We start from the raw sequence: 115,343 nt of genomic DNA, 5'->3' as shown, positions 1-115,343 counted from the left end.
GATCGAGCCGTTATTTTTTAGTACGAGTAGTGCTGGCGCAGCGGCGCCATCCTTGGCTAAAAATGAAACGAAACTAAAAGATGCCTATGATCTTCAGGCGCTTAAGCAGTGCGAGATTATTCTAACATGCCAAGGGGGCGCTTACACAACCGAGATATTCCCCAAGCTGCGCGCAGCGGGCTGGGATGGCTATTGGATTGATGCCGCTTCTTCACTACGGATGGAAGAGGATGCCGTCATTGTCTTAGACCCAGTCAATGCGCACGTGATTAAGGATGCATTGGGCCGTGGCGTCAAAAATTATATTGGCGGTAATTGCACGGTCAGTCTTATGTTAATGGCGCTGGGCGGTCTTTTTAGCGCCGGTTTAGTTGAGTGGGTCAGTGCGATGACCTATCAGGCCGCTTCAGGCGCTGGCGCCCAGAATATGCGTGAATTGCTGCAACAAATGGGCGTGCTATATGGCGCAGCCAAGCAAAACTTAGCCGATCCGACAGCCGCCATCTTGGAGATTGATCGCGGGGTGTTGGCTGCCATGAATAGCGAGCAAATGCCGGTGACGCAGTTTGGCGCGCCATTGGCGGGCTCACTGCTGCCTTGGATTGATCAAGACCTGGGTCAGGGTGTATCGCGCGAAGAATGGAAAGGAGCCGCTGAAACCAATAAAATTCTTGGCAAACCGCCATTAGGCGTGCCCGGTTCAGTGCCAATAGACGGCATTTGCGTGCGCATTGGAGCGATGCGTTGCCATGCCCAAGCATTGACCATCAAGCTCACGCAAGATGTACCGCTCGCTGACATCGAAAATATCGTAGCGGCAGCGAATGACTGGGTACAAGTCGTCCCCAATGAACGTGTTGCATCGCTGAACCAACTCACGCCGGCCGCCGTTACTGGCACGCTATCCGTACCAGTGGGTCGATTGCGTAAGCCGGTGCTGGGTGATCAATATCTGTGCGCATTTACTGTAGGCGATCAGTTACTGTGGGGCGCGGCTGAACCTTTACGGCGGATGCTAAGAATTTTGTTGGCCACTGCATGAAATTTAAGCAACTGCGCGCATTGAGCGTGTAAGCCGCGATGCGTATTGCTTTAGGCTTACAATATAATGGCGCGCCATTCTCTGGTTGGCAGTCGCAACAGCACCGCAATACGGTGCAAGATGTGCTGGAACGCGCGTTGACATCATTTGCCACCTGTCCGTTGAAAACCGTCGCTGCTGGGCGTACAGATGCGGGAGTGCATGCGTTGGGCCAGGTTGTGCATTTTGACACTGAGGTGCAGCGCCCGATGTTTGCGTGGGTGCGCGGCGTCAATGCTTTTTTGCCGGATAGCATTGCGGTGCAATGGGCAAAACAGGTGCCCGCAGAGTTTCATGCGCGCTTTAGCGCCCATGAGCGGACTTACTACTACATGCTATATACGCATGCGATTCGCTCGCCACTTTTGGCTGGCCGCGCCGGATGGGTGCACCAGGCCGAGCTTGATCTGAGCGCAATGCGTGCTGCGGCGCGTATATTACTGGGCGAGCATGATTTCTCCGCCTTTCGCTCTTCTGAATGTCAGGCCAAATCGCCCTGCAAGCATCTATATGCGCTGGATATCGAAGCGCGGGGTCATTTTATTCATTTTCGTTTTAGGGCGAATGCCTTTTTGCATCATATGGTGCGAAATATCATGGGCTGTTTGATTGAAATCGGCCGCAGCAGGCAGTCGGTTGACTGGCTGAAAATAGTACTTGCTGCGCGTGAGCGACGCCACGCAGCTCCTACTTTTATGGCGGATGGCCTATACCTTGCGCAGATTGGCTACCCGCTCGCTTTGAGCGTGCCCGCGCCTGAGTTGGCGAGTCAGTCGTGGGGAGAAGTATGGTCGCACAGCAGCTAGCAACGGGGTTGCAGGCACGCACCCGGATTAAATTCTGTGGCTTGACGCGACCACAAGATATAGAGCGCGCAGTTAGCTTGGGCGTGGATGCGATTGGTTTTGTATTTTATCCCGCCAGTGCGCGCGCGTTGAGCTTTTCTCGGGCGGCAGAATTGGCGCGTTATGTGCCGCCATTTGTCTCATTGGTTGGATTATTCGTGAATACAGATGCGGCTACGCTGCGCCAAGCGGTAGAAGCTGTTCCCTTATCTATATTGCAATTTCATGGCGATGAAACGCCGGCCCAGTGCTCAACACTTGCCGCTAGCGTGCGCTTGCCATGGTTGCGCGCTTTGCATGTCAGCGCTGGCGACTTAGCGGCATCTGCTGCGTTATTAGAGGTTGCTCATCGCTATGCTGCCGCGGATGGCCTGTTGCTTGATACATTAAGTGATGGATATGGGGGAAGCGGGCAAAGTTTTGATTGGTCGAGCATTCCAACCGCACTGACCTCGCGGATTATTTTGAGTGGCGGTTTAAACGCGGAAAACGTTAAAGATGCGATTATACAAGTGCGCCCTTATGCGATTGATGTATCTACTGGAATTGAAGTCTTGGGGGCCAAAGGCGTGAAAGATCATAGCAAAATGGCGGCATTTATGCGCGCGGCGCAGGCAGCCGATAGCTGCTAAATTGGATTGAGACCTAAAGCCAAATGTATAACTTACCTGATCCACAAGGCCATTTTGGCCCATATGGGGGCATTTTTGTTGCGGAGACTTTGGTTCACGCGTTGACGCAATTAACGCGCGTCTACCAAGAATCTCAACAAGACCCTGATTTTATTGCTCAATACCATACGGAACTCAAGCATTTCGTCGGCCGTCCATCGCCGATTTATTACGCGCAGCGTTTAAGCGAAAAACTGGGAGGCGCCCAGATTTACTTTAAACGTGAGGACCTGAACCATACCGGCGCTCACAAAATCAATAACGTGCTGGGGCAAGCCTTACTTGCGCAGCGCATGGGTAAATCACGCGTGATTGCAGAAACCGGCGCGGGTCAGCATGGCGTAGCGACGGCTACGATCGCGGCGCGCTTTGGCATGGAATGCGTCGTTTATATGGGCGCTGAAGATATGCGCCGACAAGCCGCGAATGTTTACCGCATGAAGCTGCTCGGCGCGCAGGTGGTGTCAGTTGAGGCGGGCTCGAAGACTTTAAAAGACGCGTTGAACGAGGCGATGCGCGATTGGGTTACGCAGGTTGAGAATACATTTTATATCATTGGTACCGTCGCAGGCCCGCACCCCTATCCAATGATGGTGCGGGATTTTCAGCGGGTGATTGGCGATGAGTGCAAAACCCAAATGTTAGAGCTGGTTGGGCGTCAGCCTGACGCGGTGATCGCCTGCGTGGGCGGGGGCTCCAACGCGATGGGCATGTTCTACCCGTATATCGAGGATACCCAGGTTCAGTTAATCGGCGTAGAGGCAGGCGGCGCAGGAATTGCCACGGGGCGACATGCGGCCTCCCTGACGGCCGGCTCGCCAGGTGTATTGCACGGCAATCGAACCTATTTATTACAAGATGAAAATGGGCAGATTAATGAGACGCATTCGGTTTCGGCCGGTCTCGATTATCCGGGCGTGGGCCCGGAACATGCCTGGCTTAAAGATATAGGCCGCGCCCAATATGTCAATATAACTGACGCTGAAGCATTGCAAGCATTTCATGATTGCTGCTTGATGGAAGGTATCATTCCCGCGCTTGAATCAAGCCATGCGATTGCTTATGCGCAAAAATTGGCGTCAACGCTCGGACGAGATAAAATCTTGCTGGTTAATTTGTCGGGCCGCGGGGATAAAGATATGCATACTGTGGCTGAAGCCGCTGGCATTAAACTATAAAGCACTTTTATATATGTCACGTATTCAAAGCACTTTCACCGCATTATTTGCACAAAGTCGTAAAGGATTGATTCCATTTATGACCGCAGGTGACCCCGATCCGGCAAAAACGGTTACCTATATGCATGCATTGGTTGCCGGGGGAGCGGACATCATCGAATTGGGCGTGCCGTTTTCCGACCCAATGGCGGACGGCCCAGTGATTCAACGCTCATCCGAGCGCGCGTTAGCGCGTGGCGTCACGCTGACTCAAGTATTGGCTGATGTGCGTGCATTTCGCCAGCGTGACACGGTGACGCCAGTTGTGCTAATGGGTTATGCCAACCCGCTTGAGCGCCTGGGCGCAGGGTTCGCGGCTCAGGCGCAAGCAGCAGGTGTCGACGGGGTACTGGTGGTTGATTATCCGCCCGAAGAGGCGGTACATTTTGCGCAGCAGATGCGAGCCCATAACATTGATCCGATTTTTTTACTGGCGCCGACCTCAACCGCTGAGCGCATTGCGGCTGTAGCGCAGCTGGCTAGCGGTTATGTCTATTATGTATCGCTCACAGGCGTGACAGGCGCAGGGCAGCCGGCATTGACGCGTGTCGCCAGTCAGGTCGAAGCGATTAAAGCGCGTATAACGTTGCCAGTAGGGGTCGGCTTTGGCATTCGCGATGCAGCTACCGCGTGCGCGGTGGCGAGTAATGCCGATGCAGTTGTAATGGGTAGCCGAATTGTTGAACTTCTAGCAGAAGCGCCGCCCGCAGACGCGGTACAATTACTCACTGATTTTATTGCACAAATAAGACATGCGCTCGACACAGACGTAAAGTTAGAGAGCAGTTAGGAAATTAAGGATAGAAGATGAGCTGGCTTGATAAATTACTGCCACCTAAAATTAAACCGACCAATCCGGCAAATCGCAAAAGCATGCCTGAAGGTCTATGGATCAAATGCCCCTCATGCGAGGCCGTACTCTATCGCAATGATCTAGAGAGTAATTTACACGTTTGCCCTAAATGCGATCACCATATGCGCATTGGCGCGCGGGCCCGCATCGATAGCCTGCTAGATGCCGAGGGCCGTTATGAGATTGGCCAGGAAATTGTGCCAGTCGACTCGCTTAAATTCAAGGACAGCCGCAAATATACCGAGCGCATTAAAGAGGCGATGGAAGATACCGGCGAGACCGACGCATTAGTTGTGCAAGGTGGTGCGATTCATACCTTGCCAGTGGTCGTCGCCTGTTTCGAGTTTTCTTTTATGGGCGGGTCAATGGGCTCGGTGGTGGGCGAGCGTTTTGCGCGTGGCGTGAAGGTTGCGCTTGAGCAACGTACACCCTTTATTTGCGTGACAGCTTCGGGCGGTGCGCGCATGCAAGAAAGTTTGCTGTCTCTTATGCAAATGGCTAAAACAACTGCAATGTTGACCAAACTTTCTGAAGCTAAACTACCCTTTATTTCTGTCTTGACCGATCCAACCATGGGTGGGGTTTCGGCGAGCTTTGCTTTTTTAGGCGATATCGTGATTGCTGAGCCTAAAGCCTTAATTGGTTTTGCCGGGCCGCGCGTGATTGAGCAGACGGTGCGCGAGAAACTACCGGAAGGTTTTCAACGCTCCGAGTTTTTACTGCAAAAAGGGGCGCTTGATATGATCGTTGACCGTCGTCGGCTACGCGAAGAAATTGCCCAGTTGTTAGCATTGCTCACATTACAGCCGCATGATGCTATGGTTCCTTAAAGAATCGGCCGAGGCGTTTTTATGGCAGCACTTCTTTGATTATGAATAATAGGTTTGCTGGGTTTACGCTGCAGCGCATATCGACTGAATGATGGTTTTTCCAACTCTAGCCGCCTGGCTGGCGCATCTTGAAACAGCCCATCCTCTCGGCATCGATTTAGGTCTGGCGCGGGTCAGCCAAGTTAAACACGCTCTCGCGCTAGATTTTAAGTGCCCAGTGATCACAGTGGCGGGCACTAATGGCAAGGGCTCGACCTGTGCATTGCTTGAGTCTATTTTGCTCGCCGCGGGTTATCGAGTCGGCTGCCATACTTCCCCCCATTTGCTCGCATTTAATGAGCGTGCGCGCATCAATGGCGAAATGGCCTCTGATGCGGCTTTATTGCCTCACTTTGAGGCCGTCGAACGCGCGCGCCATAGCTTGGCTGAACCCATCTCGCTAACTTATTTTGAATTTACTTTGCTGGCGATTGCGCACTGGTTTGCCGCCAGTAAACTGGATGTCGTGATCCTTGAAGTTGGCTTAGGCGGGCGTTTAGACGCAGTCAATAGTATCGATGCAGATTGTGCGATTGTGACCAGCATTGATATTGATCATGCTCACTACCTGGGCGACACGCGCGAAAAAATTGGTTTTGAAAAGGCCGGTATTTTTCGCTCTGGCAAACCAGCGATTTGTGGCGACCCCTTACCTCCACACAGTTTGATTGACTACGCGCAGCGTATCGGCGCAGATTTATGGCTGACCGGCCGCGATTTTGGTTATCAGGCGCAAGCGGGCAATGAACGTCAGCAGTGGCGTTATAAGGGCCGTACTCTAGCGCGCGCGGCGCTGGCTTATCCAGCCTTGCGCGGCGCCAACCAATTGCTAAATAGCGCAGCCGCGCTGGCAGCGCTTGAAGCGCTGCGCGATAGATTGCCGGTTTCAGCGCAACACATCCGGCTTGGACTAGCGCGGGTGGAGTTAGCTGGCCGTTTCCAGATTCTGCCTGGCAAGCCGGCCGTCGTGCTAGACGTTGCGCATAATCCTCATGCTGTCGCGGCGCTGGCGGAAAATCTAAGCAATATGGGGTTTTTCCCCTATACCTACGCTGTATTTGGCGCGATGAAGGATAAAGATATTGCGGCTATCCTGCGCTTGATAAAAAACGAGATTGACTACTGGTATATCGCTGATTTGCCAACCTCGCGTGCTGCGCCAGCCGCCATGATTGAGGCGCTCCTGCATGAAATACCAGCCGCGCATAAGAATAGCGCCGCAGCCCTCAATACGCCTCGCGACATCGAATGTTTTGCGACGCCAGCGCAAGCTTACGCAAAGGCATTAGCGAATGCCGCAGAGAATGATAGAATCATCGTTTTTGGATCTTTCTATACGGTGGCTGATGTGATTGCATATCGGCAACGCCAGTCATAAATGGGTGGCCCTTCCAAAATTTCATGATACAAGGTAACGTGGTTTAAGCCATTTATGGGATTTTTCTCGTTCGGCAGTAAAAGTAATGATCGGCGCAATGCAAACGGTGCATATGATGTGCGGGCAGAGCGCTCGGATAAGGCCGCAGCGGCCCGTGAGAAAGCGGCGACGCGTGAAAAACGTGGTGCGCGTCACGCTGGACAAGAAACTCTACTTGATCCGCTGCTGCTAGAAAAGCGCCGCGCGCGCAGTCGCTTGTTAGGCGCGGTAGTCTTGGTGGCAGTCGCCATTGTGATTTTATCTAAAGTGCTGGAACCAGGTCCTAGGCCACAAATTGATGACATCGCAATCCACGTGGCGACTCCGGCTAAAGTGACGCCACCAGCGCCGGCATTGAGTTCAGAGAAGGCTTTATTAAGCGCTTTGGATAAGCCCGCAGCACCTTCTGTCGCGCAAAAATCTATCCCCAATACGACCAATCTAACGGCAAAGGCCGCTTCGGCGCAGCCATCCGTTGCGCCTAGCCAGCCCATTCAGTTCACCCGTAAGCCAGCTCCATCGCCTACTGTAACGAATCCGCCGCCGCTGGCCACAGCGCCTTCCACACAAGCTAACCCGCGTACAAAAACAAGCCCGCAAACGGCTGCGAAGGGGACGAGCGCTAGCGCCCTCCCGAACAATCGTTTTGCCGTTCAGCTCGGCGCTTTAGGTGACGAGCCGCGCGCTCGTGCCTGGACAGAACGCTTAAAGGCGGCGAATATACCTGCTTATCTAGAGCGTAAAAAGTTGCCTAATGGCAGCCAACAGTTTCTTGTGCGTGCTGGACCTTTTAAAGATCGTGCAAGTGCTGAGGCAGCGAGCAAACGTATTCGAGAGCTTGGTTTGGCTCAGATGAATCTAAAAACTACTAAACAAACCGCTAAATAGGGGCACTCATGCTAACTATATTCGACTTTACTGTGTTGCTGGTGCTTGGTCTTTCGGCCTTGCGCGGTTTATGGCGGGGTTTCGTGGCTGAGACCTTGGGTTTAATTGGCTGGATCGTGGCTTTTATTATCGCCGCAAGGTGTGTGGTGTGGGTTGCGCCTTATTTGCCCGCGCATTGGCCGGGGGGGCAAACGACACAGTTTTTATTGGCGTTTGTTCTCATCGTGGTTGCCGTGCTGCTCACCGCAAGTGTGCTGAATGCCTTATTAAACCGGCTTGTCGGCGTGATTGGACTGAGTACGCTTAACTCATCATTGGGCGCGCTCTTCGGTTTATTGCGCGGCTTCGTGCTGGTGGTGGCATTGGCAGCAGCGCTGGCGAGCTTGACTGATTTGCCGCAACAACGGTTTTGGCGTGAAGCTTTACTCCGCCCTTATGTAGCGTCGGGCGTGCAGATTATGAAACGCCTGCTGCCCGATGCGCTAGCGCGTTATGTGCATGCAGGCACACCTTGAATGAAGTAAAATGATTGCGCCGTTGCTAAAAAGTGTTAAAGAGGCAAATAAATAGCCGTTGGCAAGCTAGTTAGGCGCTCTAAACAAGAATACAGTCAAAATTTGTATCATTTGAAGGACCCGCCATGTGTGGCATTGTAGGTGTAGTTTCAAAATCTCCGGTTAATCAGTTGCTGTATGACAGCCTGCTGCTGTTACAGCATCGTGGTCAGGACGCTGCGGGTATCGCCACAGCAAATGGCAATACCTTCTATATGCATAAAGCTAATGGCATGGTGCGCGATGCTTTTCGGACGCGAAATATGCGCTCGTTGCCTGGCACATGCGGCGTGGGCCAGGTGCGCTACCCAACTGCGGGCTCAGTCAGTAGCCAAGAAGAAGCGCAGCCTTTTTATGTGAATGCGCCATATGGGATTATTTTGGCGCATAACGGCAATTTGACGAACTCTCGGCAATTAAAAGACGAGCTGTTTCGGATTGACCGGCGCCATATTAATACTCATTCCGATACAGAAGTTTTGCTAAATGTGCTGGCGCATGAATTGCAAATGGCGAGCGCGGGTTACTCGCTAGATCCCGAGATGCTGTTTAAAGCCGTCAGCGGGGTGCACCAGCGCGTACGGGGTTCATATGCGATTGTCGCAATTATTGCGGGTTATGGTCTGTTAGCCTTTCGTGATCCTTACGGTATTCGCCCGCTCTGTATGGGTAAACTTGAAACTGAGCAGGGCGTCGAATGGATTTGTGCGTCTGAATCCGTGGCGATTGAAGGGCTTGGTTTTGAGTTGGTGCGGGATGTAGCTCCGGGCGAAGCGATTTTTATTAGCTTTGATGGCGATTTTTATAGCCGTCAGTGTGCGCCTGCGCCGAGCCTTAATCCCTGTATTTTCGAATACGTGTATTTGGCGCGCCCAGATTCTTGCTTGGATGGCGTGCCGGTTTACAATGCGCGACTGCGTATGGGCGATTATCTAGCGCAAAAAATCGAACGTGTAATCTCGGCCGGGGATATTGATGTGGTGATGCCCATACCTGATTCAAGCCGGCCGGCCGCAATGCAGGTAGCGAATCGGTTAGGCATTGAATACCGCGAAGGCTTTTTTAAGAATCGCTACGTAGGCCGTACCTTTATTATGCCGGGTCAAGCGGTGCGCAAAAAATCAGTGCGGCAAAAGCTCAATGCGATGCCAATTGAGTTTAAAGGGCGCAATGTGTTGATTGTCGATGACTCAATCGTGCGCGGCACGACCAGCCAGGAAATCGTCCAAATGGCGCGCGATGCGGGTGCTAACAAAGTGATCTTTGCCTCTGCAGCGCCACCGGTTAAATTTCCGAATGTCTATGGCATTGATATGCCAACCCGGGGGGAGCTTGTTGCCCACGGCCGCAGCGACGAAGAAGTGGCGCGCATCATTGGTGCAGACCAACTTATTTATCAGGACGTGGCAGCCATGAAACAAGCTGTGCGCGATTTGAATCCGGCGTTAACCTCTTTTGAAGCAGCATGTTTTGATGGTCGCTATATAACCAACGATGTTACGCCGGATTATTTGAATAGCCTAGAGTTGGCGCGTTTAGCGCCAGTAGCGGTCAACGAGCGCGAGGCTGGCGCGGACCATGAAAAAGCATTTTCGCAATTACATTTGCAATTGTCAGCGGAATAAATGGCTTTGACTGATCATGGATGAGTTTAATTTTGATACGCTAGCCGTTCGCGCTGGCAGCCTGCGTACCGAATTTAATGAACATTCAGAGGCGCTTTTTTTAACCTCAAGCTTTTGCTTCGCCAGCGCTGCTGAAGCAGCTAAAAGCTTTGCTAATTCGACCGAAGGAAATTACACCTATTCGCGTTTTGCGAATCCGAGCGTTGATATGTTTCAGCGTCGGCTTGCCGCACTTGAAGGCGGAGAAGTCTGTGTGGCGACGGCATCTGGAATGAGCGCCATTATGGCGGCTGTAATGGGGGTATTGCAAGCAGGAGACCACTTGGTGAGTTCGCGCAGTATCTTTGGCTCGACTATCAATATGTTCTCAACGCTTTTTAGCCGCTTTGGGATTCAGACGACATTTGTCGATCTGACGGATCATCAGGCTTGGCAAAATGCGGTGCGGCCCGAGACAAAAATGTTTTTTCTCGAGACCCCCTCTAATCCGTTGACGGAAATCGCCGACCTTAAAAAAATTGGAGACATTGCCAAAGCGGCAAATGCATTGCTTGTCGTTGATAATTGCTTATGCACGCCGGCGCTACAACAACCGCTCAAACTTGGCGCCGATTTGGTAGTGCATTCGGCGACTAAATATCTAGATGGGCAGGGCCGCGTATTGGGTGGGGCCATAGTGGGCTCTAAAGCCTTAATGCAAGAAAAAATCTTTCCATTTGTGCGCAATGCTGGGCCAACCCTGTCTGCTTTTAATGCGTGGGTGCTACTCAAAGGAATGGAAACTCTGACCGTGCGGCTTGAGCGCCAGTCTAAAAATGCTCTGACGCTTGCGCAATGGTTGCTGACTCAGCCCGTGGTTGATCAAGTTTTTTACCCAGGCTTGCCTTCGCACCCACAATATGAACTTGCTCAGCGGCAACAGCGAGCAGGGGGTGCGTTACTGTCATTTGAAGTCAAAGGCGCTACTCCTGAAGCGAAGCGTGCCAATGCCTGGCGCTTGATAGATGAGACCCGGCTATGTTCAATCACCGGTAATCTAGGTGACACGCGCACCACCATCACACATCCAGCGACCACTACACATAGCCGTATTTCACCGCAAGCTCGCGCGGCAGCAGGGATTACCGAGGGCTTGATTCGACTGGCGGTTGGGCTTGAGCATAGCGATGATCTGCAGCAGGATTTAGCGCGTGGGTTGGGGAAGTAATCAGCGGAACGAAAGGTGATTCGCTAAGCTACGCAGGCAATGTAAATTCGCCCCAATTAGCTAAAATCTTTAGTGTTTAGGTACAGTGTTCTTAATGTTCTCGTCAAAAAGGCCTGTACTGCTTTCGATTGAAGCGGGTGATGACGATTTCAAACTTGATGCCGATAATTTTTTCATCAAGCCAGGCGCTGTGCATTTCCAAGTTGATATATACCGAATCGAATGATTAACCGGCCACTTGCACGAATTCCACGAAGCGTCAAGCTGATGCTCTCATATGAGATTGCTGCATCCACGTGTGAATTGTGATGGAATTAAAGAATGTATTGAACTCTATTCGACCGCCTTCATCAAATTCAGACCCCATTAGTTCTGCAGTGAACAAACCTTGTCGTTCATAATCCGGACATACATTTCCTTGGATGCTCCAAAAGCAAAATTAGGCAGTTCAATACGCTCAATGATGCTCTTCTTCGTTCCAATAAATTTTAATATTAAATTTTTTCATCCGCACCTCGGTTCGATGCTTTTGTGATGTAACGAGATAAAACATGCTCGCGCGATGAAGTATTTTTATATTTAATTAACTCTAGAATTCTGATGGTCAAGTCTCCCTCTCTGGGAGCAGTTCACTGACAGGGTAATTTAGTAAGTTTCTCTGTGTTCTGGCTATAAATATTTTAGTAAATCGGATTCATAGAGGTCTTCATCAAGAGCTCTGGACTCAGAGTTATTGTTTTATAAATTTAAAAAGATATTTCAAATTTATTGTGTGAATAAACTTACTTAATATTTATTAGCTCTGCCAGTATCTGTGCTTTGTATGAAATCTACGGAGTATAAACTGCTGGCATCCTGTTTTTTTAAATTTTTATACCTATATTGCTCCCTTAAATCTTAGTTATTGAAATTAATTATTAGAGAAATTTGTTTGGTTTGTTTAATTTTTTTAATTTGTTTAATTTTGCATGTTATTATTCTGGGGGTTTTTATTTTTAAATAAAGTCGCTTAATTAAATGCAAAAAAATCAATATTATGAAATTAATTAAATTAGCTAGTAGCATCGTTGCATTCCAGGCACTCATTGCATGTGGTGGTGGCAGTGATGAAGTCAGCATGGAGAGTACACAAGCGCCAACGCTTGCAATTTCCTCTGAGGAGTCATATTTTACGATGCGACCCCTTCGGGCGCAATCTACTATAGTGCGATCTTCTGCGGCGCAATTTCTTGAAATATCACCTTCTCCGGAGTTATTGGCGAAGATGCCATCTTTGGAGCCGCCACCTTCTGCGCGGCTATCTCCTGTGGTGTTATCCACTGGAGTTGAGGCTGGTTCATTTGAAATAGAACATAACAGTGATAATAGAAAGCTGGCTGCAGCTCTTAAATTGGAAAGTTATATTTTAGCCAGCTTGTTTTACTTACATTCCATAGATTTTAGCTTTTCTAATAACGATCAATATAAGAAAATCTATATAGATATTTTGACTGAAAAATGTGCTAAGACAAAGTCAGTGCTGCAATCTATAGCGAAAATTTTAAATAAAACAGAAAATACAAATGAAATTCAATCTCAGATTGATAGATTCACTCAATTAATTATTGAAGATGTGATTAATGATAACAAGAATAATCTAAAATATGCATTGGAAATTCTGAATAAAGAAATTCACAAAAATTTTATTTATTTTAATAATGTAATAGAAAAAACAGAGGATTATATAAAGCTGGAAGATGGCGAGGAAAAATTATTTATATTAACTGATTTTGATTTATATAGAAATGTAATGTTGTTTAATATTTTGCGCATAAGAGCATCTCTCTCATTTATATTGCATGAGGACGTTAAAGGTGATTTGACTGCGAAAGGAGGCGAGGTATTGGAATGCATGAAAATGAAAGGGCAGGGAAAAGATTTGGATATGTTTAATAAATATATTATGGAAATAACAGATATTTTTGAAAAATGTTTAGAAAGTAAAAGAAGATATTTATTTGAATCTAATCTTATAAAAAATGACGAAAAATTAAAAGAATTTTTAGGCGAAATAGATATATTCCATGACTCAGACGAAGCGGATTCAGAATTTAGTAAAAAACTCAATTCATTTGATTCAATCATGCTCTCGATTGAATCTCAATGAATCGAGGCTATGGCATTTCATTATGAATCTGCCATAGCTACCGATAAAATGCTTTAAGTCCAAGCGCCTGTTCACGCCACTGCCAGCAGACGTTGGCATTGAAAACGTTAGCTTCGGCAATGTCAGCACGCGGAATTTCGGCGGGCCTTCGGTCAAATTTGGGAAGCCTGTTGCCGGATTAAGCGTCTTGGATTGTGATTCCAGTTGTCGCGGGTTCGAGTCCCGTCGGTCACCCCACCGCATAAGGCTTTGCGAGGTTTCTAAATCCAAACTTTACAACGGATTTAGTAACTTTACAACGAACGCCGATTTCGTAGCCGTCCAAATCCTCAAAAACTGAGCGCTAAAAAAGCATTAGGAACAGTGCAAAATATCTGTATGGATGTACAGTAAAAAGCATTTTCACTCTAAAAAATTCGGGACTTCTGATTCAGAGGTGGGTCTACCGGATTTACAGTTCGGGCTAAAAATACACTGAAACTAAATAAAAACAAAGAAATAAGCTGCTTTTTGCTTCGGAGCAATAGCCAAATTAAGGGTTTTTATGTCTTGTTAATGCGAATTAAGCATAAGCTTTCCGAAGTAAATTTTGATGTAAACTTGCGCGAATAAAACTTCGAATAAAAATAGAACTCTTTCGGAGATTTTGGTATTGCCTAAGCGCCAGCTCGAAGCATTGAGTTTTATTTGGTGGAAGCCAGATTGTTAAATGGTGTATTCAGAGACAAGTAAACACAAAATATAAAGATACCGTCTTCCAAGTCAAGCAATATTTCGATAATTTTCTTGGTAAGGCATACGTGTTTTAAGCACGCCAAAACACAGGTGAACCAGTTTTCTCATGCAAGCGCCCAGAGCCGACATAGCGGATTTACCGCGCGCGCGTAGACGTTCGTATAGAGCTTTGACGTGTGCGTTATAGCGTATAGCGACAACAGCGGCCATATAAAGCTTAGCGCGGATTTCAGGAGAACCTGCTTTAGAAAGTCGGGAGCGGCCCAATACAGAGGAACCGGATTGTCTTTCTACGGGCACTAGGCCCAAGTAAGCGGCGAGTTGTTCGGCCGTTTTAAATGAATGGGTTTGCATCACAGAAAGCATCGCTTTGCCGACTTGTGGGCCAATCGCGCGAATGCTTTTTAGCAAACCTAAGTCTTCTCTCAAAGCAGGATGCTTGTCGATATGATCATCGATCTCTTGTTGAAGTTGTTTTAACTGGGTTTGCAGAAAATGAATGCTGTCATCAAGCGATTTCTGAACACGCTCTGGAGTAGTCGAAATGCTGGCTTTTTCTTGGCGATTACGCTCACGCTGTAGGTCTTCAGAAATAGCTTCCTGGCGGGCGAGCAAAGCTTTAAGCGCTCTTGCTTCTGGAGCTGAAGGAACCCAAACATCAGGTTTGCATAGCAAGCCAAAACGAGCGATCAAGAAACTGTCAACTGCGTCAGTTTTAGTCCGTATGGCTAGGGTCTTTCCTAAAGCCTTTATTTGGGCCGGATTGACGATGGAAACCGCAACACCTGCATCGTGTAAGGCTTGAGCGGCTTGCTCATGATAACCCCCCGTAGCTTCCATTGTGACGTGAAGCTCCGTAAGCTCAATACCTTGTTTGGCAAGCCAGGTTAATAGTTCACTGAACCCAGCTTGGCTATTGGTTACTTTTTTGGATTTACGTTTAAGACCGGTTTCATCCAGTAAAAACGAGCAATCCAGCTTGGCTTTGGCGACATCGATTCCGAGGTAATACATCTTTATGTTCTCAATTTACAATAGAATTACCAACTCACTCACTATCCTTGTGCATACAGGGTCGAACCCTTGGCTACCGTTCAGTTTTATGTTGGTGAGAAGTGAAGTGAAGGGTTTGATCTTTATAACAAGGTCTATGCCTTAAGAGGAGTAACAAACTCTCTTCACTTCGTGTGATGGGAGCTAACCACCACGGAAATAATGATACAAGAGGAGTAGCCAGCAATGTTGCCAATTTCAGGTTCAAACGTTCCCCCTATCTCCAATGCTTCAACTCGCTCCAATCTGCTGACACAGGTTGAAGCAATTCATGAGCAAGCGAGCGGAGAGGGGCAGAGCGTTGTACAAGTTAGCGAAAGCTGTGTGGTGAGCAATCAACTCTATGGAGAGAGCCATACAGTCACAACAAACTTTTTCTTAACGGATTCGAATTCAAACACCAGGTTGATATTTGAAAGGCTAAACGCCCATGCAGAAACTACGCGTTACAAGCCTTTGGCTCAATTAGGTACACAGATTGAAGAGCTTAGAACCGCCTACCTCAACGTGCTCGAAGAGGTCGATGAAATAAGAGACGGCCTTGCTCTGTATATTCCTTCTGAAGGACAAGAAAGGGCGGATAGCAAAATTGCCTTTACGCTCATTGACAAAGTCCGCGAGTTTTTATCGTCTAGTAAAAAAGTGCTTTTGTTGCTTGGCGAGGCGGGTTCAGGTAAATCGACCTTTAATAGACATTTAACGCGCATACTCTGGGAGGAACATCAACAATCCTCTACGGCTCCTATTCCGATTTTTATTGCGCTTGCTGAACATACGCCTTCTAGTGAGGATTTAATAGAGAGCTATTTGCTGGAACAAAAGTTTTTGCCAGAAGCGATTACTGAGCTTCGAAAAGAAAAACGTCTGGTTTTTATTTTAGACGGTTTTGATGAAATAAAAGATCGCACGCAAGCATTTTATACGCAGAACAAGCTTGATCACTGGAAGAATGCTCAAGTCATTATTAGTTCACGCCCAGAGTATCTCGGAGGAAACTATCGTAGCCAGTTTCAGAAACGGGGGCAGACCTCCACTTTACAGGAATATTGGCTTTCTACGATTTCAGATGATTGGATTGCCGCTTATATTCAGAAATATATTCAGCATACCCAACGCACTGAATGGAGTTTAAAACGATACCAGGGTGCCTTAAATAATTTGCCGACTTTAAAAGAAGCGATACGCCGTCCATTTTTACTGCGGATGGCACTTGATCTTTTACCCGATTTGGCCAAAAACAAGTCAGCGCTGTTGACTCGCATAGCGCTATATGACGCATTTATATCGCGTTGGTGGAATCGCTCAGAAGAGCGGTTACAGCATATTAAATTGACTGCGGAAGAGAAAGATGCACGAAATAAGTTGGGGCAACATCTAGCTACAGAAGGACTGAAAGCCAGCCAAGAAATGGCGATAGCCCTGACCCAAAATGGGCTTGTACAAGCTTCCTATGACCTTGAGAAGAATGAAGTTGTCCCAGAAGTTTGGCGGACGTATCTTAATAAAAAAGATACAGAAAAACGTTTATTACTTTTTAATGCACCGCTGATTCACCGAGGGCAACACTATCGCTTTATCCATAAATCGATCCAGGATTATTGTGTGGCGCGAGCGATTTGTAGTCCGCAATTTAGCGACGCTCAACCGTGCGTTGATGCGGTGCTGAATCAATTCCTATTGGTGGATGAAGCGTTGATTCTCGACTTTTTAGTGGAACGTGTTAACCAGCATCCGGTTTTCAAAGCCCACTTGCATGCCTGGATAGAAGCCTCCAAGGATCCCGATGCCGTTGTGACGGTGGGTGCTGCGAATGCGATGACGATCTTGGTGAGAGCAGGTGTGGGGTTTAATGGAGCGGATTTAAATAGAATCCGGATACCTGGAGCGGATTTGAGCTATGGTGTATTTGATTCAGCGCAGTTGAAAGGATCGGATTTAAGCGGGGTTAATTTTCGTCAGGTATGGCTGTATCAGGCGAATTTAAGTGGAGCGCAGATGGTAGGGGTGCAGTTTGGCGAATGGCCGACTCTGAAAGAAAAGAGCTCGGTGTATTCGTGTGTCTATTCGCCGGATGGGAAAGCGTGTGCGATGGTGTTTGGAGATGGTAAGGTCTGCGTGTATGACACGTCGAGCTGGGCAAAAATCCACACTTTGCGCGGACATACGAATTCTGTGTGGAGCGTAGCGTATTCGCCGCACGGAACCCAACTCGCCTCTGGGAGTTTTGACAATACGGTCCGGCTGTGGGATGTGCAAAGCGGAGAATCGGTCCGGACGTTGCGCGGACATACGAATTTTGTCAGTAGCGTAGCGTATTCGCCGAGCGGAACCCAGCTCGCCTCTGGGAGTTTGGACAATACGGTCCGGCTGTGGGACGTGCAAAGCGGAGAATCGGTCCGGACGTTGCGCGGACATACGAATTCTGTGTGGAGCGTAGCGTATTCGCCGCACGGAACCCAGCTCGCCTCTGGGAGTGATGACAAGACGGTCCGGCTGTGGGACGTGCAAAGCGGAGAATCGGTCCGGACGTTGCTCGGACATACGAATTCTGTGTGGAGCGTAGCGTATTCGCCGCACGGAACCCAGCTCGCCTCTGGGAGTAATGACAAGACGGTCCGGCTGTGGGACATGCAAAGCGGAGAATCGGTCCGGACGTTGCGCGGACATACGGATTCTGTGTGGAGCGTAGCGTATTCGCCGAGCGGAACCCAACTCGCCTCTGGGAGTAGGGACCATACGGTCCGGCTGTGGGACGTGCAAAGAGGAGAATCGGTCCGGACGTTGCGCGGACATACGAATTCTGTGTGGAGCGTAGCGTATTCGCCGCACGGAACCCAACTCGCCTCTGGGAGTGATGACGGTACGGTCCGGCTGTGGGACGTGCAAAGAGGAGAATCGGGCCCGACGTTGCGCGGACATACGGGTGGTGTCAGGAGCGTAGCGTATTTGCCGCACGGAACCCAGCTCGCTTCTGGGAGTTACGACAAGACGGTCCGGCTGTGGGACGTGCAAAGCGGAGAATCGGTTCGGACGTTGTGCGGACATACGGGTTATGTGTATAGCGTAGCGTATTCGCCGCACGGAACCCAGCTCGCCTCTGGGAGTAATGACAAGACGGTCCGGCTGTGGGACGTGCAAAGCGGGGAATCGGTCCGGACGTTGCGCGGACATACTAGTGCTGTCAATAGTGTAGCGTATTCGCCGCACGGAACTCAGCTCGCCTCTGGGAGTAATGACAATACGGTCCGGCTGTGGGACGTGCAAAGAGGAGAATCGGGCCCGAGGTTGCGCGGACATACGGGTGGTGTCAGGAGCGTAGCGTATTCGCCGAGTGGAACCCAACTCGCCTCTGGGAGTGATGACAAGACGGTCCGGCTGTGGGACGTGCAAAGCGGAGAATCGGGTCCGACGTTGCGCGGACATGCGAGTAGTGTCTTGAGCGTAGCGTATTCGCCGAGTGGAACTCAGCTCGCCTCTGGGAGTGGTGACTGTATGATACGGCTGTGGGACGCGGAAAGCGGAGCACCGGGGGGCCTGACGTTGCGCGGACATACGGATGGTGTGTGTAGCGTAGCGTATTCGCCGAGTGGAACCCAGCTCGCCTCTGGAAGTGATGACAAGACGGTACGTCTGTGGAATGTATCCTCGGGTCAATGTCTGAGGAAGGTTGAAGGATTTAGAGGTGCAGTCGAAAGCGTAGCCTGGCAAGGTCTGCCCGAAGTGGAATATTTATTGGCGGGCGGTAGAGATAAATTGGTGCGTAAGTGGGAAGTAAAAAAAGATGGAGGAGGGTATAAATTAAAGCTGCGGTGGATGTCAGTGCATGAGGAGTTGACGTTGACAGATATGCTAATAGAAGGAGTAATAGGTTTAAGCGAAGTAAATCATAAGGTGTTAAAGCAGCGTGGAGCGCGGTTCTCAGAAAATAGCGTATTAAATTTTCTCTATAAAAATATGAAGGCTTGATAGGTGTGGTCGAGGTTACTTTTAAAGCAAAAAGCTCATTGCTAGATTCCAAGTTCGAGTAAATAGAACCAACATAACGAAATCGCTTTCAGAGTTTCTGATATTGCCCATGCTGCCGTAATTTTTGGCAGATAGGTTTTATTTAATGAAGGCTGAATTTTTATATGATAGTAAATCATTAAAATATAGGTTAAATACTAATTATTAAAAAGGAGTAGTAGCTAGTATGTCGTCGATTAATTCAGGTCAAAGCCCTCTCCCTTCCTTGGCTTCATATTTCCCTCAGATCAATTCAGCGTTCTCTGATACGCAAACAAGAGCTGATGACTCAAGTGAAAATAAAGTGCAAATCGGTAATGGTTTTTTAAATAATTTAACCATTGGAAATAATAATACAGCGAATAACCATATACATTTAGCGGCGGCAGATTCGAAGTTGATAGAAACCCTGATGTTGCAACATATTTTTGCTTTGCAACCTAATATTAAGCCGTTGGTCAACTTAAATTCGGCTATTGAGGCGTTGCAGAAAAGGTATTTAAAAGGACTACAGGAAGACAACGAAGTTAAAGATGCGTTGTCGAACTATGTGGAGCCGGAAGGGATGGAGCTTCACGATTCAACCCGCTTTGATTTAAAAAGCAACGTTCAAGATTTTTTGAACTCCAATAAAAAAGTCTTACTCCTACTAGGTGAAGCGGGTTCAGGCAAATCGACCTTTAACCGAGATCTCGCGGTTAGCTTGTGGGCGGCCTATATCCAGAGCGGTAAGTCAGAAAATATGCCAATTCCGGTATTTATAGGATTATCGAGCTTGTTAGGGCCGGATCGGAATCTAGTGAGCGCCTTTTTCGAAAGGCATGGATTCTCGAAAGAGCAGATCAAAGAATTACAAAGTAAACATCGATTTGTATTAATTTTAGATGGATTTGACGAGATCGAGCATCGGCAGCAGGTATTTTATAAAGATAATGAGTTAAATGACTGGAAAGGCGCAAAAATCATAATCAGCAGTCGCCCGGAATATTTAGGACCAAACTATCAATACAAATTTCATCCGCCAGGCGAGCGTACCGCTTTACAGGAGTATCGGCTGGCACCATTTTCGGAAGAAACGATAAAGCGGTATGTTGATCGATATAGCGAAATACACCCTGATGCTTTGTGGAGCGCGGAGAAATACAAAAAAGAGTTGGAGGAGCCAAGCTTAAAAGAGCTGGTGAGTAATCCATTTTTGCTGAAAATAACCTTGAGCGTGCTGCCTGAATTGAGCCAAAGAGGCCAAATAGAGAATCAGAGCTTAACTCGAATTGCAATTTACGATCAGTTTGTAAAGAGCTGGTTTGACCGTTCACAACAGAGGCTAGATCAGATACTTGAGCTTAATTCAAAAGAAAGAGATGAGTTCAAAAAAATCGAGCGAGGAGGATTTGCCAACTTCGGGGTGGAATATAGCCAAGAGCTAGCCTTGGAAATGTACCAAGCTGGGGAGGTGATAGCGTCTTATAAGGCCAGTACTTATGCGAAATGGAAAAAAAATAACTCAGCTACAGAGGGAGATTGGCGCAGACGCCTATTAGGCGATGAGGAAACTAGCACAGTGCTGATGCGCTTAAATGCGCCCTTAATCTGCCAGGACAGGCCAAATGATTTGGGCAAAGAATATCGCTTTATCCATAAATCGTTGCGGGATTATTTTGTAGCGCGTGAAATGTGGCAAGAGCTGGAAAGTACAGCTGGATCGGATGCATCGATAGGCGAGCCATTGAACGAAATGAAGAATGTGCAGGGTCTATGGAAGATGCTGAATGATTCGGATCAGGTAGATCAGAAAGGGTTATTGAACCGCTTTAATCTGGTGGAGGATGTGGCGATTCAGCGGTTTTTAGTGGAGCGCGTGCGACAGAACAAAGCGCTGATGAAACCGCTGCTGGCATGGATCAAAGCCTCCAAGCAGGTGGAATCTGTGAGTCAAGGGGCGGCGAATGCAATCACGATTTTGGTCAAGGCAGGGATCCAGTTTAATGGGATGGATTTGAAGGGAATCAAGGTTCCCGGCGCAGATCTGAGTTTTGGGGTGTTCGACTCCGCTCAGTTGCAAGAGGCGGATTTGAGCGGAGCAAATCTTCGTAATATATGGCTGCGCGAGGCAAATTTAAACGGTGCGCAGATGGATGGGGTGGAGTTTGGCGAGTGGCCTTATCTCAAAGAAGAGAGCGTAGTGTTATCCTGCGCGTATTCACCGGATGGGGGATTCTGCGCTGCCGCTGTGGGTGTTGAGAAGGGGGTTATCAATGTATATCAGACGTCAAATTGGGAAAAGATTCTAACCTTAACAGGTCATACGAGTCCTGTTAGAAGCGTTGCGTATTCGCCGCAAGGGGATCAGTTTGCGTCGGGCAGTGAGGACAATACCGTGCGTCTGTGGAATGTTCAAAACGGAGTGCACGGCTACACCTTAAGAGGCCATACTGAGGGTGTTTATAGCGTCGCGTATTCGCCGCAAGGAGATCAACTTGCTTCGGGTAGTGGGGATAAGACTGTGTGTCTGTGGAATGTTCAAAAAGGAGTGCTGGTCCGCACCTTAAAGGGCCATACTAATGTTGTGACTGGCGTCGCGTATTCGCCGCAAGGAGATTTGCTTGCTTCGGGTAGTTTGGACAGGACTGTACGGCTGTGGAGCGTTCAAAGCGGAGCGCACGGCCACATCTTAAGAGGCCATACTGATGGTGTTTATAGCGTCGCGTATTCGCCGCAAGGAGATCAGCTTGCCTCGGGCAGTTTAGACAAAACAGCGCGGCTGTGGGACGTTAAAACAGGCGAGGTGCGCCATAACTTGAGGGGTCATACGGGTTTTGTTTTGAACGTTGTATATTCGCCACAAGGGGATCAGCTTGCTTCGAGCAGTGATGACAATACGGTATATCTGTGGGAGGTTCAAACAGGTGCTCCGCTCCGCATCTTAAGCGGTCATACGAATAGTGTTATTAGCGCCGCATATTCGCCACAAGGGAATCAGCTTGCCTCAAGCGGTGGGGACAAGATCATACGTCTGTGGGAGGTCAAAACAGGCTCTGCGTATTATAACTTGAGGAGCCATACTTCGGGGGTGACTGGCGTCGCATATTCGCCGAAAAGGGGCCAGCTCGCCTCATGTAGTAACGACAATAGTATAAGACTGTGGACGGTTCAAAGCGGAGTGTCCAGCCACATATTAAGGGGCGGTGAGCGTGGTGTTTATAGCGTCGCGTATTCACCGCAAGGGGATCAGCTTGCTTCGGGTAGTTTCGATAATGTCGTGCGTCTGTGGAATGCTCAAAGCGGAGAACCTGGCCACACCTTAAGAGGTCATACGAACCCTGTTAGGAGCGTCGCATATTCGCCGCAAGGGGATCAGCTTGCTTCGGGTAGTGAGGACAATACCGTGTGTCTGTGGAATGTTCAAAAAGGAGTGCGGGTCTGCACCTTAAAGGGCCATACTAATGTTGTGACTGGCGTCGCGTATTCGCCGCAAGGAGATCAACTTGCTTCGGGTAGTGGGGATAAGACTGTGTGTCTGTGGAATGTTCAAAAGGGAGTGCGGGTTCGCACCTTAAAGGGCCATACTGAGGGTGTTTATAGCGTCGCGTATTCGCCGCAAGGAGATCAACTTGCTTCGGGTAGTGGGGATAAGACTGTGCGTCTGTGGAATGTTCAAAAAGGAGTGCGGGTCCGCATCTTAAAGGGCCATACTGAGAGTGTTTATAGCGTCGCGTATTCGCCGCAAGGAGATCAGCTCGCTTCGGGTAGTTCGGACTGGACCGTACAACTGTGGGATGTTAGCTCTGGTGATTGTCAGAAGGTGATTCGAGATTTTAACGGGGTAGTGAAGACTGTTGCTTGGAAAGCGAACCCAGAGGGGGATTATTTGTTGGTTGGCAGTGGGGATACGTTCGTTCGAGAGTGGCGTGTAATAAAAGAGAGAAGTGAATGTCATGTGGAGTTATGTTGGCGTTCAATGCATACGTCGCTGACAGTGACGAAAGCCTCTGTGTTAGAAGTGCAAGGCTTAAGCGAGATAAATCATCAGCTGTTAAAACAGAGAGGAGCAGTGTTAGCTTATCGTGATAATGAAAGCGACATAGCATCGTCCGAAGAAAAGTGTGATGAAATACCCTCAGAGGGAGAGTATTCAGACGAAATTTACTCAGAAGAGGGGGATTCTATTCATGAGCTTTCAGAGGAAGAAGATTCTTGGTCCACCATCTCTGAAGAAGAAAGTGTTGTGTATGAATTCTGAGAGTAAAGCAGTGATGGAGTATTTAAGAGTTTGCAGAAGTTTTGGCAAGTGAAGGGAACAAATCTATGGATGAGCACTTGAAATAGTTGAAATGGATAAGTGGACAGCTTGGCATAGAGCAAAAGCGCTGCTTAGTGGAGGCGCGTAAACGCGCATTGTAATGATGACGCGATCCGGCTACAGAGTTCTAATTTGTCAAACAGCGTCCAAAATTTGCCAGTAAACAGCGCCGAAAAGTTTCCAGTTAAGGGACTCAATTTGAAGGGATATTTCGATGTTTGAAACGGTAAGATTGATTGCCAGTTTCCAGGATATGGCAATGGTGAGTAATACGATCTAAGAGAGCGGTGGTCATTTTTGCGTCACCGAAGACCTGTACCCATTCGCTAAATGAGAGATTGGTCGTGATGATTAAAGAAGTTTTCTCATAAAGCTGTCCGATGAGCTGGAATAGCAGTGCGCCACTGGAAGCGGGGAAAGGCAAATAGCCAAGCTCGTCAATGATGAGAGCATCAATCTGTGTAAGGCGTTTGGCTAGGTTACCTGTTTTACCGAATTGCTTTTCGTGTTCGAGCGCGTTGACCAATTCGACGCCGTTGAAGAAACGGACCCGTTTTCCGGCATGAATGGTGGCCACGCCCAGCGCCGTGGCAAGATGAGTTTTGCCCGTTCCACACCCGCCGACTAGGATCAAGTTATGTGCGGCATCGGTGAAGTCGGCCGTGGCGAGTTGCTCGATGACGGCTTGTGACAGAGGCGTTTCTTGCCAATTAAAGCTGAGTAAATCTCGATGGATAGGAAAGCGTGCAGCTTTAAGCTGATAGCGTAAACGGCGTAATGCTCGATCTGTTTGCTCAGCGGCGATCAGGCGTTCTATCCAAATTTCAGGGCGATGAATGAGTTTTGGCTTTTCGGCTTGTAACTCGCTCCAGGCCGTGGCCATGCCATGTAGTTGCAATGCGGTGAGAGTGGCGTGAATGTCAGTGGGCATGGGTTTCTCCGAGCAGGTGGTCATAGCGCTGGCAATCTGCTAGGGGTTCTAGCGTTAAAACAATACCATCGGGCCATTCAAGCGAAGTGGGCGACCCGGGTCGGTCAGTCTGCGCATTTCGTTCATAATGATGGGGGCCGTCACTGTACCGGCTTCTAAAGCACATTCACACGCCACGGTTAAGGCTCCAGGCCGACTTTCTGAGCCAACAGGAGCAGTTCGACAAAGGCACGATCTCCCTTAGGGCGCTTCAGCAGGCATTTCCGTACCGCTTGAATGGGAAGCGGTAAATCCCACTCAACAAAAGGCACACCATTGCGTAAGGCACCGGGTTTCTTCTCTAGCACAGGCAGATAATGCCAAGGATTGCAGATGAGTTGGTCCCGCCCAAAGACTCGCTGGTGAGTCGCAACGACCTGAGCCTGGGCTACCACTTGGATTGGGTTGGCGCTTATATGTACAGACACAGCTTGTCTGGCAAAGCGAACCGGAACGCTATAACGATTTCTATCCACGTGCACCAAGCTGGTGTTTGAGACGCGCATCATCTGTTCAACGTAACCCTCAAACGGGGCGATGATTGGACGTAACAAGCGTTGTTCTTCTTGGAAATATTCGTTGATAGTGCGTCCACTATGGCAGGGGTGTTTGCGTTGAGCGAGTTCTCGGCAGCGTATAGCCAGCCAGTCATTGAGTTCGACCAGATTAGAAAAGCGCGCCAGCGGCGTGAATAACCACTCCCGTACATTGCCCACTTGATTCTCAATTTGCCCTTTCTCCCAGCCTGCGGCTGGTGTACAGGCGACTGGCTCGAATCAGTAATGATTGGCTAGAGTCAGAAAACGCCGATTAAATTGACGCTCCTTACCGACTAAAATGGTATCCACCACCGTCTTGAGATTATCGTAGATGATTCGGTTGGGCACGCCCCCCAGAAAAGTGAAAGCCTGTCTATGTGCATCGAATACCATCTCTTGGGTTTCGCGCAGATAGGCTATAACAAAGAGCTGACGGCTATACGCCAGCCGAAAATGGGCCACCTTAACTGTTTGTCCCACGCCCCCTAATTCGACATGCTCATGGCTCCAATCAAATTGGCAAGCATCAGCAGGCTCAAAGACGAGGGGTAATCCCCCCATTTTTAATAGATTTTAAAAGTAGAAAGCTAAGCCACAAGGGCCAGTTTTTGTTTAGGGGTAATGCCACCAATGGCCATATTGGGGCGTTCGTGATTATATGTCCATAGCCAACGTGTGGCGCAAACCTGCACCTGCTCAAGCGTATCAAATAAATCCTGAGCCAGCCAATCGTAGCGAACAGTTCGATTGTAACGCTCAATATAAGCATTTTGCTGCGGCTTACCCGGCTGAATAAACTCCAGGGTGATACGGTGTTTTTGAGCCCAAGTTTGCATTACAACACTGACATTTTCCGGACCATAGTACATGCAGAATGTTAGTCATCAGAAAGGGAAGTGTCTCTTGGCTTAAGCCAAGAGACACTTCCATCTTCAGTTTATCCGTTAACAGAAGGAGAAACCCGAAATGACTGACTCGATACAGGGTACGCCAACCCGAAACTTAGTCGCGATTGATATCGCACGCTACTGGAATTATGTTCTGATTGAGAATAGTACAGGCAAGCGGCAGCGATTCAAGATGGCCAACACAGCGGCAGACTTTGACCGACTGATTCAACATTTACAATCTCTATCTGGCCCAGTCCGCATCGGACTGGAGCCAACCGGCGATTACCATCGTTCCCTAGCGCATCGGCTGCTTAGCGCGGGTTTTGAGGTGGTCAGTATCAATTCAGTCGCTCAAGCGCGTTATCGAGAGGCAATGTTCAATTCATGGGATAAGAATGATCCCAAAGATGCGGCGGTGATCCTTGAAATGCTCCGACGAGACGCCTTTCAGCGATACGTGGACCCCATGGTTGCCGGAACGCATGATTTGCAAGAACTCGCAAAGACCTATTACCAGGTGTCCAAAGCACGGACCAAAGTCCAACATGCATTAATTAATCACGGATTACCTTTATATTTTCCCGAAATGCACCGATATTGGGCATGTACACGCAACGAGTGGTTTATTCGTTTCTTGCTCCAATTCCCCACCCCTAGACACGTCCGAGCTCTCTCAAAAAAGGCTTTCGTGCTCGCAGCATGGGATGTCGTTGGACGGAAGGTCAACAAACAAGCCAAACTGGAGGAAATGTGGGAAATGGCGGGGGCGACTACGGCACTGCCCCATGCGCCGGATTGCCTTGCAGTTGAGATGTTTCGGGTAACCCTAACACGTTATCAACAACTCAATCAGCTGCGTAATGAGCTTGAAGCTCGTGCAACCCAAGCTCTTGGTGGACGGCCTGAATTCGAATATTTACAAACACTACCTGGCGTTGGCCCCATCATTGCCTTAACCATCCTCGCCGAAGCGGGCGATGTGCGCCGGTTCAGCCATCATCGCCAATTTTTAAAATATTGTGGCTTTGATCTGGCTAAACAGCAATCCGGTAGCTATCGTGGCAAAGAGCGACTCTCTAAACGAGGTAATGCCAGGTTGCGGCTCGCATTCTGGCTCGCTGGCGTGGGTGCCGTGCGGATGCGTGAGAATTCATTTCGCGATAAATATGAACGATATATTCAATCTGCTCCAGATGATGCAGATGTGCGACGTAAGGCGCTAACCGCTGTCGCAGCTAAAATGGCGCGCGTAGCCTACAGTCTTTGTAAGACGAACCAGCCCTACCGGCAGTTCTTTGAACAAAGTTTACCCAGTGAATCGATCCCTCTCTCGGCAGCCGTTGGGGCGCTTGTGCGACCCCGTAGATAATGCTCGGACCTTTCACTGGGTTCCCTATGCTGTTTTAGGTACGGTAAAGATCGTGGCGCTTGCTTCGAATCTTGTGTCTACTATGGTCAGGCAAGGTTGCCCATCTACGTGAAAGAACACTGGATTAACTGTATTGCTTCATTCGCTATTTTCTGAATTCCAAACGGATTTATTCGCTTGGCTAGAGTTCCTCGTTTTTTTATTTAGATAACCTATTTATGCTATTGCATTTAGTACGTTATCGCAACGAATGCGCTTTGGCTGACCTCGCCACTCAATGTTTTGTTCCAACGAGCGAATCACGCGCTCTGAGGGCAGTGAGAAATCCACTTCGATACCTAATCCCTCGCGATTAAAATCATCGATGACATTAAATAGCCGGATGCTTCTTCCATCCGAGAGCTGATCGTGCATAAAATCCATTGACCATACTTCATTACTTTTTTCTGGCACTGCAAGGGGTTGAGGCTTTTCTCGGATCAACCTCTTTTTCGGCTTGATTCGCAGATTCAATTCCAGCTCTCGATAAATACGGTAAACACGCTTATGATTCCAGCTTAAGCCTTTAACATTGCGTAGATACAAAAAACATAAACCAAAACCCCAATGGCGATGCAGCCTGGTTAATCGAATCAACCAATCTGCGATCTGATCGTTTTCTGAAGACTGCTTAGGCTTATAACGGTAGCATGTTTGGCTTACCCCAAACATCTCACAAGCCAGCCGGACACTCACTTCCTTTGTCTCTACTGCCCATTGCGCCACCTTGCGTCGGCAAGATGGCGTCACCACTTTTTTTGCATGGCCTCCTGGATAATTTCCGCCTTTAATCTTTCTGCATACATCTTTTTTAGACGACGATTCTCTTCTTCAAGCTCTTTTAGCCTCGTTATCATCGACGCATCCATTCCCCCGTATTTGCTCCGCCATTTATAAAATAGCGACGAGCTCATCCCATGCTCTCTGCATAGCTCTGGTACCGGCGATCCCGCTTCCGCCTGATTCAAAATACTGATGATCTGGCTTTCTGAAAACTTTGATTTCTTCACGTAAAACTTCCTTTTTCTCTTTGGAGGAAATTCTACTTTCAAATCCTATCAATTTGTGGGGGGATTACCAAAGAAGTTCTCCATAGGGGCGTTATCCCAGCAATTACCGTTGCGACTCATCGATTGTACAAGGCTTTTTTCGGCAATTAATGCCTGATATTCCACACTGGCACACTGGCTACCACGATCTGAGTGCAGTAGAAGTCCAGAAGGCGGTTGACGATTTCATTGTTTTCTCCGTACTTCCGGTTTTTTACTTCCCAGACTGTACGTCAAAACGAGGCAAGGTCAACAAAGCGTTGTCTTTTGAATAGGTACGATTTAAATAGCATCATACAAAAAGCCCCGCTTTAGTTTAAAAGCGGGGCAATTTCAGTTCATCTCAGTTTTTGCAAAAAACTGAGATGGGCTACATCAGCTACGCAAACTTTATCATCAACTCATCCTTACGAGTTGCTATCTGGGCACCTAGTTCAATCATGTCTAACTTTGAGCTCTCGACCTTTGGAAACATCTCGTTCTGCTCTTCCTTGACATGATGCTTTACGTACTCGGACAACACTTTGATCTTCGCGTCGAACATTTCGCCATTGGGCTCAACGTCCTTGACTTGAGCGATGAGGTTCTTGAGGGTATCGTGTTCGACAGTTGCCTCAGGCACCAGCTCGTGATCCTTTAAAGCTTTCTTGACGGCGGGGTAAAATATCTCCTCTTCAAGCTGGGCATGGACCGTTAACTCGATGCAGATTTGCGTGACCAAGTCTTTTTTCTTCGTGGCCGCGCGCGCTTTTTCGTATTCTTCGAAAAGCTCATTGACGTGTTTGTGGTCAGCCCGCAGCATCGCCGTGGCTCCTAAGGTTTTTGATGCATGGGTGCTCTTCTTTGTGGCCGTCGTTGCCGTCTTTGTGCTTGCCATGATTAAGTCCTTTAAAAGGGTGACACAAGAATGAGGGCATGAACAAATCGATCAAAATGGTGATCGGAATGAGAATACCAGCGGTGAATGCATGTTACGGCTATCCATTCCATGGCGATTTATAAACCTTGGCGACGGCCGCCATACATGGCGCCTAAACTGCCAAAAAAAGCACCGAAAAGCCACGATACAGAAAACCAAAGCGCTGCATAGGAAGACGCTTTGCGCACCTTGTCGGCGGATTCCTTCGCAGTGACCTCGACCTCCTTGAGCTTCGCCTGAACCTTGTCAAAGATAGCTGTCACACGCTTTTCGGCATCGGCTTGAGCCATGCCTGTGCGTTGCGCAACCAATTGGGCAACGTAGCGCCTATCTTCTGAAGGCAAAATTTTCGTTCGGATGCCATTGGAAAGGATACGAATCACTTCAGAGTTGGAATTGGCCGAGTTGATTTCACTGCCTGTTGACTGGGCTGAAAATGAGCCCGATGATGCGCTCATGTCCTTGCGAAAAAGCGCATCGACAAAGTAATCCATGTTCTCACCAAGGGAAGGAGCAGCGTTCTTGACTACGGCCCCTCCAGCGTTGGCAACAGTGCCAGCTACTGAGGCAGCCGCTTCGCCGCCTCTGGTGACAATAGAGCTGATCGTTGTAGTTAGCAATGCTGCGGTCAATAGCGTCGCTACGGCCCATGTAATGAAACCATGCGCTGTGTCGCGAAAACATATCTCGTCCGTTTGCACGACCATCCATTTCGTCCGCAGGCGACCGGCCAGATAGCCGCCCACACCAGACGCCGCTATTTGCGTAAAAGTAAGCCACAAAATAGTCGACATACCTATCGCCGCCGTGCTGGCGCCTTGGTTTGACCACGGCGAGATGGATGACAAGCCGAGGCCCGTGCCAAGCATCAGAAGAATCAAAGAAAGCGCTGCTGCCGCGACTGCGCCTGCAAAAATGGCACCCCAAGAAACGCCTGAGGTGATGGGAGCTATCTCAGCTGAATGAAGGCTGGGTGCTGTCTGGCTGCTCCCGCGTGGGGTTGTGTTGGCTAAGTTTGGTGTACTCATCTTTTCCTCTATCGTGAATTCAAAGCATTAAATACATCTACTACCTTCAAAGCATCGATCGTAGTGCGTTTAGCCTTACAGATCTCTTTGAAATTCTTTGATCTCATTCAGGATCAACTACTTTTTCCCAACGTTTTTTATATTAGTCAAAAAAGTTGCGTTAACTCAATCCGAATATCCTATCTTATTGCTTTTTCAATGCTTATGGATGAATAAAATTTCTATTCTCTAAATATGTGTATTTATAGCCACAATTCACCTCAATATGGCGTTTATGGTCCTGCTGAAATTTTTCTAAATTTCTTTTATAGATACGCCCCCTTTATCCTTTATGCGCTCAATCACAGCTTGAGACGCTTCGATAGCGTCATAGCCGAACTCAATAAGCTCAATAAGCTCAATAAGCTCAATAAGCTCAATAAGCTCAATAAGCTCAATAAGCTCAATAAGCTCAATAAGCTCAATAAGCTCAATAAGCTCAATAAGCTCAATAAGCTCGATAAGCTCGATAAGCTCGATAAGCTCGATAAGCTCGATAAGCTCGATAAGCTCGATAAGCTCGATAAGCTCGATAAGCGCTTTGAGAAAATTATTTTCTGTTCCTTATAAAAATGTGAGAAAAAGACCACGCTATAGCTAAAAGTGAGCTTTTTTCTATCAAATTAAAAGATCTAGATGGCTAATACATTTTAATATAACACCATGCTGTGATTTATCAATGGTAAATGCCCTCGAATTTTTGGGATTGAATTGTTGTGCTTTTTGGTCTATGGCCGGCGCTTGATGGTATTGTTGTTCCTCCGCTTTAATTTCATTCCCTTGCTTTTGATGTCTCAACGCTTGTTAAGGGATGGTGGAGATACCGTCTTTTTAGTCAAGCGATTTTTCCATAATTTTCATCATAGGGCACGCGCGATTTAAGTACATCGAAACAAAGATGCACAAGTTTGCGCATGCAGGCGCCGAGAGCAGACATAGCCGATTTACCAAGGGCGCGTAATCGTTCATATAGTGCTTTGACATAGGCGTTATAACGCATAGCAACAATGGCTGCCATATAAAGCTTGGTGCGAATTTCTGGAGAGCCAGCCTTAGAAAGTCGGACACGGCCAAATACTGAGGAACCTGATTGCCTCTCCACGGGTACTAGACCAAGATAAGCGGCGAGTTGCTTGGTGAGTGAGTTTGCATCACAGATAGCCTCATGTGGTGGTAGCTAACCACCACAGATAAAATGATACAAGTTGACTCCATTTCGAACTAATTGATGGAAACCATTTATTGTCTATGAAATGGAGTCAATTCCATGGGAAGATTGGTTGTTCTAGCCGACAAGTGAGAAGCATTTGCTGGAAAAAGAATTCTCCCGGCCAATATCTGATAACTGGTAGTGAAGATAAGTCCGTACGGGAGTGGGAGGTGATAAAAAGGGGAAAAGAATATAAAGCCGTACTGCGCTGGAGTTCGGGGCATGCGGTTCTTACGGTGGAAGATACAATAATCGAAGGCGTAGAAGGATTAAGTGAAATGAATCGGCGGCTATTAAAGCAGCGCCGCGCATTGTTGTTTGAGAGGGAGGAAGGTGTCCGATCCTCTTTTGGAGAATCCTCTAGCAATACTTTGAAGGGAATTATTCTGCTGGTGAGCAATATAAAAAAATGTGTTTTCTGATGTAAAATTTCTGAAAAAGGAAAGATCATTTAAGCATTTTAAGAAAGGGGTCTGAAGCCATATTTTCGTTTGTGTTAGACGTCTAGATTGTCAAATTTTTTGAAAATGGTACCTAAGAATTAATTGGATGGTTTGAAGTTTTTTAAATGTAAAAGCCCGATGAATCTTATTAATGAATTTGCTACATATGCTAAACGCTTGTAATTCAAGCGCCTGTTCACGCCACTGCTAGCAGGTATTGGCGTTATAGACATTGACCTCGGCCAGCTTAGGCAGCGTAATCCTGGAGTGGCTTTGGTCGAATTCGGGAATCCAGATAAAAGTAAAAATAGCGAGACTGCTTTCAGAGTTTTTGGTATTGCCCATGCTGTCGTAATTTGGGGTAGATAGGTTTTATTCAGTGAAAGCTGAGTTTTTATCCGATGGTGAATCACTCAGATATAGGTTAAATACGAATTATTAAAAAGGGGTAGCCAGCATGTCGCCGATTAATCCAAGCCAAAGTACTCTTCCTTCCTTAGCTTCATATTTACCTCGATTAGCTTCATCTTTTTCTGATGCGGGAGCCCAAATCCATTCAGCTGCTGAGATTTATGATGCGGTAAGATCTGTCATGCAGATTAATTATGGTTTGATTAATATCCCAACCGTTGGTTCGCATAACGAAATTACAGTGCATTACCACTCAACAGGCTCAGATGCTCAATTATTACGAGAAATTCTGAGGCCACTGCAAAGCATGGCTATGCAACCGAATAATGCACCTCTAGCTAGTTTAGGTATCGAGGGGCTACAAAAAAAATATTTAGAAAGCCTGCAAAAAGACAGAGAAATCAAAGATGCGCTGGCAATGTATGTCGCGCCGGAGTGTACTTTAATTACAAATACAAAAGAGCGCTTTAGTTTGGAAGCGAAGGTGAGAGATTTCTTAATTTCAAAAGAAAAGAAAGTGCTGCTCTTGTTGGGCGTAGCGGGTTCTGGAAAATCAACCTTTAATCGATATTTGGCGCGAAGCTTATGGGAAGCTTATGACAGAGAGGCCAATAAGTCCGGCCAAACTCCTATTCCATTATTTATTTCGCTATCGAGCTTAAAGGAGCCGAATAGCAATCTTATTTTAGAATATCTAAAAAAGGAGGGTTTTACAAAAGATAAGATAACTGATTTAAAAGCGAATTATCGTTTTATCTTTATTTTAGATGGCTATGATGAGATTAAAGATCGCACTCGCCTATTCTATATAGAAAATGAACTGGATGAATGGCGAGCAAAAGTGATTATTACCAGTCGCCCGGAATATTTAGGAGATCGATATGAACGCCAGTTCCACCCAAAAGATCAGGCGTACTTACTTCAAACCTATCAACTCGCTCCATTCTCTGATTTATCGATTGAGGAATATGTAAACAAATATAAGTGCACATACCCAGAATTAGAAAAGAGTGTCGCGGAGCATGGAGAAATTCTAGAGCGATCTGAAGTTAAAGAGTTGATACGCAATCCTTTTTTGCTCAAATTGTCCTTGAGCGAATTGCCTGTTTTGGCCGAGAAGTACAAGGCGAGTAATCAACATATTACTCGCCTTGCATTATATGATCAATTCGTAGAGAGCTGGTTTGAGCGCTCGCAAGATCGGTTAAGTGGTATTCGCTTATCTGATGCAGAACAGAAAGCATTTCATTTTCTGAATAAAGCTTTTGCTAAGCATGGTACAAAATTTAGTAAAGATTTGGCAATAGAAATGTATCAGGCTGGATTGGTGCATGTGAAGTATTCGGAGCAGCTTTCCTATGACGAATCTAGCGCGGCAACGCAAGATTGGCGAGATAAGTTCTTTAGTGACAGTAATGAAAAGATTAAATTATTACGCTTTAATGCACCGCTGATCTGCCGAGACGAACAATTTGAGTTTATCCATAAATCAGTTCAGGATTATCTAGTGGCGAGATCGTTGTGGGAGGGGCTTGCCGCTGTTGACAAGATTGAAGCTTTTTCATGGTTCAACCGATTAAATATTGTGAATGATCCAACAGTATTGCTGTTTTTAACAGAACGCGTACAACAAGAGCCGCGGTTAGAAGAGCGCCTTTTAAGGGTGATTGAGCAATCTAAAGGGGAAGAAGGGGTGCAGTTTGAAAGAGGAGCGGCGAATGCGATCACGGTTTTAGTCAGAGCGGGGGTACAGTTTAATGGTGAAGATTTTAGTGGAATTCATATACCGGGTGCGAAATTAATGCAAGGAGTATTCGACAGTGTTAACTTTAGTGAAGCTGATTTAAGTAACGTGCATTTAACTGGAGCGTGGCTAAGAAATGCGAAATTTGATCGTGCCCAACTAAGTGGGATAGAGTTTAATGAATTTCCTGCTTTGAATTTTCCTGATTCTGTGAATACGTGCCATAGTTGTTATTCGCCTGACGAACGTTGGATAGTAATAGCGTTGAATAATGTTATTGAGATTTATGATGCTAGAACATTAATGCCCCTACATGTTATTAATGGTCATGAAGAGGAGGTTAAGCATATTGAATTTTCTCCGGATGGGAAATACCTAGTTTCTGTGAGCCATAATTACAGTTTTGCAGAGTATAGTGGTTCAGGGCCAGCGATAACTTATGGTAATGGAGGATTCCCAGAAGGGTATAGTGGAACGGACACGATTAAATTTTGGTCAATTGGATTAGATGGCTTCAATTTATTAAAAACCATTACAAAAAGTTTTGGACAGATTAATGGCATCTCGTTTTCACCTAATGGAGCTAAATTAGCTTCGGGTAGCCATAATGGAATTCTTCGGTTATGGGGGGTGAAAGATAACGATATCAGGCCGTTGAAAGAATTTCAGAAGCAGTCTAGAGCGGTTAATAGTGTGGCATTTTCCTCTGATGGCAAGCTGCTGGCCTCTGGAGGGTGGCCAGGATGGGGATTTTGGGAAGATGATGACAATACTAATATCAAAATTTGGCTTGTTGAGGGTGATAGCACGATGCCGCTAGCAGCAGTAAGCGGGCATAAAAATGACATTGAACGCGTCGTATTTTCCCCCAGTGGCAATGATACTCTTTTGGCTTCTGTCGGATCGTATTTAGATAAGACTGTGAAATTATGGTTATTTGAAGATAATAATCTACGTCTCTTGAAAACTTTTGAAGGAGGATACCATCGTATTAAATTTTCTAAAGATAGTGGCTGGATTGTTTCGGCTGGCAATGATAATGAGGTCAAAGTATGGCCTGTTCAAGGAGAAAGTGTAATTCCTATCAGAGAATTTCGAGGCCACCGTGCGGAGATTGAGAGCGTTACATTTTCGAATAATGATACTCAAATTCTCTCAAGTAGTAATGAAGGCATGGTTAAGCTTTGGTCAGTTGGAAATATTGACGAAAAATTTTCAAGTACTTCTATAGGCCATCGCGCCTATGTTAGGCATATTGCCTCCGTATCTAATGGTCAATTCGCCTCTTGCAGCGAGGATAATGTAGTTAAACTATGGTCTATATCTGGCAATAAAGCGGCTCTTCTCAGAACTTTCCAAATGCAAGGTAACTGGATTGATAGCCTTGCATTTCTGTCTAATAAGAACGTGTTACTTGCAACTCGGAATAATAGAGGTTTCAGTGAGCGTGATTTGTTGATTTTTTTGATAGCGGGGAGTGGGAATCTAAAACTTCTTGGAACTCTACCGCATCGTAATATGGTTGGAAATCCTGCGACTTCGTGTAGCGGAAAATATTTCTACTACGCGGGGGAATTATGGGCCATAGAGATGGAAAGAGCCGTTCGTCGGAAAAGTTTTAGATATCTTTTTTATACAGCTTCTGCATTTTCCCCAGATGAGACTTTATTGGCTCGAGCTCCTGAGGGAAAGATGATTGAATTATTGGAAGTAGAAGGGAACAAAACTACTCCTCTAAAAATTTTTAAAGAAAAAATCTCTCAGCGGCTCGAATGCCTATTATTTTCACCTGACCAATCTTTGATTGCTTTAGGAGGTCATTCATATACTATTGATTTATGGTCTATAACAAAAGGAACCCAAGTACAATCTTTAAAAGGACACACGAGTACGGTGGTCAGTATTGATTTTTCCTCAAAAGGAAATTTATTAGCTTCAGGCAGTTTAGACGATACAGCCAAGATATGGGATATCGCTTCCGGCACATGTTTGGCGACACTTGGAGGTGCTGGTTTTTTCATTGAATCCGTAGTTTGGTACGAAACCGACGAGGGCAAGTATTTATTGACAGGGGGAAGGGATCATATTATTCGCCTCTGGCAAGTATTAGAAGAAGGGCATCGAGTTATTTTCCGGTGGGCTTCGCATCAAAATAGATTGACGCTTGATGGAGCTTCTATAGAAGGGGCGCAAGGATTAACGTCATTCAATCAAATGTTGCTTGAGCAAAAAATGGCAAAAGGCAAGCCCGCCCCTGTACCACTCGATCAACAAATAATTATGAGATCCTCATCACCTGCTTATGCTTGAAGCAATATGGGTGTCCATAATAAAAATCCAGCTATTTTTTGGACGTTGACAGTGCCACATAATGTATCGAAGTTGAATGAATAGGTGATTAAATCGCTCGAAGGAGTTCAAGGTGTGTGCCACACGTAATGAGATGGTCCCTTCCACCTTCTAAACTTATGAAGTTAGAAGAATGTAATGAACGCCTCCCACCAGTCTGTAGGGCGAATGGAAGAGGACCCTCCAGGCCGACGGCATCAGAGTGCCTAAAATGGAAGATCACGAAGATTTTCTTCACAGGCAAACAGGAGAGTCCAAAATGAAGCTTACAACAGTCGGAATTGATATTGCAAAAAATGTGATGCAGGTGCACTACATAGACATAGAGACAGGGGAAATAGTGAACAAGCCGATTAAACGCGCGAAGTTCCTTGAGCACTTTGCCAATCGGGAGTCCTGTTTAATAGGCATGGAGGCATGTGGTGGAGCCCAACACTGGGCTCGGCAATTGATCCTAATGGGACACCAGGTGAAGCTGATGCCAGCGAAGTTTGTGAAGGCTTTTAATGTGCGTAATAAGAATGATGCAGCGGATGCACGAGCCATCTGGCTAGCCGTGCAGCAGCCAGGTAAGGCAATTGCCGTCAAGACAGAAGCGCAACAAGCGGTGCTGGCGTTACATCGAATGCGTCAGCAGTTGGTGAAGTTTCGCACGATGCAAATAAACGGTTTGCACGGTTTATTGACTGAATACGGTGAAGTGATAGGAAAAGGGCGAGCCGCGCTGGATAAAGCGATGCCTATTGTGTTGGAAAGGATAGCCGATCGCCTGCCAAGCATGTTGCTTGATACGTTACGAGAACAGTGGAATGGGTTAAAGCAGCTGGACGCGCAAATCGCTGAAATCGAGAGACGGTTGCGTGAATGGATGAAAGAAGATAAAGCAGCCAAGGCCCTGATGGAGATACCTGGGGTTGGGGTGCTCACCGCGAGTGCTGCCGTTGCAACGATAGGGGATACGAAAGTGTTCAAGTCAGGTCGAGAGTTTGCGGCCTGGATTGGTCTGGTTCCCAAGCAAACAGGCTCAGGCGGCAAAGTGAAGTTGCAAGGCATCAGCAAGCGTGGTGATGTGTATTTGCGTACCTTGCTCATTCACGGAGCGCGTAGCGTGCTCGCACATGCGAAACAGCCAAGCTTATGGGTTGAGCAGATGCTCAAACGGCGTCCATTGAATGTTGTGGTCGTCGCGCTCGCCAACAAGATGGCTCGAACTATTTGGGCACTATTGGCTCATAACCGGTTGTACCAAACAGACTACGTTAGCGTTAAGCCTGCATAAGCAGGCCGCACGGTGTAGAAAGTTTATCTTTATTTTTTAAAGAGTGACACCTCCAAAGGTTGCGCAGGCATTTCAAATGGGATGACAAAACAGGTTGGACCGGGACTCACTAAACCTGCATGATGGCCAGAGCTTTAAGTTCGCTCGAAGAATGAGGTGTGAGTCAGCGAATTTCATCGGGGCCCGCAGCTTTAGTATCGGCTGCAAGAGGTCGAATATAGAGCTGCAGCCTAACCTATCTGTCTGAACTTAAGAAAAGTTTGCTCAAACGGGAGGCGTTCATATAGCCATCATGGATAAAGTGAAGCTGGTAGGTATTGATCTGGGTAAAAAGTTATTTCGCGTTCATGGACAACACAAGGCTGAATGGATGGCACTTTGCAAGAAGCTCACCCGTAAGCAATTGCTTGAGTTTTTCAACAATTTTCAGACTACTATGGTGGTTATGGAAGCGTGTGCAGGAGCGCACCAGATGGCTTGGGAGTTGGTAGAGTTTGGGCATCAGGTCAAGCTAATCCCCCCGCTATTTGTCCGTCCGTTTGTCAAGAGCAACGAATTAGATGGGTAGCGATTGTTCGAAAACCTTGGGATCACAAAAGGAATGTCATCGCACCTTCCCCAAGGCTTTTCGTTACTGCCGCAGCAGGATATAAATGTGTTTCAGATAAAGTCATTTTTTGTTTAAATGGGGATAAAAAAGGTGCAGATCAGACATTGCAATTTAGCTGCTACAACCAAAAATATCTCGAATGAGAGTTATGTTAAATCAGACGATTCTTTCGTAGCAAAAAACCGGTGAAAATTTTTTGCTACGCGAGCCGCTCCACGCCCTCCTTTCGACCTTGAGACTAAGCTTCCTTTAGCAACAGTCCGCCCTTGATTTGCACTGCTTCAAAAGCCTGTATGATTTTTTCTAGCTTAACTTTTTCTATCCGGGCTGTCTGGCCTGCCCCCCTTTCTGTATAAAAATGAAGCCGATCATCTTGAACATACAGTGGAGCTCTGTGTTTACAGCTGTAATTGAACAAACATTTCGTATAGAGGGTCTCAATCTGGTTAGGCGACAAACCGGGCAGCACAGCGTAAATATCCTCAAGATGGTTTAATAACGCTCTCGCTAACACAGGCCTAATCGTATCTTCATGCTCAAAAGCACCGATCAAGGCCTGTACACCGGCATCTGACAGCGTATTCTGGCTGTCTAACGCCCTCGTCACCACATACCTGATATCCGGATTTTCATGCTGCAAAGCGCCGATCAAGGCCTGCACGGCGGCATCTGGCAGCGTGCTCCGGCCACGTAACGCGATCCCCGCCGAAAATCCGGTAGTCTTATGTTCATCCTGTAAAATGTTAATTAAGGCATGCACGGTGGCATCTGACAGCGCGCTCTCGCCATCTAAGGTACTCACTGCCCTATATCTGACTTCCTTATTTTCATGCTGCAAAGCGCCGATTAAGGCCTGCTCAGCGGCATTTGACAGCAGACTCTTGCCTTTTAATGCCATTTCTGCAATACAACTGACCTCATAACTATTTTGATCTTGCAAAGCTTCGATCAAGGCCAACACAGCGGCTTCGGACAGGGAGTCCTTGCTTCCTAAAGCCCTTGCCGCCTTGAACCTGACATACTGATCTTGATCCTGCAAAGCGCTAATCAAGGCCTGCGTAGCGACGACAGATAGCGTGCTCTGGTATTCTAACGCCCTCCCTGCCGCAGACCTGACAGTGCAATCTTCATCCTGCAAGGCACCGATCAAAGCCTGCACTACGGCGTCAGACAACGTACTCGGGCCTTCTAACCAACTTGCTACGGCACGCCTTAAACCTCTACTTTCATCCTGCAAAGCACTGATCAAGGCCTGCTCGTCGGCTACGAACAATGTGCGCCGACCTCCTAACGCCCTCGATGCCGCATCCCTGACATCTGCATCTTGATCCTGTAATGCGCCAATTACTATGGTCCGCATGGCGGCTTTAGGCAGCGTATCACGGCCTCTTAACGCCATCACTACCGCATCCCTGACATTCTCATTTTGATCCTGCAGCGCGTCGATCAAGGCCTGCACCGCGGTGTCAGATAGAATGCTTTGTCCTCCTAATGCTTCGGCTGCCTTGGACCTGACATTCTCATTTTGATCCTGCAAAGCGCTAATCAATGCCTGAACGGCGGTGTCAGATAGAATGCTCTGACCTCTTAACGCTCGGGCTGCCTTGGACCTGACATTCTCATTTTGATCCTGCAAAGCGCTAATCAATGCCTGAACGGCGGTGTCAGATAGAATGCTCTGACCTCCTAATGCTCCGGTTGCCTTGAACCTGACATTCTCATTTTGATCCTGCAGCGCGTCGATCAAGGCCTGCACCGCGGTGTCAGATAGAATGCTCTGACCTCCTAACGCTCCGGCTGCCTTGGACCTGACATTCTCATTTTGATCCTGCAGCGCGTCGATCAAGGCCTGCACCGCGGTATTAGATAGAATACTCTGGCCTCCTAACGCTTCGGCTGCCTTGGACCTGACATTCTCATTTTGGTCCTGCAAAGCGCTAATTAAGGCCTGCACGGCGGCATTTGACAGCGTGCGGCGTTCTAACGCCGTGGCTGCCGCAGACCTGATATTCTCACTTTGATCCTGCAAAGTGCTGATCAGCTCCAGCTCGGCAGCTTCGGACAGCGTGGGGCGTGCGCCTAATGCATTAATAATCTCGCTCTTTATGTTATCAGGCTGATCTAACAATGCGAGCAGCAGATGCTCCGGGAAAGCGCTTTGTCGACCCAGCTTGCTCTCGTACTCACCATTGCTCAATTTCCTCTCGAAATTAAACCCCCTCATAAACGCTTTTTCTAATCCAAGCACGGCCTCTGGGTTCAATCGACTCCGCGCTTCGTTTAAACATCCCATTAACACCTGCTGGTGACGTCCTCCGATCAGGTCTCGCGGCGATTGCTCAAGTACATCAAAGAAATTCTCGAGCGTTGCGCCCTTGAGTAAACCCGCCACCATCCACCATACGATCTCATACCGCGGATTGTATTTATGTGTGGCGATAAATGCTTCCACTTCATGTCGCTGCGGCATGACGCTTAAGTCCTTTTGCCCAACGGGGGTAGAGGATTCTTCCACTTTTGTATACGCCTGTAGATGCCCTGCCAAGAACTTCGCCGCAAAAAACTCCTGAAACGTTAAGTGAAGGAAATGATACTGTCGCTCCGATTCAGGCCGATGCGCATCCGCTGTATGTAAATATGACGTTTTTTTCAGATTCGTCGTAAAATTCAGCGGCAATTTCCGCCCTGTTTGAGCGCTTCCGTTTAATTCTTTCCTACGCTGACTGAGCTCTTCACGACTGAATTCAATTTTTTCCGTCTCCAAGCCTTTAAACGCTAAATAGCCTAGATAATCGATTTCAGCCGTCATCAATTCTGCCAGATCCGATTCTGATAAATCTTCAATGACCTCCACCCCTAATACCTTTCCTTTTTCTTCTTTCTCCAAACGCACACTGTCTTTACGCCATAATTTGTCCACCATCGCCTCGTACAGTGTCGACATCGTCACCGTTTTATTCTGAGGAATCTGATCCCAGCTATAACACAGTGCATCGAGTTGAATCGGAATATTCACCAGTCCCTGAATCAACGGAGTCTGGTTGATAAACTGTTGAATCGCTGCTTGATTCGGTCCAGGCGCAAATTTTTCAATATAGGCCTGTACATTGGCCGGACTAAAACCGACTGTTTCCAACTCCAAATCCAACTCCCCCAACAGTTTGGCATCCACCCCGGCAGGTCGGGAGGTAATCACCACATGCGCCTGATTGAGTAATATATGTAAAAAATCTTTTAAAGGCCTGCCGTCGTTAAGTTCCCCGACGACTTCGTCCAAGCCATCTAAGATAAACAGTGTTTTGGCCTGATGTGTGTAAAAAGTCTTGGATAGTGCCTGCGCTTGGCTCATTTCATAGCCCGCAAAATACTGAGTGCAGAGCAAATCTTCTAAACGTTTAGGGGCATGCGTCTTCAGTTGTCGTAAAGGAACCCACAAGACGCAATCGAATTGATCCTGCCAAAATGCATGGTTCTGATAGTCATACACCAATTTTTTACACAAGGTGGTTTTCCCAATCCCTGCTCGACCTTGAATTAAGATCCGTTTGGGAGTACCTTCTGAACCATCGCGTAATTTTTGCTTCTCAAACAGGCGCTCTAACGCAATTAACTTGTTTAGATTCGTCGACTCAAGCTGCTGCCGCTCACTGCTGGGCAAACGTTCGAAAGACACAGCTTTCTTTTTCAACTCTTCTTTGTCTTTTTCACGTTGCGCCTGACCTTCTACAATCGCCAGATTGATATAACAGTCTTCCAGTGAGGCGGTCTCACCCGATATACGCTGAATCGACAGATTAGATAATTGGTAGTGCTGATAAAGCGCATTGCGCAAGCTGTCTAACGAGACCGCATGAGGCTGCCTAGCCTCTGAATTCGGTGAATAGTAATGCACGTTGACCGTGTTATTCTTGCCCTGGACGGGCGCATTAATCATACCTTGGCAGTTTTGTACGACAATCTTTCCTTCGGGATTGCCTGCTTGAGTAGAAAAAGGCAAAGAGTCGGATGCCGAATTGTTTGTGAGGAGTGGTAAAAATGTGTCTGACCTCGCGTTTTGCTCAGACACATTTCCTTTAACCACTTGCACAGTTTCTCGAAGCACTTGCTCGGATTGGGCGCTCAGTCCTTGAGCCAATAAATATTGACTGTGACAAAGGCCAATGTTTTTAAGTAAGCCCTGGACTTCGAGTTGATCCGGCTCTAATCTAGATGCATCCAGTGCGTATCTTTGGGCATGTTGATAGGCATTGCCTGCCTCAATCATATTACGCTGTTTTTCCAACAAACCTGCATAATCCAAATGGATCCGAGCGAGGGTTTCAGTTGAATTTAATTTTTCTGTCACACGAAGTGCCTGTCTGTAGCAGGCTTGAGCCTTATCCAGCGCACCTTGTTTTTCATACTCCAGCGCTTCTTTGTAAAAATCCGTTGCTGATTTATTAAAATCACGTGTTATTCCCCAACCCGCTCTCCATATTTGCCCTAGTAGCTCCATTTTTCTTCCTTTAGCTTATTTGACTTAAGGAGTGCGGCTTGTACCTCGCACCTATTTTTTATCCATTGGGCGATATTAGCAGAGCAAAATGGTCCTACACCTCTCTCTGGTGAAGTGTGGTGAAACGCCGACGCTCAACGCACGGAGTAGCTTTTTTCCTCTCATTAAATTTCACTATGTAAAAAATTAATTAGGGGCCTTGTTTGATAACGCCTATTAGCAACCTTGCAGTTGCTTCGTAAAAACCGGGATTTTTAAGAATAAGTTGATTTTGGTAAGGGTAATTAGTCCAGTGGGAGAGAAGCTGTAATTCGTATGCCACTTTGGGACTAATTTAGAGCCATGCCATGCGTTTTTACTCACTGGCTGTCAAACAGCGTCCAAAATTTGCCAGTAAACAGCGCCGAAAAGTTTCCAGTTAAGGGACTCAATTTGAAGGGATATTTCGATGTTTGAAACGGTAAGATTGATTGCCAGTTTCCAGGATATGGCAATGGTGAGTAATACGATCTAAGAGAGCGGTGGTCATTTTTGCGTCACCGAAGACCTGTACCCATTCGCTAAATGAGAGATTGGTCGTGATGATTAAAGAAGTTTTCTCATAAAGCTGTCCGATGAGCTGGAATAGCAGTGCGCCACTGGAAGCGGGGAAAGGCAAATAGCCAAGCTCGTCAATGATGAGAGCATCAATCTGTGTAAGGCGTTTGGCTAGGTTACCTGTTTTACCGAATTGCTTTTCGTGTTCGAGCGCGTTGACCAATTCGACGCCGTTGAAGAAACGGACCCGTTTTCCGGCATGAATGGTGGCCACGCCCAGCGCCGTTGCAAGATGAGTTTTGCCCGTTCCACACCCGCCGACTAGGATCAAGTTATGTGCGGCATCGGTGAAGTCGGCCGTGGCGAGTTGCTCGATGACGGCTTGTGACAGAGGCGTTTCTTGCCAATTAAAGCTGAGTAAATCTCGATGGATAGGAAAGCGTGCGGCTTTAAGCTGATAGCGTAAACGGCGTAATGCTCGATCTGTTTGCTCAGCGGCGATCAGGCGTTCTATCCAAATTTCAGGGCGATGAATGAGTTTTGGCTTTTCGGCTTGTAACTCGCTCCAGGCCGTGGCCATGCCATGCAGTTGCAATGCGGTGAGAGTGGCGTGAATGTCAGTGGGCATGGGTTTCTCCGAGCAGGTGGTCATAGCGCTGGCAATCTGCTAGGGGTTCTAGCGTTAAAACAATACCATCGGGCCATTCAAGCGAAGTGGGCGGACCCGGGTCGGTCAGTCTGCGCATTTCGTTCATAATGATGGGGGCCGTCACTGTACCGGCTTCTAAAGCACATTCACACGCCACGGTTAAAGCCTCCAGGCCGACTTTCTGAGCCAACAGGAGCAGTTCGACAAAGGCACGATCCCCCTTAGGGCGCTTCAGCAGGCATTTCCGTACCGCTTGAATGGGAAGCGGTAAATCCCACTCAACAAAAGGCACACCATTGCGTAAGGCACCGGGTTTCTTCTCTAGCACAGGCAGATAATGCCAAGGATCGCAGATGAGTTGGTCCCGCCCAAAGACTCGCTGGTGAGTCGCAACGACCTGAGCCTGGGCTACCACTTGGATTGGGTTGGCGCTTATATGTACAGACACGGCTTGTCTGGCAAAGCGAACCGGAACGCTATAACGATTTCTATCCACGTGCACCAAGCTGGTGTTTGAGACGCGCATCATCTGTTCAACGTAACCTTCAAACGGGGCGATGATTGGACGTAACACGCGTTGTTCTTCTTGGAAACATTCGTTGATAGTGCGTCCACGATGGCAGGGGTGTTTGCGTTGAGCGAGTTCTCGGCAGCGTATAGCCAGCCAGTCATTGAGTTCGACCAGATTAGAAAAGCGCGCAAGCGGCGTGAATAGCCATTCCCGTACATTGCCCACCTGATTCTCAATTTGCCTTTTCTCCCAGCCTGCGGCTGGCGTACAGGCGACCGGCTCGAATCAGTAATGATTGGCTAGAGTCAGAAAACGCCGATTAAATTGACGCTCTTTACCGACTAAAATGGTATCCACCACCGTCTTAAGATTATCGTAGATGATTCGGTTGGGCACGCCACCCAGAAAAGCAAAAGCCTGTCTATGTGCATCGAATACCATCTCTTGGGTTTCGCGCAGATAGGCTATAACAAAGAGCTGACGGCTATACGCCAGCCGAAAATGGGCCACCTTAACTGTTTGCCCAACGCCCCCTAATTCGACATGCTCATGGCTCCAATCAAATTGGCAAGCGTCAGCAGGCTCAAATACGAGGGGTACAAAAACTTGTGTGACTCGCGGCCCTCGAGCCTTTAGTTTCCAATCCTTAACAAAGCGTTGCACGCTGTCGTAAGCGCCCGGGTATCCCATTTCTTGTAACCCTTCAAACAGTCGACGAGCGGTACGACGACGGCCACGGGGAAACTTGGCTTCCTGTTCTAACCATTGCTCTAGTTGTCCTTCATAAGCACCCAATTGGGGCCGTATCGGCTGTATTCGATCGTACTTGGGCTCCTCTACCGTCTCAATATGTTTGCGCACTGTCGGACGCGATAGACCCATCTCTCGTGCTATCGCGCTGATGCTCTGCTTTTGTACTTTGTATCGACGTCTTATCTCGTAAATCATTTCCATGTAAAACACTCCAGTTTCCCCGGCAAATTCGCCGGATCTTTGCATAAATAGGATGGAAACTTTTGGACGCTGTTTCCTCTCCTAAACTGGTAAGTTTTGCACGCTGTTTTACAGCCCTGACGCACTCGATGCAGCGAAAGTACTGCTTGCTGCTCCAGATTTTTTATCGGTACAAATCGCATGTTGGGTCGACTCACGGCTTCGCAGATTGCCTCGGCGTCAGCCATATCATTCTTGTTGGTCTTGACATAGGGCTTGACGAACTGTGGTGCCATGAGCTTTACCGTGTGGCCCAAACTCTGTAGCTTCCGTGCCCAGTGGTGTGCGCTACCACAGGCCTCCATGCCAATCAGACAAGTGGGTAGGTTGGCGAAGAATTCAATCATCTGGCCACGGTTTAACTTCTTCTTAAGTACTGTTTTGCCAGATTTGCCTACGGCGTGCAATTGGAACCATGTCTTTGCTAAATCGATGCCTACTGTTGTGATCTCCATGGCGAATGCTCCTGTCTATCAATGGGTGAGATTGAACTCCCATTTTGGCACATCATGATGCCGTTCAAAGGGGGGAGCGTCCATCCCATTGAGTCCGGAGAAAAATTGAACAAAAGCTAATAAAAACAACAGGATAGCCATTTTCTTGCTTCGGAGCAATAGCTAAATTAGGGCTTTTTAGGCCTTATTAGGGCGAATTAAGCATAAGTTTTCCGAAGCAGATTTTGAAATAGAATTGTGCGAGAAAATTTCGATAGATAGCCTCAAGGCCAAGGTAGCAAGGATCTGTGGGACCACGTAAAAGAAAAATGCACAACTTGTGTTTTCCAACGAGTTAAAAATAAGAGGGGGTAAAAATGCTTTCAGAACTTACAGCAAGAGTCGCAGAGTCATGGCAACCTAAATTCATTAATTACTATGGAACGCGGATGGGAATGTCTTGCTCTCTTTTATAAATAACATTTTTTTATTAATTTTGATAAGCTATTTAAAAAATCAAAACGCATTTTTGGTGAACTATAACTACAATAATAATCGTCAACAAATTTTAAGAATGCAGCAGAATAAAAAAGTTGACGAGTTATAAACAAATCCGTTTCAAATTGTTTTTTGAAGGGTGTATTTATACATTTTAACATTCGATCAATACCAAATGAGGTAAGGAGATTGTATGAATAACACTGTAAACACAACTTTTTCGACGTCAACAAATATCACTACTTTATCGTCTTTAAGCCCTTTAGAACAAGGCAAATCTGCTTTAAGACGTGCTGAGTTAAAGCGAGAGCAGGACCCAGTGACTACGCTGGATTCGTTAGATATAGCAAAAAGAAAATTTAGTGATGTGCTCGCTCAGAACAAAAAATTCTCTTACGACGAAAAGCGCGATATTCAAGCTAGCCTTGCCCAGGCTTGCTTATTAAGGGGAGATATTTTAAGAGATTTTGGCAGGATAGAAGAGGCGCGGGCTGATTATATGGAGGCGCGGCGGTACGGGGCGCAAGAGGCAGAGCAGAGATTATCTTCCTTATCGCCTTCCGCACAAACGACGGTGAAAGAAGAAAAGAAAGTAAACGCCAACCTACAAGTGGTAAGCGGTTTGGCTAACATAGCAATAAAAAGTTCAGGAAACATCAACAAGTTACATTACAGTCCAACGGATCGAGATTTGCCGTTATTGAAGGAAAGCCTAGAATACCACTCTGAAGACGTTAATGCTGCGGTCTCTATGGTTAGCCAGGTACCATCTGAAAAATTGGGGGATATTGTATTTCAATCTACAAGGGGAGTAGCTAATTACACGATATCTGGAGATAGGAACGACACTACCGTAATATATGGTTCGAGTAGTACTTTTGAAGCAACTTCTAATGTCAGCGTCCCAGGTGGCACAAAGTTAGAATCCAAAGAGTTACCGCCACTCCCTAAATAAGATGAGGAAAAATAAATTTAAACTCTATTTGGACATAGGAGTAATAAGATGATAAGTTGGGGAAAAGTCGATGCTGCGGTTGCTTTGCAACGAGGTGAAGTTTTTCGAAAGAGCGCTCAGGAACACCTCAAGACTGCTCGTGAGCACGGAGAGAGCAAGGATAAGGAGTTTGACTGCGCGCTCAGCCAGTTCAATCGAGCGAAAAGCGCGTTTAAGAAGGGCACCCCACGTACTCAAGAGATCAACACCGCCATTACCACAGTCTATGTGGAGCGAGGTGATCTTTATCAGGAGCGCGGTCAGCTCTCTTTAAAAGAAGAAGATCTCGCGCGTACTCATAAATTATTTACACGAGCCCTCGAAAGTTATGAGAAGGCCACTATTGAACCGTACAATTCGCGTGTGAATGAGGTGAAGCAGAAAATAGCTGTATTAAAGCTTCCCAACACGCCGGCTCCTTGGCAATCTATCTTAAAAGTAGAGGAAGCCAAAGGTTCGATCAAACAACAGTTTTCATCTACATCTCAGCCCATCGCAAGCTTTTTTAAGCTAGATCAAAATTTGACACTGCCTGCACTCGGCAAAATCTATGACCCTGTAACTGATCCCGATCAGCTTGTCGACACCAGGCATTTAGCTTGGTGTTTGCAACAAGGCTATCTTTCTGAAGCACAAGAAAAACAGTTTAAGCAACTCGCCCGCAGCATATTGGAAGCGTTTGCGTGCACTGAAACCAAAGACTACTTCGAATTGGTACGAGAAATTGTGCCGCTCGCATCGATAGCGGATATTGAATTGTACCAGCAGTTAATTGGCCAAACGGTGAATGCATTGTCTGCGAACCAGTCAGTCTCGCTGAATGTATCGGTGGCGCAAGGACTGGCTGTGATTCTCCGGCACTGCCCACAAGCGCTATTGAGCCAAGTGCGTTCCGGGGATTTAGTGGGCGCACTTGAAGTTCTTGGAGCGCGCTTGGATAAAGTGCATAAAGAAGACAATAAGGTCCAGTGTCAGACCTTGCTGCAAACGACTTCGCAGTTGCTGGATGTGATGACGTGTTTGGGGGTGAGTGGCATCAACCGCGAGGGAGTGCAAGCTCCGCTCTACGCCACGTTCTATGGATTAATTGATCATTCTGACCCAGCGTTGGCCTGGCAAGCGCGCTATGCGCGTCAGGCATTGGCGCATATTCCCAATGATGAAGCCGTTTGGCGGAGCGTATTACGTCACACCTTTAATGTAGGGATGGGCGTTTTAAACTTGGCCGCTGCGGTTAAAAATCTTGATGTGGATAAATTAGAGGAGTCTCTGGGCCGATTCGAAGAAGCATTTACAGGCGTGCGCGAGGTAGCGCTCGCGATAGGCCAAGTCGGCGATGCAGCAAAAGTTACCGTCGAGGCATTGACGACGGCATACCAATCGGCTAGCGAAGGGGTTGAGCAGTTCAACCGCCCGCATGGATGGTATGGAGCGCTACGGTTTATTGATCTGTTGCTTGAAGAAAATCAGTGGGTGGCATTCGAGAAACTCGCGCGCGACTCTCGGTATCGTAAGGACGAAAAATTCCTGCAAGGTTTATGTCATCGTCTAGAACAAATTGCCCGCACGCACCCGGGTACCGAAATGCAAGAAAGCGCGGAGCAATTTTTAGAAAGCCTTATGCAACACAAGGATTACTGGGGCGGGCACGAGCGCGTTGTAAAGATGGCAGGGGCCACCTTACAGCGCTTAAGGCAGCCTCTACCAAAGGGTGGCCAGGATTATGTTCCTGTCTGGTCTTCTCTCTGGCAGGAGCCGTTAGGCACCGAATTGTTAGATAAGGTGCGGGGGGATATTCGTCTCAACCAGATGCCCGCCAAGCTAGAAGGAATCAGCCTTATGTTAGAGCAGCTGCCTAACCTCAAGCAACAAATGCAAGCCATATTAGAAAGTCAGATGCAGCAGACGCAAGAAAGGATAGAGCAGCGGATGCAGCAAATGCAGAGTCTGCTAGAGCAACAAACGCAATTGCCGCTTCCTGACTTAGCCTCATTGACTATTTTACTGACGGATCTTAAAGAGCAGAAAGGCGTTTATTTAGGGAACTTAGAGAAGAGCGGTGAAATTAAGGTGGCGCTTGAGATGTATAGAGCGATGCAAGGTCATACGACGACTGAATCAGCCCGATCCTTTGGTTTAGACGACGCGGCGACCGTTCTCTTTGCTTCCAACGAAAAAGTAAGGCAGATATCGCAGCAGCTCGAAAAGATGAAGTACGAAATGGTACCCATGCTGTTTGAGCGTGAGTTGAGACAGCGCACACAGTTGCCGTCAGAAAAAAGGGGGAAAGTTCTCATGCAAAGAGCAGAGGGCTTGGCGAATATAGTAATAGAGGGCTCGGGTAACATCAGCGACGTTTCTTGCAACCCCACAGCCGTGGACCCGCAGTTGTTAGCGGCCAGCCAAACGCAGCCCACTCCAGAGGTGGCTGCTGAACTCTCTGGGCTCGCGCTGCGCTCTCAGGCACAAGGGGGGGAATTTGTGTCTCAATTCACAAGTGGCGTGGGTAACATCGCTATATCAGGCAAGGGTAACAGGAGCAAAATGAAAGTCGGGTAATGCTCCCGCAGCGGTTTCTGATCTAGCAACCTTAGACATCAAAAAGAAATAATTTGAAGAGTAGACATTCAATTGGATCCAAAATGACTGCCATCAAAAATAAGTACGGCATGAAAGACAAAGGGGTACCCAACCCTATACAGATGAAAGTGAACCCTTAGAAAGGGGTAATTAAGATGTTGCCGATTAGTTCAACCCCAAGCACTCCTGCTTCCTTAGCTTCGTATTCCTCCAATACGCGGGGGGCACCAATCGATTCAAGCCATGCGGTTTATGCTGCAGAGAGGGGACCTGTCATGCAAATCAACTATGGCTTGGTTAACGTCTCATTCAAGGATGGTTCGCACAACACAGTCACCGTGAATTACCACTCAACGTCTGAAGATGCCAACTTGTTAGCAGAAATTCTGAGGCCATTGCAAAGCACGGCCTGGCACCCGCATACTGCCCCATTAGCGAGCCTGGGTATTCAGCAGTTGCAGAAAAGGTATTTAGAGAGCCTGCAAAAAGATAACGAAATTAAAGAGGCGTTGGCGATGTATGTTGCGCCGGAATGCACTTTAATAATCAATACAAAAGAACGCTTTAGTCTGGAAGAGAAGGTGAGAGATTTCCTTGCTTCAGAGGAAAAGAAAGTGCTGCTTTTGTTGGGCGTAGCGGGTTCTGGTAAATCAACCTTTAATCGGTATTTGGCACGTAGCCTATGGGAGGCTTATGACAAAGAGGCCAATAAATCCGGCCAAACTCCTATCCCGTTATTTATTCCGCTATCGAGTCTGAAGGAGCCGAATAACAATCTTATTTCAGAGTACCTAAAAAAAGAGAAATTTGCAGAGGACCAGATAGCTGATTTAAAAGCGAATTATTGCTTTATCTTTATTTTAGATGGCTATGATGAGATTAAAGACCGAGCCCGTCTTTTCTATGTTGAGAATGAACTAGATGAATGGCAGGCTAAAGTAATTGTTACCAGCCGACCAGAATATTTGGGGGACCGATATGAGCGCCAGTTTCACCCAAAAGGCCAGGCATATCTACTTCAAACCTATCAACTCGCCCCATTCTCTGATTTGACGATTGAGGAATATGTAAACAAATATGAAAGCTCATACCCAGAATTAGAAAAGAGTGTCGCGGAACATAGGGGAATTCTTGATAGACCTGAAGTCAAGGACCTGATACGTAATCCTTTTTTACTCAAATTGTCATTGAGCGAATTGCCAACTTTGGCCGAGAAATACAAGGATAGCAGTCAACGTATTACTCGGCTTGCATTATATGATCAATTTGTAGAGAGCTGGTTTGAGCGTTCGCAAGATCGTTTAAGAAGTATTCGCTTGACTGATAAGGAACGAGAAGCATTTGATTTTCTAAATAAAGATTTCACCAAATATGGAGCCGATTTTGGCAAAGATTTGGCGGTCGCTATGTACCAAGCTGGAGTAGTACGTGTGGCATATTCGCCGCCTCTATCGTGGAAGAAGCAATCTGTACAGGATTGGCGTGAAGACTTTTTTAATAATAAGAATATAGAAACAAAATTATTGCGCTTTAATGCTCCGCTGATCTGCCGAGACGATCAATATGAGTTTATCCATAAATCGGTCCAGGATTATTTTGTGGCGAGAGCGTTGTGGGAAGAGATGAGAGAACTCACTGAGATCGGGCAGTTAGATTTGTCCAATGAACTGAGCATAGTGAGAAATCTGCGTCCGCTATTGGAAGGGCTGGGAGATCTTGTTAAGTTGGAGCCATCGGCTTTGTTCAACCAACTGAACGTAGTGGAAGATCCCGCGGTGCTGAGCTTTTTAGCAGAGCGGGTACGGCAGGAGCGCACGTTGATAAAGCCGCTCTTAGGTTGGGTGAAGGCCTCGAAGACACGATATGGCGTTGAAAGAGCAGCAGCGAATGCGCTGACTATCTTGGTCAAAGCGGGGGTGCAGCTGAGTAGATTGGATTTGAGCCAAATCAAGGTGCGCGGAGCGAATTTAAATTATGGGGTGTTCGATCAAACGAAATTTGAAAGGGCGGATTTAAGCGAAGTGAAATTGCGAGGCGCGTGGTTGCGTGGGGCGAATTTCAAAGGAGCGAATCTGAAAGAGGTTAACTTTGGTGAGCTGCCTAGTTTAGAGGTAGGTAAAAAGGTTATGGACTGTTGTTATTCTCCTGATGGGCGCTGGTTGGCTGTTGGTACGAATGATGGTGAGATTCAACTGTATAAAACTGAGACATTAAAGCGGGTGGATAAGATTAGTGCACATAATAATCAACCTGTGTATAGCGTGAAATTTTCGCGAGACAACAAATACCTAGCGTCGGGGAGTGGGGATGGGCTGGTGAAACTGTGGGAGGTTAAAAACGGAAAACTTGCACAGCGTTCTGATCACCATGAGTTTGAGGCGAGTTGTGCTCGTGGAGTATGGTGTGTGAGTTTTTCGCCAGATGGCATCCTTGCATCAGGGGGAGGAGATAAGGTGGTGAGGTTGTGGGAGGTAGAAAGTGGAAAACTATTGGATTCTCCGCTTGAAGGGCATAGCGAAGGGGTGAAGAGTGTGAATTTTTCGGTAGACGGCACAGTCCTGGTGTCGGGGAGTGATGATAATACGGTAATGCTATGGATGAGGCAGAGCGGAGACGCGTTGCATACGCCTGAAGGAAATAGTAAATGGGTATTGGTGGATACGCTTGAAAAGCATAATGGTTGGGTAGAGAGTGTAACTTTTTCGCCAGATGGCAGGTTCCTGGCATCGGGGAGTGCTGATAGGACGGTGAGGCTGTGGGGAGTAGAAAGGAACGGAAAAAATTTATCCACAAGCGAGTTACACACGCTTAACGGGCATACTAATGTAGTAAAAAGTGTGAGTTTTTCGCCCAACAGTGAGATCCTGGCGTCGGGAAGTTTCGATTATACAGTGAAGCTGTGGAAAGCGGAAAGCGGAGAACCGTTGTATACATTTGAAGGGCATACCAGTTTGGTGAATAGTGTAAGTTTTTCACTCAACGGCGACCTCCTGGCGTCGGGGAGTGTTGATGAGACGGTGAGGCTGTGGAGAGTGGAAAGCAGGCAAGAGTTGCATGCGCTTGAAGGGCATCGTGGTAACGTGAATAGTGTGAGTTTTTCGCCCAAAGGCGAGTTCTTGGCGTCAGGGAGTGATGATAAGACAATAAAGCTGTGGAGCGTAAAAAGCGGAGAAATGTTGCATACGCTTGAAGGACATAGTGGGGGGGTGAATAGTGTGAGTTTTTCGCCCAAAGACGACGGGATGCTGGCATCGGGAGGTCATGATAATACAGTGAATCTGTGGAACGTAAACAGTGGAGAAAAGTTGCGTACGCTTGGTGAGCATACGGCTTCGGTGTGGAGTGTGAGTTTTTCACCAGACGGCAAATTCCTGGCGTCGGGGGGGAATGATAATACGGTGAAGTTATGGAACGTGACTAGCGAAAATGCGTTTTTGTATACGCTTACAGGACATAGTGAATGGGTGTCGAGTGTGAGTTTTTCGCCAGACGGCAAGTTCCTGGCGTCAGGCGGAAGAGATTTTAAGGTGAAGCTGTGGAAGAAAGGAGAAGGGTGGGAGAAAGAAGAAAGCAGAGAAGCGGAGCGTATGCCTAAAGAAAAAGAAGAACAACATAGCAAAGAGGTGAATAGTGTGAATTTTTCGCCGGACAGCACGGTCCTGGCGTCGGGGAGTAATGATAGGACGGTGAGGCTATGGAAGAACGTGACAAGCGAAAAAGTGTCAGTGTCGCAGCTTGCAGGGCATAGTGATAGGGTGATGAGTGTAAATTTTTCGCCCAACAGCAAGTTCCTGGCGTCGGGGAGTTACGATAGGACGGTAAAACTATGGTCAATAGACACAGAGCAATGTAAGAGAACGCTTGCAGATTGTGTCGGGAAAATTGCTTCAATAGATTGGCAAGAGTTTCCAAAAGGGGATTTTAAAATGGCAGGCAGTGAGGGTAGCGCGGTTCATATTTGGCAAATAAAATGCAAAGGTAATGACTGGACAGTCGAGTTAGATTGGACCTCCTCTCAAAACGAGCTGGTCGTAGCTGGTATGTCTATTCAAGACGCAAAGGGCTTAAGTTCACTGAATACCCATCTACTCAAGCAAAGGGATGCACAGGGTGAGCCTGCGCAAGCACCAGAGATGCACTTCTAGCCGGCACCAGATACTCGCTGTCAGACAATTTAATTGCTTGATAGGGGATCTCAGTTTTTTGCTGCAATAGACTGTTGAGTTTGCTGTAATTGCCGATAAAACACTCTCAGTCCAAGTGCCTGTTCGCGCCACTGCCAGCAGATATTGGCGTTAAAGGCATTAATTTCGGCAATCTCAGCAAGCGAAACGCCGGCGGGTTTTCGGTTAAACTCGGCGGGAGATCCGGTAGGCTCGTTGGAAAATGCTGCGTTGTAGTGGCGCACGAAGCCAACGTTAACGCCGAAATGGTCAGTATCAGCTTGGTTAACATAGATAGGGACCTCTTTGATGATCGTGTTGCCCTTTTCTTTGACGATTTTGATACGATCACGGTATTGAACTTCAGTTTGTATGACAACTTTGGCTTGGGCTTCAGCGAGTTGAGCCTGAGCCAAAGCAACTTGCATTTTGTACTGCACGAGTGCCGCCTGCGCTTTTTGGATACGTGGCTTGTAATAAAAAGATCCTGCGCATCCTATGCCAAAGCAAAAGGTCGTTGTTGCAATGCACAATGGCCTTAATAATGCAGTAATCCAATTATTCAGCATGGTTGCGTTTACCCAACCAGCGCTGTACAGCCCATTCAAGATAAGACTGGCCGAGAATACCAAGTGCAGCACCCAGGCCCGTAACGGCGATTGGAGAGAGTTCAGGTAGCAGCGTAAGAATCGAACTCGCGGCGACGCTTAAGCCCGCGCCCACAATCATGCGCCCGATAATCAGCCGAGCGGTGATTTTCTCGCCACCGGTGAGGAGTTTTCCAATCGCAATGGCTGCCCCCATCGCCGCCAATGTGGCAAGCAGCGTTCGATCATGTTCGTGAAGATTCATTTTTTAATGTTGAGAGTTAAATTATTCCGGTGCGCATCATATTGGCGAGGCGTAGTGCTCGTTGGCCGACCTGAGTGGCCCATTTGGACGCAAGCATTCCGTTAGCCGCGGCTGCGTAATCGCTGCGTTGCATGGCGTCCAGAGTATTCACAAAGGTCAGGAGCTTGCCGCCGAGGTTGAAGGCCATATTGATGAGTACACGTTGCCGTACTGCATCCAGGGTCCGCCACCACGATAAATGCCGATCCAGCCATCTCAGCGTTCGTGCAATATCGTTGTGTAAAAGAATTTCGCATTCGCTCTGAGAGATGCCCCCATCGGTGAGATTGCGTCCGATGCCGATGGTGATTTTGCCGACGGTATCGAAGTAGGGTTTAAAGCGCTCGCCTTCATCGCGTTTGAGTTCAGCTATGAGAGCGGCCCTGTCAAAGGTTTCGGTCATGTTGAGAGGGGTGTAGACGAAAAAAAGACCGCATGAAGGCGGCCCTTAGTGCTACGGATAAGTGGCCCACGAAGTGGCCTCAGGGGCTTTCGGCCAATCGATTTTAGTAGGAAAGCCGGACTGCTGCTCGATGCGGCTGAGTTTAATGCGATAGAGTTTCCACGCTTTGAGGCGCTGTTTTTCTTCGTCTGTTGCTCTCTCCAGATCTACTGCATCTTGTAAAGGCGTTGACTTGACCAGGGTTTCAATGATCAAAGCGCGGCGTTGGCTTAAATGAATTTCAGCCCATTGTTCGGGGGTAATGGGAGGCCGGTCAATGGCAATCGGGTATCCCCTGTGATCGGATTGAAGCATTTTGCCTTTCGCTAACTCTTCGTACAGAGCATGATATTCTTCGTCGGTAATGGGGACGGCATCTTTAGGAATGGTGTCTCCGTGCATTTCACGAGTGTAAAAACCAGGTTGCGATTTTGAATAATAAAAAGTCATAGGGGTATTCCAGAATAAAAAAGCGTGAACGGGGAAACTGAGCTCAATTCGCCGCTACCGTCCAATGGCAATCCACTGAGTGAGCCATTCAGCGTTGCATCCCTGAAGATTAAATGCGCGCAGGACGACCCCGGTTTTTGACCGGGTTCCATGAACTTCAATCACAATGGCAGCTCCGCCACCCATATGTATGCCGTGAACGCCAAAACATTCGTGTAAAAAAGGAGTGGGGAAGAGGATATGGATATTGCCCGCAGTGTCCGCGCTAAGTTGCCCCCATTGCAGTGGAGTTGACTCATTTTTGAACTGACCCCAGAAAGTTGGAAACCGATCTAAACTTTTTTGGGTTTTTTCATGGATAAATACAGCGATCAACTTAAGCTAAAAGTCGTGAAGGCTTATCTGGCAGGTAAGGCTGGAGCCATTGCTCTGGGGAAGCGGTATGATGTTGAGCCTTCGCTATTGCGTAGATGGGCAGCAGCTTACCAAATACACGGTCTGTCAGGCCTCAAAAGGAAATACAGACGATACGGTGCGGATTTCAAGCTTACAGCCCTCCAGCACATGTGGGATAACCATCTATCGTATCGCGAAACGGCAGCGTACTTTGATATTCGTAAGACAAGTGCTCTAGGGGAGTGGGAGCGCCTGTATCATATCGGAGGTATAGAAGCCCTATCTCCTGGCAAAAGAGGAAAATCTAAGAAAATGCGAGGCACCTCAAGTATTGCAATCAAGTCTGGAAATGACGAGACGCGCACTTGAGAGCAGTTGCTCGAAGAATTAAATTATTTACGCATGGAGAATGCATATCTAAAAAAGCTAGAAGCCTTGATTCAAGCGAGCAAAAAATCAGCACAAAGCAAAAAACACAAATAGTGCTTGAATTAAGGCAACAGTATCCGATAATGGGCTTGCTTAAAGTGGCCGGTTTGGCGCGTAGTACCTTTTACTACCAACTGAATGGATTGCAAAAAATCGATAAATACGCAACGCTCAAAGCGAAGATTAAAACTATTTTTACCTATCACAAGGGGCGATATGGCTATCGTCGAATTACAAGCGTTCTTCGGCAGGAAAGCTTTCTCGTTAACCATAAGACAGTTCAGCGTTTGATGGGACAATTACAGTTAAAATCGCTTGTGCGGCCCAAAAAATATCGGTCCTACAAAGGCTCGATAGAAGGCATTGCACCCAATTTCTTGCAACAGCAATTTAGTGCCCAGCGACCTAACCAGAAGTGGGTGACGGATGTCACTGAATTCCATGTCTATGGCCAGAAATTATACCTTTCTCCAATTATGGATTTATATAACGGAGAAATCATCTCCTATCAAATCGCCCCACGTCCTACGTTGGCGATGGTTAGCACTATGTTAAGTAAAGCGTTTACCTGCCTTGGGCCTGATGACAAGCTAATCATGCACTCAGATCAAGGTTGGCAATATCAAATGGCAGTCTATCGTGAGGAACTTGCGCAAAAAGGCATTACACAAAGTATGTCACGTAAAGGCAACGGCCTCGATAACGCGGCCATGGAGAGCTTCTTCGCTACAATAAAATCTGAGTTCTTTTATCTGAATAAATTTTGTAATATTGACGAATTACAAGTAGGTTTAAGTGATTACATTCATTACTATAACCATGAGCGTATTAAACTCAGATTGGATGGGCTGAGCCCTGTTCAATATCGACTACGGTCACAGCCTTTTTATTCTTAACTAACTTACCGTCCAACTTTCTGGGGTCAGTTCATTTATCGGACACTGTTCGGCAAATTCAACCTCAACAGTCCTCGTTTTTACGATTGCCGATGCCAACATCATCGTGGCCGTCCTAGTTCGAGTCCCCTGGCAGCGCTGCTGAGCACGCACTATGCTCCAGAACTGCTGTATCTGCAGACCAAGTTTGCTTCGTTGATGTCTTATGGGCTAAGCATGGAGTTGTTGACGGAAATCTTGCCGCTCTCGGGGAATATCAACCGTACGTCTATGCAACGCCACCAGCAATGCGTTGCTGAACGTATGGAGGGTGAGTTGGGCGAGGAGCAATGCCAGTTTATAGAAGGGTGTCCTCGAGATTGGGCAAAGCAACCGCTACCGGGACCATCCTTGACGGTCGGCCTGGATGGCGGTTATGTGCGTGCGTCGGACCAGCGCTCGAAAAACGAAGGGTGGTTTGAAGCCCTGACCGGCAAAAGTATTCTGTCTGACGGCAGCGATAAAGTGTTTGCATTCGTCAACCAGTACGATACCAAGCTCAAACGGCGGCTGTACGAGGTGCTGAAATCGCAGGGTCTACAAATGAATCAGCAGATCGTGTTTCTATCGGATGGAGGAGATACCGTGCGTGATCTACAGTACTATCTCAGTCCAGAGTCCGAGCACTTGCTTGACTGGTTTCACATTACTATGCGCTTGACGGTGATGAGGCAGATGGTTAAGGGAATGACAACAGAACTGAAGCCCGACAAATATCCGGAAACACAGAGCGTGTTAGCGGATTTGAGCCAACACCTGGAAAGCCTCAAATGGCGTCTGTGGCACGGTGATGTCTTGCATGCGCTGCAACACATCGATAACCTGGAAGACGATTTGGAAATGCTAGAAGAAAATCCGGAGAACAAAAAAAAGCTGAAGAAAGCGGTGCGAGAGTTTCACCACTATATTGAGGCAAATCAAGCGTTCATTCCAAATTATGGCGATCGCTATCGGCACCACGAAACGATCTCCACGGCATTTGTCGAATCGACCGTAAATTATGTGGTCAGCAAGCGCTTTGTGAAAAAACAACAGATGCGTTGGACTCGACGTGGTGCACATCTGTTGTTACAAACGCGTGTGCAAGTGCTCAATGGTGATCTGCGTCAAACCTTCTGCCGTTGGTTTCCTTGTATGAAAACGCAAGAGTTGGCGCCACTCAAGGAGGCGGCCTAGAAAACGCCAGCCCCCGGAATGAAACACTCTCCTTCATGGCGTCCACCAAATCGATACTACATCACACATCATCAGAGGAATCGCTGTACGATCATGTAATTCAAAAGTATTCAACAGCCTACTGCCAAACTAGAATGAATAACTTAGAAAAAGGAATGATGATGTGGGGTAATTCTGTTTCTCAAGCTCTGACGGGCCACCAGGCGCAGATTCTGGCGGCGAAAATCTATCTATATCAGGCCCGCCAACAAAAGACGGCGCAGCGGCTCGATGTAGCCTTGGTTTTGTATGATCAGGCAAAAGTGACTTTTAGACATATCGCGGATACACGCAAACTTGTTATTGCATTATCGGAGGTAAAAAATGCTTTGAGCCAGGCTCAGACACCTCAGACAACAGAAGATGAAGCATTGCAACGGCACATCGCTGATATTTATTTTGAGCGTGCAGAACTCCTAGCCAAATTGGGCAAAACCGACAAAGCACAGGCGAGTTACAAAAAAGCAAAAGAATGGGGCCATAAGCCGATCGAGGCTGCTTCTATTGTCTCTGCTGAGCACGATGCATTGATTTTGGCTCAGACGGCTACGCCTGCCTCAATGTCTGTCCAGGAGAAAGGCGAACTGGTGGACTATCTGTTTGAAAGGGCACTGTTTACGCTGGGATCATTAAAGGTATCCAGTAAACCCAGCATTTTTCTGGTCTATGCCCATGGCAACCCCGCTCATGGAAAGGCCGAGGCCAGTACCTCTAAATATTTAATCAATCATTTATCTAAAATCCAAGTCACCTTGCATTCCGATCAAACACCGCTGGGGCAACCTTACTCAGATTCCTCGGAGGATCTGAAAGAGGACGGTAAGTTAGAGGATATTTTAACCAGTCAGCTCTGTTTGTTGCCTACTCAAGTAGAAAAAGAGGTGAAACCGGTTAATAAGGTCGTGGTGTGCTGTTCTGAGGTATTAGGAAACTACCTGGAATGGTTGCACTATGAAGATTTTTATCAAGCACTTCGAAAAGCTTATCTTGAAGATCGAGAAGCCTATGGCAAAGACGGTGAACAGTCGGGCATTCCGGCAATCCGTGAGGTGGTCAGACAATTTTCACAAGAGCAAGACTATAAGGCAGGGTTCCATCATGTGTTGACGGAAATGGCTTTTTTGCAAATTCGGGCAGAGCAGCTGAAAGATCAGCACGGTATTATCCCGGTTTCGTTAACCCCAAATAGCTATAATCACTGCCTGGCGCGTTTTATTTCAGCAACCACGGTTCGGATGGAGGATATTCCAAGATTTGAGGGACAAGCATTGTCTCTAAATCAAAGTCGGCACTGGGTGTTGTTTAAGCTGATCGAGCGCTTGTTGGTGGGCAGCAATGAGGCCAAAACGTTTCTTGATAAATTTTGGCAGGGGTACAGTGATTTTATTTCGCGGTTAAATGCCAAGCCACTGCTTGGCAGACTTGAATTTGCCAAGCAATTAGACGGCATCTTCGACAGCATACGGACGGCGCTGCACAGCCAGCTTTTTTTCACTGTGCAGCAACACCAGCAACAACTGAGGGTGCTCAATGCCGATCCCCGATCTGCCATAAAGGAGCAATATTTCGATGCCTTGGGGCAAGATGATGAATTTGAGGAAACACTACAACTCTATGTTGAACCCCGCGGCAAAGCGAATTCGCATGAGGCCAACACTTTCAATCTCTTACCCAAAATTCAAGCTTTTCTAAACGATGAAAAAGTGAAAGTGGTCTTGCTAACGGGGGATTCTGGAGCGGGCAAAACCAGCTTCAACCGCGTCCTGGAAAAGCAATTATGGAAGGATAAAAAAGAACACGATGCGATTCCGCTCTTTATCTCTCTGGCGAGTATTGACAATCCTGTGCACGATCTGATCCCCACGACTTTAAAGAAAAGGGGCCTGTCAAAAGATCAGATTCAGAGATTAAAGAAAGAAAAACAAAAGTTCATTTTTATTTTGGACGGCTATGATGAGATTCGGCAGACCAGGAATCTGTATCAGAGCAATGGCATCAACCAACCTGGTAGCTGGCAAGGCCAAATGGTCATCAGTTGTCGCAGCGAGTATTTAGGCCAGGGCCAAGGCTATCGAAAGTGGTTTCAACCGGATCAGTATCGACAGGGCGGAGCCTGGTCATTTCCAGAGGTTGTGATCGAGCCGTTTTCAGAAGAAGAGCAGAATCAGTATTTGGAAAAATATGTTGAGCGCAATCAACCAATCTGGGATGCGCAACAATTTAACAAAGCTCTTGAACAACCTCATTTAAAAGAACTGGTGAGCAACCCATTTTTGCTACGCGTGGTGTTGGAAGTGTTACCGTATCTGGAAGACGAGGGGAAACCGCGAACGGCTATCCAGTTACGCATGGATCTGTATAACCAGTTCGTCAGACAATGGTTCGAACGCAACGAGCAGCGCTTAATCGCACGCGATTTAACGGAGAACAAAAGAGATATTTTTAGAGAGATGTGCGATGAGGGCTTTGCCGAGCACGGTATTGAATTTATGGAAGACCTGGCAGTGCATCTTTATATAAAGAATTCGGGTAACCCGGTTGTTGAGTATTCGTCGTTGAAAGACAAGGGGAATTGGAAAAAGGAATTTTTTGAGCTGAATGACAAGAAGCAGCTGTTGCGAGAAGCCTGGCCCCTGAGCCGAAGTGGAAATCAGTACCGTTTTATCCATAAATTGCTACTGGAATATTTTGCGGCGCGGGTTATTTTTGCATCGCTTGATGCGTGCATGGTGGCAGATACTCATCATCATCGTCGTGGTAGTGATGCTTCAGTTTATGGTTTTGGGAACCAACATCAATCCTCTCAAACGCCAAGAGACATGTCGTTAGCCCCCAAGCATTGGGTTGGCGATCTGGGCGTTGTACGATTGTTAACCGAGCGCGTTCAGCAAGAGACCATATTTAAAAAACATCTCTTAGCGATTATTGAGCGCTCTAAGGAAGATGCTGGGGTAAGTCAAACAGCAGCCAATGCAATGACAATTTTAGTCAGAGCGGGGGTGCAGTTTAATGGAGCGGATTTAAAAGGAATCCAGATACCAGGTGCGGATCTGAGTGATGGCGTATTCGATTCAGCGCAGTTTCAAGGAGCGGATTTAAGAAAGACCACTCTTCGCATGAGTTGGCTGCGCAATGCCAATTTAAGGAGCGCGCAGATGGCCGGGGTGCAGTTTGGAGAATGGCCTTATCTCCAAGAAAAGAGCGAGGTACAGTCGTGCGCGTATTCCCCGGATGGGAAAACTTGTGCCGCGGGTCTTGAGGATGGTACGATCAAAGTGTATTCGACTTCGGATTGGGGGAAGATCCACACCTTGGAAGAACATACAAACGCAGTTATTAGCGTGGTGTATTCGCCGAGCGGCGCACAGATCGCTTCGGGGAGTAATGACACTACGGTACGGCTGTGGGACGCGCACAGCGGAGTCCGCGTGCATACGCTAGAAAGACATGCAGGCGGTGTTAGTAGCGTAGTGTATTCGTTGGATGGCGCACAGATTGCCTCGGGCAGTTTTGACAAGACGGTTCGTCTGTGGGACGCGCACAGCGGAGCCCATATACACACCTTAGAAGGGCATACCTGTTCCATTTGGAGCGTGGTGTATTCGCCGAGTGGCGCCCAGATTGCCTCGGGCAGTTCTGATAAGACGGTTCGTCTGTGGGACGTGCACAGCGGAGTCCATATACACACCTTAGAAGGACATACACACGCTGTTTATAGCGCGGTGTATTCGCCGAGCGGCGCCCAGATCGCCTCGAGCAGTCATGACACGACAGTGAGGCTGTGGGACGCGCAAAGCGGAGCCCACGTGCACACCTTAGAAGGACATACCACCGCTGTTAGTAGCGTGGTGTATTCGCCGAGCGGCGCCCAGATCGCCTCGGGCAGTTGGGACAGGACGGTTCGTCTGTGGGACGCGCAAAGTGGAGCTCATGTGCATACCTTAGAAGGACATACACACGGTGTGAGTAGCGTGGTGTATTCGCCAAACGGCGCCCAGATCGCCTCGGGCAGTTGGGACAAGACGGTTCGTCTGTGGGGCGCGCAAAGCGGAGCCCACGTGCACACCTTAGAAAGACATACACACACTGTTTATAGCGTGGTGTATTCGCCAAACGGCGCCCAGATCGCCTCGGGCAGTTCTGATGAGACAGTCCGCCTGTGGGACGCGCAAAGCGGCGCCCCGGTGCGCACCTTAGAAGGACATACCTCCTATGTTTTGAGCGTGGTGTATTCGCCGAGCGGCGCCCAGATCGTCTCGGGCAGTTTTGACAAGACGGTTCGTCTGTGGGACGCACAAAGCGGAGTCCACATGCATACCTTAGAAGGACATACAAGCGGTGTTTGGAGTGTGGCGTATTCGCCGAGCGGTGTCCGGATTGCCTCGGGTAGTTTTGACAAGACGGTTCGTCTGTGGGACGCGCAAAGCGGAGTCCATGTGTACACCTTGGAAGGGCATACAGGCACTGTTTGGAGCGTGGCGTATTCGCCGAGCGGCGCCCAGATCGCCTCGGGCAGTGATGACAACACGGTCCGTCTGTGGGATGCGCAAAGCGGAACCCACATGCATACCTTAGAAGGACATACCTCCTCTGTCAATAGCGTGGTGTATTCGCGCAGCGGTGCCCAGATCGCCTCGGGCAGTGATGACAAGACGATTCGTCTGTGGGACGCGCAAAGCGGGTTCACCGTGCATACTTTAAGAGGACATACAAACCCTGTTAGTAGTGTGGCGTATTCGTCGAGCGGTCAGATGATCGCATCGAGCAGTTCTGACCATACGGTGCGAGTGTGGGATGTTGTCTCGAGTCAGTGTCGGTCGGTGATTCAAGGTTTTCTCGGGGAAGTCAAGAGTGTCGCCTGGAAAGCGACGCCCGACGGCAACTATCTGGTGACAGGTAGTTCCAATAGGTTAATTCGCCAGTGGCAGGTGATAGTAGAGGGTGAACGATATCAGGTGGTCTTGCGCTGGATATCACCGCATGCAGAGTTGACGGTGAAGGAGACCTTGATCGATGGAGTGGAAGGGTTAAGCGGAATGAATAAGCAACTTTTGAAGCAGCGTGGTGCGATAGAATGTAAGCGCGAAATTAACCCCACCTTGACATAAATGGAGCGTGTCAGCTTTTTTGTATGTCCGAAGCCACGGTCAAATTTTACAGCTTCTTATAATGAAGCTGTAAAACGATCGCCAAATAAAATGATGTAGTATCGATTTGGTGGACGCCATGAATGAAGAAAAAAGCGTCAAAGGATCAAAATGGAGAGTATTTCAGTGTGTCACGAACGCAGGCGTGAGCTTGCGATGCTGTACTAGAGATGGGAGTAGGCCTCCCGAAATCGGCTTACAGGGCCCAGTGGGAGCGTTGTGTAAGAACGCCACGAACCTTTCAATTCCGAGATTTACGGGCTAAGGCAGGGACGGATAAAGAAGTAGGGAGCGGCGGCAATATTCGAGAAGCGCAGGCGCTATTAGGCCATAGTAGTGTTGCAATGACAGAGCATTATGTGCGCAAGCGTGGGAGGGTAGTAGGGCCTACAAAATAAATTTTTGTAGAACAAGCTACCTTTTGTAGAACAAAATAGATAAGGCTTACATCGCTGTAAGCCTTATGGTACTTGGTAGGCCGTGCTGGGTTCGAACCAGCGACCAACGGATTAAAAGTAATCGGATAATCTATTCTGGAGAATGCCTAAATCTTCTAAAAACGTCTGTTTATAAAGGGTTTCGCTGAGTAATGCATTACTTGGTATTCTATGTAATTCTTAATTTTTGTGTAATTTTCTAGGCACGATTACACAGAAATTACACAAACTTTTTAAAGTGAATTAGAAGTTAAAATCAAAATGACCTGTAATTTGGCAACTCTCATCCTACAGTCGCTTATTTCTTCACAGTTATAAGAAAAAGCTATGTGGCTGAAGCCTCGATTGTATTTTCTTGAGAAGGTATTGTTCTGCCTTGTTCTCAACATAAAAAGTAAAAGTTCGGTTTCGCTCTTATCAGAGATCTACGCTGGCTTGTCTTAATCGGCGCGAGGGCTAGATCGCAGCTAATATGTGGTTGTCCTTACTTTAGCGACTCGTCTAGGAGGAGCGCTCACTACGCCGCAATTATCTTACTAGTGCTGATTTTGTAGAGATCGGGGAAAGACTTGTCTATATCATTGATGATCGCGCGTGGCGTGCAGGCTGTTTAACAGCCAGCCACTGAATCGGAGCAACGATGAAATCCGGAGTATTAACCTTGTTAGCAAGCGAAAGTGCATTCATGAGAATAGCAGTTATTATGAGTGCGTTTTCCAGAAAAACCCCCAAAAAAGCACTTTTTTCGCTCTTGTCAGAGGCCGACTCAGGCGGGCGGCTTATCAGCGCACGCGCGTGCATGAATCGCTATTGAACGCCTCTGTGCCGTGCTTCAAAAGAGAAATTTCGCTTAGGGGCGCTCAAAAATCGTCCCTCCACGTTGAAAAATCACATTTTGGAAAGTTAGCGCAAGTCTGATAACAAGCAATTATCAGACTTGGCCACGGGTGGATTTTTTGTATCGTGAAATTTAGCGGGATGAAAAAAGGCCGCTCCGTGCGCTGAGCGTCAGCGTTTCACCATACTTCACCAGAGAGAGGTGTAGGGTCCTCTTGCTCTGCTAAAATCGCGCAATGAATAAAAAATAGGTGCGGGATACAAGTCGCACTCCTTAAGTCAAACAAGCTAAAGGAAGAAAAATGGAGCTAGAGCCAGTATCGAGCGCTCATTTAGGGAAAGCGCGTGGTGCTCATCAATCCGCGGGGGATTTTTACAAAGAAGCGCTGGAGTATGAACAACAAGGTGATCTAGATAAGGCTCAAGCGTGCTATCAACAGGCCCTTCGCGCAACGGAAAATTTAAATTCAACTGAATCCAAAGTGTCTCAAACCCTGGCTCGGATCTATTTGGATTATGCAGGTTTGTTGGAAAAGCAGCGGGATGTCATAGAGGCAGGCAATGCTTATCAAGAAGCTCAAAAATACGGACTGGATGCATACCGATTAGAGTCGGATCAAGCCAACGTTCAGGGTTTACTTCAAAACATTGGCCGTCGTCGCAGCCAATATTTATTGGCTCAAGGACAGAGCACCCAATCCGAGCAAGTGCTTCAAGAAACGCTTCAATGGGTTAAAGGGAATACCGCTGACAAAGCTCATTCAGACGAATTTTTACCCTCCACAAACGATTCAGCGTCTGACGCGCATCGGCCCAATTTTTCGCCTGCCTCTTTGCTCTCTTCTATTCAAGCGGCCCACTCCGAAGGAGAGATTATCGTACAAAATTGCCACGGTAAGATTAATGCTCCAGTCCAAGGCAATCATAATACGGTCAATATATACGACAACTCAGCAAATCCAGAGCTTCTGCCCCAAATCAAGGCAATGCATACGACTGTTGGGGAATTGAAAACCGCCTATTTAGATCGTTTTAAAGAGCAGCAAGACCTAGAGCTATGCTCGAAGAAAAAACCTCTGGCCATCCTAGGCCAGAATATCGAGGCAGAATATTTCACCGCGTGGGAAGAGCCGGGGGAGATTCAGGATGGCCTAGCGATGTATGTGGCTCCGCAGGCTACAACTGTCACAGACAAAAAGACTCTTTTTGATTTAGACGAAGCGGTGATGGCTTTTTTGGCGCAAGCCCATGATTCTGGCCAGAAAACCCAGGTGCTGTTGCTGCGAGGCGAAGCAGGTTCAGGTAAATCGACATTTAATCGGCACTTAGCGCGTCGCTTATGGCGAGACTATAGTGCTGCTTCGGGAGAGCGACCGATCCCACTGTATATCTCCTTGCCGACGATAGATAGGCCCAACAAGAATCTCATTGGCCAATATTTATCGGATAAATGCGGTTTCTCGCTAGAGCAGATCGATGCATTGCGGGCAAGCCAGCGCTTTATTTTAATCTTAGATGGCTACGATGAGATTCCTGCGGAACAGAGGAATTTATATGCGGATGAAAAACTGGATCAATGGCAAGCAAAAATCCTTCTGAGTTGCCGGCCCGAGTATTTAACGGAGAGCTATAAAAACCATCTACAGCCTCGAGGTCGTTCACGCGTGCTGAAGGAGTATCAGCTCGCACCGTTTTCAGAACAGTCGATCGAAACCTATATTCATCAGTATGTTAAGCATACGCAGGCTCAGTGGAGCGTTCAAAACTATCAAGGCAAATTAGCGCAGATTCCCAATGTCAAAGAACTCTTGGGCACGCCCTTTTTGCTCAAAATGGCCTTAAGCGTGTTGCCAACGTTAGACGAAACTCGGCCCGGTCAAGTGGGTTTAACCCGAATCAAACTCTATGAGCAGTTTGTGCAAACGTGGTTTGCGCGTTCTTTAGCGCGTTTAGATGCGATTCAGTCTAAATTGACGGATACTGAGCAAAAGGCTTTCCGCAGTTTGAAAGACGAAGGCTTTATTGAGCATAGCCAAACATTTAATACAGACTTTGCGTTAGCCCTATCAGAGGCTAAAACCACGGTAGCCGCCTATTCCCCAATCGCTCGCCGCGGGATAGCGCAGGATAAACGGTATGAAGCCTTTCTGAGCAACCAGGATGAAGGAAAAAAGCTCCTGCGGTTTAGCGCTTTGTTGACTCGCCAGCAACAGCAATATCGCTTCATTCATAAATCGATCCAGGACTATTTGGTGGCGCGCGCGGTGTGGGAAGAGCTGACGGATTCGAATCAAGTGGATCCAGAGGGATTACTGAACCGCTTCAATCTGGTGGAGGATGCAGCGATCCAGCGGTTTTTAGTGGAGCGAGTTAAGCAAGATCAAGGGTTAGTGAAGCCGTTGCTGGGATGGATCAAGGCCTCCGCGCAGAGAGAGTTGGTGAATCAAGGCGCGGCGAACGCGATCACGATCTTGGTTAAAGCTGGGGAGCAGTTTATTGGAGCCGATTTAAAGGGGATCCAAATTCCCGGGGCCGATCTGAGTTTTGGGGTATTCGATTCAGCGCAGTTGCAAGGGGCGGATTTAAGAAAAGCCAATCTTCGCGCGAGCTGGCTGCGCCAAGCGAATTTAAGCGCGGCGCAGATGGCTGGGGTGCAGTTTGGTGAATGGCCGACTCTACAGGAAGAGAGCTGGGTGAATGCCTGCGCGTATTCCCCGGATGGGAAAAACTGTGCGGTAGGGCTTAATAACGACACGATCAGCCTCTATTCGACTTCGGATTGGAAAAAACTGCACACCTTAGAAGAACATACTCACTTTGTTACGAGCGTGGTGTATTCGCCGAGCGGTTTGCAGCTGGCCTCGGGGAGTCATGATAAGACGGTGCGTCTGTGGGATGCGGAAAGCGGCGCGGCGGGTCACACCTTAAAAGGACATACTCACTTTGTTACGAGCGTAGTGTATTCGCCGAGCGGTTTGCAGCTGGCCTCGGGGAGTCAGGACAAGACGGTGCGTCTGTGGGATGCGGAAAGCGGCGCGGCGGGTCACACCTTAGAAGGACATACCCACTGGGTTAGTAGCGTGGTGTATTCGCCGAGCGGTTTGCAGCTGGCCTCGGGGAGTTGGGACAATACGGTGCGTCTGTGGGACGTGGAAAGCGGCGCGGCGGGTCACACCTTAGAAGGACATACAGACTATGTTACGAGCGTGGTGTATTCGCCGAGCGGTTTGCAGCTGGCCTCGGGGAGTCATGATAAGACGGTGCGTCTGTGGGATGCGGAAAGCGGCGCGGCGGGTCACACTTTAGAAGGACATACCTCCTTTGTTAGTAGCGTGGTGTATTCGCCGAGCGGTTTGCAGCTGGCTTCGGGGAGTTCTGACTATACGGTGCGTCTGTGGGATACGGAAAGCGGCGCGGCGAGTCACACCTTAGAAGGACATACAAGCTGGGTTAAGAGCGTGGTGTATTCGCCGAGCGGTTTGCAGCTGGCCTCGGGGAGTCATGATAAGACGGTGCGTCTGTGGGATGCGGAAAGCGGCGCGGCGGGTCACACCTTAGAAAGACATACTTCCTATGTTACTAGCGTGGTGTATTCGCCGAGCGGTTTGCAGCTGGCCTCGGGGAGTGATGACAAGACGGTGCGTCTGTGGGATGCGGAAAGCGGCGCGGCGGGTCACACCTTAGAAGAACATACCTCCTCTGTTAGGAGCGTGGCGTATTCGCCGAGCGGTTTGCAGCTGGCCTCGGGGAGTTATGCCAATACGGTGCGTCTGTGGGACGCGGAAAGCGGCGCGGCGGGTCACACCTTAGAAGGACATACAAGCTGGATTAATAGCGTGGCGTATTCGCCGAGCGGCTTGCAGCTGGCTTCGGGGAGTCATGACGATACGGTGCGTCTGTGGGACGCGCACAGCGGTGCGGCAGGTCAAACCTTAGAAGGACATACCTTCGGTGTCAATAGCGTGGTGTATTCGCCGAACGGTTTGCAGCTGGCCTCGGGGGGGGGTGACAAGACGGTGCGTCTGTGGGACGCGCACAGCGGCGCGGCGGGTCGCATCTTACGCGGACATACCTACTCTGTTAGTAGCGTGGTGTATTCGCCGAGTGGTTTGCAGCTGGCCTCGGGGAGTGATGACAATACGGTGCGTCTGTGGGACGCGGAAAGCGGCGCGGCGGGTCACACCTTAGAAGGACATACCCACTGGGTTAATAGCGTGGTGTATTCGCCGAGTGGAACGCAGATCGCCTCGGGGAGTAGGGACAATACGGTGCGTCTGTGGGAGGTCGCATCGGGAGCGTGTCTAAGAAAGATTCAAGGTTTTACCAGAGATGTTTATAGCGTAGCCTGGAAAGCGACGCCCGAGGGTTCGTACCTGTTGACTGGCAGTGGTGATAAGTTAGTTCGGCAGTGGGAAGTGATCGGAGAGGGGGATGAAGTTCAGGTGCGCCTGCGCTGGATGTCCCCGCATGCGGAGTTGAGCGTGAAGGAAACAGTCATAAAAGACGTCGTAGGGTTAAGCGAAGTGAATAGAGCGCTATTGAAGCAGAGGAATGCCGTAGGCGAACCAATTTCATCGGGGATGGAGGCGGTTATAAGTGAGGCCCCGGTGGTGATGTCGAAATTGAAGCGCTGGTATCAAAAATTGGGTTTGACAAGGGCGTAGCGCAAAGCCCCTTTGATGTGCCCCTTTTAACTGACACTTTCTGTCAAGATGCCATTTTTTAAGAAAGCTCAGAGATGAATTCGGATACTAAATTTGACTTTAGAAAGCCTTATAAATAAAGGCGCTTGAGTGCATATGGTACTTTTCGCTTCTTGGTGGTCATTACCCCTATTAATAGCTCAGGATTACCCACAAATTTTAGTCACACTGGTGCATGATTTGAAACATTTTGGTAGCCTCATGCAAAGCCATGAACCCACGCCACAATACAGTAGGGCCGGGCGGGAGATCATGCTTGCGCGCTAGGTATCCGCCGAGTTTAGCGATCCACAGAATGGCCTGATTCAAAGTAGGAGGATCGCTAGGAGGATGCTTGGTATTGTGAGCACGGCAATATAAAGCTTGCCATTCAATGGGCTGAAGTAAAACTTCACAAGAGATTTCAGGATTACTTCGACCTAGTAAGGGGGCAACATCAGTCACCACCTCACCAATTATCAAACAAGGGGCGCGATTTTTTGACGGATTCGAATACTCCAGATCGGTCTCATTCGGAGTCAAAAAACGGCGAGCGGTGCTTCACTGTCCCTCCAGCATTTTTTGGGGCGTCCCCTTATCCACCGTACGTAAGCCCAATTATCAGACTTGAACCGCGGAAAAAAGAGGGATTTTGGCAGGGAGCAGGCTCGGAAATCGGTCGCGGTTGAGGGAAGGTGGTCACGCTTAAGATCCGCTCAAGATGCTCTGCTAAAATCGCGCCGAGAGAGTTATCCGCGTTGATTGAAGCCAGGCCTTAGAAAAGGTTAGAGAAAAAAACGCACTGCAACACGCCAGAACGAGAAATGGAAAACGGTTGCCTTTAGATTAGGCCAAAAGAAGAGAATATCTTTTCGCCTTCTAGAGACGCTTTTTAGAAGCTGCTTCTTGAACGATAAAAAATTTGAATGGACAGGGGAAAATATTTTGAATATATCAGGTTGGGGGCAAAATTTTAGAACGGCTCTGCCAGCACCGGTAATAACACCACAAAATCATGTGGCGGCGGCCCAGGCGCATAGTGCCACAGGGGATCGGGCCAATGCTGAAGAATCCTATAAAGCCGCGATAAAACTGGCGAAAGCGGAACTCGCAAAAAATCCTAGCTATTCAAGAGAAATGGCGCTTGCTCAAATAAGCGCTGAATACGCCGCTTTTCTAGCACGAGAGAACGCGTCCGACGCCTCCTCATTACAGCAACCTTCGGTACCAGAAAGCAATTCAGCTTCTGCAGCGCATCGGCCTAGTTTTTCATCCTACTCTCTGCCTTTTCCTATTCAAGCGGGTACTGAAGGAACGATTGTTGTACAAAACTGTCAAGGGACGATTAATGCGCCAGTTCATGGCAAAAATAACACGGTCAACGTGTACTATTCACCGAATTTAGAGGCTAGACAGCCTCATGCAGCCTCGTTAGCCAATCTGCGCCATGCGTTTCATTGGTATTACGATAAAACATCTAATCTATCGATTCAGCGCGTCTCAGGGCAGACGGTTTCGCTTGACGATTGCTATATCAATCTGGCTATCGTAGAAAGTCAGGCGCAAAAGGAAAAAGACCAGGCTGAACTGAAAAAGCAAGCGGCAGCTTTTGAGCGCCTGCCCAGCAGTGAAAGACTTGAGGCGACCAATCCGAATAAGTTGATCCCCTTAGATCAACTCTTTGAAAAACAGCGATTACTGGATGGTTCAGAAGGGATACCGAAACGGATTTTAATTCAGGGGCGAGCGGGGATAGGTAAAACTACCTTATGCAAAAAATTGGTTTATGAATATCATCATAATGGGCTGTGGCAGGATCGCTTTGATAGCGTATTGTGGATGCCGTTACGGCAACTCAAAACACATTCACCTCAACATCTGGAAGATTTGCTGTGTCAGCGTTATTTTGCAGATCAAGGCCGCGTCAAAGCACAAGCCCTAGGAAAAACCTTTCTCGAATATCAAGGCAAGACTTTATTTATCCTGGATGGTTTGGATGAAGTGACTGAAATGTTCGATGAGCGTCATCGTTTAAATCATTTTTTAAATCACCTCCTTAACCAGGCTCACGTATTAATCACGTCCCGTCCTGCAGGGGTGAACGCATCTCAGTGCAATGAGTTGGATTTAGAGTTGGAAACGATCGGGTTTAGCCCTGAGAATGTTCAGACTTATATTCAAAAATTTACGCCTGAATCGAACCAGGAGGCGCTTCAGCAATTTATCCATCGTACGCCATTGATTCAAAGCCTGGTGAATATTCCGATCCAACTGGATGCACTGTGTTATAGCTGGGATAAGCTGCCAAAGAATCAAGCGATCACCATGTCCATGCTGTATGAAGCGATGGTAGACAAATTATGGCGCAAAGACAGCGTGCGATTAGAGAAAGAGGAGGGAGGGAAAGTATTAAGGGCCAATGTAATTGAAGGCTTATCAGAAGAAGACCTGGAAGAACTGATGATGGCCGAAATCGATTACCTAGGGTATCTGGCGTTTAAAGGGTTAGAGGCGGAAAAAATAGAATTCAGTCGCGAAGAGCTGAGTCAGCGTCGGAAAGAATTGAATATCGGATCTCAGATAGAGCGAAAATTACCCTTGGATTTCACGACGAATCTGAAAAAGACTTCATATTTACATTCAGCCGATACTGAACGACCTGAATCTGAGCGTTACTATCATTTCCTGCACTTAACGTTTCAAGAGTTTTTTGCGGCGAAGTTTTTGGTAAGGCATCTGCAAACTGATATCAAAGTCCGTAGCGAATGTACTTCTGTGAAAATGTTGGATAAGGGTTTAAGTCCAAGCCCTTCCCAGGGCGAACTGCAAGCCTTTATTGCCACAAATAAATATAATCCGCGGTATGAGATTGTTTGGTGGATGATCGCCGGCTTACTAAAGGGCGCTTCGTCAGAGCGTTTCTTTACGCTGTTAGAGACAGCGCCGCGCGATTTGATTGGTATCCGCCATCAGCAGGTAATGATGGGGTGTTTGAACGAAGCCCGTTCCCAATTGGAAGAACTGATTGTCAAGAAGTTGGAAACAGAATTAATGCAATGGTTGCATTTCGAGATTAAAAATACGGAAAGCAATAGCTTCTCCAGTAACTTAGGCAGCCAAAGTGCTTTTCCGGAACATCTATTGCTTACGTGCCTCAATCAGCCTGAGGTAAAGAAAAATAGAATAATTGCTTTTCTTGAAAACCGCTCGGTTTTGTTTGCTCCAGCCATCTCGGCTTTGGTTGCAGCCTTACAGGACGAAGATTGGCTTGTCAGGTCTGCCGCAGTGAATGCATTAGGCGCACAAAAAATGCTTTCAGATAGTGCTGCCTCGTCCTTGATCACGGCTTTACAGGATGATCATAAGAATGTCAGGAGTGCGGTAGCCAAGGCATTAGGTAAACAGAAGATACTTTCGGTTGCCGCTATCTTGGCCTTGATCACGGCTTTACAAGATGAATATAAGGACGTCAGGGAAGCAGCGACCAATGCATTAGGCGCACAAAAAATGCTTTCAGACACCGCTGTTTCGGCCTTGATCACGGCTTTACAACATCAAGATAAGGTTGTTAGAGCTGTGGCGGCTTGGGCGTTAGGCCGACAGCAAACGCTTTCCGATCTTACGATCCTATCCCTAACCGCGGCTTTACAGGATGAATATGAGTATGTTAGGAGAGCCGCAGCCGATGCATTAGGCACACAAAAAATGCTTTCAGATGCTGTCGTCTCAGCTTTGGTTGCAGCTTTACAGGACGAAGATTGGCTTGTCAGGTCTGCGGCAGTGAATGCACTAGGCACACAAAAAATGCTTTCAGATAGCACTGTCTCGTTCTTATTTGCGGCTTTAAATGATAAAGATGATGATGTTAGGTCTGATGCGGCCATGGCATTAGCCGATCAGAAAACATTATCCGACGAATTGTTGATCGTGGCGTTACAACATGAAAATAAATATATTAGGTATGCGACAGCCAGGATATTAGGCAAACGGGAAATGCTTTCAGATACTGTCGTCTTATCCTTGACCATGTCTTTACAAGACGAAGTGGAGGATGTTAGGTATGCAGTAATCAATGCATTAAGCGAACAAAAAATGCTTTCGGATGTGGTCGTCACTTCCTTGATCGCAGCTTTACAAAATGGAAGTAAATATTTTAGGTCTGCGGCAATCTATGCATTAGGCAAACAGAAAATGCTTTCAGATGCCACTATTTCCGCCTTGCTCATGGCTTTAAAGAACGAGGAGAGCTATGTTAAGTCTACCGCGGCCAAGGTAATAGGCAAACAGGAAATACTTTCAGATGCTGTTATCTCGGCTTTGATTACGGCTCTACAAGATAGTGATAAGGATGTCAGGAGTGCGGTAGCCGAGGCATTAGGCAAACAGAAAATGCTTCCGGATGCTGCTATCAAGGCCTTGATCACTGCCCTACAGGATGATGATAAAGATGTTAGGCATGAGGCAGCCACAGCATTAAGCGAGCAGAAAATACTGTCCGAAGATGCTATACCTTTTTTAATTTTAGCTCTACAGGATGAAGAGATGTCTGTTAAGCTTTGGGCTATCGAAGCATTAGGCAAACAGAAAATACTGTCCAATGATACGGTCTCATCCTTGATTTTAGCTTTTAAGGAACAACATAGAATTGTTAGGTTTGCGGCAGCCCAAGCATTAAGCAGGCAGAAAATACTTGCAGATGCCGCTGTCTCAGCCTTTATCATGGCTTTAAATGATGACAATAAGGATCTCAGGGTTAATGCAGTTATCGCATTATGTTCACATCTCGAACAGCTTTTCACTATGCTACCAAACTTAGCGCCAAATCAAATAAAGGCAATCTACAATCTAGTCCTATTTCCGCACAGCTGTAAACAGAATGTATCGCTTTATATTCAAGACAATAAACTTCATTTTTATACGTCGGCAGGTTTGGGGAAACCAATTGAACTTACATCGGAACAAACTGCAAGGATAATTAGAGTATTGAGGGTGATCCAAGCGGAATCAGGTATTGCCGTGTTACCTGAAAAAGAAATATTTCTAATGGAAGAGTAAAACGATTAACCCGATGTAGGGGTTTCCTTGCATCTACAGGTAATCAACTTAACATAAGGCGGACTCCAAATAATTTACCTGTGTAGCAGCTAAATATAATGTCTTATAATTGCATAACGAGGATATAGATAAATGAATAAACAAGAATTATTTGAAGCGATTGCAGAAGAATGCGAATTGTCGAAAACGCAAGCCAAGGCTGCCCTGGAAAGCGTACTCAATCAAATAGCGAAGGCCTTGAAAAAAGGGGAGCCGGTCCAGTTGGTCGGTTTTGGAACCTTCAAAGTGAATCAACGTTCAGCGCGTACAGGGCGTAATCCACAGACTGGAAAAGCCATTCAGATTAAGGCCAAGAAGGTCCCGGCGTTTTCAGCAGGTCAAGCGCTTAAAGAAAGCGTGGCAGGACAGTAAGCAGCATCTCTAAAATAGGCTATTGACGCCTATCAGTATTTGACTATGACACTGATTCACCAACCCTTCGATAAACTGTTTAAACAATCGCTGAAAGAACGCCAGGTTGCCCTGGATTTTTTCAAAGCGCATTTGCCGGCTGGGCTGTATAAGCGGATCGACTGGAAAAGTCTGACGACCCTGGACAAGAGCTATCTGAGTCCTGCGCTCCAAGCGACACATAGTGATCTGGTGTTTTCTTGCCAAATTGATGGAAAAACAGGATACATTCCTCTCATCTTTCTGGCGGAACATTTTTCAACGGCTCCTGAACATATTGCGTTCCGTTTCTTGCAATATACTTTAAGCGCCATGGAAGACCATCTCAAGGCAGGCCATAATAAGCTGCCGCTGATTTTACCCATTTGTGTCTATCACGGCAGACCCTCACCGTTTCCGCATTCGACGGATATTTATGACGAATTTGAAGATGCGGAACTCGCGCGTGAACTAGTGTTTAAGCCGTTCAGATTGATTGATCTGACGGTGCTTAACGAAGAAACGATACAACACCATGGCACAGCGGCCTTGATGGAATTATTGCTGAAGCAAGCGTGGGTGAAAGATTTGTTGTCGACATTTCGACAATTGTTAGAGAGTGGTATATTGAAGCAGGTGCTGGATCAAACGACGGAAACTTATTTGTTATCGGTGCTAAACTATGCGGTGAATCAAGGAGATGAGAATCAGCCGGTTGAGGCGTTCATTCAGCTTCTTAAGAAAGGATTACCGGAAAGAAAGGAGATGATTATGACTTTTGCGGAACAATTAGAGCAAAGAGGTCGGCAACAGGGTCTAGAGCAAGGCCGTCAAGAAGGCATGCAACAGGGCATGCAACAAGGCCGTCAAGAAGAAGCGCGTACGATTGCTCAGAATTTGAGCGCAATGGGTATGGACAAGGCTTTTATTGGGAAAGTGACCGGATTGAGTGATGAGGACGTCACCACGCTGCTTAAGCAAACGCATTAAGCGGGTGATTCGGTCGGCACACTTGTCTTATGGGAGTGGCAACGTGTTAGGCGTGCTTTAAAAAACGACTCGCCATGCTGCGACGCAGCAATAGATTCAGGGCGTGCCGTTTTATAGCATAGAACAATTTATTTTTCTGTTTTATAGTTAAAAATTATGTGTCAAAGGTCGGATAAGGAAGGGCTATTACTAACCCTCCCTCTCCTAAGAACCGTGCAGGCGAGTCACCTCGCACACGGCTCAAGCCAAGAGTCCAGCGCTGGCTAAGGCACCGGGCAGTCTAACAAACTGGCTGCCTGAGCAATATACGCCTGGAGCCATTTCGCCCTTCTGGTAAAATCGAACCAGTTGACCTGGTTTCTTAATTCACCTGGGCGCGCAAGCGCACAACAAACCTAAACGGTCTGCCTCATCTGCTTTCCCGCGTATAACGGTTTGCCAAGATTTCTTGCCCACTCTGACCAAGAGCAAGTCTGCTCGCTTTCGCGCAAGAGAATGTTTCACTCTTTATCCCCCTCATTACAAGGCGGCCTTCGCTTTTTGCTCCTTCCTGTACCCGCAGCGCCAACAGCATTCCTCGCGGTTTGCCTACCATTTCTGGCAGCGTTACGGGCTTATCCTGTTCCGCTTGAATTTCAGTGCGAGTCGGATCCCTCTTCTTTGCCGGCGGTTGTTTGTCCATGTTGGCCGAACTTTGAGCGACCAAACCTAACCGCGTACCATTTTGGTTCAGGCCCAGCACCTTTGGCCTGTTCATTTTAACGACAATTACAGAGATTCACGTGTGTTGATCGTATTCGCACATCCCTAGCCCCTCTCCGCTTTAGTGCTAGCAGATTCGGCCTTGCCTCGCGGCTCGGCTTACCGATTACTCGGCGGTTACATTGTCATCGGAGCTTCACACCGGACCGTTGCCAGCCCCGCATGTCCGACTAGGGAACGATTGATGGAGCAATCGGTCTTATCTGGTTATATTTCTCCTGTAAGACAGAAATTCAAACGACTTTTCAGGTCGCACCAAAGTTCAGATGTCGCAATTTACACTGCACACGGGTATAAAATGGACGGGTTTAGAGCAGATTAAGTTGAATGTAGCGACTTTTGACTATCGCATTAAACAGTTTTATGCATAATTGCTGCGTTTAAATCATCAGCCGTAAATTGGAGCGGCCGCTTCGTTCCCTCCTTACTCTTTGTTTGACGAGGCTCAGCACCCCGGTTAGTCCTAGAAGGGGCATATGAAGGCCTTCGGTCATCGCGTTGAGCCTGCATCAATTTAGCCACATGTAAAACATGGTCTAAACGCTTATGTTCAACAATCGTTCCTTGATTAATTTCAGACAGTTTGTCATAGCGTCGATAAGCAAAAGCAATGCCGTTAGCCCGCAATTCAATACGGCCATCAGGATACTCGTACACTTCAATATATCGATTGATGAGCTTGCGAGCCTCATCCGTGTCTTCAAGTATGTAAATCACCCGATCATATTGCACTGTTAGCGAGTGCGTCACACAACGCGACTGACGCCATGTCAAAATCTTATCGAGATCTTCATCTTTGCGCAGTGGCCGATGAGCATTGAAATCACTTTTAGGCGGCTTAGCGAAGCGCGCATTAAAGTCGGCAATAAAATGCGGTACAAAAGCATTGGCTGCTTCCATGGTGTTTATGCCACGCAATCGAAGTTCTTTGACCAGCCGATCTTGCAATGTCAGATTAGCCCGCTCAACACGTCCCTTGGCCTGGTGCGTATTTCAGCGATCGTGACCGGTCCTTTCAGAATTATCGTGACCGATAAATTCGGGCAAGCGAAGGAGTTTAGATTGTACATAAATCGGTCACGATGAGTATCAAATTCGAATGAACACTCTCTATTTTTTTGCTCAATCACAGACCTCATACTTTGCTTTTTAGTATCAAGAATGCGTTACGCAGTAACGGAAATAGGTTGAGATTCCGAATTGAGCGAGAGTGTAAAAAGCTCTGATTTGAGGCGCAGTCGTCCGCCATAATAGTCACTCACACGACTTTTTACGATACCGTCGTCTGCCTGCTCTCGCCTGATTCTTCTGATCACCTCTATCTCAGTCTGAAGCAGTAGTTTCTCAATGATGGTTCGTTGCGTGACACCGTAACATTTAGCCAATAGCTCGAGCGTCCATTTTGAATCGGGCTCAATAATGATGTTGAGCCGCTTGGCTAGACCCTCACGGAGGTGGCGATCTCGATATGTTCGTTGACGTTGAGCCGTGTTATTGACTGTCATTTTTTGATCCTAGTAGGTTACGCAGTAGCCATAAGAGTAAATTTAGGCACACAGAAACGTTTGCCCTAAAGAGGATGCGATAAGCGCCATGGCTAAAGTGAAGGCTGTAGGTCTGATCGTTGTGACGGTGCCGCGTACTCGGAACGAACTTCCTGTTTGCGCAACGATTCGCCTTTGAGCTTAAGCTTGTGGCTCTGATGCACAATGCGATCGAGGATGGCATCAGCGAGAGTCGGATCGTTCAAATATTCATGCCAATGCTCAATCGGTAATTGACTGGTAATCAGGGTTGAGCGCGAGGAGACCCGGTCATCAATGATTTCTAATAGATCAGCGCGTTGGTCCTGGTTGAGTGGGTGTAGGCCCCAATCGTCCAATATGAGCAAATCGGTTTTAGCGATAGCCTGCAATTTGCGAGTAAAACTGCCGTCACCATGGGCAATACGCAGCTCTTCAAATAGCCGGGGTATACGCACATACAGCACCGAGAAGCCACAGCGACACGCCTGTTGCCCCAATGCACAAGCCAGCCAGGTTTTGCCGACGCCAGTGGGACCGGTGAGTAAGATGCTTTGTGCGCGCCGGATCCAATCACAAGATGCGAAGCTGGCGATTTGCCGCCTTTCCAAGCCTCGCCCAGTACGGTAGTCGATATCTTCCAAGCAAGCCGAGGACACTTTTAGGCGTGCTTGCTTGAGTAAGCGCGCGATGCGACGGTTGTCACGATGCGAGCATTCGCGGTCCACCAACATACCGAAACGCTCTTCAAACGATAAATCATCGGTCGCGCGCAAAGCAAATTGCTCGCTCAATGCGATGGCCATGCCATCGAGCTTGAGAGCCTTCAGTTGGTTGAGGGTGTGCTGATTTAACATGAATTTCCTTTGAGGTGAGTGAGGGTATTAGTGGTAGTAGCGCGGTCCACGCACGTTGTCATGCGTGGTGAAGCGAGGTTCGGTTTGGGCGGCGGGTGTAACCGGTGGCGATGACTCGATACGGTCCAAGCCGGATTTAAGGATGTTGGAGACGCTTTTATAGGTCATGGCACGTAAGGCGGCGGCGCGGGCGCACGCTGCTTCTAAGCGTTCTTTTCCGTAGGTGCGCGACAACTGCATTAAGCCTAGGCAGGAGCGATAGCCCATTTCAGGATGAGGCTTAGAGTCCAAGAGATGTTGCACGATCTGATGGGTGGCCTCTCCGATCGATTCGCCCCAATTCAACAATCGTCCGGGCGACCATTGCCGGTGAGCTTGGTGTGATTTAGGCATGTGCTCGGCCAAGGTCGTGTGATGATTGTTCACGCTGGGTATCAGGTGACTGGCTACGTTAGGGTGAGAGGCCACCCTCTTGCCTTGATGGAAGCATTCAATGATGCCCGCCGTGATACGCACTTCGACCTCATGGCCCACCCATTGGTGAGGCACGCTGTAATAATGACGATCAACTTCAATATGGTAATCAATTGACACTCTCGCTTTTTTCCAGTGCGCGAGTTCAAATGGCTGTAACGGCAGCGGCCGCAGTACCGGACGGTCGATTGCCTCGAACGCTTGGATACGATTGCCAGGCAACTTCTTAAATGGCCGGGCGTTGAGATCGATCAGCAAAGTCGCGATTGCATGGTTTAATTCGGGCAAACTGAAGAAACGCCGGTTACGCAAGCGTGCGAGAATCCAGCGTTCAGCGATTTGCACGCCGACCTCTACTTTGCCTTTGTCCTGCGGCTTATAAGGTCGTGCAGGAAGTACGGCGCAACCATAATGGGCAGCAAACTCAGCATACAGGCGCCCCACCTGAGGCTCATACCGATCAGGGTGAGCAATCAAGGCTCGGGCATTGTCACAAACGATCAGCTCAGGGCAGCCTCCGATATAGATGAGTGCTTGGATGTGTGCGTTAATCCAGTCCGCTGCAGTTTGAGTCCCCGTGGCTATGGCAAATGTATAGTTAGAGGCGCCAAGTACTGCTACAAACAGTTGGGCTTGACGGATTTCACCAGTATGCGGGTTAGACACTGCAATCGTCTGGCCTGCGTAATCGACAAATAGCTTCTCGCCAGCTCGATGAACCTGACGCATCGAGCGCTTGAGTGTCTTGGCCCAAGCGCGGTAATGTACGCACAAGCTTGTATAGCTGTAGGGCCGACCCGGACATTGCGCGCAATACTCCTCCCACAGCAGTTGCAGCGTGACGCCTTTGCGTTTGAGTTCTTGATGAATCCAAGCATAATCCGGCGGCATGAACTGAGACGCACGCACCACAGAGGCCTCAGATGGGGGCTTCAGTCTGGATGACAGCGCTGTTTCGTCTAGCGCTTGCGCCTCTTCCCAGGCCAAACCCGCTTGGCTAGCAAGCTTAATGTACTTGGCGACAACACCTTTAGAGAGCGATAGGACCCGGGCTATCGCCTCTAGCGACAAGCGGCATTCATACCGCAGCCTTAATACTTCTTTAACTTTGCGCATGGTAATTCGTCGACTTGGCATCGCATACCTAAAAAGCGCACACGATACCGGGTTGTTCAAATTACCTTCGCCTGCCTATAGGCTTATCAAATCGCCGATCATTTCTAGCTTTCCGATTTCAAAAATCTTACCTAAAATCGGTCACGAAAATTCTGAAATCAGCGGTCACGATAAATCTGAAATGACCGGTCACGCTTCTGAAATGGACGGTCACGATAGGCTGAAATACGCAGCCTGGCTCGAGTTTGCACAAATACTTTCGATGTTCAGTTCATACATAGCGCGACCAAAGTGGGTCACACCTTTGCCGCCAGTTGTCGCATATTGCGCACTACGAAAAATGGTGGCCTTGTCACTGTAAAACGCAACGGGTTTCCCGTATTGTTCCAGATAGCTGCGCGTCGCTTCGAAGTAGCTGAAGGTCGATTCCGTCGCCGTGAAATGCAAGTGCATGATGCGACTCGTGGCATCGTCTATATACACGAGCAGTGTGCAGCTAGGGTTACGCTCCTCGAACCATCTATGATCACTGCCGTCAATCTGGATCAGCTCACCTAGGCACGCACGCCGGGCGCGCGGCTGATATACCTTGGCCAACCTCTGTCTACGCGGCACCCACAAACCCGCTTCTGTCATCAGGCGTCGGAGGGTTTCTTTAGAGACCATAACGCCGTGGCATTCTCGAAGCTTCTCGCAAGCCAGCGTTGGGCCGAAGTCAGCGTAACGGTCTCGTATCAAACCCAGCGCGTGGCTCGCAACGCCCTCCGGTAATTGGTTGTTGCTCCGACGTCCGTTTCGTTTCGATATCAGGCCTGAGGCACCTTCGATTCGATATCGCGCAACCATGCGTTCTACCTGTCGTCGACTCAACTCAAGCCGTTCTGCGGCTTTCCGCACCATCAATCCGCCGTCTACAACGGCTTGAATCACTTTTAATCTATCTAATTCTCGCATTGTCATTGTAATCGTATCTGGTGCTGCCATACCACGCTCCCATATTAAGGAACGCGAGCATGCCATGCGACATCTCAACTTTGCCCAGATACGACATTACAACTTTGGTGCGACCTGAAAAGTCGTTTGAATTTCTGTCTTACAGGAGAAATATAACCAGATAAGACCGATTGCTCCATCAATCGTTCCCTAGTCGGACATGCGGGGCTGGCAACGGTCCGGTGTGAAGCTCCGATGACAATGTAACCGCCGAGTAATCGGTAAGCCGAGCCGCGAGGCAAAGCCGAATCTGCTAGCACTAAAGCGGAGAGGGGCTAGGGATGTGCGAATACGATCAACACACGTGAATCTCTGTAATTGTCGTTAAAATGAACAGGCCAAAGGTGCTGGGCCTGAACCAAAATGGTACGCGGTTAGGTTTGGTCGCTCAAAGTTCGGCCAACATGGACAAACAACCGCCGGCAAAGAAGAGGGATCCGACTCGCACTGAAATTCAAGCGGAACAGGATAAGCCCGTAACGCTGCCAGAAATGGTAGGCAAACCGCGAGGAATGCTGTTGGCGCTGCGGGTACAGGAAGGAGCAAAAAGCGAAGGCCGCCTTGTAATGAGGGGGATAAAGAGTGAAACATTCTCTTGCGCGAAAGCGAGCAGACTTGCTCTTGGTCAGAGTGGGCAAGAAATCTTGGCAAACCGTTATACGCGGGAAAGCAGATGAGGCAGACCGTTTAGGTTTGTTGTGCGCTTGCGCGCCCAGGTGAATTAAGAAACCAGGTCAACTGGTTCGATTTTACCAGAAGGGCGAAATGGCTCCAGGCGTATATTGCTCAGGCAGCCAGTTTGTTAGACTGCCCGGTGCCTTAGCCAGCGCTGGACTCTTGGCTTGAGCCGTGTGCGAGGTGACTCGCCTGCACGGTTCTTAGGAGAGGGAGGGTTAGTAATAGCCCTTCCTTATCCGACCCCTTACATTATGAGTGGCCTGAATTTCTGTTATGTTAAATTGAGCATCCGAAAATGCAGGAAAACCCCTGCATCCAGTTTATCGCTTTACCCCCGTATCAAAAAGAGTAGTCTTCTTCCTCTTCGGAAAAGTCTTCCGGATCAGATCGTAAAGTCCCGTCGTCGGCACCCCTCTGCATCAACAGCGCTCGATTCACCTGGCTTAAGCCTTGCACGCCTTGAATCGCCGTGTCTGTCAAAACCAGCTCACCATGCGTTGAACTCCAAGAGAGCCGCACTTCATAACGGCCCGCCTCTTCGATGACTTGCCATGTGCGAACCGATTTATCTTGACAGCCGGTGACCAAATAGCTGTGATTCGATATTGCTTTCCAGGCAAGGCTATAGATACCTCCCTGAAAATCTCGCACGACCGCTAAACCCTGACCCGAGGTCGCGTCCCACAGCCGTACCGTCTTGTCCTCACTGCCCGAGGCGATCTGATCTCCGCTCGGCGAATACACCACGCTATTAACCCAGTCGGTATGCCCTTGCAAGGTGGGACCGGCCTCCCCACTGTGCGCGTCCCACAGCCGTACCGTGAAGTCATAACTGCCCGAGGCAATCTGATCTCCGCTCGGCGAATACACCACGCTATTAACCCAGTCGGTATGCCCTTGCAAGGTGGGACCGGCCTCCCCGCTGTGCGCGTCCCACAGCCGTACCGTCTTGTCCTCACTGCCCGAGGCGATCTGATCTCCGCTCGGCGAATACACCACGCTCCTAACCCAGGAGGTATGTCCGCGTAAGGTGTGCCCAGCCGCGCCGCTGTGCGCGTCCCACAGCCGTACCGTCTGGTCATAACTCCCCGAGGCGATCTGATCTCCGCTCGGCGAATACACCACGCTCCTAACCCAGGAGGTATGTCCGCGTAAGGTGTGCCTAGCCGCGCCGCTGTGCGCGTCCCACAGCCGTACCGTATTGTCCTCACTGCCCGAGGCAATCTGATCTCCGCTCGGCGAATGCACCACGCTAAAAACAGAGCGGGTATGCCCTTGTAAGGTGGGGCCGGCCTCACTACTGTGCGCGTCCCACAACCGTATCGTATCGTCCTCACTGCCCGAGGCGATCTGATCTCCGCTCGGCGAATACACCACGCTCCAAACCTTGGAGGTATGCCCTTGCAAGGTGGGACCGGCCTCCCCGCTGTGCGCGTCCCACAGCCGTACCGTCTTGTCCTCACTGCCCGAGGCGATCTGATCTCCGCTCGGCGAATACACCACACTACTAACAGAGTCGGTATGCCCTTGCAAGGTGGGACCGGCCTCCCCGCTGCGCGCGTCCCACAGCCGTACAGTCTGGTCCTTACTACCCGAGGCGATCTGATCTCCGCTCGGCGAATACACCACGCTATTAACAATGCCAGTATGCCCTTGCAAGGTGGGGCCGGCCTCCCCGCTGTGCGCGTCCCATAGCCGTACCGTCTGGTCATAACTCCCCGAGGCGATCTGATCTCCGCTCGGCGAATACACCACGCTATAAACCAAGCCGTTATGCCCTTTTAAGGTGGGGCCGGCCTCCCCGCTGTGTGCGTCCCACAGCCGTACCGTATGGTCAGCACTGCCCGAGGCGATCTGATTACCGCTCGGCGAATACACCACGCTATTAACCCAGTCGGTATGCCCTTGTAAGGTAGGGCCGGCCTCCCCGCTGTGCGCGTCCCATAGCCGTACCGTCTTGTCATAACTGCCCGAGGCGATCTGATTACCGCTCGGCGAATACACCACGCTCTTAACAGAGCCGGTATGCCCTTGTAAGGTGTGGGTTTTCTCCCAGCTCGAGGTGCCATAGACGCGGATCGTACCGTTTCCGAGGCCCAGTGCACACGCTTTCCCATCCGGCGAATACGCGCAGGAATATACGGTACTCTCTTCCTGGAGATAAGGCCACTCGCCAAACCGGATCCCTTGCATTTTGGCCCCACTTAAATTGGCTTGGCGTAACCAGCTTTTGCGTAAACTCACCCTCCTTAAATCCGCCCCTTGCAGTTCAGCGGAATCAAATACCCCCTCACTCAGATCAGCCCCGGGAATCTGGATGCCCTTCAGATCCGTTCCATTAAACTGGATACCCGTTTTAACTAAAATCGTCATTGCATTCGCAGCCCCTTGACTCGCCGAATCACTCCGCGCTGAAGCCTTGACCCATGCCAGCAGCGGCCTAACCAAAGCCTTATCTTGCACCACACGCTCCACTAAAAAGCGCTGAATCGCCGCATCTTCCACCAGATTGAAGCGATTCAATAATCCTTTTGGATTCACTTGATCCGAATCATTCAGTGCCTCCCATACGCGCTGCACATTTTTCATTCCATTCAAGGGCTCAGCACCCATTGATGAATCTATGCCTGCTGAGTGTTCTAATTCTTCCCACACCCCACGCGCCACTAAATAATCCTGGATGGATTTATGAATAAACCTATATTGCTGTTGCTGGCAAGTGAGCAACGCGCTAAAACGCAGCAGCTTTTTTCCTTCATCCTGATTGCTCAGAAAGGCTTCATACCGTTTATCCTGCGGTATTCCACGGCGAGCGAGCGGGGAATAGGTAGCTACCGTAGTTTTGGCCGCTGACAGGGCTAACGCAAAATCGGTATTAAATATTTGGCTATGCTCGATAAAGCCATCTTCTTTCAAACCATGGAAAGCGCTCTTCTGCGCCTCCGTCAATTTAGACTGAATCGCACCTAAACGCGCTAACGAACGCTCAAACCATGTCTGCACAAACCGCTCATAGAGTTTGATTCGGGTTAACGCCACTTGACCAGGCTGAACCTCATCTAACGTCGGTAACACACTTAAAGCCATTTTAAGCAAAAAGGGCGTGCCTAACAGTTCTTTGACATTGGGAATACGCGCTAGCGTGTCTTGATAGACTTGAGCGCTCCACTGAGCTTGCATATATTGAACATACTGATGAATATACGTGTCGATGGACTGTTCTGAGAACGGCGCGAGCTGATACTCCAAGAGTACCCGTGAACGCCCTCGCGGTTGCAGATCGTTTTGATAGCCTTCCGTTAAATACTCGGGCCGGCAACTCAGTAGAATTTTGGCTTGCCATTGATCGAGTTTTTCATCCGCATAGAGATTCCGTTGTTCCGCAGGAATCTCGTCATAGCCATCTAAGATGAAAATAAAGCGCTGACTTGCCCGCAACGCGTCGATCTGCTCTGGCGAAAAGCCGCATTTATCCGATAAATACTGGCCAATGAGATTCTTGTTGGGCCTGTCTATCGTCGGTAAAGAGATATACAGCGGGATCGGCCGCTCGCCTGAAGCAGTACCATAGTCTCGCCATAAGCGGCGCGCTAAATGGCGGTTAAAGGTCGATTTACCTGAACCCGCTTCGCCCCGCAGCAATAGCACCTGGGTCTTCTGGCCAGAAGCACTGGCTTGTGTTAAAAAGGCGGTTACCACTTCATCTAAATCAAAAAGTGTCTTTCTATCCGCAACAGTCGTCGCCTGTGGGGCGACATACATCGCCAGCCCATCCTGAATTTCCCCGGGTTCTTCCCACGCGGTGAAATATTCCACCTCGATATTCTGGCCTAAGATGGCCAACGGTTCTTTCTTCGAGCGTAGCTCTAGCGCTTGCTGTTCTTTAAACCGATCTAGATAGGCGGTTTTTAATTCTCCAACAGCAGAATGCATTTCTTGGATTTGAGGCAGAAGTTCTCTATTCGGTGAGTAGTAATGCACATTGACCGTGTTATTTTTGCCATGGACTGGCGCATTAATCGTGCCATGGCAGTTTTGTACTAGCGTTTCCACCCCAACATAATCGGTACCGGCTGAATCAGTTAATATCGGTGTAAAGGAGAAGGTTTGGGCTTCGGCGGAACTCTCCGGGAGGGCTTCGAGCTTTGCATTTGGATAGCTGAATAAAGAAGCATCCACCCCGGCAAGTCGTTCAATGGCAACGGGAGGGTTTTTCTTATTTAAATGCAGACTACTTGACCCCCTCTCAACCGTTCGCTTTTTAGAAAAGCCTACGTTATTGAGTCTATATCGCTCAAAAAATTTCTGTCTCTTTTGTTCTAGCGCCTCTGCTTCGGCCCTGCGCCCCTGTTCATTCAACAATAGGCCATAACTCAAATAAATAGACTCAATTATTTTTCCCGACTGAGGCTCATGGGACAATTTTTCTGCGTCTTCTTCAAAAAGCTTTTGAGCCGCCTGATAAAGCCTTTCTGCTTCATCAACCTGACCGCTTTTTGCATATCCATCCGCTTCAGTTTTATAGTGTTCGGCTTGCTCAAGTATTTGCTGCGGAGTTTGCACAGCAAGCTGTCCTGAGTCAACAGGACGGGATCTCGACAGCAGGTCATTGATCGGTGTAAGCATCGTTTTCCTTGTACCGGTATTTTCTCACTTCCGTTGAGTCCAATGAACGAACCGTGTAGAAAAGCCGAATTTTTTAAGATTTTTAACCATAGATGAAGTCTGAAAATAAGAGAGTGCGCGCCTATTTTGTGCGCTACGCTCAAAGACTGCATCGTCTTCACAAACAATTTTTCAGAATTGTAACGATGGGCAAATGATTTTTGCAAAAAATCAGGGCGTAGGGGTGGACGACCGAGTGTGTGGGACGCATACATTCACTTTTTTGTCCCTGATTTCCGCGCAGTCCCCCGGTCAAACTCCTCTCTTTTTTCCACAGGTCAAGTCTGATAATTGCTTGTTATCAGACTTGCATTTGCTTCGCAAAATATCGGGTTTTTAAGAATAAGTTGATTTTAGTAAGGGTAATTAGTCCAGTGGGAGAGAAGCTGTAATTCGTATGCCACTTTGGGACTAATTTAGAGCCATGCCATGCGTTTTGCTCACTGGCAATTGGAGGACCATCGACACTCAATGCCGTACAGCATGCTATCGTCTTAGAGCGGCTCGATGCGGGTGTCAGCATTGCTGGGATCGTGCGCGAATTCAGGACGACTCGACAAACAATTATGCGAGTAAGAGAGGTTGCTTTAAACTCTCCCTCGCAACAGAAAAATTGATACAGATAACGCGATTGTGGGCATTGAAGATCTATATATTCATTCCGATGTTTATTATTTAAGGGCCTTCCGCAGCGAATTATTTATTCTGATCGAAACATGATTTTCAGCACCCCTGACGCGCATCTATTTGTCAGGGGGAACAGCTACAGTGAGTGGTCAATTCAGCATCCACTGATTAAAACGTTCAATGGTTGAGCTATGTTTATCTGCCCAGTACAAACCATCGCTCGGCATCCCTTTTTCTAAGTTAGCTGGATAAGTAGCAAGTAGCCTGACATATTTGGGATCAATCCGGTTTCTTTGCAGAACTTCCTGGGCTAAAGCGCTAGATTGGGTAGGGGCTACCCCATAGGGGATAAGGCGCGCCTGTCGCTCAGGGTCGGTGGCAAACTGGATAAATTGACGGCAGGCATCTGCATTAGGCGTACCTTTTAAAATTGTCCAATTATCGTAGCCGTAGATATGTTGATCCCAGGAAAACGCAACAGGAGCACCTACTTCAATAGCGGCGAGTGCACCAAGTGAAAAAGCAGGGAGTAAATCGACTTCACCCGTTTTCAAGAGATGCTCAGCTTGGGGCGCATTTTGCCACCAGACAGAAATATGCGGCTTGATTTTATCCAGACTACGAAAGGCGCGGTCAAGATCATTACAAGAATAGACTTCTCCTGGAGGTACGTTATCGGCCAATAATGCTTCCTCTATCGTATCAAAGGGGATTTTGCGCAGAGCGCGGCGGCCGGGGAAATTTTTCACATCCCAAAAGTCCTTCCAAGTTCTCGGCGCTGGGCGTCCTTTGAACGCCTCTTCCCGATATGCGAGCACCGTAGAGTAGACATTCATGCCAACGCTATACTCCGACAAAAAGCGCGGCACGATGGCTGAGACTACAGGGTCATGCTCAAGCAAGTGCTTTTCTAAATAACCTTCCTTGCCCAGGATTGGAACCGCCCGATTGCTCAGGCATGCCATATTCCAGCGATACGTCCTCGTATTGACCATCGTTCTAATTTCGGCGATAGGCTCCACATTGGATATAACGGCCTCTATCTCAATCCCTGTTTCTTTTGTGAAGGGTTCGAAGAGTATTTTGGTATAAGCAATATGATCTCTTCCGCCTGAGGTGCGGATAATAATTTTTTGTTTTGATTTTTTGGCGAGTTTAAGAGATGGCTTGATGAGGGGTGCGCTCACCACGGAGGCTACGCCCAAACCGGCTATCACCGTCTTGATCATATTACGACGCCTTTCAGAAATTTGATTGTGCTCTTTCATTTAGTTTTCCTCCCCAGATCTGATGAGTGAATGATCGCTCACCTCTGCCTTATGCGTAAAAATAGAGAGACCTCTATGGAGCGATTTAAGTAATTGATGAGTAGCGGGCAGCAAGGGCTTACCCCGCCTAACCACCAAAGACAGTTTGGCGGACTGAAAAAATGGATGATCAATTTCTAGCGCAATCAGCTTCCCCTTTTTAATTTCTTCACGTGCTGAAAAAATCGACATAAATACTGCGCCCAAGCCGTCATAAGCAAACTTTTTACGCGCTACCGTTGAATCACTTTCAAATATGCAAGGGGGAAGGGCGATTTTCTCTGTGCGGCAAGCGGACTGAACCAGTTCTCGAGACACACCCGAAGCCGGTAGTGAGAGGGAGGAACTCATCGCCTCTTTAAGCGTGACCTTCTGTTTTTGAGCAAGAGGGTGTTCTTTACTCACTAACATGTATAAAGGTAACGGCACACTTGCATAGAGTTGAATATCTGGTCTTTCAGGGCAAAGATGAATGATGCCAATATGCAAAATGTCATCGAGGATTTGACGAATAATCTTATTCGGCTCGAAAATTTCTTCGATATTCAGACTGACATTAGGGCATTGACGATGAAACTGATTGAATACGTCCATAAGTGGAGCCACAAAGGTACTGGCTGTAGCGATATGGATACTCCCTCGTCGCATTTCATTCAGCGCTCGTACGTCAGCTTCAAACTCTGCTCGAGCCTCGCGGTTCTTGCAATAATATTCAAGCAATGATTTAGCCACCTCAGTGGGAGCAACACCGCGGGGACGCCGCTCGAATAATTTAAATCCGATCTCTTGTTCTAGCAGACCAATCTGCCGCGTAATAACCGAGCTGTCTGTATTCAAATAGTCTGCCGCTGTGCGAATTTTCCCGTGTGTGTAGACCGCGTGGAAGTACCTCAGCCGACGCTGGTTAATGTCTCTCATTTTCGACTCCTTGAATTTAGCTGATCAAGTTTTGCTTAAAAGCGAGTGTGGCTTCGCAACATTCTCCAAAATCAAGAAATTTTTGCCGGTAGGGAGTGGAAAAAGGAGCAAAAAGAGGGGCTGGCCGTATTAGAGGGAGGTGAGGCGATTTGGGTTTAATCATTGCCTCAATTGAGGGTTGAATCTGGGCAAAATCGGTGAAGTGAAAATAAAATGCGCAGAGGGAAGGGGCGAGTTTTCTGAAGGAAAATGAAGAACGTTGAAAATATTGTAAATCAGGTGATTTTTCCTTGGGATTTTGTTTAAGGAGAGAGGCTTGAGAGATAAAAAAGCTAATCTTCGGGGGAGAAGGATAAGATTGAATACAATACATTGCACTACTCCGTGTGAGATATGGACTAACTCTACCCACCTCCCGTCAAAAAGGTGGGCAGACCAAGCAGGGTTGACGGACCGTATCTCACGAACGGCAAGCCCTAAGGCTTCCCCACCTGGCCCGCCCATGGAGCAACGCCAAATAATGAGATTCCAGGCCGTCAAACCCAGGTCACCATTGTTTTAGTGACAAATGAAGTATAAGTAAATCTATGCTAATGTGCAATTTCAATAATTGGAAATTCAAGCTTGTTAGTGATGCCAATCTGACGACTAAGCGCATTTTCCATAGCAAAACCTATTGGTGCAAAGCAGCAGGTCACCGCACCTCTTCTAGGATTTTCCGTTGTTGACGTAGCAAAGCATGAATCCTTTTTAGTTGTTCGCGCCAAGCCTTAGATCGCCCGCCGTGCCTTAAGGAGTTGCTGGATGCTTTGACTTTGCCTTCATCCGTTTGCGGCCCCGTCGATTTTTCCCACGGTCGCCATTGTTGAATCATGGCCCGCTGCCGGGTCTTTCGCTCTGGCGTCCAGCCATTGCCCATTTTGTTTCTCCAATAGTTCGTTTGACTCGATTGTTATTTTTTCCGCGTGTGCGAGAGGTTCCACGCCATTGTTGACCTGTTGATGCCCGTGCGCAATGTTGGCTTGCTTGGCATAAATCACGGGTGGGTTTTTGAGGGTTGCTAGTGTTTCGAGTGTCATCCGACATTGATTTTGCGCCTTCATCGCCATGCGAAAGAAGGATTCAAAATTTTTCTGATATTCTTGACAGAGTGTTCGCCGGGAAAAGTTCATAAAAATAGATTGCAGGGCTTGAGCTTGAGCCATCAACATGGCTTCGCACCGCCTCATGTCGCCACTTTGAACCTCGATAATCGAGTTTGCCAGTGCTTGGGCCAGCTCGCCAAAATTCTGCTCACCAAGGGGCGTAGCGTATTCGCTAACGATAGCGGCTGCATTGGCACTGGGTTTTAATACGAATGCTGCCAGAGCAGATGCATCAATTTTTGATTTTGTGGACTTCGCCGCCGATCTTGGTCTCTTTTTATCCTTCACGCTTACTTTTTTTGTCATACCTCCTCCAATGATTTAATCGCCAGCCGTTCAGCTTCGGCACGAGATAATTCACCATCAAATTCCATGATCGCTGCTCGCTCCTCAAATGCCTCCCGGTCAATTTCATTCATGCTTTTTTGCGTGGGGACATCGGGGACGATGGGGACAGCCTTATCCACACTGGCTTTATCTTGTCCCCAGCCGTTTTTTAGTTCTGGGGACACTGGGGACAAAATCGGGGAGCGTTGTAATACATTTTTCTCAGTCGATTGGGTTTGTCCCCAACTGTCCCCACTGTTTTTGGATAACTGGGGACAGCCTAAACCCTGACGAATACTCGCTGTCCCCGATGTCCCCAGCTGTCCCCCGCTGATTTCGATCGATTGCGAGAGCCAAGTAAAATTTAGCTTCATTCTTCCGCCTCCCACATATTAGAGGTGAAGACATACACTCGCGTAGGGGTTTCAATGCCTGGCAATCTAAGTTTTTGTGTGGTTCGATCTCCGCCTGGTGCAAGCCAACCTCGTGCAAGCAGAATGCGTTCAGCTATCTTAAGATCATACCCAGCACATAACTCGCGTTTAAACACTTCAGGCAAGACTAAAAACTCCCGTCCTCCTTTCGCACGAGCACGACAAAATCCAGCGCGTTGGAAAATACGTTGTTCGCTAAGCGCATTTACATCTTCAAAACGACTGCCGCCATGCGCTTCAAAGAAAGCGCGGATTTGCGCTAACAAGGTACTTTCTTCTCGGTTGCCTATCGCGCCAAAGGCTGCAAACCAAGTCATAAAGCAAGTCTTGGCTGCGCGCCCTGCCTCATGCTCAGGCCAGCCAGTTAGGCCATAGTGGCTGGCTAGCTCACCCGCTATCGCCACTAAAGCAAATCGTCGAGCCACGCGCTCTATTTGTCCAACTGCCTGGGCTGGCAAAACTTCTGACATAAATTGCTGGATCCCATCGCGGATAAAACGGGTGAGCGAAAGTTGATCACTCACGATTCGTTTAAGCCATGCCAATCCTACCTCGCCATACAGTTTCGCAGTCGCTTCCTTGATTGCCAAAGCCAACGCGCCTGGCGTATCGTAATGATGAAGTTGCTCGAATGCCCCCATCCCTGCACCTGCATCAATTTCTAGATCGGCTAGGCGAATTTCTTGTCCAGCATTGGTTTTCTTTCCGGCGCGGGCCATTAAGGCACTGAGAGACTCTTCTCCAGCACTTAAAAACATTAAACGCCAACGCTGCGCCGCTCGTGCTGTGCCATTGCGCGCCGCGCGCGCTTTGCCTTGCCCATTGGCGAGTAAATAAGCGGCTTGTCCAGCTTCTTTAGGGTCAATTTGGCTAAGCTCATCGAGAATCAGCAGATTATCGTTATGCAAGGCGGCGAGACCTTCTAAACCGTTTGCGGTGGCTCGCCACAGCCTTACATACGTCGATGGCTTGCCCCACACAGAAGCCGCCATTTTTAAAGCGGTTGATTTTCCTGAGGAGGATAGGCCGCGTAAATGAAAGCCGCCAGAGTCTTCATCGACGAGATGCGCCAAGGTACCTGCAAAAGCGACGGATAAGGCAAACACTAATCTATTATTTCCTAGGGCCAAAGATGCTACTCCCTCGCGCCATTCCTCGGCCGTACCTAAGGCCGCCAATGCGGGTTCGATCGCGTGCGTATTCTGAAAGACCACATGCTCTTCGGCCTCTCCAATCGTATAAGAGGGCGTCAGGTAAACATTTTCGTGCCAGCCAAGGCGATCCACACAACGCGCTCGCGTTTCTACTGACCACACTTTTAGATAAGCTGCGATCAAGTCACGTACTGCTTTATTTGGAGATAACTGCAATCCTCGGCGAGCTAATTCACGGCGCACATCCAGGCCGTCACCTTCTAACATTTCAAGAGGCATAGCCCATTGATGTCGTACGCCGTCGTCATCTTGCCAGGCCAGCAACCGCCCCCATTCACCGCTTTTGGCATCCCGCGTTTTTGCTACCACATACAAAGGGGAGCACAACCACAGCGGCGCTTTCTCGCGGCCATCTTTATCGGTGCCGATGAAGAGTACGCCGTGTTCTGATAACTCAAAGCGCCCATTGCTGTAAGCGCATTTAGTCGTATGGGCTAAGTCAGCCGAAGGGACATCGGTTTTGTCGACTAGCGACTTACTGCATGAGGGTTCTGTGCAAGCTAGCGCCAATACTTGGGCGGCGGTAGCCTGCGGGTTGGCATTGAGCCAATCGACAGCATCCGCTTTTGGCGCGAGTCTCAATGCGGTGATATCAATAACACGCACTGTGCAGCCTAGCGCTAATAAAGCGGTTTTTACCGTATCGGCATACTGTTTTCCCGCTTCATCATGGTCAGGCCAGATCGTTACCGATCGCTTGGCTAATACTTGCCAGTCTGCTTTTTCAGCAGAACCTGCCCCGCCGCTGGTGGTTGCAAGCACACTGATTTGCGCCAATCTATCCGCACACATTTCTCCCTCTACAACAATAACGGGTTCATCAGGCCGCGCGGCTAAATCATGCAGTCGATACAGCGGCTTACCTTTAGGAAAATTGGGTTCGCCTAACGTAAAGCTTCGGCCATTTAATTTCATCGGCCGAATCCACTTATCCCCCGTGTTAGGGTGTTTAGCACGGATACGCCAATAGCAAGGCTGACCATTGACGTCAGTGTAAGAGTGCAAGGCTTCCAATTGATAACCGTTGCACAACATTGATGCAGCAAATCGCTGTGCGGCGTGCTCAGGCGTGTTGTGCATGGGAATCATGGCTGACTTTCCCAAGCACCTAGAGCTTTAGCTGCCACCGCAAAGCCCAATCCATACCGTTGCCGATGAAAAGACAATACATCGCCGCCATGTGCGCCACAGGCCATGCAGCGAAAGCCGCCACTATCTAGCCTGACACGTAACGAAGGTTTGGTATCAGCGTGGAAAGGACATAGTGCAGTTTTCCATTCACCACCGCCGAAGAGCTTCAACCCTTGCGCGCAGAAATACTCTGCGGGTGATGGCAGCCGCTCGCGTCGAAAGGCACTTCGTTGCGCAAAAGAGGCATGATGCCAAAGCTTACTAATGGGAGCAACTCTCTGCACAGCGTGTGCACGATTCATGATTGACTCCTTAGGCTAAGACCGTTGAACGCTTTTTTGTGCTGTGCTGAGTACTCCGCCAGCGCTTAACCACGCATCTATGTCTTGTTTCCAGTACCAAACTTTCCCCAGCTTGACAAATTTCGGGCCAGTGCCAGCCGAGGCTTTCATCGCCAGCGTTTTAATCGATAAACCAATATATGCAGCAGCGTTTTTACGATCCATTCGACCATCAGGTAGAACTTCAACTTGGGAGAAGCGTAACGTATCAGACATCACTAGACCTTTTTATAGTTTAAGAAAACACGAGAATGATAATTGAAAAAATAGATTCAACATAGAACCTATGTGTTGTAATAGAACACAAAATCGTTTAAACTACAAAAATAGAATGTTGTAGAACCTGTGGCGTGAAGGACAAAGGAAAGGACAAATAAATGGAGCTACAAAAACGAAAGATCGGCGGAGCTAAAACCTCTCGCTCAGAAACTGTGACGGTGCGACTCGAACCCAAGCTACGTTACTTTGCTGAACTAGCTGCCCGTAGACAGCGTCGTACCCTTTCCAGTTTTATCGAGTGGACTATTCAGAAAGAGTTAGAAAAATTTTATCTAGAGGAGCCTTCTGAACATAGCAAAGGCGTGACCATGGTAGATTCAATGCATAAATTATGGGACGTAGATGAAGAAGTGCGCTTTATCAAATTAGGACTATATTTTCCAGATTTGATGACACATGAAGAGCAAATTGTGTGGAAATTAATTCGAGAAAATGGGGCGCTATGGTATGGCGCGTATACCGGGCTAAATAAAGAATGGATATGGCGGATAGAAGAGAAGAGTTTAGATTATGACTTACTCAGGGATCATTGGCCTATATTTTTCTCCGTGGCTCGAGGAGAGAGGGATCGGTCTGTTTTGCCCGAGTGGGAGCGCTTCAATCCCAATCCCAATTCCAATCCCTGTGTTGTTGATGATATAGGATTTTTTGGTCCAGAGGATGACGTCCCTTTTTGAGGCGGGTTATGGCAAAAACATTTAATAAACTCACCCGTCCCAACATGCGGAAGCTTACGTCGGGCGAAACACTTACTGAACAAGGTATTCGCTTTGAGCGTACCGCAGAGGGCGATGGTATTTTTACCGTCAACATTATGGTGAACGGTCAACGCATTCATCGCGTGGTCGGTCGTGAATCGGACGGCACCACCCGAACACAGGCTGAAGCATTTATCGCCCAAATTCGTACCGATGCTAAACATGATCGGTTATCTCTGCCCAAAGGGCGCAAGATTGCTCTGTCATTTCGAGATGCGGCAGCGAAATATCTGCATAAGCTCGAGCTTGAAGGGGGTAGAGATTTAAAAATGAAAAAAGCGCGGCTCGAAAGGCATTTGGTACCGTTTTTCGGAAATACGCCACTGTCAAAAATCACCGGCTTTGACATTGAACGTTATAAGAAGCAGCGCCACCAGGAGCCTTCTTTAAGAGGTGGAGATAGAGTTAGCAAGCGAACCAAAGAGGTAGGCATCTTACCTTGCGCGCAATCAAGTCAAGCGAAACCTGGCACCATTAACCGTGAACTTGCTGTCTTATCCCACCTGTTCAACAAAGCGCTTGAATGGGGATGGATTCAGTGCCAGCCAGCAAAAATCAAGCGCTATAAGGAAGGCGATGGCCGTATTCATTATTTGACAGTAGAGCAGGTCGCCAAACTCATTGAAGCCGCTAAAGCATCGAACAATCCGCAGCTTTATCCGTTTATTGTGACTGCTCTGGGAACAACGATGCGCCTGTCAGAGGTTTTAGCTATTCGCCGTGAAAATATTGATGTCGAAAAGCTTAGAATTTGGATTCCTCAAGCGAAGGCCGGCAGACGCGAGCAGCCTATTACAGCTCATTTAGCCCGTTTTTTAGCAGGCTACGTAGCAGCACTCCAGCCTGGCACGCCTTGGCTATTTCCATCACCTGCGGCAAAGTCGGGCCATACCGTCGATATTCGCAAGCCTTTTATTAAGGCTGTGATTGCTGCCGGTCTTGATCCTAATAATGTGGTGCGTCATACGCTGCGCCATACAGGCATTACACACCTGGTTCAGGCGGGTATAGACTTGCCCACTGTCAAACGAATCAGTGGACATAAAACATTGGCAATGGTTGAGCGGTATGCGCACCAGAACGGACAACACATTCAGGAGGCAATGGAAAAATTTGAGCAGAGGATGATGATTGCCTAGCTATTTTGCTGGCACGATTACACAGGAATTACACAAACTCAAATTACCTAAGACCTAAGAATTTGCGTAACCCTTTATATTCATTGGTAGGCCGTGCTGGGTTCGAACCAGCGACCAACGGATTAAAAGTCCGCTGCTCTACCAGCTGAGCTAACGACCCAAAGAAGAGCGGAATTATATTAATGAATACTAAAGTCTGTCAATCAAAATTCAATTTTAATGTATTTGCGTTAGCTTAGTTCGCGCATTCTTAGCCGCTTCGCTTGTGCCGTATTGTGCGATCACTTGCCTTAAAGTGTTGCGCGCCATGCTTTTTTTCCCTTGTTCAAGTTGATTTTGTGCAATTGAAAATAAAGCATCTGGTGCGCGCGGATGGGTTGGGTATTCTTTGACGACACTCTGCAGCATCTCGGTCGAGCGCTTGTAATCACGGAGTGCATAGAAAGCATTGCCAAGCCAGTAGCGCGCGGTGGGTTGGTATGCGCTTTTTGGATATTTCCAGAGGAAGCTTTTGAATGCGTTTGCAGCGCGGGCAAAATCGCCTTTTTGAAATTGCGCTAACGCTGCTTTAAAGGCATTTGCCTCGCTAAGTTGCGCTGCTGCATCTGGCACGCCATTAGCAGGTTGTTGTGGCTGCTGTTCTGGCTGTTGTTGCTGTTGCGGCTCAACTCTCTTCAAACGCCCGTCGAGATCGGTGTAAAAATCTTTCTTGGCTTTTTGCATATCGACTAGCTGGTTAACTAGTATTTCGTTTTGGCCGCGTAAAGTTGCAACTTGTTGTTGAAGTTGTTCGAGTTGGTTTGCTTGATTGAGAATGGTGCGTTGCGCAGCAGATAATTGGTCGGCCAAGTTATCGGTTCGTGTGCGTAAATCGAGCACGGCCCGACGTGCTTCATCATCGTCAAATAGACCAGCCTGCGCTGGCGTTATTGCGTTAAGTAGCAGCGCACTGATGGCTATGGTAGCGAGCGCGCTGCGTAGCCTAGCGCAATCAAAGTAGGAAGATAGAGATAGGCGGGTCATGGTTGGCAATTAGGGTTGATAAACGAGATCTGCGCGACGATTTTGGGCCCAGGAAGTTTCGTTATGTTCAATCGCTAGGGGTTTTTCTTTACCTAGGCTGACGGCTTCCATTTGAGTGTCCGACACTCCCATCAAAGATAAAGTACGACGTACGGCTTCTGCACGCTTTTGGCCGAGCGCGAGATTATATTCACTGGTGCCGCGTTCGTCGGTATTGCCTTGGATCAGAATGCGCTGCTGTGGGTGGCTCTTCAGATATTGCGCATGTTGTTGCAACAGTTGTTGGTGTTCGTCATTGACGATGTAGCTATCAAGCTCAAAATAGACGCTGCGCTTTGCCAACGGGTTGTTGGGATCGCTCAGTGGATCGATCGTGGTTTGCGTTGTGTCGGCTGGTTGGGTTTGTGTACCGGTCGCGTCGGGGTTATTTCCAGCCCCTGCATTGGGGTCGAGCTTCACGCCTGATTGACAGGCAGCGAGTGCGCCGATGAGAAGAGTGGCGAAAACTAGACGAAGCTTTGACGTCATTTTTTAACTCCTAAAGGTTTAACAAAAATAATTCGTGCTGCGTTTTTGGCCTAAATCGGTGTGCTGTGTGACGCAAGAACGCTCGTTCACACTATAACCGCCCCTTATTTTTTTATCTTTGCGTTTGTCAATTATTGAGTAAAAGGCCCCCAAGAAGGCTCGCGTATATCGCCGTCTTTAATCGATAGGATTTGACGTGTGCGGCCGTCAGTAGAGACCGCAGCGAGTACGCCACGTTGCTCTACACGGGTTGCATACAGAATATATTTACTGTTAGCCGAGAAGCTAGGAGATTCATCATAGTGGGTGTCGGTTAGGGCAATCGTCTCGCCTGTGCTGAGCTCTTGTATATACAGTTTGAGCGCGCCGTTTACGCGTGAAATGTACGCCAGTAGTTTGCCATCTGGGCTCAGGCGTGGGCTGGTGTTTTCACTGCCTTTGAAAGTCATGCGCTGGGCAGCGCCGGTATTGGCTTCGCCATGGATCGACATGCGGTAGATTTGTGGCGCGCCGCCACGATCACTGGTGAAATAAATATATTGCCCATCTGGAGAAAAGCGTGGTTCAGTATCGATGCTGTGGCTGTTTGAGAGACGGCGTAAACCGCTGCCATTGGCGTTGATCAGGTAAATTTGCGTGTTGCCAGTCAAGGAAAGGGCAACGGCAAGCTGATTACCATCGGGTGACCAAGCGGGCGCGCTATTATTCCCTTTTTGATTTGAGGCGACGATACGCTGTTCTGAAACTAAATCCTGGACATAGATGACAGGTTTTTTGCGTTCAAATGACACGTAAGCAACTTTTGTGCCATTAGGCGACCAGGCTGGCGAAATAATCGGTTCGGAGCTGGTCAGAACGGTGCGCGCGTTTTGCCCATCTGAGTCGGCGCGTTGGAGTTGATAACGGCCGCTCGTGCGCGTGACATAGGAGATACGAGTTGCAAAAATTCCGCGTTCACCCAGTAATTTCTGGTAGATATAGTCGGCGATTTTATGCGCGCTTAAGCGTAGCTCGCTGGCTGGGCTAACGAGGGAGAGCCCGCTGAGATCTTGTTGTTTGACTGTATCGTAGAGTCGAAAGCGCACCTCATACTGACCATTGGCTAAGTGGGTAACGCTACCGGTCACAAGGGCGTCAGCGCCTTTTGCGCGCCAACTGTTTAAGTCCACGGCGTTGGTTTCAGAGATCGGCGTTAGGCCCGCATTGAGGTTAGTAAACCGGCCGCTACGGGCTAAATCAGCACGAATAATTTCGCTAACTTGCTGAGGCGCCGCGCCTTCATCGCGAAAATTTGCGATGGCAATTGGCAAGAAATTTGAGCCAACGCCAGCAATATCAATATTCAGTTGTGCGTGCGCGGCAGTTGTGGCTGCAAACAAGCAGCCTATGGTTACCGTTCTAAGAATAAACTGGATGATCAGATTCATAATGAATTTAGGTTGGTATTTTGTCTCAACTACAAGACTATGGTAACAGGTAGCAAAATAGCATGACACGATAGCGTGGCGAAAGCTTTGTGTGTTGCATATAGGGCCTCTAATTCGGCTAGTAGGACAAGCCTTAGCTTAATCATTGAGGCGATAGGTAAAAGTAAAGCTAGACGGAGCTTTACCATCGCTATCGCGCGGCATAGGGTCGGATTTTTGTACAGCACGCAATACGGCATCGTCCCATCCTGGATTGCCGCTAGTTTTTGTGATTTGTGCATTTAGGATCGTGCCATCAGGGGCGCATTGCACGGATACAACAGCTTGTGGATTGCCATCAGTGGAGTCTGCGCTGAATGCCATATTTGATTTAACGTGCCGTCGTACTTTATCGACATAGCCGGCTGAACTGTGGCCGCCAGCGCCAGTGCTTGATCCGTTTGTGCTCATGCCAGCGGCAGAGGGACTTTGGCCGGCAAGACCCTGGAGCGCTAAGAGACGCGCTTGGCGTTGCTGTTTTGCCGCTTCCTGAGCTTTTTGCTGCGCCTGGAGGGTTTTCTGTTGCTCGGCAAGTTGCAGTTTACGTTGTGCTTCTCGCGTTTTCTTCTCTTTCTCTTGTGCCGCCTGTTGTTGACGCTCTTGCAACTTCTGCGCTGCTTGCCGTTGCTTGAGCTGCGCTAACTGTTGTTGCTGTGTGGTTTCTGGCTTAGAGGGTTTGGTTTGCTGGAGAGCGATTTCGGCCTGCTCGGGTTGATGGGGCGCTGGCGCGGTTTGATCTACAATTGCGGGGGCCGGCGTAGCTTTAGATGTTGTTTCAGGCGGGGCGCTCCATAACTCGGCCTCGGCGCCTGCAGGCGGGTTACTTTGCCAGCGGATGCCATAAAATAGAAAAGCGAATAATAAGGTGTGCATTAGCACGGCGCAGACAAGCGCGCGCCGAGTGCCGCGTTCGCGTGGTGGGCTAAATGGAGAGGGCGTGTCGTGTTTCATTTTGATGCTTGAACGTATAGGCCAACGCGCTTGATGCCCCAAGTTTTCAGATCGGACATAACGCTTATGACGGTTTGATATTGGATATTTTTATCGGCTGCGATTACTACGGGTTGATCCGGAGCTAAAGCTTGCTGTTTTTGTAAGAAGTTTTCTAACTCAGCTTTTGACAGCGTGTCTTCGCGCATCTTGCCGCCATTTTGATAGCTGATTGACAGTTGTCCATTGGCGTGGATGTTGAGCGTAATGGGTGGCGCGGGTTGGGCGAGTGCGGCATTGCCGACGCTCGGCAAATTGATGACCGAGGGTGTTACAAGCGGTGCTGTCACCATAAAGATAACGAGCAATACGAGCATCACATCAATATAAGGCACGACATTAATTTCAGCCATTGCGCGGCGACGGCTACGCATCGTAGAACGGATAGAAGCGGCGGGCATAAGAGGATTCTCTGAAAGCGATTATATTTGTAAATTTAAGGCTGAGTATGTGTTTGACGTTGCAAAATATTTGAAAACTCTTCAATAAAAGTCTCAAAACGCATGGATAGCCGGTCTATATCGTGCGCGTAGCGATTGTAGGCGATGACCGCTGGAATCGCGGCAAATAGACCAATTGCAGTTGCAACCAGCGCTTCAGCAATGCCAGGCGCAACATTCGCAAGCGTGGCTTGCTGGACGTTAGCTAAGCCGCGAAATGAGTTCATAATGCCCCACACAGTACCAAACAGACCGATATACGGGCTGACCGAACCCACCGATGCTAAAAAAGAGAGATTCGCTTCAAGCACGTCCATTTCACGCTGAAAAGCAGCGCGCATGGCGCGCCGGGCGCCGTCTAAAATGGCGCTCGCGTCATGCATATTTTTTTCTTTGGTTTTTAAGAATTCACGCATGCCGGATTCAAAAATCCGCGCTAGCGCGCCTGCGTTGTGGCGTTGATCAATCGTACCCTGATAGAGGGTCTGTAAATTCCCACTCGCCCAAAAATCATGTTCAAAACGCTCCGTTTGCGCGCGCGCGTTGCGTAAGGCAAACCACTTTTTAAAGATAAATGTCCATGACACTAACGAGAGCGTTAGCAATAATGCCATGACGGCTTGCACCAATACGCTGGCATGAAGAATCAGAGAGAAGATGGATAAATCTTGGGTAGAGGAGGTGATCATAGAGAGCGCAAAACAGATGAAATAAGGGGGTGAATTAGGCTGAAGGGTCTTATTTCCGATGCACAGGTAAGGCGCTAAATGATTGAGCAACGGGCATCAGTTCTATATTGTTGATGTTAACGTGCGCGGGTCGGTTGGTGACCCAATAAATCGCTTCGGCAATATCTTCTGCGGTCAACGCCTGTACATTTTGGTACAGTGTAGCGGCTTTTTGATCATCGCCGTTAAAGCGCACATTTGAAAATTCAGTACCGCCGCATAAGCCAGGCTGAATGTCTGTCACTCGCACTGCAGTGCCTGCAAGGTCAGCGCGTAAATTAAGGCTGAAGTGCTTGACGAAGGCTTTGCTAGCGCCATAGATATTACTGCCTGGGTAGGCATAATTGGCGGCAATCGAGCTTATATTTACAATATGGCCTCGATTACGTTTAATCATAGCGGGCAAAAAAGCATGCGTCATGCGTACGAGACCGTTGATATTGGTGTCTATCATGGTTTGCCAATTCTCAAGCGCGGCTTCTTGCGCAGGGGCTACGCCAAGCGCTAAACCGGCGTTATTGATGAGTACGTCAACTTCGGCAAAGTCAGGCGGCAGCGAGCCAGGCAGCGCTGCAATCGCAGCGTGATCACGTACATCAAGTGGGATTGGCAACAAGCGCTCACCGATTTCGTCGGCCAGCGCTTGCAATCGATCCGCGCGGCGGGCAGTCGCAACTACGCGATGGCCCGCTTGGGCGAAAGTTTTCGCGATAGCTTGGCCAAAGCCAGCAGAAGCTCCAGTAATAAGTACGATCATATTGTGGTGCACCTTATTGTATGATTGAGGTTTTCTCCGCCAGTTATGCGCATTGCTCCCTAGAATGGGTAGAGCAAAAAGGGGAGAGTTTTTATAGCAAACGCAGCATAGCGCTGAGTTCGCGGCAGCAGATTCTTACTATGAAAGGTTCTGCATAATTTAAAGACTACTAAGAATTTTGTGTAAGATGATCAGTGAATCATATCAAAATGTTCGTTCGCTTGTACTTCAAAGCGGTTTTTTCGGTCCAGTTACCTTGACTCATTAAAGACGTTCCCATGTTTGACAAAACCAAGCACACTATCGCCAATATTGATCCTGAATTATGGCAGGCAATCCAGCAAGAAGACCAGCGCCAAGAGGCTCATATTGAGTTGATTGCATCGGAAAACTATACAAGCCCGGCGGTGATGGCCGCGCAAGGTTCGCAATTGACGAATAAATATGCGGAAGGCTATCCGGGCAAGCGTTATTACGGTGGCTGCGAATATGTTGATAAGGTTGAGCAGCTTGCGCTTGAGCGCGTCAAAAGGTTGTTTGGCGCTGAGGCGGCGAATGTGCAGCCGAATTCTGGCTCGCAAGCCAATCAAGGGGTCTTTTTTGCGATGCTAAAGCCAGGCGATACCATTCTGGGCATGAGTTTGGCGCATGGTGGACATTTAACGCACGGCTCGCCGGTCAATATGTCCGGCAAATGGTTCAATGTGGTGAGCTATGGTCTAAATGAGGCTGAAGATATCGACTATGAGGCGGTCGCCCAACTGGCTAAAAAGCATACTCCAAAATTAATGATTGCAGGTGCCTCAGCGTTTTCATTGCGGATTGATTTTGCGCGTTTAGCGAGTATTGCAAAGTCGGTCGGCGCGTATTTTATGGTAGATATGGCCCATTATGCTGGCTTGATTGCGGCCGGCCTTTACCCCAATCCAGTGCCCCATGCTGATTTCGTGACGACAACCACGCATAAAAGCTTGCGTGGCCCGCGCGGGGGCGTCATTTTGATGAAAGCCGAATACGAAAAAGTGATTAACTCGGCGATTTTTCCGGGTATTCAGGGTGGTCCGCTGATGCATGTGATTGGCGCAAAAGCGGTTGCATTCCAAGAGGCGCTGGCGCCAGAATTCAAGCAATATCAGCAGCAAGTGCTAGATAACGCAAAGGTGTTGGCCGAAACGTTGGTTAAGCGCGGGTTGCGGATTGTTTCGGGACGCACTGAAAGCCATCTGATGCTGGTCGATTTGCGCGCGAAGCAAATTACGGGTAAGGCGGCTGAAGCCGCCTTAGGCGCTGCGCATATTACGGTGAATAAAAACGCCATTCCCAATGACCCGGAAAAACCCTTTGTGACAAGCGGTATCCGTTTAGGTTCGCCGGCCATGACCACGCGTGGTTTCAAAACTGCCGAAGCTGAACAGGTGGGGCATTTAATTGCAGATGTGTTAGAGGCGCCCGACGATGCCAATACCCTTGAGCGGGTGCGTGGCCAGGTTGCCGCATTGACCAAACGCTTTCCGGTATATCGTTAAGCTGTTATGCGCTGTCCCTTCTGTCGTCATGAGGACACCCACGTGGCCGATTCTCGGCTGGCGGAGGATGGCGCCGCCATTCGCCGTCGCCGGCGTTGTCCAGGATGCGATAAGCGCTTCACAACTTATGAGCGAGCCGAGCTAGCCTTGCCCGCGGTGGTAAAAAAAGAGGGTAGTCGGGTTGAGTTTGATCGCCATAAGATAGCGGCGAGCATGCAACTGGCGTTACGTAAACGCCCAGTGAGCGCAGAGGCGGTGGATGATGCTATTGCACGGATTGAGTATCAACTGTTAAGCGCAGGAGAACGTGAGATCAATAGCGATAAGCTGGGTGAGTTAGTCATGCATGAGCTGCGCCAGCTTGATAAAATTGCCTACGTGCGTTTTGCATCGGTTTATCGAAGCTTTGAAGATATTTCCGAGTTTCAACAAGTTATTAAAGAAATTAAGCAGTTATAAACCACTGGGCCGTTGCCTCGTAAGCGTTAATCTGTTTTCCCCATAAGATGAACCTCATTATGCGCCGCTCTATAAAAAATCCGTAACCAATTGATTATAAAAGGTTTTTTTAATTTAAATTCAACATAAAAAATCAATTAGTTAGAAATTTATGTGGAATGATATGCATTAGATATATTCGTATTTAGAGTATTGGGCCTATAATGACGCTTTTGCCGCCTGACTGTGTAATAAATTGATGAATGTTCTTGTAACTGGCGCTAACGGTTTTATTGGCCGTGCTGTATGCCGTAAACTGCTGGCCATAGGGCATTCAGTCAATACGCTAGTGCGGCGCGCCAGCAGCGAAGGGAGTCCTGTGCCAGAGCTGGTGCATGAGGCGGCCGATTTTGCTGATATAGAAAGTACTTTGCTAGGCGTGGCGCCGCCACAGGTTGTGATTCACTTGGCCGCGCGCGTACATCTAGTGCGCGATACATCGTCAGCGCCATTAGAAGCATTTCGCGCTACTAACGTGAGCGGCACATTGCGGGTTGCGCAGGCTGCAGCCCGAGCTGGGGCGCATCGCTTTATTTTTATGAGTAGCGTCAAAGCGCTAGGTGAAGTGGAGCCTGGCAGACCGTGGCGCGAAGAAGATTTGCCCGCGCCAACGGATCCTTACGGCATTTCCAAATATGAAGCTGAAAAGGCATTGACTGTACTCGGTCGTGAGACAGGTATGGAAATTGTGATTGTGCGTCCGCCATTGGTATATGGCCCAGGCGTGCGCGCGAATTTTCTGCAGCTCATGCGGGCTATTCAGCGTGGTTTTCCGCTCCCGTTGGGTGCTGTGCAGGCCCAGCGTAGCTTTATTTATATCGAAAACCTTGCCGATGCGATTGCTCAATGTGTAAGCCATGCAGCGGCAGCTAACCGAGTTTTTCATGTCAGCGATGGCATTGACTTATCCGTTGCACAGCTTGTGCTTGAGCTTGGCCGTGTTTTAGACGCGCCAGCCCGATTATGGCAGGTGCCATTGCCTTGGCTGATTTGGCTGGGTCGTTTAACGGGGCAGACAATGCAGATGAATCGTTTGCTTCAGCCGTTACGCCTCGACATCACGCAAATGCGCACGGTTTTAGGTTGGTCGCCACCGTATGCTATGGAGGTAGGGTTGTTGCGTACTGCAACCTGGTATCAAGAACCTGGGATGGCCGTAGTAAAATGAGAGTGGACAGCCTTGCTAGCTTAGCATTGACAAAAATAAAAAAGGGCGGCTAGATCACTAACCAATTTTGTATGATTTTGTCAAATTTTACCTACTATGATTGATGCTTCCGTTATTTGGCTTCAATTACCGAGCTTGGCGTTAGTTGCCGCCGTGCTGGTTGCCGCCATTTTGCGGGGTTTGCTGGCGCTAGAAAAAGTACGGCAATTTGCCCCTGATGTACCCAATCATCGTTCGCTGCATACCCAGATTACGCCCCGGATTGGCGGATGGGCTATGGTGCCGATCATTGTGCTAGGCATGCTCGGTTGGGCGCGGACCTTGTGGCCCATTGCATTGGCTGCATTATTCGTGGCTTTCGTATCACAATTTGATGATCGGCGCGGCCTTTCCGCGCGCGTGCGCTTTGCCGCTCATGGGCTGGCCGTGCTGACGGTAATGTTGGGCTTTTCTCTATCGCTAGCTGGTTGGAAATTGGTATTGATCGTATTTTTATTGCTGTGGTTGATCAATTTATACAATTTTATGGACGGTGCTGATGGTTTGGCCGGCGGTATGACGTTTTTTGGGTTCAGCGCATACGCAATCGCCGCCGCTAGCGCGGCTCCTGATTTGGCGGGTGGCGCTGCTTTAGTGGCGGGAGCAGCGGCTGGTTTTTTAGTATTTAATTGGCCGCCGGCGCGCGTGTTTTTAGGTGACGCAGGATCGGTGCCATTAGGCTTTTTAGCTGGCGCGCTGGGCTTTTTAGGTTGGTTGCGCGAAGTTTGGCCGTTTTGGTTTCCAGCGTTAGTGTTCTCGCCATTTATCGCTGACGCATCGGTGACGCTCTGTAAGCGGCTATTGCGTGGCGAAAAATTTTGGCAAGCGCATCGTACGCATTACTATCAGCGGATGATTCAAATGAATGGCAGCCATCTTGGTCCAGTCCGAATGGCGTATGGGTTAATGGCGGTGAGTGCGGTGTTGGCGCTGATTAGTATGCAAATGCCAATAGGTATTCAGTGGACGATGCTTGCCGCATGGGGGTTGATATTGATTTCATTGGGATGGCGTATTGATTGCCGTTGGCGTCAATACATTCAGGAAGGAACGTACTGATGTTTTTTCGGCTTAAAAACACTTGGCTCTCTTCGATTGTATTCTTTTTTGATCTGAGCGCAGTTATCATAGCTTGGGTAGCGGCTTATCTTGTCCGCTTTAATGGCGAGGTGCCGCAAGAATTTAAAGAAAGTGCGCTGTGGGCATTGGTTTGGGTGTTGCCGATTCATGGCTTGGCTTTTCGCATATTGGGCTTATATCGCGGCATTTGGGGTTTTGCGAGCTTGCCAGATTTACTGCGCATCGTGCGCGCGGTTGTAGCCAGCACCTTTGCGGTTATGATCGGCGCAGCAATGCTTCAGCCGGCTCCGATCATACCGCGTTCGGTGTTTATCGTAGCTCCTATTTTTCTGTTTCTAATTATGGGGGGCGCGCGGATCTTCTATCGAACTCTCCGGGAGTTCTATCGGTATGGCGGTCTGATCGCCCAAGGCAAGCCGGTGCTTCTGTTAGGTGCGGGCAGTGCGGGCGCAAGCTTAGTGCGTGAATTAATGCGCTCAAGTGAATGGCGTCTAGTTGGGTTGCTGGATGATGACTCTACTAAACACGGTCGTGAGATTCAAGGGTATAAAATACTGGGTTCGATTAATGAGCTGCAACGCTGGGCCAGCGAGCTTAAGGCTGACCATGTGATTATTGCCATGCCATCGGCGCCGCTTGAGGTGCACCGGCAGGTGACTACGTTGTGCGTACGGGCGGGAGTAAATGTAATGGTGTTGCCTGCATTAGCACCGCTTACGCAAGGACACACTTTTCTGTCACTTATACGGCCGGTTAATTTAGAAGATCTTTTAGGCAGGGAACCCATTGCGATTGACAGCGCCCATGTTGAGGCGCTTCTCAAAGATCGGGTGGTAATGGTAACCGGTGCTGGTGGTTCGATTGGCTCTGAACTATGTCGGCAAATCTTGCGCTTTGCTCCTGCGCAATTAATTGCGTTTGAGCTTTCTGAATATGCAATGTATACATTGACCGAGGAATTGCGCGAGAAATTTCCTGAACTCTCGGTAGTGCCCGTGATAGGAGATACAAAAGACGCTTTATTGCTTGATCAAGTTATGCAGCGCTACGCTCCACATATCGTTTTTCATGCGGCGGCTTACAAACACGTACCGCTTATGGAGGAATTAAATGCCTGGCAAGCGGTGCGGAATAATGTACTGGGTACATATCGGGTGGGGCGTGCAGCGATTCGCGCCGGCATTAAACATTTTGTGCTGATTTCAACTGATAAAGCAGTCAACCCAACTAACGTAATGGGCGCGAGTAAGCGTTTGGCTGAAATGGCATGCCAGGCACTACAACAGACCACCCAGTTTACTCAGTTTGAGACGGTGCGCTTTGGCAATGTGTTAGGTAGTGCAGGCAGCGTGGTGCAAAAATTCCAAAAGCAAATTGCTAAAGGAGGGCCCGTGACCTTAACGCACCCAGAAATTACGCGCTTTTTTATGACGATCCCTGAAGCATCGCAGTTGGTATTACAAGCGTCAAGCATGGGGCAGGGTGGTGAAATTTTCATTCTCGATATGGGGCAACCGGTACGTATCGTTGATTTAGCGCGTGATTTGGTTCGGCTCTCTGGGCTGACTGAGGATCAAGTCAAATTTACATATACTGGTTTACGTCCTGGCGAGAAATTGTATGAAGAACTGCTCGCATGTGATGAAACAACTCGTCCGACACCGCATATAAAATTACGTATTGCGCGTGCCAGGGAGGTCCCTAGCTCATTCCTGGACGAGGTGCTGCCGTGGCTGACGCAACGGCGGATCTTAGCCGATGCTGAGGTGCGGCGTGATTTACGGCGCTGGGTTCCAGAGTATTCTCCGCTCGTGGGACCAATGCTGGCAAGTGTGCCTGAAGCTGTTGGGTATGTTCAAGTTGCGCATGAATAACTCTTTATAAAATCAATGGACTATTTTGTATGGCAACCGTTTCAACTAAAAGACATTTTCCCGCACTGGAAGACATCAGGGAGGCGATGCAAAAAGCATCGCTGATTTTTTTTATGGCATGGAGTGACGTCAGCGCACGCTATAAACGTAGTGTGTTAGGTCCCTTCTGGTTAACGTTAGGCACGGCGGTAGGTACAGTAGGACTTGGCTTTATTTGGAGTGAATTATTCAAAATTGATCGTAGCACTTTTATTCCTACGTTAACTTCTGGTTTAATCATTTGGCAGTTCATTGCAGGTTGCATTATCGAAGCGCCTACCTTATTCAACCGTCAGGCAGCGATTATTCGTAATTTAGTTTTGCCGCTTTCGATTCATCCTATTCAGTTAGTGTTTAAAAATCTAATCAACTTGATGCATAATTTGCCAGTTTACTTTGTGGTGGCTATAGTATTTCAGGTTAATTTCACTTATTATTCACTGCTGCTCTTGCCCTGCTTGATTTTGGTCGTCGCCAATTTACTTTGGATTACCTTAATGCTTGGTTTATTGGGTGCTAGACTGCGGGATCTCGAGTATTTAGTAGCGGCGGTGATGCCGATTTTGATGTTCTTGAGTCCGGTGATGTATCGACCGAATTATTTGCCTTTTAGTCAGAAGTTGATGTGGCTTAATCCGTTTTCCCATTTGATTGAAATAGTACGCGCCCCTTTATTAGGAATACCGCCTTCTTTATTGGTTGTTTATACCAATCTTGCTCTCTGTATATTGGGTTGGTCAGTGACGCTCATTTTCTTTAATAAGAAAAAAACGCGTGTAGCGCTTTGGGTGTAGTCACACATAATCTATGATAGTTGTTTATGGCTAGTTTAATATTTAATAACGTTACGGTTCAATATCCGATCTATAACAGTCGAAGCCGATCGCTGCGTAATCAGCTTGTGCGTATTAGTACGGGTGGGCGGATTGAAAGTGAAGCAGGACAGATTCAGATTGTGACTGCCCTCAAAGAGGTTAACTTTGAGCTTAAAAATGGCGATGCAGTTGGGTTAGTGGGCCATAACGGTGCTGGCAAAAGTACAATGCTGCGCACGATGGCGGGAATTTATACACCAATTTCTGGAGAAATTACACGAAAAGGCACGGTCGCGACCGTGCTTGAGATGGGAGCGGGGATGGATCCCGAGCTTACCGGCTATCAAAATATCACCCGCATGGCTGTTTTAATGGGCATGTCAATTGCCGAAATTCAAAAGAAAACCCATGAAATTGAGGAGTTCACTCAATTAGGAGGGTTTTTACATTTACCCGTCAGAACTTATTCAGCCGGCATGGCGACGCGCTTAATGTTTGCGGTAGCGACTTCAAAACAACCGGATATATTATTGGTTGACGAGGTTTTTGGGACGGGTGATGCTGAATTTCAAACTAAGGCGAAGGAACGGATGGAGGCATTAATTTCATCGGTAGGAATCTTTGTCTTCGCTTCGCATAGTACGGAGTTAGTTCGTAGTTATTGCAATCGGTTTTTTAAACTTGAGCATGGTTGTGTGGTTGAAATTGGGGCGGCTGAGCTCCCAGACTGAATTAGACCATTTAACATTTAAGAGAATAGCTTGTGGCAAAAATTGCGTGGCTTATCCCTCCTCTGATGGAGGGTTCAGGGGGACACAGGACTATTTTGCAGCATGCGTTTGCGTTAGAAGCACGCGGGCATGAGTGCGCTTTATATATAGAGGGCACAGCTCCATCTAAAAAAAGTGCAATTAAGCAAATTGAAGTAATGTTTGGCTATTGTTTTGCTAATGCTGTTTATGGTTGGGAGAATATCAAGCCCGCCGACTTAGCTATGGCGACTATGTGGTATACAGCTGCTATCGTACGGAGCTTACCATTTCCTTGCCTGAAAATGTATTTTGTACAAGATTATGAGCCCTACTTTTATCCGATGGGCGATAACTATTTAATGGCAGAGAGTTCGTACACTTATGGGCTGACGCCAGTGACAATTGGTCGCTGGTTATCGCATGAACTTAAAAAGCGTTTCAATATTGAGAGCTATTATTTCGAATTTGGGGCAGATTTATCAGTCTATAAGCCGCTGCCAAATATCGAAAAAGAATTAGCCGTCTGCTTTATTTACCAACCAGGAAAACCACGCCGTTGCGCTCGTATTGGACTTGAGGCGCTTAGTATTGTAAAGCATAAAATGCCAGAAGTTAAAATCTACCTTTATGGTTCTCAAGAAAAGGGGCATATCGGGTTTGAACACGAGCATTTGGGTTTACTAAACTTACATGATTGCAACGCACTATATAACCGGAGCGCCGTGGGGCTCTGTTTAAGCTCGTCAAATCCGTCACGCATTCCGTTTGAAATGATGGCGGCTGGCCTACCTCTCGTTGAGATGTGGCGTGAGAACACTCTATATGATCTGCCAGTAGAAGCGGTAATGTTATGTCTGTCGACGCCAGAGGCGATTGCTGAAGGCATTTTAACGTTACTTCAAGATGAGCAACAACGCATCCAGATGGGTAAAGCGGCTGCAGCGTTTATGTCAGAAAGGCCATTATCTATTGAAACGAATCGATTTGTTGAGGTGACGGAAATAGAGTTGCGAGGCAAGTCATCGTCAAATGACACGCCTGAACGTATATATACGAAGGGGCCAATTGTATCTGGGCTACGAGTTGGCACGTTGTTGCCAGCATTACATCAGCAACTGAGAACGTCGCTGAAAGGTTATGTTTACTCACTGCATCCGCTATTGAGATGTCCTATATTATGGGGTGCTAGAATAGCACGCCGAATAGTACAGTGGTTTCTAAAAAAATAGATGAATAAAAGTGTATCGGCTTAGAGCAGTAGATGTTTGGGATATTTTATTAAGACGTATTTGTCATCCAGGTTTTATTCAACTTGCGATCGCGCGTTATATGGTAAATCAATGTCATACTGAAGACTGTACCGGTTAGATAGGAATCGTAAAAGGTACTACTATGTTGCATGTTGACTTATCTGTGTCGGTCGTGATCTTTAAACCGAATTTAATTCTATTAAATCGGACACTCGAGAGCCTACGCCTCGCGATTTTTTATTTGCGGGCTCGGCGCAATCGCGCTTTATCGATTTCTATTGCATTAGTGAATAATGGCGCTGACGTTATGCCTGATACATGGGCTAGCGTTTTTAAGCGAGATGCGATTGAATATAAAGTGATTGCTGGTCATGGCAATATTGGTTATGGGCGAGGGCATAATCTCGCCATCGAATACTTAGCCAGTGATTTCCACCTTATTTTGAATCCAGATGTCGAGATGGCGGAAGACGCACTGATTCACGCATTGAATTTTTTCGACAAGCATCCTGAGATTGGGTTGCTCGCTCCACATGTGTCGGGCCAAGATGGCATGACTCAATATTTGTGCAGACGTTATCCGACAGTGCTGGATTTGTTTGCTCGTGGTTTTCTGCGAGGTAAGGCGCAAGCTTTATTTGCGCAACGGCTTGCGCGTTATGAATTACGTGACTTGATCATAGCCAAATCGACCACGCATGAGCAAGCTAATCAAATGACAGATACATTTATTTCACCGAAAATTATCAGCGGCTGCTATATGATTTTTAGGATGGATGTATTAAAAAAATTGAATGGCTTTGACCCTCGCTATTTTCTGTATTTTGAAGATTATGATTTGAGCCTACGCGCGAGCGCAATAGCTAGAATTGCTTATGTGCCAGCGATACGTATTGTTCATTTCGGCGGTGATGCCTCTAAAAAGGGCTGGCGCCATATTCGTATGTTTACCATCTCGGCCTATCGGTTTTTTAACCGTTTCGGGTGGCGCTGGCTGTGACCTAGTTTGCCGTTGCCTCTATTGGGCCTAAGGCTGTGCATAATAATTTGACTTAGAGCGACTGAGGGCGGTGAGTCCAGTTAACGCTTATCTGAAGCTCGCAAAGCAACCAGTCATCGTGTAGTGAGCGGGAAGCATTTTAGTCGCGATAAGACTGAATAGAAGCTATCGGCCTGTGGACTAGCAGTCGGCTGCCGGCTTGCGAGCCTTTGTAGATGAGAAGGTTAAACCGATTGAACCGATTTATTCTAAATACCCATGTGGATTATTTACCTGCCAGCGCCACTGATCCGCACACATCCGCTCGATCTCATACGCAGCCCGCCAGCTCATAACCTGCTGTGCGGCGCTAGGGTTGGTATAGTATGAGGCAATATCACCGGCGCGGCGCGCGACAATTTCATAAGGGATTCTACGCTTACTCGCCATCTCAAATGCGCGGACTATTTCAAGCACACTATAACCACGCCCAGTCCCAAGGTTAACCGTGAAGCCTAGATTACGCTTGGCGAGCGTATCAAGTGCCGCGAGATGTCCGCGCGCAAGATCAACTACATGAATATAATCGCGCACCCCTGTGCCGTCAGGTGTTGGCCAATCTCCACCAAAGATTTTCAATTGCTTGAGTTTGCCAATCGCGACTTGCGCGATATAGGGCATCAAATTATTAGGCACATCGTTTGGATCTTCGCCGATTAGCCCGCTCTCATGCGCGCCTACAGGATTAAAATAACGCAAAGCCGCAATTTTCCAAGTTGTATCTGTGGCTGCTAAATCACGCAGAATTTGCTCAGCCATGACTTTAGTGTGTCCATAGGGATTGGTTGCTGACAGTGGAAATGACTCATCAATCGGCACAGAATTTGGATTGCCATAGACGGTTGCCGACGAACTAAAAATAAAATTCTTCACATTGCATGTATTCATTGTTTCAAGCAAGGTGAGAAGGCTGTCCATATTATTACGGTAATATTGGAGCGGCTGCGCAACGGACTCACTTACGGCTTTTAGTGCAGCAAAATGAATCACAGCTTGGATCGCATATGCTTTGAACACGCGCGTGAGGGTATCCCGATTGCGCACATCGGCTTCAAAGAATGGTAAAGTTTTGCCGGTGATACGTTCAATACTTTTGAGCGCTCCACGTTTGCTGTTGCTCAGATTGTCGACCACAACCACCTCATAACCGGCATTCAGCAGCTCAACACAAGTGTGTGAGCCAATATACCCTGTGCCGCCTGTGACTAAAATGGTTCCTTTATGATTTGCTAGCATATTTCTTTGTTGGTTAAATTAAAGAGAGGTAGGCGGAAGTACATTAGGCTATGATTCGCACATTGCATGAATTCTATTTCAGAGAGATAGATATGAATTGAGGCTGTATTATAAATTGCATACCCATTAGCTTCTGAAAAGATAGTTTTTTTATTTGCTTTTTTAAGACTTTTTCATTCCATGATTTCAAACTCAATTTTCAAAGCATACGATATTCGTGGCATTGTTGGTCAAACACTGGATACGAGTGTTGCGCACAGCATTGGCTTGGCGTTTGGGAGCGAAGTGCGCGCTCTTGGTGGCGATGCAGTTGCAATCGGCCGTGACGGACGTTTATCCGGCCCCGAGTTGTCCAAAGCGTTGGCCGATGGCTTGCGTGCAGCCGGGGTTGATGTCATCGATTTGGGCTTAGCGCCAACACCGCTTGGCTATTTTGCAACCCATGTGCCACTAAATGGTCGTCAAGTCGATTCTTGCATTGTGGTAACGGGTAGTCATAATCCGCCTAATTACAATGGCTTTAAAATGGTGCTGCGTGGTGCGGCGATCTATGGCGAGCAAATTCAAGCGTTGTATAAACGCATTGTGGCTAAAGAATTTACTGTAGGGCAGGGTAGCTATCAGACGCATGATTGTGTGGCAGCGTATATCGAGCGGATTGTGAGCGATATTAAGCTTGCACGCCCATTAAAAGTGGTCGTTGACTGCGGCAATGGGGTAGCCGGTGCGATTGCGCCGCGTCTTTTTAGAGCGCTCGGGTGCGAAGTGCATGAGCTTTTTTGTGAGGTGGATGGTCATTTTCCGAATCATCATCCGGATCCGGCTCGCCCTGAGAATCTGCAGGATGTGATTGATGTATTGGCA

The 115,343-nt window shown here is 48.1% G+C and carries 80 protein-coding genes, 1 tRNA gene and 8 pseudogenes (2 of these 89 cut by a window edge); 43 read left to right on the top strand and 46 right to left on the bottom strand.

What is annotated here, in order from left to right:
• The 12 genes from asd to MCB1EB_RS09480 all read left to right on the top strand — a co-directional run.
• On the top strand, positions 1 to 1,042 hold the 3' portion of the coding sequence (asd, locus tag MCB1EB_RS09535; RefSeq protein ID WP_081953607.1) for an aspartate-semialdehyde dehydrogenase. It extends 86 nt beyond the left edge of the window; 1,042 of the gene's 1,128 nt are visible here — the last part of the coding sequence; its start codon lies off the left edge, out of view; the stop codon is at positions 1,040 to 1,042.
• A gap of 38 nt (positions 1,043 to 1,080) precedes the next feature.
• Positions 1,081 to 1,887 (top strand): tRNA pseudouridine(38-40) synthase TruA, encoded by an 807-nt coding sequence (truA, locus tag MCB1EB_RS09530; RefSeq protein ID WP_045364836.1) that lies wholly within the window; start codon positions 1,081 to 1,083, stop codon positions 1,885 to 1,887.
• Positions 1,869 to 2,558 carry a phosphoribosylanthranilate isomerase gene (locus MCB1EB_RS09525; protein ID WP_045364839.1) on the top strand — a complete coding sequence of 230 codons (690 nt, stop codon included), beginning with the start codon at positions 1,869 to 1,871 and terminating at the stop codon, positions 2,556 to 2,558. Before truA ends, MCB1EB_RS09525 begins: the two co-directional genes overlap by 19 nt.
• A 23-nt stretch (positions 2,559 to 2,581) precedes the next feature.
• Positions 2,582 to 3,775, top strand: coding sequence for a tryptophan synthase subunit beta (gene trpB, locus MCB1EB_RS09520; RefSeq protein ID WP_045364842.1), 1,194 nt, complete (start codon positions 2,582 to 2,584; stop codon positions 3,773 to 3,775).
• A gap of 13 nt (positions 3,776 to 3,788) precedes the next feature.
• On the top strand, positions 3,789 to 4,604 hold the full coding sequence (trpA, locus tag MCB1EB_RS09515; RefSeq protein ID WP_045364845.1) for a tryptophan synthase subunit alpha: 816 nt from the start codon (positions 3,789 to 3,791) through the stop codon (positions 4,602 to 4,604).
• A gap of 17 nt (positions 4,605 to 4,621) precedes the next feature.
• Positions 4,622 to 5,497, top strand: a complete 876-nt coding sequence (gene accD / locus MCB1EB_RS09510; RefSeq protein ID WP_026921336.1) for an acetyl-CoA carboxylase, carboxyltransferase subunit beta — start codon at positions 4,622 to 4,624, stop codon at positions 5,495 to 5,497.
• 88 nt (positions 5,498 to 5,585) lie between these two features.
• Positions 5,586 to 6,914: a bifunctional tetrahydrofolate synthase/dihydrofolate synthase gene (gene folC / locus MCB1EB_RS09505; protein WP_045364848.1), complete on the top strand. Its 1,329-nt coding sequence runs from the start codon at positions 5,586 to 5,588 to the stop codon at positions 6,912 to 6,914.
• Positions 6,915 to 6,968: 54 nt separating this feature from the next.
• Positions 6,969 to 7,841, top strand: coding sequence for an SPOR domain-containing protein (locus tag MCB1EB_RS09500; RefSeq protein ID WP_045364851.1), 873 nt, complete (start codon positions 6,969 to 6,971; stop codon positions 7,839 to 7,841).
• A gap of 8 nt (positions 7,842 to 7,849) precedes the next feature.
• Positions 7,850 to 8,356, top strand: coding sequence for a CvpA family protein (locus MCB1EB_RS09495; protein WP_045364854.1), 507 nt, complete (start codon positions 7,850 to 7,852; stop codon positions 8,354 to 8,356).
• Between the two features lie 125 nt (positions 8,357 to 8,481).
• The gene (gene purF / locus MCB1EB_RS09490; RefSeq protein ID WP_026921333.1) at positions 8,482 to 10,020 is read left to right on the top strand and encodes an amidophosphoribosyltransferase; all 1,539 of its coding nucleotides are present in this window, start codon (positions 8,482 to 8,484) and stop codon (positions 10,018 to 10,020) included.
• 16 nt (positions 10,021 to 10,036) lie between these two features.
• On the top strand, positions 10,037 to 11,227 hold the full coding sequence (locus MCB1EB_RS09485; RefSeq protein ID WP_431311523.1) for an O-succinylhomoserine sulfhydrylase: 1,191 nt from the start codon (positions 10,037 to 10,039) through the stop codon (positions 11,225 to 11,227).
• Between the two features lie 1,036 nt (positions 11,228 to 12,263).
• The gene (locus MCB1EB_RS09480; protein WP_045364861.1) at positions 12,264 to 13,373 is read left to right on the top strand and encodes a hypothetical protein; all 1,110 of its coding nucleotides are present in this window, start codon (positions 12,264 to 12,266) and stop codon (positions 13,371 to 13,373) included.
• 762 nt (positions 13,374 to 14,135) lie between these two features.
• Here MCB1EB_RS09480 and MCB1EB_RS09475 read toward each other — a convergent pair.
• Positions 14,136 to 15,122, bottom strand: a complete 987-nt coding sequence (locus tag MCB1EB_RS09475) for an IS110 family RNA-guided transposase (protein ID WP_126353997.1) — start codon at positions 15,120 to 15,122, stop codon at positions 14,136 to 14,138.
• 225 nt (positions 15,123 to 15,347) lie between these two features.
• Between MCB1EB_RS09475 and MCB1EB_RS09470 the strand changes: the two genes are divergently transcribed.
• Together MCB1EB_RS09470 and MCB1EB_RS09465 are read left to right on the top strand one after the other, a co-directional pair.
• Positions 15,348 to 19,127, top strand: a complete 3,780-nt coding sequence (locus MCB1EB_RS09470; RefSeq protein ID WP_126354013.1) for a WD40 domain-containing protein — start codon at positions 15,348 to 15,350, stop codon at positions 19,125 to 19,127.
• 226 nt (positions 19,128 to 19,353) lie between these two features.
• Positions 19,354 to 23,406: a WD40 domain-containing protein gene (locus MCB1EB_RS09465; RefSeq protein WP_126354012.1), complete on the top strand. Its 4,053-nt coding sequence runs from the start codon at positions 19,354 to 19,356 to the stop codon at positions 23,404 to 23,406.
• 253 nt (positions 23,407 to 23,659) lie between these two features.
• On the opposite strand, the gene istB (MCB1EB_RS09460) is transcribed toward MCB1EB_RS09465, so the two are convergent.
• From istB (MCB1EB_RS09460) to MCB1EB_RS09445, 5 genes and pseudogenes are all read right to left on the bottom strand, one after another.
• A complete protein-coding gene (istB, locus tag MCB1EB_RS09460; RefSeq protein ID WP_126353829.1) occupies positions 23,660 to 24,397 on the bottom strand; it encodes an IS21-like element helper ATPase IstB in 738 nt (245 codons plus the stop codon).
• Entirely contained in the window at positions 24,387 to 24,563 is a 177-nt protein-coding gene (locus tag MCB1EB_RS12120) for a hypothetical protein (protein WP_161566218.1), read from the bottom strand. Before MCB1EB_RS12120 ends, istB (MCB1EB_RS09460) begins: the two co-directional genes overlap by 11 nt.
• A 13-nt stretch (positions 24,564 to 24,576) precedes the next feature.
• Positions 24,577 to 25,152 (bottom strand): Mu transposase domain-containing protein, encoded by a 576-nt coding sequence (locus tag MCB1EB_RS09455; RefSeq protein ID WP_126354011.1) that lies wholly within the window; start codon positions 25,150 to 25,152, stop codon positions 24,577 to 24,579.
• Between the two features lie 60 nt (positions 25,153 to 25,212).
• Positions 25,213 to 25,536: a DDE-type integrase/transposase/recombinase gene (locus MCB1EB_RS09450; protein ID WP_126354010.1), complete on the bottom strand. Its 324-nt coding sequence runs from the start codon at positions 25,534 to 25,536 to the stop codon at positions 25,213 to 25,215.
• 26 nt (positions 25,537 to 25,562) lie between these two features.
• Positions 25,563 to 25,835 (bottom strand): annotated as a pseudogene (locus tag MCB1EB_RS09445) (integrase core domain-containing protein); the annotation flags it as partial.
• Between the two features lie 106 nt (positions 25,836 to 25,941).
• Here MCB1EB_RS09445 and MCB1EB_RS09440 point away from each other — a divergent pair.
• Positions 25,942 to 27,234: an IS110 family RNA-guided transposase gene (locus MCB1EB_RS09440; protein ID WP_126353862.1), complete on the top strand. Its 1,293-nt coding sequence runs from the start codon at positions 25,942 to 25,944 to the stop codon at positions 27,232 to 27,234.
• A 237-nt stretch (positions 27,235 to 27,471) separates the two neighbouring features.
• Here the strand turns inward: MCB1EB_RS09440 and MCB1EB_RS09435 are convergent.
• The 3 genes and pseudogenes from MCB1EB_RS09435 to MCB1EB_RS09420 all read right to left on the bottom strand — a co-directional run.
• Positions 27,472 to 28,283: pseudogene (locus MCB1EB_RS09435) on the bottom strand (IS3 family transposase); the annotation flags it as partial.
• A 418-nt stretch (positions 28,284 to 28,701) separates the two neighbouring features.
• Positions 28,702 to 29,199: a hemerythrin domain-containing protein gene (locus MCB1EB_RS09425; RefSeq protein ID WP_045364867.1), complete on the bottom strand. Its 498-nt coding sequence runs from the start codon at positions 29,197 to 29,199 to the stop codon at positions 28,702 to 28,704.
• Positions 29,200 to 29,318: 119 nt separating this feature from the next.
• Complete coding sequence (locus MCB1EB_RS09420) at positions 29,319 to 30,269, bottom strand: hypothetical protein (protein WP_045364870.1); 951 nt, start codon at positions 30,267 to 30,269, stop codon at positions 29,319 to 29,321.
• 348 nt (positions 30,270 to 30,617) lie between these two features.
• Here MCB1EB_RS09420 and MCB1EB_RS09415 point away from each other — a divergent pair, with 348 nt between their 5' ends.
• Positions 30,618 to 30,878: a hypothetical protein gene (locus MCB1EB_RS09415; RefSeq protein ID WP_126354009.1), complete on the top strand. Its 261-nt coding sequence runs from the start codon at positions 30,618 to 30,620 to the stop codon at positions 30,876 to 30,878.
• Between the two features lie 265 nt (positions 30,879 to 31,143).
• Here MCB1EB_RS09415 and MCB1EB_RS09410 read toward each other — a convergent pair.
• Positions 31,144 to 31,443, bottom strand: a pseudogene (locus MCB1EB_RS09410) (IS110 family transposase); the annotation flags it as partial.
• Positions 31,444 to 31,556: 113 nt separating this feature from the next.
• On the opposite strand from MCB1EB_RS09410, the gene MCB1EB_RS09405 reads away from it, so the two are divergent.
• Positions 31,557 to 31,940 carry a hypothetical protein gene (locus MCB1EB_RS09405; protein WP_045364878.1) on the top strand — a complete coding sequence of 128 codons (384 nt, stop codon included), beginning with the start codon at positions 31,557 to 31,559 and terminating at the stop codon, positions 31,938 to 31,940.
• Positions 31,941 to 32,168: 228 nt separating this feature from the next.
• On the opposite strand, the gene MCB1EB_RS12115 is transcribed toward MCB1EB_RS09405, so the two are convergent.
• On the bottom strand, positions 32,169 to 32,306 hold the full coding sequence (locus tag MCB1EB_RS12115; protein ID WP_161566216.1) for a hypothetical protein: 138 nt from the start codon (positions 32,304 to 32,306) through the stop codon (positions 32,169 to 32,171).
• Positions 32,307 to 32,418: 112 nt separating this feature from the next.
• Here MCB1EB_RS12115 and MCB1EB_RS09400 point away from each other — a divergent pair, with 112 nt between their 5' ends.
• The 3 genes and pseudogenes from MCB1EB_RS09400 to MCB1EB_RS09390 all read left to right on the top strand — a co-directional run.
• Positions 32,419 to 36,426, top strand: a complete 4,008-nt coding sequence (locus tag MCB1EB_RS09400) for an NACHT and WD40 repeat domain-containing protein (protein WP_045364881.1) — start codon at positions 32,419 to 32,421, stop codon at positions 36,424 to 36,426.
• Between the two features lie 298 nt (positions 36,427 to 36,724).
• Complete coding sequence (locus MCB1EB_RS09395) at positions 36,725 to 37,744, top strand: IS110 family RNA-guided transposase (protein ID WP_126354008.1); 1,020 nt, start codon at positions 36,725 to 36,727, stop codon at positions 37,742 to 37,744.
• 292 nt (positions 37,745 to 38,036) lie between these two features.
• Positions 38,037 to 38,306 (top strand): annotated as a pseudogene (locus MCB1EB_RS09390) (IS110 family transposase); the annotation flags it as partial.
• 286 nt (positions 38,307 to 38,592) lie between these two features.
• Here MCB1EB_RS09390 and MCB1EB_RS09385 read toward each other — a convergent pair.
• The 5 genes and pseudogenes from MCB1EB_RS09385 to MCB1EB_RS09370 all read right to left on the bottom strand — a co-directional run.
• Positions 38,593 to 42,849 (bottom strand): HEAT repeat domain-containing protein, encoded by a 4,257-nt coding sequence (locus MCB1EB_RS09385; RefSeq protein WP_045364887.1) that lies wholly within the window; start codon positions 42,847 to 42,849, stop codon positions 38,593 to 38,595.
• 427 nt (positions 42,850 to 43,276) lie between these two features.
• Positions 43,277 to 44,014 carry an IS21-like element helper ATPase IstB gene (istB, locus tag MCB1EB_RS09380; RefSeq protein WP_126353829.1) on the bottom strand — a complete coding sequence of 246 codons (738 nt, stop codon included), beginning with the start codon at positions 44,012 to 44,014 and terminating at the stop codon, positions 43,277 to 43,279.
• On the bottom strand, positions 44,004 to 44,771 hold the full coding sequence (locus MCB1EB_RS12265; protein ID WP_197721977.1) for a Mu transposase domain-containing protein: 768 nt from the start codon (positions 44,769 to 44,771) through the stop codon (positions 44,004 to 44,006). Before MCB1EB_RS12265 ends, istB (MCB1EB_RS09380) begins: the two co-directional genes overlap by 11 nt.
• Before the next feature lie 60 nt (positions 44,772 to 44,831).
• Positions 44,832 to 45,500: an IS21 family transposase gene (gene istA / locus MCB1EB_RS12260; RefSeq protein WP_197721976.1), complete on the bottom strand. Its 669-nt coding sequence runs from the start codon at positions 45,498 to 45,500 to the stop codon at positions 44,832 to 44,834.
• A gap of 113 nt (positions 45,501 to 45,613) precedes the next feature.
• Positions 45,614 to 45,994: pseudogene (locus MCB1EB_RS09370) on the bottom strand (IS110 family RNA-guided transposase); the annotation flags it as partial.
• A gap of 670 nt (positions 45,995 to 46,664) precedes the next feature.
• On the opposite strand from MCB1EB_RS09370, the gene MCB1EB_RS09365 reads away from it, so the two are divergent.
• The 3 genes from MCB1EB_RS09365 to MCB1EB_RS09355 all read left to right on the top strand — a co-directional run bounded on the left by MCB1EB_RS09365 (position 46,665) and on the right by MCB1EB_RS09355 (position 54,190).
• Positions 46,665 to 47,426, top strand: coding sequence for a tetratricopeptide repeat protein (locus MCB1EB_RS09365; protein WP_045364890.1), 762 nt, complete (start codon positions 46,665 to 46,667; stop codon positions 47,424 to 47,426).
• A gap of 48 nt (positions 47,427 to 47,474) precedes the next feature.
• Positions 47,475 to 50,024 carry a hypothetical protein gene (locus MCB1EB_RS09360; RefSeq protein WP_045364893.1) on the top strand — a complete coding sequence of 850 codons (2,550 nt, stop codon included), beginning with the start codon at positions 47,475 to 47,477 and terminating at the stop codon, positions 50,022 to 50,024.
• A gap of 176 nt (positions 50,025 to 50,200) precedes the next feature.
• Positions 50,201 to 54,190 (top strand): WD40 domain-containing protein, encoded by a 3,990-nt coding sequence (locus tag MCB1EB_RS09355; RefSeq protein WP_052393997.1) that lies wholly within the window; start codon positions 50,201 to 50,203, stop codon positions 54,188 to 54,190.
• A gap of 50 nt (positions 54,191 to 54,240) precedes the next feature.
• Here the strand turns inward: MCB1EB_RS09355 and MCB1EB_RS09350 are convergent, their stop codons facing one another.
• From MCB1EB_RS09350 to MCB1EB_RS12815, 5 genes are read right to left on the bottom strand one after another with little or no spacing between them, the layout of a single operon-like run.
• Positions 54,241 to 54,777 carry a hypothetical protein gene (locus tag MCB1EB_RS09350; protein WP_052394000.1) on the bottom strand — a complete coding sequence of 179 codons (537 nt, stop codon included), beginning with the start codon at positions 54,775 to 54,777 and terminating at the stop codon, positions 54,241 to 54,243.
• A complete protein-coding gene (locus MCB1EB_RS09345; RefSeq protein ID WP_045364896.1) occupies positions 54,767 to 55,060 on the bottom strand; it encodes a phage holin family protein in 294 nt (97 codons plus the stop codon). The genes MCB1EB_RS09350 and MCB1EB_RS09345 overlap by 11 nt, the downstream gene beginning before the upstream one ends.
• A 16-nt stretch (positions 55,061 to 55,076) precedes the next feature.
• Positions 55,077 to 55,502, bottom strand: coding sequence for a glycoside hydrolase family protein (locus MCB1EB_RS09340; RefSeq protein ID WP_045364898.1), 426 nt, complete (start codon positions 55,500 to 55,502; stop codon positions 55,077 to 55,079).
• 51 nt (positions 55,503 to 55,553) lie between these two features.
• Positions 55,554 to 55,991, bottom strand: coding sequence for a tail fiber assembly protein (locus tag MCB1EB_RS09335; protein ID WP_045364901.1), 438 nt, complete (start codon positions 55,989 to 55,991; stop codon positions 55,554 to 55,556).
• 54 nt (positions 55,992 to 56,045) lie between these two features.
• Positions 56,046 to 56,366, bottom strand: coding sequence for a gp53-like domain-containing protein (locus tag MCB1EB_RS12815; protein ID WP_438819614.1), 321 nt, complete (start codon positions 56,364 to 56,366; stop codon positions 56,046 to 56,048).
• Here MCB1EB_RS12815 and MCB1EB_RS12810 point away from each other — a divergent pair.
• From MCB1EB_RS12810 to MCB1EB_RS09320, 4 genes and pseudogenes are all read left to right on the top strand, one after another.
• Positions 56,346 to 56,756 (top strand): helix-turn-helix domain-containing protein, encoded by a 411-nt coding sequence (locus MCB1EB_RS12810; RefSeq protein ID WP_438819613.1) that lies wholly within the window; start codon positions 56,346 to 56,348, stop codon positions 56,754 to 56,756. The two genes, MCB1EB_RS12815 and MCB1EB_RS12810, sit on opposite strands and share 21 nt — an antisense overlap.
• Complete coding sequence (locus MCB1EB_RS09330; protein WP_438819612.1) at positions 56,753 to 57,712, top strand: IS3 family transposase; 960 nt, start codon at positions 56,753 to 56,755, stop codon at positions 57,710 to 57,712. Before MCB1EB_RS12810 ends, MCB1EB_RS09330 begins: the two co-directional genes overlap by 4 nt.
• Before the next feature lie 33 nt (positions 57,713 to 57,745).
• Positions 57,746 to 58,927 (top strand): annotated as a pseudogene (locus tag MCB1EB_RS09325) (ISKra4 family transposase); the annotation flags it as partial.
• Between the two features lie 134 nt (positions 58,928 to 59,061).
• A complete protein-coding gene (locus MCB1EB_RS09320; RefSeq protein ID WP_161566214.1) occupies positions 59,062 to 64,074 on the top strand; it encodes an NACHT domain-containing protein in 5,013 nt (1,670 codons plus the stop codon).
• 6,175 nt (positions 64,075 to 70,249) lie between these two features.
• On the opposite strand, the gene MCB1EB_RS09305 is transcribed toward MCB1EB_RS09320, so the two are convergent.
• Positions 70,250 to 70,612, bottom strand: coding sequence for an IS4 family transposase (locus MCB1EB_RS09305; RefSeq protein ID WP_045364913.1), 363 nt, complete (start codon positions 70,610 to 70,612; stop codon positions 70,250 to 70,252).
• 363 nt (positions 70,613 to 70,975) lie between these two features.
• Here MCB1EB_RS09305 and MCB1EB_RS09300 point away from each other — a divergent pair, with 363 nt between their 5' ends.
• From MCB1EB_RS09300 to MCB1EB_RS09290, 3 genes are all read left to right on the top strand, one after another.
• The gene (locus MCB1EB_RS09300) at positions 70,976 to 75,124 is read left to right on the top strand and encodes a HEAT repeat domain-containing protein (protein ID WP_045364917.1); all 4,149 of its coding nucleotides are present in this window, start codon (positions 70,976 to 70,978) and stop codon (positions 75,122 to 75,124) included.
• Positions 75,125 to 75,256: 132 nt separating this feature from the next.
• Positions 75,257 to 75,535: an HU family DNA-binding protein gene (locus MCB1EB_RS09295; protein ID WP_045364921.1), complete on the top strand. Its 279-nt coding sequence runs from the start codon at positions 75,257 to 75,259 to the stop codon at positions 75,533 to 75,535.
• 45 nt (positions 75,536 to 75,580) lie between these two features.
• Positions 75,581 to 76,543 (top strand): Rpn family recombination-promoting nuclease/putative transposase, encoded by a 963-nt coding sequence (locus MCB1EB_RS09290; RefSeq protein WP_052394008.1) that lies wholly within the window; start codon positions 75,581 to 75,583, stop codon positions 76,541 to 76,543.
• Positions 76,544 to 76,952: 409 nt separating this feature from the next.
• On the opposite strand, the gene MCB1EB_RS12110 is transcribed toward MCB1EB_RS09290, so the two are convergent.
• The 6 genes and pseudogenes from MCB1EB_RS12110 to MCB1EB_RS09265 all read right to left on the bottom strand — a co-directional run.
• Positions 76,953 to 77,300: a hypothetical protein gene (locus MCB1EB_RS12110; RefSeq protein ID WP_161566174.1), complete on the bottom strand. Its 348-nt coding sequence runs from the start codon at positions 77,298 to 77,300 to the stop codon at positions 76,953 to 76,955.
• A gap of 356 nt (positions 77,301 to 77,656) precedes the next feature.
• Positions 77,657 to 78,298: pseudogene (locus tag MCB1EB_RS09285) on the bottom strand (transposase family protein); the annotation flags it as partial.
• Positions 78,299 to 78,471: 173 nt separating this feature from the next.
• The gene (locus MCB1EB_RS09280) at positions 78,472 to 78,810 is read right to left on the bottom strand and encodes a RepB family protein (RefSeq protein WP_052394129.1); all 339 of its coding nucleotides are present in this window, start codon (positions 78,808 to 78,810) and stop codon (positions 78,472 to 78,474) included.
• Between the two features lie 92 nt (positions 78,811 to 78,902).
• Positions 78,903 to 79,685: an IS21-like element helper ATPase IstB gene (istB, locus tag MCB1EB_RS09275; protein ID WP_045366608.1), complete on the bottom strand. Its 783-nt coding sequence runs from the start codon at positions 79,683 to 79,685 to the stop codon at positions 78,903 to 78,905.
• A gap of 27 nt (positions 79,686 to 79,712) precedes the next feature.
• The gene (gene istA, locus MCB1EB_RS09270) at positions 79,713 to 81,296 is read right to left on the bottom strand and encodes an IS21 family transposase (RefSeq protein ID WP_045366611.1); all 1,584 of its coding nucleotides are present in this window, start codon (positions 81,294 to 81,296) and stop codon (positions 79,713 to 79,715) included.
• 210 nt (positions 81,297 to 81,506) lie between these two features.
• Positions 81,507 to 82,259, bottom strand: a pseudogene (locus tag MCB1EB_RS09265) (ISNCY family transposase); the annotation flags it as partial.
• Positions 82,260 to 82,597: 338 nt separating this feature from the next.
• Here MCB1EB_RS09265 and MCB1EB_RS12105 point away from each other — a divergent pair.
• Complete coding sequence (locus tag MCB1EB_RS12105) at positions 82,598 to 82,945, top strand: hypothetical protein (protein WP_161566174.1); 348 nt, start codon at positions 82,598 to 82,600, stop codon at positions 82,943 to 82,945.
• A gap of 340 nt (positions 82,946 to 83,285) precedes the next feature.
• On the opposite strand, the gene MCB1EB_RS09260 is transcribed toward MCB1EB_RS12105, so the two are convergent.
• The 9 genes from MCB1EB_RS09260 to MCB1EB_RS09215 form a co-directional block, all read right to left on the bottom strand.
• Positions 83,286 to 87,572 (bottom strand): NACHT domain-containing protein, encoded by a 4,287-nt coding sequence (locus MCB1EB_RS09260; RefSeq protein ID WP_052394010.1) that lies wholly within the window; start codon positions 87,570 to 87,572, stop codon positions 83,286 to 83,288.
• Positions 87,573 to 88,387: 815 nt separating this feature from the next.
• On the bottom strand, positions 88,388 to 89,506 hold the full coding sequence (locus MCB1EB_RS09255) for an ABC transporter substrate-binding protein (protein ID WP_045364927.1): 1,119 nt from the start codon (positions 89,504 to 89,506) through the stop codon (positions 88,388 to 88,390).
• Entirely contained in the window at positions 89,507 to 90,463 is a 957-nt protein-coding gene (locus MCB1EB_RS09250) for a LysR family transcriptional regulator (protein WP_045364930.1), read from the bottom strand.
• A gap of 16 nt (positions 90,464 to 90,479) precedes the next feature.
• Positions 90,480 to 90,836, bottom strand: a complete 357-nt coding sequence (locus MCB1EB_RS09245) for a hypothetical protein (protein WP_126354004.1) — start codon at positions 90,834 to 90,836, stop codon at positions 90,480 to 90,482.
• 448 nt (positions 90,837 to 91,284) lie between these two features.
• Positions 91,285 to 91,896 carry a hypothetical protein gene (locus MCB1EB_RS09235; protein ID WP_126354003.1) on the bottom strand — a complete coding sequence of 204 codons (612 nt, stop codon included), beginning with the start codon at positions 91,894 to 91,896 and terminating at the stop codon, positions 91,285 to 91,287.
• Between the two features lie 14 nt (positions 91,897 to 91,910).
• Positions 91,911 to 92,309 (bottom strand): hypothetical protein, encoded by a 399-nt coding sequence (locus MCB1EB_RS09230; protein ID WP_045364932.1) that lies wholly within the window; start codon positions 92,307 to 92,309, stop codon positions 91,911 to 91,913.
• The gene (locus MCB1EB_RS09225; RefSeq protein ID WP_197721975.1) at positions 92,306 to 94,672 is read right to left on the bottom strand and encodes a DUF927 domain-containing protein; all 2,367 of its coding nucleotides are present in this window, start codon (positions 94,670 to 94,672) and stop codon (positions 92,306 to 92,308) included. Before MCB1EB_RS09225 ends, MCB1EB_RS09230 begins: the two co-directional genes overlap by 4 nt.
• Positions 94,669 to 95,016 carry a CHC2 zinc finger domain-containing protein gene (locus tag MCB1EB_RS09220; protein ID WP_052394014.1) on the bottom strand — a complete coding sequence of 116 codons (348 nt, stop codon included), beginning with the start codon at positions 95,014 to 95,016 and terminating at the stop codon, positions 94,669 to 94,671. Before MCB1EB_RS09220 ends, MCB1EB_RS09225 begins: the two co-directional genes overlap by 4 nt.
• Before the next feature lie 15 nt (positions 95,017 to 95,031).
• The gene (locus MCB1EB_RS09215) at positions 95,032 to 95,271 is read right to left on the bottom strand and encodes a helix-turn-helix transcriptional regulator (RefSeq protein ID WP_045364935.1); all 240 of its coding nucleotides are present in this window, start codon (positions 95,269 to 95,271) and stop codon (positions 95,032 to 95,034) included.
• Positions 95,272 to 95,432: 161 nt separating this feature from the next.
• Between MCB1EB_RS09215 and MCB1EB_RS09210 the strand changes: the two genes are divergently transcribed.
• A complete protein-coding gene (locus MCB1EB_RS09210; protein WP_045364938.1) occupies positions 95,433 to 96,011 on the top strand; it encodes a hypothetical protein in 579 nt (192 codons plus the stop codon).
• A gap of 8 nt (positions 96,012 to 96,019) precedes the next feature.
• Positions 96,020 to 97,231 (top strand): tyrosine-type recombinase/integrase, encoded by a 1,212-nt coding sequence (locus tag MCB1EB_RS09205; RefSeq protein WP_045364941.1) that lies wholly within the window; start codon positions 96,020 to 96,022, stop codon positions 97,229 to 97,231.
• A gap of 84 nt (positions 97,232 to 97,315) precedes the next feature.
• Here MCB1EB_RS09205 and MCB1EB_RS09200 read toward each other — a convergent pair.
• The 8 genes from MCB1EB_RS09200 to MCB1EB_RS09165 all read right to left on the bottom strand — a co-directional run bounded on the left by MCB1EB_RS09200 (position 97,316) and on the right by MCB1EB_RS09165 (position 103,163).
• Positions 97,316 to 97,391, bottom strand: a tRNA-Lys gene (locus MCB1EB_RS09200).
• 56 nt (positions 97,392 to 97,447) lie between these two features.
• Positions 97,448 to 98,254 carry a tol-pal system protein YbgF gene (gene ybgF / locus MCB1EB_RS09195; RefSeq protein WP_026921323.1) on the bottom strand — a complete coding sequence of 269 codons (807 nt, stop codon included), beginning with the start codon at positions 98,252 to 98,254 and terminating at the stop codon, positions 97,448 to 97,450.
• Positions 98,255 to 98,263: 9 nt separating this feature from the next.
• Complete coding sequence (gene pal / locus MCB1EB_RS09190; protein ID WP_045364945.1) at positions 98,264 to 98,782, bottom strand: peptidoglycan-associated lipoprotein Pal; 519 nt, start codon at positions 98,780 to 98,782, stop codon at positions 98,264 to 98,266.
• 131 nt (positions 98,783 to 98,913) lie between these two features.
• Positions 98,914 to 100,209, bottom strand: a complete 1,296-nt coding sequence (gene tolB, locus MCB1EB_RS09185; RefSeq protein WP_045364948.1) for a Tol-Pal system beta propeller repeat protein TolB — start codon at positions 100,207 to 100,209, stop codon at positions 98,914 to 98,916.
• A 138-nt stretch (positions 100,210 to 100,347) separates the two neighbouring features.
• Positions 100,348 to 101,199, bottom strand: coding sequence for a cell envelope integrity protein TolA (gene tolA / locus MCB1EB_RS09180; protein ID WP_045364951.1), 852 nt, complete (start codon positions 101,197 to 101,199; stop codon positions 100,348 to 100,350).
• Positions 101,196 to 101,639 carry a protein TolR gene (gene tolR / locus MCB1EB_RS09175; protein ID WP_026921319.1) on the bottom strand — a complete coding sequence of 148 codons (444 nt, stop codon included), beginning with the start codon at positions 101,637 to 101,639 and terminating at the stop codon, positions 101,196 to 101,198. The genes tolA and tolR overlap by 4 nt, the downstream gene beginning before the upstream one ends.
• Before the next feature lie 35 nt (positions 101,640 to 101,674).
• Positions 101,675 to 102,367, bottom strand: coding sequence for a protein TolQ (tolQ, locus tag MCB1EB_RS09170; protein ID WP_045364955.1), 693 nt, complete (start codon positions 102,365 to 102,367; stop codon positions 101,675 to 101,677).
• A gap of 49 nt (positions 102,368 to 102,416) precedes the next feature.
• A complete protein-coding gene (locus tag MCB1EB_RS09165; RefSeq protein WP_026921317.1) occupies positions 102,417 to 103,163 on the bottom strand; it encodes an SDR family oxidoreductase in 747 nt (248 codons plus the stop codon).
• Between the two features lie 278 nt (positions 103,164 to 103,441).
• Here MCB1EB_RS09165 and glyA point away from each other — a divergent pair, with 278 nt between their 5' ends.
• The 9 genes from glyA to MCB1EB_RS09120 all read left to right on the top strand — a co-directional run bounded on the left by glyA (position 103,442) and on the right by MCB1EB_RS09120 (position 113,204).
• On the top strand, positions 103,442 to 104,689 hold the full coding sequence (glyA, locus tag MCB1EB_RS09160) for a serine hydroxymethyltransferase (protein ID WP_026921316.1): 1,248 nt from the start codon (positions 103,442 to 103,444) through the stop codon (positions 104,687 to 104,689).
• Positions 104,690 to 104,695: 6 nt separating this feature from the next.
• The gene (nrdR, locus tag MCB1EB_RS09155; protein WP_026921315.1) at positions 104,696 to 105,148 is read left to right on the top strand and encodes a transcriptional regulator NrdR; all 453 of its coding nucleotides are present in this window, start codon (positions 104,696 to 104,698) and stop codon (positions 105,146 to 105,148) included.
• Between the two features lie 238 nt (positions 105,149 to 105,386).
• Entirely contained in the window at positions 105,387 to 106,355 is a 969-nt protein-coding gene (locus tag MCB1EB_RS09150; protein WP_045364958.1) for an NAD-dependent epimerase/dehydratase family protein, read from the top strand.
• Positions 106,356 to 106,451: 96 nt separating this feature from the next.
• The gene (locus tag MCB1EB_RS09145; protein ID WP_045364961.1) at positions 106,452 to 107,453 is read left to right on the top strand and encodes an MraY family glycosyltransferase; all 1,002 of its coding nucleotides are present in this window, start codon (positions 106,452 to 106,454) and stop codon (positions 107,451 to 107,453) included.
• Positions 107,453 to 109,348, top strand: a complete 1,896-nt coding sequence (locus MCB1EB_RS09140) for a nucleoside-diphosphate sugar epimerase/dehydratase (protein ID WP_045364964.1) — start codon at positions 107,453 to 107,455, stop codon at positions 109,346 to 109,348. Before MCB1EB_RS09145 ends, MCB1EB_RS09140 begins: the two co-directional genes overlap by 1 nt.
• A 29-nt stretch (positions 109,349 to 109,377) precedes the next feature.
• A complete protein-coding gene (locus tag MCB1EB_RS09135; protein ID WP_045364967.1) occupies positions 109,378 to 110,181 on the top strand; it encodes an ABC transporter permease in 804 nt (267 codons plus the stop codon).
• 26 nt (positions 110,182 to 110,207) lie between these two features.
• Positions 110,208 to 110,933 (top strand): ABC transporter ATP-binding protein, encoded by a 726-nt coding sequence (locus MCB1EB_RS09130; protein WP_045364970.1) that lies wholly within the window; start codon positions 110,208 to 110,210, stop codon positions 110,931 to 110,933.
• Between the two features lie 32 nt (positions 110,934 to 110,965).
• The gene (locus MCB1EB_RS09125) at positions 110,966 to 112,183 is read left to right on the top strand and encodes a rhamnosyltransferase WsaF family glycosyltransferase (protein WP_045364973.1); all 1,218 of its coding nucleotides are present in this window, start codon (positions 110,966 to 110,968) and stop codon (positions 112,181 to 112,183) included.
• A gap of 163 nt (positions 112,184 to 112,346) precedes the next feature.
• A complete protein-coding gene (locus tag MCB1EB_RS09120) occupies positions 112,347 to 113,204 on the top strand; it encodes a glycosyltransferase family protein (RefSeq protein ID WP_045364976.1) in 858 nt (285 codons plus the stop codon).
• 243 nt (positions 113,205 to 113,447) lie between these two features.
• On the opposite strand, the gene galE is transcribed toward MCB1EB_RS09120, so the two are convergent.
• On the bottom strand, positions 113,448 to 114,479 hold the full coding sequence (galE, locus tag MCB1EB_RS09115) for a UDP-glucose 4-epimerase GalE (protein ID WP_045364978.1): 1,032 nt from the start codon (positions 114,477 to 114,479) through the stop codon (positions 113,448 to 113,450).
• Between the two features lie 180 nt (positions 114,480 to 114,659).
• On the opposite strand from galE, the gene MCB1EB_RS09110 reads away from it, so the two are divergent.
• A protein-coding gene (locus MCB1EB_RS09110) for a phosphomannomutase/phosphoglucomutase (RefSeq protein WP_045364979.1) crosses the window boundary here: on the top strand, positions 114,660 to 115,343 show its beginning. The gene runs 699 nt beyond the window's last position; the window shows 684 of its 1,383 coding nt (coding positions 1-684); it begins with the start codon at positions 114,660 to 114,662; its stop codon lies beyond the right edge, outside the window.

Origin of the sequence: Mycoavidus cysteinexigens, from assembly GCF_003966915.1 — a bacterium.
GTDB lineage: Bacteria > Pseudomonadota > Gammaproteobacteria > Burkholderiales > Burkholderiaceae > Mycoavidus > Mycoavidus cysteinexigens.
This window is presented reverse-complemented; position numbering and strand designations above follow the sequence as displayed.

What these genes read in the sequence shown, in the direction of transcription:
- tolQ (WP_045364955.1), bottom strand. Translation starts at nt 102,367, where the DNA reads ATGATCACCTCCTCTACCCAAGATTTATCCATCTTCTCTCTGATTCTT.
- MCB1EB_RS09255 (WP_045364927.1), bottom strand. Translation starts at nt 89,506, where the DNA reads ATGAAAGAGCACAATCAAATTTCTGAAAGGCGTCGTAATATGATCAAG.
- galE (WP_045364978.1), bottom strand. Translation starts at nt 114,479, where the DNA reads ATGCTAGCAAATCATAAAGGAACCATTTTAGTCACAGGCGGCACAGGG.
- MCB1EB_RS12115 (WP_161566216.1), bottom strand. Translation starts at nt 32,306, where the DNA reads ATGGGCAATACCAAAAACTCTGAAAGCAGTCTCGCTATTTTTACTTTT.
- MCB1EB_RS09475 (WP_126353997.1), bottom strand. Translation starts at nt 15,122, where the DNA reads ATGTATTACCTCGGAATCGATGTCGCCAAAGCCAAGCTGGATTGCTCG.
- tolB (WP_045364948.1), bottom strand. Translation starts at nt 100,209, where the DNA reads ATGAATCTGATCATCCAGTTTATTCTTAGAACGGTAACCATAGGCTGC.
- MCB1EB_RS09140 (WP_045364964.1), top strand. Translation starts at nt 107,453, where the DNA reads ATGTTTTTTCGGCTTAAAAACACTTGGCTCTCTTCGATTGTATTCTTT.
- MCB1EB_RS09385 (WP_045364887.1), bottom strand. Translation starts at nt 42,849, where the DNA reads ATGGAGCTACTAGGGCAAATATGGAGAGCGGGTTGGGGAATAACACGT.
- accD (WP_026921336.1), top strand. Translation starts at nt 4,622, where the DNA reads ATGAGCTGGCTTGATAAATTACTGCCACCTAAAATTAAACCGACCAAT.
- MCB1EB_RS09355 (WP_052393997.1), top strand. Translation starts at nt 50,201, where the DNA reads ATGTTGCCGATTAGTTCAACCCCAAGCACTCCTGCTTCCTTAGCTTCG.
- MCB1EB_RS09230 (WP_045364932.1), bottom strand. Translation starts at nt 92,309, where the DNA reads ATGAAGCTAAATTTTACTTGGCTCTCGCAATCGATCGAAATCAGCGGG.
- ybgF (WP_026921323.1), bottom strand. Translation starts at nt 98,254, where the DNA reads ATGACCCGCCTATCTCTATCTTCCTACTTTGATTGCGCTAGGCTACGC.
- istB (WP_126353829.1), bottom strand. Translation starts at nt 24,397, where the DNA reads ATGCCCACTGACATTCACGCCACTCTCACCGCATTGCAACTACATGGC.
- MCB1EB_RS09225 (WP_197721975.1), bottom strand. Translation starts at nt 94,672, where the DNA reads ATGATTCCCATGCACAACACGCCTGAGCACGCCGCACAGCGATTTGCT.
- MCB1EB_RS09290 (WP_052394008.1), top strand. Translation starts at nt 75,581, where the DNA reads ATGACACTGATTCACCAACCCTTCGATAAACTGTTTAAACAATCGCTG.
- MCB1EB_RS09210 (WP_045364938.1), top strand. Translation starts at nt 95,433, where the DNA reads ATGGAGCTACAAAAACGAAAGATCGGCGGAGCTAAAACCTCTCGCTCA.
- MCB1EB_RS12105 (WP_161566174.1), top strand. Translation starts at nt 82,598, where the DNA reads ATGAACAGGCCAAAGGTGCTGGGCCTGAACCAAAATGGTACGCGGTTA.
- glyA (WP_026921316.1), top strand. Translation starts at nt 103,442, where the DNA reads ATGTTTGACAAAACCAAGCACACTATCGCCAATATTGATCCTGAATTA.
- nrdR (WP_026921315.1), top strand. Translation starts at nt 104,696, where the DNA reads ATGCGCTGTCCCTTCTGTCGTCATGAGGACACCCACGTGGCCGATTCT.
- MCB1EB_RS09245 (WP_126354004.1), bottom strand. Translation starts at nt 90,836, where the DNA reads ATGTATTGTATTCAATCTTATCCTTCTCCCCCGAAGATTAGCTTTTTT.
- MCB1EB_RS09340 (WP_045364898.1), bottom strand. Translation starts at nt 55,502, where the DNA reads ATGACCGAAACCTTTGACAGGGCCGCTCTCATAGCTGAACTCAAACGC.
- MCB1EB_RS12120 (WP_161566218.1), bottom strand. Translation starts at nt 24,563, where the DNA reads ATGTGCTTTAGAAGCCGGTACAGTGACGGCCCCCATCATTATGAACGA.
- MCB1EB_RS09120 (WP_045364976.1), top strand. Translation starts at nt 112,347, where the DNA reads ATGTTGCATGTTGACTTATCTGTGTCGGTCGTGATCTTTAAACCGAAT.
- MCB1EB_RS09450 (WP_126354010.1), bottom strand. Translation starts at nt 25,536, where the DNA reads ATGGGGGGATTACCCCTCGTCTTTGAGCCTGCTGATGCTTGCCAATTT.
- MCB1EB_RS09405 (WP_045364878.1), top strand. Translation starts at nt 31,557, where the DNA reads ATGAAATGGAGTCAATTCCATGGGAAGATTGGTTGTTCTAGCCGACAA.
- tolR (WP_026921319.1), bottom strand. Translation starts at nt 101,639, where the DNA reads ATGCCCGCCGCTTCTATCCGTTCTACGATGCGTAGCCGTCGCCGCGCA.
- MCB1EB_RS09250 (WP_045364930.1), bottom strand. Translation starts at nt 90,463, where the DNA reads ATGAGAGACATTAACCAGCGTCGGCTGAGGTACTTCCACGCGGTCTAC.
- MCB1EB_RS09335 (WP_045364901.1), bottom strand. Translation starts at nt 55,991, where the DNA reads ATGACTTTTTATTATTCAAAATCGCAACCTGGTTTTTACACTCGTGAA.
- purF (WP_026921333.1), top strand. Translation starts at nt 8,482, where the DNA reads ATGTGTGGCATTGTAGGTGTAGTTTCAAAATCTCCGGTTAATCAGTTG.
- MCB1EB_RS09470 (WP_126354013.1), top strand. Translation starts at nt 15,348, where the DNA reads ATGTTGCCAATTTCAGGTTCAAACGTTCCCCCTATCTCCAATGCTTCA.
- MCB1EB_RS09350 (WP_052394000.1), bottom strand. Translation starts at nt 54,777, where the DNA reads ATGCTGAATAATTGGATTACTGCATTATTAAGGCCATTGTGCATTGCA.
- MCB1EB_RS09215 (WP_045364935.1), bottom strand. Translation starts at nt 95,271, where the DNA reads ATGTCTGATACGTTACGCTTCTCCCAAGTTGAAGTTCTACCTGATGGT.
- MCB1EB_RS09425 (WP_045364867.1), bottom strand. Translation starts at nt 29,199, where the DNA reads ATGGCAAGCACAAAGACGGCAACGACGGCCACAAAGAAGAGCACCCAT.
- MCB1EB_RS09165 (WP_026921317.1), bottom strand. Translation starts at nt 103,163, where the DNA reads ATGATCGTACTTATTACTGGAGCTTCTGCTGGCTTTGGCCAAGCTATC.
- MCB1EB_RS09345 (WP_045364896.1), bottom strand. Translation starts at nt 55,060, where the DNA reads ATGAATCTTCACGAACATGATCGAACGCTGCTTGCCACATTGGCGGCG.
- tolA (WP_045364951.1), bottom strand. Translation starts at nt 101,199, where the DNA reads ATGAAACACGACACGCCCTCTCCATTTAGCCCACCACGCGAACGCGGC.
- MCB1EB_RS09220 (WP_052394014.1), bottom strand. Translation starts at nt 95,016, where the DNA reads ATGAATCGTGCACACGCTGTGCAGAGAGTTGCTCCCATTAGTAAGCTT.
- MCB1EB_RS09260 (WP_052394010.1), bottom strand. Translation starts at nt 87,572, where the DNA reads ATGCTTACACCGATCAATGACCTGCTGTCGAGATCCCGTCCTGTTGAC.
- MCB1EB_RS09480 (WP_045364861.1), top strand. Translation starts at nt 12,264, where the DNA reads ATGAAATTAATTAAATTAGCTAGTAGCATCGTTGCATTCCAGGCACTC.
- MCB1EB_RS09440 (WP_126353862.1), top strand. Translation starts at nt 25,942, where the DNA reads ATGACTGACTCGATACAGGGTACGCCAACCCGAAACTTAGTCGCGATT.
- folC (WP_045364848.1), top strand. Translation starts at nt 5,586, where the DNA reads ATGATGGTTTTTCCAACTCTAGCCGCCTGGCTGGCGCATCTTGAAACA.
- pal (WP_045364945.1), bottom strand. Translation starts at nt 98,782, where the DNA reads ATGACGTCAAAGCTTCGTCTAGTTTTCGCCACTCTTCTCATCGGCGCA.
- MCB1EB_RS09205 (WP_045364941.1), top strand. Translation starts at nt 96,020, where the DNA reads ATGGCAAAAACATTTAATAAACTCACCCGTCCCAACATGCGGAAGCTT.
- istB (WP_045366608.1), bottom strand. Translation starts at nt 79,685, where the DNA reads ATGTTAAATCAGCACACCCTCAACCAACTGAAGGCTCTCAAGCTCGAT.
- MCB1EB_RS09400 (WP_045364881.1), top strand. Translation starts at nt 32,419, where the DNA reads ATGTCGCCGATTAATCCAAGCCAAAGTACTCTTCCTTCCTTAGCTTCA.
- MCB1EB_RS09320 (WP_161566214.1), top strand. Translation starts at nt 59,062, where the DNA reads ATGAATAACTTAGAAAAAGGAATGATGATGTGGGGTAATTCTGTTTCT.
- MCB1EB_RS09365 (WP_045364890.1), top strand. Translation starts at nt 46,665, where the DNA reads ATGAATAACACTGTAAACACAACTTTTTCGACGTCAACAAATATCACT.
- MCB1EB_RS09280 (WP_052394129.1), bottom strand. Translation starts at nt 78,810, where the DNA reads ATGACAGTCAATAACACGGCTCAACGTCAACGAACATATCGAGATCGC.
- MCB1EB_RS09395 (WP_126354008.1), top strand. Translation starts at nt 36,725, where the DNA reads ATGAAGCTTACAACAGTCGGAATTGATATTGCAAAAAATGTGATGCAG.
- MCB1EB_RS09145 (WP_045364961.1), top strand. Translation starts at nt 106,452, where the DNA reads ATGATTGATGCTTCCGTTATTTGGCTTCAATTACCGAGCTTGGCGTTA.
- istA (WP_197721976.1), bottom strand. Translation starts at nt 45,500, where the DNA reads ATGGAAATGATTTACGAGATAAGACGTCGATACAAAGTACAAAAGCAG.
- trpB (WP_045364842.1), top strand. Translation starts at nt 2,582, where the DNA reads ATGTATAACTTACCTGATCCACAAGGCCATTTTGGCCCATATGGGGGC.
- MCB1EB_RS09295 (WP_045364921.1), top strand. Translation starts at nt 75,257, where the DNA reads ATGAATAAACAAGAATTATTTGAAGCGATTGCAGAAGAATGCGAATTG.
- MCB1EB_RS09500 (WP_045364851.1), top strand. Translation starts at nt 6,969, where the DNA reads ATGGGATTTTTCTCGTTCGGCAGTAAAAGTAATGATCGGCGCAATGCA.
- MCB1EB_RS09135 (WP_045364967.1), top strand. Translation starts at nt 109,378, where the DNA reads ATGGCAACCGTTTCAACTAAAAGACATTTTCCCGCACTGGAAGACATC.
- MCB1EB_RS09495 (WP_045364854.1), top strand. Translation starts at nt 7,850, where the DNA reads ATGCTAACTATATTCGACTTTACTGTGTTGCTGGTGCTTGGTCTTTCG.
- MCB1EB_RS09525 (WP_045364839.1), top strand. Translation starts at nt 1,869, where the DNA reads ATGGTCGCACAGCAGCTAGCAACGGGGTTGCAGGCACGCACCCGGATT.
- MCB1EB_RS09360 (WP_045364893.1), top strand. Translation starts at nt 47,475, where the DNA reads ATGATAAGTTGGGGAAAAGTCGATGCTGCGGTTGCTTTGCAACGAGGT.
- MCB1EB_RS09420 (WP_045364870.1), bottom strand. Translation starts at nt 30,269, where the DNA reads ATGAGTACACCAAACTTAGCCAACACAACCCCACGCGGGAGCAGCCAG.
- truA (WP_045364836.1), top strand. Translation starts at nt 1,081, where the DNA reads ATGCGTATTGCTTTAGGCTTACAATATAATGGCGCGCCATTCTCTGGT.
- MCB1EB_RS12810 (WP_438819613.1), top strand. Translation starts at nt 56,346, where the DNA reads ATGGATAAATACAGCGATCAACTTAAGCTAAAAGTCGTGAAGGCTTAT.
- istA (WP_045366611.1), bottom strand. Translation starts at nt 81,296, where the DNA reads ATGCCAAGTCGACGAATTACCATGCGCAAAGTTAAAGAAGTATTAAGG.
- MCB1EB_RS12110 (WP_161566174.1), bottom strand. Translation starts at nt 77,300, where the DNA reads ATGAACAGGCCAAAGGTGCTGGGCCTGAACCAAAATGGTACGCGGTTA.
- MCB1EB_RS09485 (WP_431311523.1), top strand. Translation starts at nt 10,037, where the DNA reads ATGGATGAGTTTAATTTTGATACGCTAGCCGTTCGCGCTGGCAGCCTG.
- MCB1EB_RS09465 (WP_126354012.1), top strand. Translation starts at nt 19,354, where the DNA reads ATGTCGTCGATTAATTCAGGTCAAAGCCCTCTCCCTTCCTTGGCTTCA.
- istB (WP_126353829.1), bottom strand. Translation starts at nt 44,014, where the DNA reads ATGCCCACTGACATTCACGCCACTCTCACCGCATTGCAACTGCATGGC.
- MCB1EB_RS09130 (WP_045364970.1), top strand. Translation starts at nt 110,208, where the DNA reads ATGGCTAGTTTAATATTTAATAACGTTACGGTTCAATATCCGATCTAT.
- trpA (WP_045364845.1), top strand. Translation starts at nt 3,789, where the DNA reads ATGTCACGTATTCAAAGCACTTTCACCGCATTATTTGCACAAAGTCGT.
- MCB1EB_RS09150 (WP_045364958.1), top strand. Translation starts at nt 105,387, where the DNA reads ATGAATGTTCTTGTAACTGGCGCTAACGGTTTTATTGGCCGTGCTGTA.